Raw genomic sequence first — 112734 nt, 5'->3', positions numbered from 1 at the left:
CACCCGCGCCACGTCGTGGAGCGTCAGGGGGATCACTCAGTCGGTCCCTTCGTCTCGGATCGCGATCTGACCCAGTGTCGCACCGGAACCGTCGGGGGCGGGCTCTCCCGGGGAGAACTCCAGGGGCACGGTGGGCGGGGGCGTGGTCGCGGGCTCGACCCCCTCCTTGACGAGGGCGTAGCGCATGATCTTGCTGAACACCGGACCGGCGATGACGCCGCCGAAGGTGTGGATCCGGGTCGGCCGCTGGACCGCGACGGCGACGACGAACCGCGGGTCGTCGGCCGGGGCGAAGCCCATGAACGAGCTGGTCACGCCCTCGTACCGACCCTTCTCCGGGTCGTAGCGGTCGGCGGTGCTCGTCTTGCCGGCGACGTGGTAGCCCTCGATCGCGGCGGCCGGGGCGGTCCCCCCGGTGCTGGCGACCTGCTGCATGATCGTCGTCAGCGTCTCGGCGGTCTCCTCGCTGACCACCCGCTCACCCTCGGGCACCGTCGTCTCGCTGTAGCGGCCCTCGGCGTCCGTCGTGCCGGCCACGATCGAGGGGGGCACGCGCACCCCGTCGTTGGCGATCGTCTGGAAGACGTTGACCTGCTGCAGCAGGGTGGAGGAGACGCCCTGGCCGAACATCATGGTGTAGCGGCTGGTCGCGCTCCAGGTGCCCGGCTCGGGCAGCAGGCCGACCGACTCGCCGGGCAGCCCGAGGCCCTGGGTGGTGCCCACGCCGAACCGGCGCATCCAGTCGTAGAGCTCCTGGTCCTCCAGGTCCTCGCCGTAGAGGATCGTGCCCATGTTGGAGGAGCGGGCCAGCACGCCGGCGAAGGTCAGGTGCCGCAGCGGGTGCTCCTCGGCGTCCTTGAACGAGGTGCCGCCGCGCTGCAGCCGCACGGGCACCTCGATCGGGGTCTCCATCTCGACCAGGCCCTTCTCCAGGGCCGCGGCGGCGGTGATGACCTTGGCGGTCGAGCCCGGCTCGTAGACGTCCTCGACCGCGGCGTTGCGCATCTCCTCCGACTCCTGGGTGTCGTCGGCCGGGTCGAAGGTGGGGTAGCTGGCCAGGGCCAGCACGCGGGAGGTGCGCGCGTCCAGGATCACGGCATACCCCGACAGGGCCCCGGCCTCCTCGACCCGCTCGCGCACGGCGTCGTAGGCGTACCACTGCAGGTCAGCGTCCAGGGTCAGCCGCACGTCCTGGCCGGGCCGGGCCTCCTCCTCGCGGTAGAGGCCGGTGGTGATCCGCTCCCCCTCGCGGCCGACCTCGAAGACCGCCTCGCCGGGCGTGCCGGTGAGCTTCTCGTCGTGGACGAGCTCCAGGCCGCCGGCGGGCATCTCCCCGGCCCCGATCCAGCCGACGAGCGGCGCGCGGCCGCCTCGCCGAGGGGGTAGTCGCGGCGCATGACGTTCTCGGCCGACAGCCCGCGGACGCTGCGCGAGCGCAGCTCCTGCCAGGTCGCGGGCGACTCGTCGGGGGCGACGACGGCGTACTGCTCGCCCAGCGGCTCCTCTAGCCGGCGCAGCACGTCGGCCTCCTTCTCCCCCGTCACCTCGGCGACGACCTGGGCGACCGCCGCGAACCCCTCGGCGAGAACCTCCCCCTCGTCGTCGCGCAGCACGTAGTCCTCGGCCAGGGTCGGGTCGGCGATGATCTTGCGGCGCTCGACGCTCACGGCGAGCTGGGCACCGTCGACGTCGGTGATCGATCCGCGCGGGGCGGGGATGGCGGTGACGCTCAGGCGCCCGTCCAGCGCCGCGGCCGAGACGCTCGCGGCGTCCAGGCCCTGCAGGCGCACGAGCTGGGCCGCGAAGAGGCTGAGCACGAGCAGGACCGCCAGGAGCAGGATCCGCGTGCGGGTGCGCGGATGGCCCACCCCGGGGTGCACGGCCCCGAGGGACCGGCTCCCGCCGCGTGCTGCTGCTGCACTGGATCACCTCGGGAGTCGGTCGGGAGGTCGGTCGGTCAGTCGGAGGCGGCCGTCCCGGCCGGGTCCGCCACGCCCGTCGCGGGCAGGTCAACCGTAATCGTGCGACCGCCGTCGCTCATGGAGGCCACGCCGGTGATGGACCCGTCGGACAGCCGCAGCGTCGCGGTCGAGGGGGCCGGCACCATGCCCAGCCGGCGCGCGCTCTCGGCCAGCGTCTCGGGCGACTCGAGCCGGTCGAGCTCGGCCTGCAGCGTCACCTTCTGGTCGTGCAGCGCGGTCTGCTCGGCGGCCAGCCGACCGAGCACGTAGGAGCCCTCCGCCCGGTGGGTGTTGAGGACCAGGACCACGCTCACCGCGGCCATGATGACGAACAGGCACAGGAGCCGGTATGCGGTGTGCCCGCTCGCGGGGGCGGCGTCCACCACCCGGGTGCGCGAGGTGCGCACGCCGGGCAGGGCGATCGCCGCGGTGGCGCCGCCGGAGCGGCCGCGCGGGGCGGTCACCCGGTCCAGGCCCGGCAGGCGTCCGGGGAAGGCGGGGGCTGCGGCGCGGCCGAGCCGGGCGCCGACGGTCATCTGGGTCATCGCTGCACCTCGGGGTTGTCGCGGGGGTCGCTGCTCGTCGTCGGGGGCTGGTCGGGCGTGGGACGGATCCGCTCGGCGGCGCGCAGGCGCACCGAGGCGGAGCGGGGGTTGCGGGCGGTCTCGACCTCGTCGGCCTGCTCGGCGCCGCGGACGAGGAGCCGGAGCCAGGGCGCGTGCTCGGGCAGCTCGACGGGGAAGCCCGGCGGGGCGGTGCTCGTGGCCCCCGCCGCCAGGCCGCGCTTGGTGATCCGGTCCTCGAGCGAGTGGTAGGACAGCACGACGATCCGGCCGCCGACCGCCAGCGAGGACAGCGCCGCGGTCAGCGCCTGGCTCCAGACGGACAGCTCGGCGTTGACCTCGATCCGCAGCGCCTGGAAGGTGCGCTTGGCCGGATGGCCCCCGGAGCGCTGGGAGGCCGCCGGGACCACGTCGTGGAGCAGCTCCACGAGCGGGCCGGAGGTGGTGAACGGCTCGGTCTCGCGCCGCCGCACGACCGCGCGGGCGATCTGCCGGGCGAACTTCTCCTCGCCGAAGGTCCGCAGCACGTGCGCGAGGTCGCGCGCGTCGTAGGTGTTGAGCACGTCGGCCGCCGTCGGCCCCGTCGACTGGTCCATCCGCATGTCCAGCGGCGCGTCGGTGCGGTAGGCGAAGCCCCGGTCGACCTCGTCCAGCTGCAGAGAGGAGACGCCTAGGTCGAAGAGGACGGCGTCGACGCGGCCGCGGGGCGGGGTCAGCGAGGCGAGCACGCCCGGGAGGTCGTCGCTGACGGCGTGGACGGGGACGAAGCGGTCGCCGAAGGCGGCCAGCCGGGTGCTCGCCAGGGCCAGCGCCTGCGGGTCGCGGTCGATGCCGACGGCGGCGGTCGCGCGCGGGCAGGCCCGCAGGACCGCCTCGGTGTGCCCGCCCATGCCCAGGGTGCCGTCCACGAAGAGCGCCCCCTCGTGCTGGAGCGCGGGGGCCAGCAGCTCGACGCAGCGGTCGAGCATGACGGGGACGTGCCGGTCCTCGGTGGGGACGGCCTCGGCGGGGACGTCTCCGGTGGGGGCGTCTCCGGTGGGGGCGCCCGCCCCGGGGGTGCGCGCGCCCGAAGCGGCTGCGTCGGGGGCCTCGTCGTTGGTGTGCGTCATGGGGGTCGGCCCGGCGTCCAGGTGGAGCCCGGGGCCCCCGTTTCCTGCGTCCTGGTCCCCCACCGTCCTCCCGGGTGCCCTCCCGGCACCGGGGAAGGGGTGTCGGGTGCGGCGGTCGGGTCCGGCACGGGGGAAGTCGTGCCGGCGTCCGGTTCCCGGGGCTCCGGCGCCGGGGAAGTGGCGTCGGAACGGGCGGACGGGGAGAGACCAGGATCCAGGCGGCGGGAGCCACCGGGTCACATGAGTCCGGGCACCACCTCCTCCGACTGCTGGGCGAAGGCGTCCTCGGTGCTGGCCAGGTAGGTCTCCCAGGCGGTGCTGTCCCAGACCTCGACGCGGTTGCCGGCGCCGATGACGGTGCAGTCGGCGCTCAGGCCGGCGTACTCCCGCAGGATCGGCGGGATGGTGACCCGGCCCTGCTTGTCGGGCACCTCGTCGGAGGCGCCGGAGAGGAAGACGCGCTGGTAGTCGCGGACGGCCCGCGAGGAGGTCGGGGTGCTCTGCCACTGCAGCGCGATCCGCTCGAACTCCTCCTGGGCGTAGACGACGAGGCAGCGGTCCTGCCCGCGGGTGATGACCAGCCCGTCCTCAAGCTTCTTGCGGAACTTCGCCGGAAGGATGAGCCGGCCCTTGTCGTCGAGCTTGGGCGTGTAGGTCCCGAGGAAGAGCACTCGGACCACCCCCTTCTCGCTCGACGGGCCGTACCTGCTCCAGTGCGCCCCACCATACTCCACTTTGCTCCCCCCACAAGGGGATACCGCGCCCTTTTCACCCCAGTATGCCGTTTCTGCCCAGGTCAGGGCACATGGGGGCGGGTGGAGGGAGATCTGCTGCCGGCGCGCGGCCAGGCGGGGCCCGCAGCAACCGGCGGCGGACGTCGTCCCAGGTGGGACGGGGTCGCCGTCGGCGGGGGGACCCCTCCGTGCCCCCGGGTGGGGTGAAGTGGGGGACGGGGGTGGGGCGGAGTGGGGGACGGAGGTGGGGCGGAGCGGTGGACGGGGGTGGCGGAGCGGGGGACGGGGGTGTGGCGGAGCGGGGGACGGTGGTGGCGAGCGGCTCGTCCGGAAGGATGAACTCGGTCGAAAACCTCTGTACGGCAACGACGGCGCAGCCCTACGATGAGAGAGTTCTCATCGAACCTGTCGGACCTAGGGGGTCACGATGGCAGGACGGACGACGCGGGTGCGTCTTTTCGGGCCGACGAGCGTGGTCGGTGCCGGGTCGCCGGAGCGCGCCGTCCACCTCGTCGGCAAGCACGGGCGCATCCTGGCCCTGCTGGCCCTCGAGCTGGGCCACCCCGTGCCCAAGGACCGGCTGGCCGAGCTCGTGTGGGACGGGCGCCCGCCGCCGTCCTACCGCCAGGCCCTGGACAGCGACGTGTGCGTCCTGCGCCGCAAGGCCGAGCTGGGCCCTGGCCGGACCTCGGCCCTGGCCACCACCCCCTCCGGGTACGTCCTGGACGCCGACCGGGTGGGCGTCGACCTGACCGAGGCCCGGGCGCACGTCGGACGGGCCTGCCGGGAGCGGGCCGCGCTCGCGCTCGCCGACGCCGACGCAGCCCTGGCCCTGTCCGACCGCGGCCGGCTCCTCGAGGACGAGCCCTACGCAGCCTGGGCCGAGCAGGCCCGGGTCGGGTGGTCCGTGTGCGCCACCCGGCTGCACGTGTGCGCCTCCCGTGCGGCCCTGGCGGTCGGCGACCCCGACCGCGGAGTCCGGCACGCCACGGAGGCCGTGACGCACGACCCCGTCTCGGAGACCGCCGTCGCCCAGCTGATGCGCGCCCTGTGGTGGGACGGGCGGCGGGCCGAGGCGGTGCACGCCTACAGCTGCCTGCGCCGGCGGATGCTCGACGACCTGGGCGAGGAGCCCGGCCCGGCCACCGAGCAGCTGTTCCTCACCATCCTGCGCGACGAGGGGGGCCCCCGGGCGGCCGCCGACCCGACCACGCAGATTCAGCTGGCCCTGCGGCTGCTGCGCGAGACCCTGGACCGCACCCCGGGGACGAGGCCCCCCGAGCTGGACGCCGAGCTCTCCCTCGCGGCCGCCGCGGCGCTCACCGGTGAGCGACGTCCAGGCCCGGCCCCGGTCCGATGACCGGGACGGCCAGGGCGGTCCGATGACCACGCCCGCGGCCGTCCGGACGGTGCTGGTCGTCGACGACCACCGGATCTTCGCCCAGATGCTGGCCGCCTCGCTGGACGCCGAGCCCGACCTGCGGACGGTCGCCACCGCGCACGAGGCGCGCACCGCGCTGGAGCTGGCCGCGCTACACCGGCCCGACCTGGTCGTCACCGACGCCCGGCTGGCCGACGGCGACGGCGTCGCCCTGGCCCGTCGGCTGGTGGACGAGCTGTCCGCCGCCGTCGTCGTGGTCCTCACCGCGTTCGCCGACGCCGGACTGGTGGAGCGCGCGGCCCGGGCGGGCGCCAGCGCGGTGCTCGCCAAGGACGGCGACCTCCCGGGGCTGCTCGCGGTGCTGCGGTCGGCCCGTCGGGGGGCCTTCGAGGTGGGCCCCGGGCTGGACGCCCCGGCGCCCAGCGTGGAGGACCGGCTCGCCGCGCTGGGTCTCACCCCGGAGGACGGTGCCCTCCTGCGCCTGCTCGCCGCCGGGATGGACACCGAGGGGCTCGCCCGCGAGCTCGACGTGTCCCCGCAGCGGGCCCGCGCCCACGTGGACCGCATCGCCGACGTCCTCGGCGTGCGGGGCGCCGCCGACGTGGTGGCCGAGGCGGTCGGGCAGGGCCTGGTGAGGATCGGCCGTGGCTGACCGGGACCTCGAGCGCGCGGGCGGTCGTGCCCTGAGCAGGACCAGCGTCGTGCGGGCCGCCATGGTCCGGTTCACCGCACTGAGCCTCTCCGGGCTGCTCGTGCTCACGCTGCTGTCCGTCCCGGTCGCGAGCTGGATCGCCCGGTCGTCGGCGCAGCGGGAGGCCGAGGAGCGCACCCTGGCGTTCGCCCGCTTCGTGGCCGCTCCCCTGGTCGACGCCGACGTGGGGGCCGCCCCGGTCGACAGCTCCCTGGCCGCGGCGATGGACCAGCGGCTGCGCGACGAGTCGATCGTGCACGCCGTCCTGTGGGGCGGGGACGGGCGGGTGCTGTGGGCCGACGACCCCTCCGCCGTCGGCACGGTCGAACCGCTCGACCCCGACCTGGTCGACCTGCTCGGCACGACCGGGGCCGTGTCCCACTACGTGTCCTCGATCCACGCGGGTGGCAGCAGCGGGGGCGAGGAGCAGGTGCTGGAGGTCTACGCCTCGGCGGCCGGCACTGACGGGACACCCTTCCTGCTGGAGTGGTACTGGCCCACCTCGCAGCTGGCCGGCACCCGCACGCACGTCCTGCAGCGGTTGCTTCCGCTGACCGTCGGGTCGCTCCTGCTCTTCCAGCTGCTCGTCCTGCCGCTCACCCTCTCGACCGCGCGCCGCGTGGACGCCGAGCGGGCCCGGTTGTCCCGGCACGCGCTGGCCGTCCAGCAGCTGGAGCGCCGGCGGATCGGGCAGGACCTGCACGACGGCGTGGTCCAGGACCTCTCCGGGCTGGGCTACCTCATCCCCACCGTGCGCGGCCAGCTGCCGCCCGGTTCCGCCGTGCGACCCCTCCTGGACCAGGCGGCCGACGCGGTGACCCGTGACGTGGCCGACCTGCGCGCCATGATCGCCGACGCCCGGATGCCGGCCCTGGAAGGGGGACGCCTGTCCGCGGCCCTGGAGTCCCTCGCCGCCCGGGGCCGCACCCACGGACTGGCCGTGGACCTGGCGCTGAGCGAGAGCGTGGACGACCTGCAGGACCCGGCCCGGTCCCTCGTCTACCGGGTCGTCCGGGAGGGGCTGCGCAACGCCGTACGCCACTCCGGGGCCGAGCGGGTGACGGTCACCGTGACGATCGACCGCGCCCAGGTGCGGGTGTCGGTGGTCGACGACGGGGCGGGCCCGCCCACCGACGTGGTGGACGTCCCGGAGTTCCTCACCGACGCGGTGCCCCGCACCGCCCGCGGGGAGGAAGGGGACGGTGAGGAGGGTGGCCAGACCCTCGGGGAGCACGTCGGCCTCTCGCTGCTGCGCCAGACCGCGAAGGAGCACGGCGGCGGCCTGATCCTGCGGCGCCACCCCTCGGGCGGGGCCCAGCTCCTCGTCACCATGGACCCGGGGCCGGTCCGCCGGCGTTGGCACAGGGTGGGCGGCCGCTCGGACGCCCGGCCCGTCGACGGCCCAAGGTCGACGCAAGGTCGGTCCGGCTAACCTGTCGGGGTGGACAACAACGTCCCTGCCGGCACTCCCGAGATGCCGCGACCGTTCTCCGACGGGGTGCGGATCGCCCTCGTCGACGACCACCCGCTCGTGCGGGCGGCCCTGCGGATGGTGCTGGACGCCACCCCCGGCCTGCAGGTCTGCGTCGAGGCGCAGGACGGTCCGGGCGGTGTCCGCGCCGTGCTCGACGAGCGTCCCGACGTCACGCTGATGGACCTGGCGATGCCGGGATTCGGCGGAGTAGAGGCCACCCGCACCATCCTGGCGGGGTGGCCCCAGGCCCGCGTGGTCGTCCTCACCGCCTTCGCCGACCACGTGCTCGTCGACGAGGCGGTCGGCGCCGGCGCGGTCGGGTACGTCCTCAAGGACGCCTCCCCCGGCACGGTCGTCGACGCGGTCCTCGAGGCCGCCCGCGGCGGCCGCCCCGTGCGCCCCGACCTCGCGCGCCCCTGCGCCTGACCCCGGTCCTTCGCCCGCCCCCCACCTGGGACCCGCACCTTCCTGCGCCCCCGTCCGGCCCTCCTCGACCCGGCCCCGCGTCGTCCGCCGCGCACCCCCGGCCGGCACGACGGAGGGCCGCCGGTCCGATCGGACCGACGACCCTCCCGCCCGGCCAGGGGTGGGGCCGGGCGGTGGGCGGCCGCGCGCCGGGCGCGGCCGCCCACCCCGTCGTCAACGGCGCTGGAAGGTCACCCCCTGGAGGGTTCCTCCGCGCACGGACTCGACGACGAGCTGCGTGCTCGCACCGGGGTTGACCCCGCCGCGGACACGAATGCCCCAGTCACCGGTGGTCGCCGGGGCCACCGGGGCGGAGACGAGTCCCTCACCGACCAGGGCGCCCTTGGTGCCGTCGGCGTTGCGGACCCACACCTTCACCGTGTTGTTCCAGGTGACGCTGGCGGTGCCCGACACGCGCCACTCGGACTTGTCGGCGCGGTACTGCGCCTGCCCCACGGTGAGCTGGTCCACGACCTGGGTGACCGTCACGGTGGACGAGGCGGTCTGCCCGTCGGCCCCCGTCACCGTCACCTCGAACACGAGCGGCTCTGCGCTCGCCGGCATCGGGAACGTGAAGCTGGCGGCCGTGGGGTCCGCGAGAGGAACGGAGGTCCCGGCCGTCTGCGTCCACGCGTACCCGGTGGCACCGGTGCTGTCCGCGGCGGAGACGGTGACCTGACGTCCGAGGGGAGCCTCGGCCGGCGAGGCGGTGGCCGTGGCGACCGGGCCGGCGGGCGGCGGGGGCGGGGTGGCCTCCGTGACGACCGCGACCGCGTAGGAGGCGCTGGTGTGGGTCCCGCCGCTGCCCACCGCGGTGAGGGTGAAGGCGAGCGAGGTCTCCTCGGCCGGGGCGGTGAAGGTGACCTCCTGCCCGGTCTGCCCCGCGATCCCGACGTCGGGCCCGGCGACCTGGTCCCACAGCAGGCTGTCGGCGTTGTGGGAGGCGCTGGTCAGGGTGACGGGCTGGCCCACGAGCACCTCCGTCGGCCCCGAGATCATCGCCACGGTCGGCATGGCCTGGGCGGCCTGGGGACCCGTCACGGTGACGGGCGTGGTCGCGCTGCCGCCGGCGGCCGAGGTCACCGTCACCGACGCCGGCGGTGCCGTCGTCGTGGTGGTCACGGTGCCGCCCGTCAGCACGACGGGCGACCCGGCGGCGTCGGTGAGGCCGTCGACGGTCAGCACCGGCGGGTCGACCTCGTCGCTGGAGGTGGCCGTGACCGTGAGCTCGTCGGTGGCGGTGTCGTAGGTCGCCGTGGTGACGGTGACCCGGTCGGTCACCGGCAGGGTGCGGGTGGCGACCGGGCGGTCGCTGTCGTTGGTGAAGGTCACGGTGCCCGGCACGGTCTGGGGCAGCGGCAGGCGCCCGAAGTAGCGTCCCCCGTCCGCGTCCAGGGTCGTCCTGACGACCCCCTCGCCCTCGACCGAGACCGACTCGTTCACGTCGGTGACGGCGTGCACGTCGAGCCAGCGACCGGACGGACCCTCTGCGTAGAACGCTCCCTGCGGGTCGATGCCCGAGTTGGTCGACACCTTGCCCATGAGCGAGAACTGGTCGGTCGCCGCCACCGTCGCGCGGGTGCCGTCGTCGAGCAGCTGGTCGACCCGGAACTCGTTGGTCCCGTGCGGGCTGCCCGTGACGCGGGTGGGCACGGCCGGGTCGCCCACGTAGCGGTTGCCGTCCGGCGTCTCGATGAGACCGTCCACCCCGACGAGGAAGGGATTGATCCGGGACCGCAGCGCGAGCCCGAAGTTGCCCGGCGCCGGGGTGATGTCCTCGACGTAGCGGAAGCCGTCCGCCTCCGCGTCGGTGACGGTGAACGTGTCCACGCCGTAGGGGTGGACCACCTCGTAGGTCCCGCCGGACGGGAGGTCGAGGTCGAAGCGCACGCGGCCGAAGACCACCTGGTCACCGTCGACCGTGGCCTCGTTGGCCATCGTGGCCTCCAGCCCGTAGACGAGCACCCCCTTGCCGCCGGTCGGCATGTCGATCTCGGCCCCCGCCAGGAAGTAGAAGGACTCAAGCGGCCAGTTGTCCGGGAAGCTGATCGGGGACTCGGGGTCGGGCATCTCACCGCGCAGGAACGCCGGGTCGCAGTAGGGGTCCTCCAGGTCGAGGCACTGCTCCAGGCGCAGGCCCTCGCTGTCCCGGTACCACGTGGGGTACCCGTGCTCCCCGCTGACGGGGCCCACGGCGGACAGGCTGGTGGGGTTGGGCACCGTGACCTCGGCCAGCGCCACGGTCGCGCCGGTGGCGACCACGCCCGCCGTGGCGAGCACGGCGACCGTCCGGCGCCTCAGGAGGGACCCGGGCAGGCGTCGCCCGGCCGGGTCGTGGATGGTGGTCATGTCGAGCTCCTCGGGTGGTGGTGGGGATGGGTGGAGACAGGTATGGGGCGGGGGCGGGTGCGGGAAGGGCGCGGGCCCGGGCGGTTCACGGATGGATCACCCGGCCGGTGATGGCGTCGAGGGGCACCGGACCCAGCCGACGGGAGTCGATGGAGTCGAAGCGGTTGTCGCCCAGGACGAAGACGTGGTCGTCGGGCACCTGGACGGGCCCGAAGAACACGCCGTCGAGGGTGACGTCGTCGACGTAGGGCTCCTCGACCGGTTGGCCGTCGACGTGCAGCACGGCGTCGAGGATCTCGATGCGCTCCCCCGGCAGACCGACGACCCGCTTGACGACGGCACCGTCGGCGCCGTCGAAGAGGACGAGGTCCTGGTGGTCCACGTCGTCCCAGTGCAGGGAGAGGCGGTCGACGAGGATCGTCGACCCCGGCTCCAGGGTGGGAGCCATCGAGTCGGAGGCCACCTCGAAGGGGGTGAGGACGAAGGCTCGGGCCACCGCCACGCCCAGCAGGGTGAGCGCGGCGGCGGCGCCGAGGGTCGTGGTGGTCGCCACGGCGATCACGCGTCCGGCGGGAAGGTGTCGAGCAGCGCGGGCGCCGTGGTGATCGGGTCGTGCGCGTCCGGCTGCCCCGGGGTCAGGCCCACGGCGAACTGGTGCATCATGTCGTGGTCCTCGTGGGGCAGGTTGTGGCAGTGGACCATGTACTTGCCTCGGCGGTCGAAGCGCATGAGCACCCGCACCAGCTCGTCCGGACCGACGTAGGCCACGTCCTTGGGACCGCGCTCGTAGTCGAACGGCGGCCGCCCGTTGCGGCTGAGGATCTTGAAGTCGACCAGGTGCACGTGCAGCGGGTGGAACCACCCGCCCGAGCTCGTCTCCAGGTCCCACGTCTCGACGTCGCCGAGGCCCGGGTTCGCCAGCACCCGGGTGTAGCCGCTGGCGACGACGTCGCTCCACGTCTCCTCGTTGATGTTCCAGATGTTGGTCTGGTCGTTGCGCTTGAGGTGCAGGCGACGCCGGCGACGGCTCGTGGCCGGGTCCAGGCTCATAACCTCGCTGGAGGCCAGCGTCTGGGGGATGGCCCTCCAGGTCGGGTCGCTGGTGTCCACCGGGGCGTCGGTCACCGTGAACGCCATGATCTCGTCCGTGTGGTCGAAGTCGACGTTCTTGGGGTTGGAGGCGTTGCGCAGCCGGACCGTGGTCCCGGGGGCGTAGCGGCTGAAGTCGACGAGGAACTCGTAGCGCTCGGCCGGGGAGTGCCGCCAGCGCGTCACCGGCCGGCTCACCGGCATCAGGCCACCGTCGGTGGCGACCATGTGCACGGGCTCCCCGGTGCTCAGGTAGGGCCGGTAGGACCGTGACATGGAGGCGTTGAGGAGGCGGAAGCGGTAGACCCGCCGCTGGACCTGCATGACCGGCCACGGCTGTCCGTTGACGAGGACGACGTCACCCCAGACGCCGGAGTGCTCGTCGTCGTCGAAACGTACCCTCCCGTCGGCCTCGAACATCATGTCGCACAGGGTGAGCGGGACGTCGAAGTCGCCCTGGGGCAGCAACGCCCGCTCGACCTCGTCGTGGATGAGGTACTGGGCGGCCAGGCCCGAGTAGACGTTCATCGTGGTCTGGTGCGAGGCGTGGTCGTGGTACCAGATCGACCGGGCCGCCTGGTCGTTCTCGTACACGTACTCCTTGTAGTAGCCCGGCCCGGTGAGGTCGCCGGCGTAGCCGTCGAACTCCGGGGCGGAGGCGTGCCCGTGCAGGTGGGTCGACAGTGAGATGGACTCGTGGTCGGCGTGGCTCGCGTGCCGCACGCCGGTCAGGCCGTTGCGCACCCGCAGGCGCACCTGGGTGCCCCGCTCGACCGAGATCGTCGGCCCCGGGACCATCCCGTTGTAGCCGATGACCGGGGTGGTGTACTTCGGCAGGATCGAGGCCGTGCCCGCCCGGGCCGTGACGCTGTAGCGCTCCACGCGCACACCGTCGGCGTCGGTCAGCACCTGGTAGGGCGCCAGCCGGGGCAGGGGGCGGAAGGCCGCCCGGTAGGGCCGGGGCATGTCCCGGTCCGCCAGCCCGCTCGCCGACTTCGTCAGCACGGTGTTGCCCAGAGGCTGGGTCAGGCCTGCGTACCCCATCATCCCCCAGCGCGCCCAGGCCCGAGGCCGCCAGCAGGTTCCGTCGTGTGATGTCCACCGAAGTGTCCCCTTCTGCTGCACGCTTCCCGTCAGGTCCGGCCGGGGGTGTGTCACGGATGTCGGCGGGAAGCTCTCCCGGTCGGTGATCACCACGGTCCGCCTCCCGCCTTGCGCGAACCTTGCGTCCCACTTGGTGGCAAGATCGACCCATGTCCACTCCGACATCGCCCCCGACCGAGCCCGCCTCTGCCGATCCCGGTCCCGGTCCCGGTCCGGCCGACCCCGGTGCCGTGGACCTCGACACGGTGCGCCGGGTCGCCGGGGGGATCCACCGGGCGATCACCACGGTGATCGAGGGCAAGGACGAGGTCGTCACCACCGCCGTGACCGTCCTGCTCGCCGAGGGCCACCTGCTCGTGGAGGACGTGCCCGGGGTCGGCAAGACGATGCTGGCCAAGTCGCTGGCCCGGGCCATCGACTGCCAGGTCTCCCGCGTGCAGTTCACCCCCGACCTGCTGCCCAGCGACATCACCGGCGTGAGCGTGTTCAACCAGGACAGCCGCCAGTTCGAGTTCCGGCGCGGGGCGATCTTCGCCAACGTCGTCGTCGGCGACGAGATCAACCGGGCCTCGCCCAAGACGCAGTCCGCGCTGCTGGAGTCGATGGAGGAGCGCCAGGTCACCGTCGACGGGCACACCTACCCCCTCCCCCGGCCCTTCCTTGTCATGGCCACGCAGAACCCGATCGAGATGGAGGGCACCTACCCGCTCCCGGAGGCCCAGCGGGACCGCTTCATGGCGCGCCTGTCGATGGGCTACCCCTCGGCTCTCTCCGAGATGGCCATGCTCGCCTCCCACGGCGGCGTCTCCCCGCTGGAGGCGCTGACCCCCGTGACGACCTCGGAGGAGGTGCAGGCCCAGATCGAGGCGATCCGCGAGCTGCACGTCTCCGACGCGCTGCGCCGCTACGTCGTGGAGCTGATGGCCGCCTCCCGCCACCACCGGATGCTGCGCCTGGGCGCCTCGCCGCGCGCCGGCCTGCAGCTGCTCCGGGCCGCCCGGGCGCACGCCGCGCTCGCCGGCCGCGACCACGTCGTGCCCGAGGACGTGCAGGCGATCGCGGTCCCGGTGCTGTCCCACCGCGTGCTGGCCACCGGCGAGGCCTCGCTGACGCGGCACAGCACCTCCGACATCGTCCGGGACGTCGTCGAGCGCACCGCCGTCCCCGCGGGGCGCTGAGGGGAGCGATGAGGTCCCCCTGGAAGGTGCTCACCGCCCGGGGCAGGGCGTTCACCGTCCTGGGGGTGGTGGTCGTGGTCGCGGGCGTGCTCCTCGGTTACGAGGACGTCACCCGCATCGGTCTGGTGCTCCTGGCCCTGCCCCTGCTGGCCCTGCTGCTCGTACCCCGCCGCACGCCCCGTATCAGGGTCCTGCGCGAGGTCGAGCCGGTCCGCCTCAGCCCCGAGGAGCGCGGCACGGTCACCGCACGGTTCACCAACGTCGGCCGCCGCCGCACCCCGGTCTACCTGGCCGAGGAGCGCCTTGACCCCCAGCTCGGCGAGCGGCCCCGGTTCGTGCTCCCGCGCCTGGTCCCCGGCGAGGAGAAGCGCCTGCGGTATGCCGTGCGCAGCCGCCACCGCGGCGCCTACCACCTCGGGCCGGTCCTGCTGCGCCAGCGGGACCCCTTCGGCCTGACCTTCCTCACGCTGCAGCTGTCCTCCACCGCCGAGGTGCTCGTGCTGCCCCGCGTCCACCCCCTCGGCGACGGGCGGGTGCGTGGCACCTCCCGCGGCAGCGAGGGCGAGATGCCCCAGATGGTCGCCCTGCACGGCGAGGACGACGTCTCCATCCGCAACTGGCGCCAGGGCGACGAGCTGCGCCGGGTGCACTGGCCCGCGACCGCACACCGCGGCGAGCTCATGGTCCGGCAGGAGGACCGGCCGGCCCGCCGGCGGGCCCTGCTGCTGCTGGACTCCCGCGACGGCGCCCACCCCGGCTCGGGGGTGCGCACCTCCTACGAGTGGGCCGTCTCCGCGCTGGCCTCGGTCGCCCGACACCTGGTGGCCGACGGGTTCGTCGTCCACCTGCTCACCGACACCACCCTGCGGGAGGGGACCACCGACCACCCGGTCGACCTCGACGTCGCGCTGACCGCCCTGGCGCGGGTGCAGCCGGACCCCGAGGGCCGGCTGGACCGGCTGGCGGCGGCCGCCGCCCCCTTCACCACCGGTGGCGTCCTCGTCATCGCCGCCGTCGTCGGCGACGACGAGGAGTCGCTGCGCACCCTGGCCGCCATCCGCCAGCCGGGCTCGCGCGCGATGGCCTTCGTCCTGGACCCCACCCGCTTCGGCGGCGGCGAGCGCACCCGGCGGGCCGACCGGGAGGCGACCCGCGAGGTCGACCGCCGACGGCGGGGGCGGACCGCCGGCGACGACGGGATCGGCGGGGCCGGGGCGGTCGGCGCCGAGACCGCCCAGCACCGCGAGCTCGCCCCCACCGCCGTGCTCGCCGACGCGGGGTGGCAGAGCGTGGTGGTGGGACCGCATACCGAGATCCCGCAGGCCTGGGCCTCCCTCACCGCGGCGGGCGGGCTCGTGGGGGCTCGCCGATGAGGCTGGACGAGGAGGCGTTCGCGCGGGGGATGTGGCCCGAGGGCCTCGTCGCCGCGCTCGCCACGCTGGCGGTGGCCTGGCCGCTGACCGAGCTGCTGCGCGACAACAGCTGGTTGTGGCCGGCCGTGCTCATGGTGGGGGTGGTGGCCCTCTCCGGGGCGGTCCTGCGCACCCTGGACGTGCCGCCCAGCGTCGTCGCGCTGCTGCAGCTGCTCCTCGGGCTGGCCGGGCTGATGCTGACCTACCTGCGCGAGACGCTGTGGCGCGGCCTGCTGCCGACCGGGGAGACCCTGGACCAGATGGGCGTGCTCCTGCGCGAGGCCGGCACGGTCCTGCAGACGTACGCCGCGCCCGCCCCCGTCACCGACGGGGTCTCCTTCCTCCTCGTCGCCGTGCTCACCCTCACGGCGGTCTCCGTCGACTCGATGGGTGTCACCGGGCGGGCTCCGGCCAGCGCCGGGATCCCGCTGGCGGCCGGCTTCCTGGTGTCGGTGTCCAACACCGGCCAGGCGATGGAGCCGTGGTACTTCGCCGCGGTCGCCGTCCTGTGGCTGGTCATGCTGGCCCAGCAGGGGCACCGGGTGCTGGCCGGATGGTCCTCGGCCGACCGGCGGGAGGCGCGCGGGGACGACATCGGCGTCAAGGTGCCCACCTACCGCGGCCTGGGGCAGGCGCTCGGGGCGCTGGCGCTGGTCGCCGCGGTGCTCGGCGCCGCCGCGCTGCCGCACCTGCCGCCCACCTTCTTCGGCGACGGCCTGGCCCGCAACCCCGACGCACGCACCGCGGGGGGCGGGGGCGACGTGACGTTCACCGAGACGATGGACCCCGCGCAGGACCTGCGCAACCAGTCGCGCACGCCGGTGCTGACCTACCGCACCTCGGCCACCCGGCTGGAGCCGCTGCGCGTCACCGCGACCGAGCGGTGGGAGGACGGCCGGTGGGTCGCCCCGCAGCGCACCCAGGGCGGACTGACCCAGGTGGGCGAACCGGTCCCGCCGCCGCCGGGTCTGGGTGAGGACGTCCCGGTCCAGCCCCAGCAGCTCAGCGTGACCGGCAACTCCCTGGAGCCGCCCCACCTGGCGACCTCCACCCCCCTGGTGACGCTCGACCTGCCCGAGGGTGCGGCATACCGCTTCGACCCCGAGGACCGCACGGTCGTCCTGCAGACGCCGGTCGAGTCCTACGAGACCACCTACCTCGCGGTGGGCGGGGGCACAGGCTCGCTGCCCGACGGCGTGGGCGCGGCCCCGGCCGACCCGGCGCAGTTCGACCCGGAGGTGCTCGAGCTGGACCCGGTGTCCCTGCCGGCGGTCGAGCAGCTCACGGCCGAGGTCGTGGGCGGGGAGACCAACACGCTGGAGACGGCCGTCCTCATCCAGGACCACCTGCGCTCCAGCGCCTACACCTACTCCCTGACCCTGGCTCCGGAGGCCCAGGACGACGCGAGCGACCCGATCGGCGGGTTCCTGGCGACGCGGCAGGGGTACTGCGTGCAGTTCGCCACGGCGATGGTGATGATGATGCCCGCAGCGAGGGGATCCCCTCACGGATGGCCGTGGGCTTCCTGCCCGGAGACCCGCAGCCCGACGGCACGCGCGCGGTCGTGGCCTCGGACGCGCACACCTGGCCCGAGCTGTGGATCGAGGGGATGGGGTGGACCCGGTTCGAGCCCACCCCCGGCGTGCGCAGCGAGGCCCCGCCGGCCTACGCCCGGGCCCAGGAGGGCGGCGACACCGCGCCGACCACGACGACGGTCACCCAGACGCCGACACCGACCGAGGAGCAGGCGCCCGCGCCGGCGCCCCAGCCCGACGAGACCTGGCAGGACCGGCTGGCCGACCTGCTCCCCCTCATCGGGAGGGTCCTGCTGGGGCTGCTGCTGCTCGCCCTGCTGCTCGCGCTCGTGCCGCTGGCCGGCCGGCGTCACCGGGAGGGGGCGCTCGCCGAGGCGAGCACGCCCGCGGAGCAGGTCGAGGCGCACTGGACCTGGCTGACGCGCAGCCTGCGGGACCTGTCCGTGCCCGACCCCCCGGAGCGCAGCCCCCGCGCGATGGGTCGGCACTACCGCAGCGTCACCACGCTGAACCGGTCCGGCGAGGCGTCCCTGGACCGGCTCAGCGCGGTGCTCGAGCGGGCCCGCTACGGCCGGCCCGGGACCGTGCAGGCCGGGCAGGTGGAACCGCTCGGCGACGACGTGCGCCGGATCGTGGAGCAGGTGCGCGAGGGCACGCCCTGGAACGTGCGGGCCAACGCGGCCCTGCTGCCGCGCAGCGGGATGGACGGGATCAGGTCGATGCTGGGACGGCGAGGACGGCCGGGACGGCGGGGGTGAGGGGTCGCGCATGGTGGGCCACCGCCCTCGGCTGGTTCGTCGGTGGTGGCATCACGGCCTGGATCCTGTGGGGCCCCTTCCTGTTCTTCGCCTATCCCGGCCGGGAGGCCCATCTCGTCCTCGACACGGCGGACGCCTGCGTCGCCCTGCTGGGAGCCTTCCTGGCCCACGGCCGGTTCGTGCGCGCCGGGCGGTGGCAGGACCTCCTCCTCGCCCAGAGCCTGCTCGTGCTCGCGGTCTCCGGAGCCGTCTCCGGGATGCTCGCCGGCGTGCTCCCCGGCTCCCCCGGCGCCACCGACGTCTGGATGCTGCTCGGCCTCCGGACCGTGGGCGCGCTGTTGCTCCTCGCGGCGTCGCTCGTCGGACCGGTGCGGGTGGTGGGTGTCCGGCTCCGGCGGGCCGGCGTCGCCGGAGGACGTGTCGCCCCGGGGGGCCGCCCTTCCCGGGCCGGCGCGCCGGCGTGGGTCCCGACCGTGGGGGGACCCACGCTCGTCGGCGTGGCCGCCTTCGTCCTGGCCTCCCTCGTCGGCGCGGGTCTTCCGGTGGCCGTGGACACGGCATACCTCGAGGCGGACCTGCGCCCCGCGCTGCTGACGGCGCACCCCGTGCTCGTCGGTGCCCAGCTGCTCTCGGCCGTGGCGTTCCTGGTCGCCTCGGTGGCGTTCACCCGTCAGGGGATCCGGACGGGCGACACGCTGCTGCGGTGGTTGGGGCCCGCGAGCGCCCTGGGCGGGTTCGCCCGGGTGAACTACGCGCTGGCGCCGTCGCTGTACACCGACTGGCTCTACACCGGTGACCTGCTGCGGACCGGGTTCTACCTGCTGCTGCTGGTCGGGGCCGCCCGTGAGCTCTCGCGGTACTGGACCGCCCGCACCGAGGACGCCGTGCTGGCCGACCGGCGCAGGCTGGCCCGTGAGCTGCACGACGGCGTGGTGCAGGAGCTGAGCTACATCCGGGGCGAGAGCCACGCGATCCAGGACGACCCCGGCCTGCGGGAGCGCATCCTGGGGGCGACCGACCGTGGCCTGGACGAGGCACGGGCCGCGATCCACGCCCTGGGCCAGTGGAGGGCGAGCCGTTCGCCGAGCTGCTGCACCGCGCCGCCCACGAGCTGGGACGACGGCACCGGATGGACGTGGTCGTGGACGCCGACCCCTTGCTGGCGGTGGAGGCCGACCAGGTGCACACCTTGCTGCGGATCGTGCGCGAGGCGGTGACCAACGCCGCTCGCCACGGACGGGCGGAGGTCGTCAGGGTCGAGCTCCGCGGTGACGGGGGTGCACGGCTCCTGCGGGTGTGCGACGACGGCGTCGGGTTCGACGTGGACGGAGCGGTGCAGCAGCGGACCGGGTACGGGCTGGTCAGCATCGGCGAGCGGGCGAGGGCGTTGCCGGGCACACTGGACATCGCCAGCGAGGTCGGTGTCGGGAGTGAGGTGAGTGTGCGGTGGTGACGGCGGACGGCGGGCGGGCGCATGCCTCGGCGGACGGGTCTGCGGATGCCCCCGAGCCGGGGGCGAGGAACAGGCCCGGGGAGGAGGGACCGATGCGCGTCGTCCTGGCCGACGACCATGCACGGGTGCGCGACCAGGTGCGCCGGGCGCTGGAGGACGGCGGGTGCGAGGTGTGCGGTGAGGGTGCGACGGCTCAGGAGGCTGTCGACCTGGCGGTGCAACACGCTCCCGACGTGGTGCTGCTGGACATCCACATGCCCGGCAGCGGCATCTCCGCCGCCGCCGAGATCACCCGCCGACTGCCGCAGACGGCCGTGGTCATGCTGACCCGCTCCGGTGACGACGAGGACCTCTTCGACTCGCTGCGGGCCGGAGCGTCGGGCTACCTGCTCAAGGGGGACGACCCCGCCACGCTGCCCGACGCGCTGAGGGGCGTGCTCGACGGGGAGGCGGCGATGTCGCGGCGCCTGGTCACGCGGATCATGCAGGAGTTCCGCGCGCCGCGACGCCGGCCGTTCGTGCGCAAGTCGGTCGCAGCGGGGCGGCTCAGCTCCCGCGAGTGGGAGGTCATGGAGCTGCTCGCCCAGGGACTGACCACCGAGGACGTGTCCAAGCGGCTGTTCCTCGCGCCCACCACCGTGCGGGTGCATGTGTCCTCGGTGCTGCGCAAGCTGCGCGTGAAGGACCGCGAGAGCGCCTTCAAGCTGCTCAGGCAGGATCCGGAAGAGCCTGCGCCAGAGCGCTGAGCACCATGCCCAGCCGCTCGGCCTCCTGCGGCGTGTGCTGCGTGTCGCCGATCAGCACGTAGGGACCGTCCCGCTCCCCCGTCGTCGGGTCGACGGACATGCACAGCACGGCGCTCACCCCGTCCGCCAGGGCGACCGGCTCACCCTGGTGCAGCCAGTCGTCCTCGCCGCGGGCAGGGTCGTGGGCGGTGACGCACCACGGGGGGCAGTGTTCGACGGTATCGGTGCCCACACTTCTCCCTACGGTCCGTCGGTCGGTTTCGAGACGGACGTGGGGACCCCGGCATGTGTCAAGGTCCCGACATCCGCTGCGGGCTTAGAGCACATCAGGCCTCACCTCTTCAACTCGAAAGGGATGCTCCTGGTGGTGCCGTCCTCGAGCTTCACGACCAGATGGCCCTGCTCGTTCGTCAGGCCCGTCAGGTGCGAACTTGCGTACTTGTGGCGCCGCCTAGCCGCTCCACCGTCGCGGACGCGGTCTTGGTCCCCTCCTCGTCGCGGGCAACGTCCGTGCAGCGCAGCTCCGGGACATTGTCGAGGATCACCACCTCATCCCCTGGGACACCGACAGCGTTGTCGGCGTGGGCGACAGCACCCCCAACACCTACGAGCAGGACGGCGGACAGGGCGGCCACCGCCCTGTTGGTTATGCGGAGCAGAAGGTCCTTTACAGAAATGGATTGTCCGGTCTCGAGGACGACCGGGTGGTAACGACGACGTCCGGCCTGAATAGCGTCCCGCATGTGGGGAAGGTGATTGGTCGGAGCACCGCTGTTGCCCTTCTCTGAGCTCGGCCATGGAAGGCGAGAGGGACAGGGAGCCCCGCGCACCTGGTGTTGGTGCGCGGGGCTGCCCGTCGTTGCTTGCTGGTCGTGCCGTGTGCTACTTGCGGAGGTCGAACACTGCCTTCACCGGGACTGCAAAGCTCGGGTCCATGACCGTCACGGTGTAGGTGCCGTTGCCCAGTGCGAGGCCGCCGTTGAGCTGGCTGTTCTTGGTGGACAGGTTGTAGACGTACTGGGTGTCGGCCCAGCGCATCAGCTTGCCGTTGGTCGCGACCTCGGTGATGACCGGCTCGTTGACCGCGCCGTCAACGATGGTGTCACCCTGCACGAGGTTGACCGCCGGGGTGAGGTTGCTCACGGGGAGGCCGTCGCAGCCGGTCACCGTGATCTTGACCGGGACGGTGCTGCCGATCTTGAAGGTGCTGCGGGTGCCGGTGGTGTTGATCGGTGCCTGGATGACGCTCGGGGTGTTGTAGGCCCGGACCCCGGGGACGCTCTCACTGTCAGAACCGAGGTCGTCATCGGTCACCGTGACCGTGGCGGAGTAGGTGCCCGCAGCGGTGAAGGTCCGCGACATGTCCGTGCTGCCGTTGTCCCAGAGCACCGACTCCGTGTGCGTGTCGGCGCTGCCCGCGTCGGTGAAGGTCGGGTCCAATGTGACCGCGCACGCGCCCTGCCGGGTCTGGGTGACTCCGGTGATCACAGGGTTCGCGTTAAGAGCGTTGTAGGTGAACTGCTGGGTGGCGTTGACGTGCTCACCGTCGGACGCTGTCACCGTGATGGTGCCGGGAGCAACGTCGTCATTGGTGACCAAGCTCCAGTTCCATCTGCCGTCCCCGTTGTCGGTGAAAGTGCCGGCGCTGTTGTCGGCCGTGAGAGTGAGGCTGTCGTTGCCGTCGGCGTCGGTGAACACGCCACTGGCCACGAGGGTGTCACCCTCCGTACCAGAGGCGCCAGTTGCGGCCACACTGCTGGCCACCGGAGCATGAGAGTTGAGGTCGCACGCGTCACCCAGACCGTCGTTGTCGGCGTCGGCCTGTTCGGGGTTGGCCACGTTCACACAGTTGTCGGAGGAGTCCGACACCCCCGTCACCGTCGGCATCCGGTGCCGGCGGCGGGGTGACGACTGGGCCTGTGGCCAGCAGCGGCACCTGGACGTTGATGAAGTCGGTCTTGTAGGCGGGCAACACGGTTCTGTCGACGAACGTGTCCTGGCCCTTCACCTTCACGACCTCAGTGACCGTTTCGCTCCGGCCCCCGGTTGCGGTTCCTGTGAGCGTCGTCTTCGCCCCCGCGGTCGCGGTGACGCCGCTTCCGGCCACCGACACGGTGACTTGGTGCGTCGTGGTGCAGTCGGTGACCTGAACGCTGGTCTTGTCGACCGTTGCCCACGCGTCGTCAGCGGTGAAGGTGATGGTCACGGGGTGGTCGGACGTCGCGTTGCAACCCGCAACGTCACTGCCGCCGGAGCTCGCGAGCAGCTGCACCGTGAACGTGTCGCTGCCGCCCTCGGGAACAGTCATCGAGTTGTTGCCCATGTCGACATCGTCGGCGAACGCGAGACCGGTAAAGGCAAGTGCTCCAGCCGCCGTCATGGCCGTCAGAGTTGATGCCCGCCCTGCCCACTTCTTTGTTCTGGTCATGTTTGAGCCTTCCTGGCCACCTGGCGTACCCCGAATGAGCTTGCCCTCACGAGGAGCGTAGGTGCGCGGGACTGCGGACGATAGACACGTGAGCGTTCAAGGGGGTAAACGCGCGTTCAAACCCTTAAGCGCTCCGCCCACGAAACGGGCAAAGCGTCATGTCGAAGAACGGCGGGATCCTGTTCGACCTGGTTCCGCGAAACCGCATGCCGGCCATCTGGCCGCGGCTGCTCACGGGGCTCCGGACGGACTCAGAGGCGGCATGCCGCCACCGTGACGAAACGACCAGGCCCCCACCGGTGCTGACACGCCAACATCACCGCCGCGTCCTCGTTGGTCATGCCGCTGGCGACCTATAACCAGAACGCACCTTCCACCGCACGGGCGGGTGCTGGACGCACCGGGGAGCGCAACCTGGGCCGGACCGCCCGGTCTGCGTCCCGTTGCGACGACCCGTTGGTTTCCACGATGAAGGCGACGTAGACGAACCCAGTGGTTCGCACGCCCTTGTCCCGCCACACCCGGACAGATCCGGCCGGCCATGGCCCGGTCGCACCGACTCCCGGGAGACTCCCAGCTCCTTGGCGACCGCAGTCATCGCTCCGTCACTGAGGGGTAGTCCTGCCGGTGCTCCAACCCCAACCTGACTTCCCAGGCTCGCAGCTCAGGATCGATCTTTTTCGACACGTGCTCATTCTCCGGGACCCGTACAGGGGGCGGCATCAAACCTGCGGCGCTTCACGAAAACGTGAAGGCGTGGCAGTGCCATAGAAACCGTTTGCGCGTTCATCGGCCTAAGCGCACCGTTCAATCAGGTAAACGCTGCGGGCCACCTTGCGGTGCGGGCTACTCGCAACCATGAGATCTGCATGCGAACGATCGACAACAACCTGGGGACGATCGGCGCCGTTCAGTTTGGGGACCCGCGGAAACCACCAGCACGGGTTCGATCCTGGCAGCCCGACGGTGTGCAGCAGCGCACTGGCAACACGGGATCGCACGCCAGGAAGAGAATGCTTAGAAGGGACCGTCCGCAGACCGACCCTCCCAGACCGGGAGCAGCCGCCTGTCGTCACCCACCGTGACGTAGAGGCCGCTCGTGCTCTGCAGCAGGACCGGGTCACCCGCTGCCTTGGTCAGGCTTCACGGCGTGCCGCCGGGGCACTTGTTCACCTCGCGCACGTGTCCGCCGCCGTCGTCGTGGCCGTCAGCGGTGGTACCCACGTCGTGGCCATCGTCGTCCTGGCCGCCACCCTCGTCATGACCTCGACCGCCGGCACCTCCACCGCCTCCTAGCGTTGCTGCACTTCCATGCCTGCCCCGGTGACCGCGCCGTCGATACGGTTGAAGCCGACCGACCCCGCGTTCGTCTGGAGCCCCTCGTTGTTGTTCCAGCCGAGGACCGACTGCACCTAGCCCTTCCCGACGAAGCCGTACACCCCGGCATCCAGGTCGTAGGCGGTCGCCGTCCCGGCGGCCGTGAGGGTGAGTGCCGTCGCGATGACGGCGACGGTGAGGATGCGTCGCATCTCGGTTTCCTGAGGAACGACCGGCGCAGGGGTACGGGCCCCCGCCCCCCGGCCGCCGGACCCACCCTCCGGCCCCCCGCGGCCCTCGTTGTAGGCCCGTGGGGGTCGTGCGACCGATCGTCGCGGACGGCTCTAGGAGGGCGCCGGCCGCGGGATCTTCGTGTCCCCGAGTGCACGGCCCCGTCACGGGACCACGCCTCATGAATATCAGCCGGGTCGAGGAGCGCACATCGGGCGAATGCCCCACCACCTGCCCGGATCTGCTGCCGCATAGGGCGAATGCCCTATACAGGCCCCCCTGGCCCACGCCATAATCGACCATGGACCCCAGCACCCCGTACGGGCGGGACGACGTGCTGCGCCGCATCCTCGAGGAGCTCGAGGCCCCCGGTGTCCTGCTGACGCTGACCGGGCTTCCCGGCTCAGGCACCTCGACGGTGGCTCGGGCGGCACTGAGCCTCACCGCCCCTTCCTGCGACCCTGACACCCCCGGATGCGAGTCCGACCGCCCCTGCACGTCGTGCACCGTGGAGGGGAGGGTATGCCGCAGCGCCGGCGCCCTGGAGGCCGCCCTGGAAAGGTGTTCCTCCACCGACGTCGGACTGATCCTCGTCGAGGACGTCCACCACGCCGTCGACGGGCCCGCGGTGGTGGAGGACCTGCGGCGCTCACGGCCTGGCCTGAGTCTGCTGCTCACCGCCCGCACGCCCGTGGGGCTGCCCGGCGAGGTGGTGGTGCGGGTGCCTCCGCTCCCGCTGCCGGACCCGCTCGACGCGCCGGAACGACTGCGCGCAGAGCCCGCCGTACACCTCTTCCTGGACCGGGCCGCCCGGGCCGGGGCACCCGTGGACGTCGACGGCGCGGACCTGGCCGACGTGGCCCGGATCTGCCGGCACGTGGGCGGGCTGCCGCTGGCCGTGGAGCTCGTCGCCGCGCGGGCCGCCACCTACTCCCCCAGCACCCTGCTGCACCTCCTCCGTCGGGCTCCGGGCCAGCTCCTCCGCCCACCGGGCCGAAGGTCGCACCCGTCCGACGGGGTCGCCGATCACGACCTGGCCACCGCCCTGGCCTGGAGCGTCGCCCTCCTCGACGAGTCCGCCCGCCAGCTGTTGTTCGACCTGCTGGTCCTCGGGTCGTCGGTGACGGTGGACGACGTGGAGCAGGTCACTGGTCGGGACGACGTCGTCGACGACCTCGCCGCCCTCGTCGACGTCCACCTGGTGGAGGCCGACCACGAGGGACGCGTCAGCCGGTTCACCGTCGCGCCCGTGGTGCGCGACCACCTGCGCACCATGGGCACGCCCTCGGACGAGCTGCGCCGGCGCCACCGGTCCTGGGCGCGTCGGGTGGCCAACGACTGCCTCCAGCTCGACGAGTCGGGAAGCCTGTCCGAGGCGCGCCGTCGTGCAGCGGCTGTCGAACCCGACCTCACCGGGGCGCTGGACGCCGCCCTGGCCGACGGGGACGCCCCGGCCGCCACCGACCTGGCGCTGGCGCTGCTGCCCGTCTGGTTCGCCCGCGGTGCCGTCCCGGGCACCGCCGACCGTGTCGCCTCGGTCCTCTCCACCCTCGGGGAGGACACGTCGGACGTCGCGGCCGAGACCCGCAGCCTGGTGCTGGCCGCCTGGGTCCAACTGCTGCGGGCGGAGACGGCGAGCTCGGCCGCCGACGTCTCGGCGGTCGTGCCGGAGCTGACCCGGATCCGGGAGCAGGCCCGGCTCAGGGGTGACCGGGCGCTGCTCGGCGTCACCTTCGTGGCCGTGCAGGCCGCGCGCTCCATGGTCGACCGCGAGGCCGCCGAGGCCTGGGCCCGGGAGGGACACTCGTTGGCCCGCCGGCTGGCTGACGAGGCGCGGCTGGTGCGGATCGAGACCTGGCTCGGCATGCTGGCGCACCAGCGAGGAGATCCCGTCGAAGCCGCGAAGTGGGCCCGCTCGGCCGTCTCCCGCGCCCACCGCCTCGACGATCCCGGGCTCGCCCTGTCGCCCACCGGTCTGCTGCTCAGCCTCCCCGGCCCCCCGCCCGACGGCATCGAGCTGCCGGACCGTACCCGGCTGGTCGACCTGGCCCGCCAGCACGGCGACCTGCGCACCCTGGACTGGTTGGAGCCGATGGCCGCGTTCGGTGCCCTGGGGGCCGGCGACCTGTCGACCGCCGTCCGCCACAGCATGGCCACCCTCCGCCGAACCGGCGCCAGTGGTGCCCGACCCCGGGCGGGCCCTCCTCTCATGTGCTTGTTCCTGGTGGCCCTCCAGGTGCAGGACCTGCCCTGCGCCGGACGACTGCTCGGCATGGTCGCGCGGCACCTCGACGTGCTGCGCCCGGCCCTGCCACCCGCAGTCGCGGCCGTCTTCGACCAGGCCGAGGAGGCCTACCACGCGGCCACCGGGCCGGAGGGTGTCCGTGAGGTCGCCTGGGGTGCACACCTGAGCCACGACGAGGCCCTCGACGCCGCCCTCGCGCGCTCGCCCGGGGCCTGGACCGGTCCGTCTCGGAGCGGACGTCGGTGGGCCCGGCCTCCGCCGGGCCGACGGCCGCGGGGCACGCCGACGCGGGGCTGACGGCCGCTGGCCGCCCCGACGCGGGGCGGACGGCCGCTGGCCGCCCCGATACGGGGCACAGCAGTGCGGGGCACACCGACGTCGGGCCGGCGACCCTCCCGTCGATCGCGGTCGGGCAGAGGGGCGGAACGACACCGACGGGCGTGGAGGCGTCCCCGACCCGGTCGGTGAGGGAGACGGGATCCACCCGCACGTCCGACGACCTCCGCACCTCCGACGACACCGGTCCCGGCTCCGGCTCCGGCGACACCGAGCTCACCGCCCGTGAGCGTCAGGTGCTGGAGGCTCTGGCGTCCGGGGCCACGAACCGGGAGATCTCCCGACTGCTGGGGATCAGCCCCAAGACGGTGATGCACCACACCAGCCACATCTACCGCAAGCTCGCGGTCCGCGGCCGGGCCGAGGCGGTGGCCCACCACCTGCGACATCCCGGCACCCGGCCTCAGACCGGCCGGGACATCTCCAGGTCACGCTGACCCTCCAGCCGCGGATGGGGCAGGGAGGCACCCGTCAGCCGGTACCCGTGCCGCTCGTACGCCCGGCGCGCAGCCGTGTTGGACTCTCCCACCTGCAGCACCATCCGGGTGCACCCCAGCCCGCGGGCCAGGTCCCGGGCGGACTCCAGGAGCAGGTCCACGACCCCCCTCCCCCGCCCGGCGGGCACGACATACACCGCCAGGACGAGCGCGTCCCCGGAGCCGGCCTGCAGACCCAGGGCCTGGTTGGTCTCCCGCGTCAGCACGGTCGTGGTCCCGAGCGGTGTGCCCCCGGCGTCGCGCACATGCAGGGTGCGGTCGTGGGACCGCTTGCGCCACTCGGCCTCGGCGAGGTGCTCCACGTCGGCGAGCACGGTCCAGAACGCGTCCGGCGCGTCTCGCAGCATGCCCAGGCGCAGCTCCCGGTAGTCGCGCCAGTCGTCGGGGGTCAGCCGTGCCACGTGCAGACCGGGCACCGATGCGCCACCAGCGGACCGTTCCATGAGAACTACTCCTAGCACGCAGGCAGCAGATCAGGGCTGCCAGGTCTGTCCGTCAGCCGGTCGCTCCCGGCCCTGTCCGTCGTTCGACCGGGGTCTTGACGTGACGGCGGATGCGCTGCGTGGCGGGCCGGTCGTCACGTTGTGACGTGGAGCACATCGCGCTAATCTTTTTTGAGCCCTTGAGATCCCTCACGAGGCGCACGACCAGCCTCGTCTCGACCTGGGGCTGGCGACGGTGACTGATCCGTCGCACGCGTTTCACCACCGCGGGAGCGACCATGAGACGTCAGGACTGGCAGGATCTCGCGTTCTGCATGTGCTTGTCCGGGGCGATCGTGACCACCTTCGTGATCGGGGTCTTCCTCGCCGTCTACCTCGGGATGCTGTTCTCATAGCACCCGTCGACGTCGACCCACCCCGGGTCGCCCGGTCAGTCCAGGTAGTCCCGCAGGACCTGCGACCGGCTCGGGTGGCGCAGCTTGGACATGGTCTTGGACTCGATCTGACGGATCCGTTCGCGCGTGACGCCGTAGACCTTTCCGATCTCGTCCAAGGTCTTGGGCTGACCGTCGGAGAGGCCGAAGCGCATCGAGACCACACCGGCCTCGCGCTCGGAGAGGGTGTCCAGCACCGAGTGCAGCTGCTCCTGCAGCAGCGTGAAGGACACCGCGTCCGCCGGCACGACCGCCTCGGAGTCCTCGATGAGGTCACCGAACTCGCTGTCGCCGTCCTCACCCAGGGGCGTGTGCAGGGAGATCGGCTCGCGGCCGTACTTCTGGACCTCGACGACCTTCTCGGGCGTCATGTCCAGCTCCTTGGCCAGCTCCTCCGGGGTGGGCTCGCGGCCCAGGTCCTGGAGCATCTGACGCTGCACGCGGGCCAGCTTGTTGATGACCTCGACCATGTGCACCGGGATGCGGATGGTGCGGGCCTGGTCGGCCATCGCGCGGGTGATCGCCTGGCGGATCCACCAGGTCGCGTAGGTGGAGAACTTGTAGCCCTTGGTGTAATCGAACTTCTCCACCGCGCGGATCAGACCGAGGTTGCCCTCCTGGATGAGGTCCAGGAAGAGCATGCCGCGGCCGGTGTAGCGCTTGGCCAGGGAGACGACGAGACGCAGGTTCGCCTCGAGAAGGTGGTTCTTGGCGTTCTTGCCGTCCTGGGAGATCCACCACAGCTCGCGCTTGAGCTTGGCGTCGACCTTCTCCCCGGAGTTCAGCTTCTCCTCGGCGAACAGACCGGCCTCGATCCGCTTGGCGAGCTCGACCTCCTGCTCGGCGTTGAGGAGGGCCACCTTGCCGATCTGCTTGAGGTAGTCCTTGACCGGGTCGGCCGTTGCACCGGCGGTCACGACCTGCTGGGCGGGCGCGTCGTCGTCGTCGGCGCTGGTGAGGACGAAGCTGTCGTCCTCGCTCTTGGTACCGGCCGCCTTGACCCCCTCGGCCACCGGGGTGGCCACGGTGGTGTCCTCGTTGGACGCCCCACCCTCCTCGACCACCAGGTCGGCGTCGGCCTCCACGGCCGCGGAGTCCGAGTCGGAGTCCTCGACCGGGGCTGCCGCGGCCTTCCTGGCTGCCACTGCCTTCCGGGTCGCCGCGGTCTTCGCGGCAGCGGTCTTGCGGGCGCTGCCGGCGGGCGCGCTCTCACCGACGGCGGCGTCGGCCGCACCCCCGGTCGTCGCCGACGTGCCGGCGGCCTTCTTGGCGGTGGTCTTCTTGGCGGTCGTCTTCGCTGCGGTGGTCTTGGCCGCGGTGGACTTCGTCGCGGCCGTCTTGGCCGCCGTCTTCCGGGCGGGGGCCTTCTTCTCGGTCGAGGGTGCCTCGGCCGGAGTGTCCGACGCGCTGGGGTCACCGTCCGGGTCGGCGTCCGGGTCGGCGGGCGCGCCGGCAGCCTTCTTCGCCGCGGCCGACTTCGCCGTGGTCCGGCCCGTCGCGGCGGGCGTCTTGGCACGCGGACGCTTTGTGGTCGTCTGGGCGGTGCCGTCGTCCCGGACCTCGATGGCGGCGTCGCTGAAGACGCGCAGCACCTTCTTCTGGGCGGCGGCGGTCCCGACCTCGGCGACCTGCAGAGCCTCCCGGACCTGAGCCATCGCCACGTGCCCGTCCTGCGCTCCCTGGGCCAGCAGCGTGCGCAGCGCCTCGTGCTCGAAGGCGGGCGGCAGGTCGGTCGGGACGGCGGGGCGGGTGGTCTTGGCTGTCACGGGAAGAACCAACTCTTTTCGGGCGTGGGGCGGGCGGCCGGGCAGGAGGGATCGGCGGCGTGATCCGGGCGGCGGAGTGCATGATCTGCCGTGCGCAGCAGGTGACACTCGCCATTATAAAACGTCGAGGCCGCCGAAAGTATGCCGAGGGGTCGGAACGCAGGCCCCGACGCCTCTTCCGTGCTGGTCAGGGGCCCTCCACGCTCGGTCGACCCGGACCTGATCGGCCAGGGGCCAGGCGGGCCGCCAACCAGACGGACCGTCGGGCACCGCACGGGCGCCCGAGGGTCCGACTCGGTCGGTCCGACTCGGTCGGTCCGACTCGGTCGGCCCGGGTCCGTCGGCCCGGCTCAGTCGGCCCGGGTCAGTCGCTGTCGCCCGCCTTGACGGCCAGGACGGGGCAGGAGGCCTCCAGCAGGATCCGCTGGGCGTTGCTGCCCAGGATCAGCTTGCCGATCGGGGTCCGCCGCCGCAGGCCGATGACGATGAGCTCGCCCCCGCTCTCGTCGGCGACCTCGACGAGGTCCTCGGCAGGCTCGTTGCCGCGCACCAGGGCACGGACCTCGTGCTCGATGCCCGCCTCGTCCAGCACGCGCTGCACCTTGTTCAGCTCGTCCTCGAAACGCTGCGCCTCATCGGCGTCGAAGTCGCGTCCACCGCGGTGGGAGTTGACCACGACCAGCTTGGTCGTGCGGAGCATGGCCTCGGCGCTGGCCGCGCGGAGGGCGGCGCGACCCTCGCGGGTGGGGATGTAACCGACGATGACCGACATGGGCACCTTCCTCCTTGGGGGATCCTGCTCGGAGGCTACACCGCCGGGTCAGGCCGCCCGGCCGCGCCCCCGCGTGGTGCTGCTCCCGTCGGTCGCGTCGTTCCTGTTCCCGTCGCTCCCGTCACCCCCGGCGGCATCGTCGTCCTCGTCGTCCCCGTCGCTCCCGTCCTCCCCGGCGGCGGCGTCCTCCCCGTGCGCCGGCGTCCGCTCGGCGTTCCGAGGGATCTCCGGCGGCATCCCGTGCTCGAGCGCCTGGCGCAGGAGGCGGGCCATCCGGTAGTCCGGGTCCAGCTCCAGCGCCAGGTCGGCGGCCTCGTTCGCCAGGGTGCCCTCGCCCGTTCCCCAGGCCAGCAGACCGGCGAGCGTGACGAACGGCACCGACAGGTCGACCGGGACCTGTCCGGCGAGGGTGATCAGCCGGTCCAGCGCCGTCCCGTGGTCCACCGGCCACGGCGGCAGCAGCTCGCACATCCTCTCGACGGCCTCAGGCTCGAGGAGGTCCTCGAGGCTGAACAGCCGCGGGAGCCACCTGGCCAGCACGAGATCACGCAGCGTGCGGTCCTGCAGGACGAGCGCCACGGCAGCACGGTCCTGCGCCGTCGGTGGCTGGACGAACGAGCCGCCGCACACCCACCGTCCCAACGCCGCCAGGGAGGCGCTCCCGTCGAGCTGGCCCGGAGCCAGCTCCAGCAGGGCCTGCTCGGTCGCCCGGCTGGCCGCCTCGTCCCGTCGGCGCATCCGCGCCACGGCCGCGTCCCGGCCGGGCGCCACGGCCCGCCCCTGCAGGACCAGGTCGGCTACGAGCGGGACGTCAGCCGGGGCCGGCATCGGCAGCCACGCATGCGGCGCGTGTCCCGCCGTCCCCTTCCCGTCCGCGACCACCCCGGGGACGACCGGGCCACCGGCCTCGACGAGCGGCAGGTAGGCGTCGATGCCCACGACCGCCACGTCGTTGACCCGCACCCGGTGATCCTCGGCGAACTCCAGCAGCGTCCGCGCCGCCAGCAGCCCGAGCTCCTCGTCCGCGTCCCACAGGTAGCAGTGCAGCACCAGATCCTCCCCGTGCTGCGCGCGGAGCCGGGCGACCGGCGGGGCCAGCCGGGTCAGGGCCGGCTGCACGTCACCGGGAGCGGCCAGGTCGGCACGCACCGTCATCACCATTCGCCCACGCATCGTCCCCCGACCTGTCGGCCGCCGGGGACCGGCGGCCTGCGCGACCGTGGCGACGACCACCAGCGAGCGGCCGGGCCGGTAGCCGATGAGGTGCGGGATCGCGGTCATCAGGTGAGCTGCTCCCCGCACGGGCGGGAGAGCCCCGGCGGAGCCGGGGGTGGGGGTGGAGCCGGAGGTGGTGGGGGTCGTCGGTCCTGTCGTCTCGTCCATGGCCCCACAGTGCCGAAGACGGGCCCGGTCGTGCCGGGCCCGTCTCGGGATCTGTGGATAACCTCGCGACCGTCGTCAGGACGGGGACCCGGGTATGCCGCTACTCGCTGATCGCGGTCCCGCCCGGCGAGGTCTGGACGAACTCGCGTCGCGCGTGGTCGGCCAGGCGCTTCATGAGCACCCCGTCCAGACCGGCACCCACGACACCGCCGGCGATCGGCACGAACCGGATCAGCTTGCCCAGGACCCGCCCGCCGACGGTGGTCAGCAGCCGGAAGCCCACGGCCTTGTTGACCATCATCCCGGCGGCCTTGGGCATCCGGTCCATCGCCATCCGGGCCAGGCGGCCGGACCCGGTCATCCCCGCGGCCACGGACAGCCCCGTCTTCTGCAGGATGTCCTCGGCGTCGGCACCGACGAGGGAGAGGCTGATGGCCGCGCGCGCGCCCGGAGCGTCCACGTCATACCCGCGCAGCTCGGCGATGGCCGCGACCATGCGCGTGGCCAGCACGTAGAAGCCCAGCACGTTGGCGGGCAGCGAGACCGGCATGGTCACCAGACCCCCGACGCCGGTGACGAACCCGCCGGCGCTGGCCAGCTTCACGTGGTCGGAGACGACCTCGTCGACGGCCTTGCGCACGTCGCCGTCGGCCTTCTTCAGCGCCTCGGCGGCGACCTTGTGCGCGGAGGCCATCGGCCCCGGCCCCTTGATGCCCGCGTCCACGATGCGCCCGACGAAGGCGTTGGCCATCGACTCCAGCGGGCCGTCCGGCTCGGCGGTTTCGGGCTGGTTGTCGTCCTTGCGGTCGAAGAGACCCACGGATGTCCTCCTGAGGTGTGGTGGATGAACGGCCCACATCGTCCCACGGTGCGGGCGGACCCGCCTGTCGCGGCGGCGCGGACCAGGGGGCGTGCATGGTCGGCAGAACCCGGCTGCGGGACCCCTCCCGGTCAGCCCTGGGGGTCGGGGTCCTCGTCGGTCTCGGTGGGCTCCACGGCGCGGTCCTCGACCACCGTGCCCTCCTGCGGGGCCGGTCCGGCGACGCCGGGGTCCTGCAGGAACTTCTCCAGCTCGGCCCCGATCTCGTCGGCGTTGGGCAGCTTGGCCGCCTCGGCCGCGAGCAGGCTGCGCCGCTTCTGCCCCTCGATGAAGTGGTCGTAGCGCTGCTCGAGCGTCTCGACGACCTCGCGCGCCTCGTGGTTCTGGTCCAGCTCGCTCTCGATCTGGGCGCGGGTCAGCCCGGCCATGGCGACGAGCTCGGCGGTGGGCAGCACCAGCCCGGTCAGGTCCATGACGGCGTCGGCGGCGGCCACGATCGCGTCCCCGAACTGCGCCTCGGCCAGGTAGTGCGGCACGTGGACGGCCACGCCCATCGTGGTCAGCCCGGCCTCGGCCAGCCGCAGGTGCAGCAGGCTCTCGGCGCTGCTGGGCACCTTGACCTGACCGAAGACCGGCGTGTGGTCGCCCAGCAGCTCCCGGTCGCTGGCGAAGCGGGTCATTCCCACGGGACGGGTGTGCGGGACCGCCATCGGGATCCCGTGCGCGCTGACGACCCGCCGCACCCCGAAGTACAGACCCAGCTGACGCACGGCGTCGATGAAGCCCTCCCAGCGGAAGTCCGGCTCGAAGCCGTGCAGCAGCAGGAACGGCTCCCCGGCGGCGTCCTGCACCCGGTAGAGCACGAGGGAGGGGTCGTCGTAGTCGGCGTAGTGGTCGGAGTCGAAGGTCATCAGCGGGCGGCGCGAGCGGTAGTCGACCAGCTCGTCGGCCGCGAAGCTCGCCACCACCTCGTGCTCGAGGTGCTCCAGGAGGTGCTCGGCCAGGGTGGAACGCACCTGTCCGGCGTCCAGGAAGCCCTCCAGCGCCACCACCATGAGCGGGGCGGGCTGGGGCTGCCGGGCGGCGTCGGTCTCCAGGCGGAACAGGGGTGAGCTCGTCGTCACGGGAAGTCCTCTCCTCTCGTCTGGCAGGTGCAACGTCCCGGGTGCGTCGGGGCATTCCAGAGGGTATGCCCGTGCCGCCGACAGCCTCGGACGGTGCGACATCGTCGGTGCAGGGTGGTATCACAGAGGACATGACCGCACCCGCGTCCCAGTCCCGGACCCCCGCGTCCGTCTTCCACGACCTCGACCACTACGTGGCGGTCCCCCGCCTCTCGGGCCTGGCCCTGTCCCCCGACGGCTCCCGCCTGGTCACCACGGTGGCCACCCTCAACCGCAAGGGCACCGGGTACGCCTCGGCGCTGTGGGAGGTCGACCCCACCGGGCGGCAGGAGCCCCACCGGCTCACGCGCAGCAGCAAGGGCGAGTCGGGCGCGGCGTTCTCGGCCAACGGCGACCTGTTCTTCACCTCCGCGCGGCCCGACCCCGACGGCGACGACGACGACACCCCCACCCCGGCGCTGTGGCTGATCCCGGCCCGCGGCGGGGAGGCCCGCGTGGTGCTCAGCCGGCCGGGCGGCGTCGGCGGGGTGCGCTGCGCCCGCGAGGCGGACCGGACGGTCGTCACGGCCGACCTGCTCCCCGGGGCCGCGGACGAGGAGCAGCACGCCGCCCTGGCCAAGGCCCGCAAGGAGGCCGGGGTCGACGCGATCCTGCACAGCGGCTACCCCGTGCGCTTCTGGGACCACGACCTGGGCCCGGCCCGGCCGCACGTCTTCGCGGTCGAGCAGGGCAGCGGCCCGACGGCCGGGTCGGTCGCCGCGGACGGCGAGGTCGAGGGTGGTCACCCGCACGAGAGCCAGGAGGAGGCTCCCGCCCCCCTGCCGGGGACCGTCGACCGGTCCCCCGAGCTGCGGCTGCGGCTGCTGACGGGCGACCTGCCGGCGCCCCTGCACGAGCCCTCCCCCGTCCTGTCCCCCGACGGCACCTTCGCGCTCCTGTCGGTGCCCGTCCCGCAGGCCGGGGCGGACCTGCGCTCGGCGCTGGTGCGCATCGACCTCTCGAGCGGGCGGCGCCGCACCCTCCTGGACCGGGACGGCACCGAGGTGGAGGCCGGACCCGTCAGTCCCGACGGCACCCGCGCCGTCGTCGTGGTCGACCGGGTCACCACCCCCACCGACCCACCGCGCCCGCAGCTGTTCCTGCTCGACACGACCACCGGCGGGACGACCCCGCTGGCGCACGACTGGGACCGCTGGGCCACCCCCGTCGCGTGGACGCCCGACGGCCGCACCGTCCTCGTCCTGGCCGACAGCGACGGACGCTGCCCGGTCTTCCGGATCGACGTGGCCTCCGGCGAGGTCACCCAGGTGACCACCGACGACGCCGCCTGGTCCGACCTCGTCGTCGCCCCCGACGGCAGGGTGGCCTACGGCGTGCGCAGCTCCTACCTCTACCCGCCGGAGGTCGTCCGGCTCGACCTGGCCACCGGGGAGGTCACCCCACTGAGGGGACCGGTGGAGCGTCCGCGCATCCCGGGGCGGCTCGAGGAGGTGGAGACCACCACCGAGGACGGCACCCGGGTCCGGGGGTGGCTCGCGATGCCCCAGGACGACGTCGCCGGCGGCCACCCGCTCCTGCTGTGGATCCACGGCGGCCCGCTCAGCTCGTGGAACGCCTGGACCTGGCGCTGGAACCCTTGGCTCATGGTCGCGCAGGGGTATGCCGTGCTCCTGCCGGACCCGGCGCTGTCCACCGGCTACGGGCAGGACTTCGTCCAGCGCGGCTGGGGGGCCTGGGGCGACGCCCCCTACACCGACCTCATGGCGATCACCGACGCCGTCGAGGCACGGGAGGACGTCGACGCCTCCCGAACCGCGGCGATGGGCGGGTCGTTCGGCGGCTACATGGCCAACTGGGTCGCCGGGCACACCGACCGGTTCCGGGCGATCGTCACGCACGCCTCGCTGTGGGCCCTCGACGGCTTCGGCCCGACGACGGACGCCTCCTACTACTGGCAGCGCGAGATGACCGCTGAGATGAGCGAGAAGCACAGCCCGCACCGCTTCGTGCAGGACATCGTCAGCCCGGTGCTCGTCATCCACGGCGACAAGGACTACCGCGTGCCGATCGGGGAGGGCCTGCGCCTGTGGTACGAGCTCCTCTCCCGGTCCGGCCGCCCCGCCGCCGCCGACGGGTCGACCGACCACCGGTTCCTGTACTTCCCGCAGGAGAACCACTGGATCCTGGCCCCCCAGCACGCCAAGGTCTGGTACCAGGTGGTCGGCGCCTTCCTCGCCGAGCACGTCCTGGGCCAGGAGCCGCCCGCCCTGCCCGAGGTGCTGGGCCTGACGGCTCCGTCGAAGAAGGACTTGAAGGAGTAGACGCCGACCGGCGACGCGAAGGAGTAGACGCCGACCGGCCGGGCCGCGCTCAGTGCTGGTGGTGCGACCCGTCGGCCGGCTGGTCCGGCTGCACCGGGCCGACCCGGTAGGGCCGCATCATCTCGTTGTCCTCGTGCTCGAGCACGTGGCAGTGCCAGACGAACTGCCCGGCGTTGGTGAACGTCATCCGGATCCTCGTCACCGTGCCCGGGTAGGAGATGACCGTGTCCTTGCGGCCGCGGTCGCCGGGCGGGACCGGCAGCGGGCCGCCGACGTCGGTGACGTACTCGGCCTCCTCCACCGTGATCTCGCGCCGCTCCAGGACCTGGAACGGGGTCTCGTGGACGTGCACCGGGTGGGCGTCGGCGGTGAGGTTGTAGATCTCCCACTCCTCGGTGTCGCCGACGTCGGGGTTCTCGGTCACCGGGTCGGCCCAGGTCAACGGGCGGGCCTTCAGCGCATCGTCCCCCAGCTGCGGGTATGCATCCATGACCCCGAGCAGCGCGGCCGCCGGGGCCTCGCCCTCCTCGACCTCGTGGTCGTGAATGTCGTGCATGTGCTCCAGCAGCGCCAGCTTGCGCACCCGCGCCGGTGCCTTCTCCTCCGGCAGGCCGGGCAGCACGAGGTGCTCCGCCGGGGTCGTCCGGTCGCGGTCCCGGGAAGCCACGACCCGCAGGGCCATGACCCGGCCGGTGGTGGCCGGGTCGGCGGGGTCGAAGTCGCCCACGCCGTCCACGATTGGCTCCCCGCCGCCGTAGGGCTCGTCCGGTCCCAGGTTGGTGATGACGTGCTCGCCGACGGGCACGTCGGTGAGGTCGAGGATGACGTCCGCCCGCTCGGCCGGGGCGAGCAGGATCCGCAGGTCGTCCTGCGCCAGGTCGTGCGGCGCGGGCAGGAAGCCGCCGTCGTTGCCGATCTGGTGGGCCCTGACCCCGGGGATGCCGTCGAGGTCGAGGATGAGGAACCGCGAGCCGCAGCCGTTGAGCAGCCGCAGCCGGTAGCGCCGCTGCTCGACCTCGTGGAAGGGCCACGTCCGGCCGTTGACGATGAGCGTGTTCCCGAAGAACTCCGGGTTCCACACCGGCGCGATCGGGCTCTCCGGGACGTAGGGCCCCTCGTACCCGTCGAAGAAGGCGCGCGTGTCCGGGTAGAACAGCTGCCCGTCGGTGGTGAACGTGCGGTCCTGGATCGCCAGCGGCAGCTCGTAGGTCGGCACCTGTCCGCGACCCTGCGAGCTGGCCGGCGCGTTCGCCGGCAGCACGGCCCGACGACCCGTCCGGGCGTCCCTGACCTGGTCCTCGCCCTGCGGGCCTCCGCGCAGCAGGTAGAAGCCCGCGGGTCCGGCATACACGTTCAGACGGGTGATGCCCAGGGTGTGGTCGTGGAACCAGAGGGTGGAGTCCCGGTTGTCGTTGGGGTAGTGGGCGACCTGCTCCCCCGGCTGCCACTCCTCGCCGTAGCGCTTCAGCGACTTCCGCGCGAAGAACTCGTACCAGGTGCCGTGCGGGGCGTGCTCGCCCAGGTCCCACGCCGCCGGCAGGAACCACGCCTCGGGGTAGCCGTCGGACTCGTCGCCCATGCCCATCGCCCCGTGCAGGTGGACGACGGCCGGGACCGGTCCCTGGTAGGTCGTGTACTGGGTGTCCGGGTCCGACACCCCGCCCGGCGGCACGTAGGTCAGCCCCGAGAAGTCCGGCCGGACGTCCGTGCGGGCCTCGCCACCGGGGCCAGGACGCAGGTCGGGGTTGGCCCAGTGCAGGGTGGGGTCGACGGGCAGCAGGTGGGGCAGGTAGCGGCCGTGGTCGTCGACGAGGTCGTTGATCCACCGGATCCGCACGGGCACACCGTGCTCGGCCTCGATGGTCATCGACGGCGCGTGGTGCAGCCGTCGCCCGACGCCGCCCTCGGCCGGGCCGTAGCCCCACACGGTCGTGGCCGGGTGCCCCTCGGGCAGCATCTGCTGGGAGAACTGGCGCACGGAGACGTCGTAGTGGTCGACGGGTCCCCCTCTGGTCCCTCGGCGCCGGGTGCGCGGCATGGTGGGCGGGACGAGCAACGGAGTGACGAACGCGGGCAGCGTCGTCGGATCCAGCAGCCCTGCCACCTCCTCCTGGGCGACCACCCGTCGGGCCCCGGTGACCGGGTCGCTGACGACCAGGGCAACGGTGCCGAGCGCGGTGCAGGTGAGGAAGGAACGGCGGGAGAACTGGTGCATCGGGACCACCTCGGTCGGGCAGAGGAGCAGGGGAGCAGCCGCCACGGTCCCCACAGCACCGTGGTCAGGTCGCGATTCGCAGACTACTCTCCGTAGGAGCTGCGCGCCAGGGTCTGACGGTCCTCCACGACGCGGCACCTAACCTGCCACTGCGGGTCCGCGCCGAGGACGATGCCGTGGTCCACGACGAAGCCGACCCGGCCCAGCCGTCGCAGGACCGCGGCGTCCTCCAGGACCGCGGGACCGGGGACGGACAGCCGCAGCTCGCAGCGTCCGCCGCCGGAGACGTCGCACCGCAGCGCGGTGACCTCACCGGGGACGTCCTCGCCGCTGCCGTCCTCGCCGCTGCCTTCCTCGCCGCTCCCGTCCTCGGGCTGCAGGGCCTCGGCGATCCGGCGCAGGGACCGTTCGGCCCGGGTCCGGCACCGACCGTTCTCGACGGGCTCGACGGGCTCCCCGGCCTCCGTCGACCCCTCCCAGGAGGACCACCCGCGCCGCAGGTTCTCCTCGAAGGGCACCAGGCGCCGGTCCCACACAAACGGTCGACGGCGGCGTGCAGCTGCTCGATCGTGCCGCTGTTGTCGAGCAGGACGTCTGCCGCCACTGCGCGCTCCCCGTCGGTGACCTGCGCCCCGATCCTGGCCCAGGCCTGCTCGGGGTCCATCCCGCGCAGCTGGACCAGCCGCCTGAGCCGCTCCTCGGCGGGCACGTCGACGATGACGGTCAGCGCGTACCCCGCCGCCCGGTCCAGCTCGACCAGCAGCGGGATGTCGTGCACGACGACGGCGTCGTCGGGGGCGGCGCCGACCAGCTCGCGCGTCCGCGCCGCGATGCGCGGATGGGTGATGGCCTCCAGGTCGCGCCGTGCCCCGTCGTCGGCGAAGACCACCTGGCCCAGAGCCCCCCGGTCGAGGGCGCCGCCCGGGCCGAGCACCTGCGGACCGAAGCGGTCGACGATCTCGGTGAGCGCCGGCATACCCGGCGCCACCACCTCGCGCGCCACCCGGTCCGCGTCCACGACCACCGCCCCGTGCTCGGCGAGGCGCGCCGAGACGGTCGACTTGCCCGACCCGATCCCACCGGACAGTCCGACCCACAGCATGGGGTCAGGGTATGCGGTGGGTCCCGCCGGTGGGCGCGGTGCGGCTCCGCCCCACGCCCGGTGGTTCATCCCCGGAGCGCGGTGGTTCAGCCCCGACGCCCGGTGGTCGAGGCGAACCCGAGCCAGGTGTGCCGGTTTCCGGCCCAGCACCAGCCGACCTTGGGGGCGCCCCGGCGGTCCCGGCCGTCCCGTCCGGTCCCTCGGGAGATCCAGACGGCGGGGGTGCGGCTGTCGAGCCGGCCGTCCGCCCGGCGCAGCCGGGACCCGATCGTCATGAAGCAGTGGCCGTCGGCCACGACGCCGGGCGTCTGCAGGGCCCACTGGATCCCCTCGGCGGTCAGGAGGGGCGTGCGACCGCGCCGGGTCAGCTCGGGCAGCGCCTCGTCGGGCGACCAGTTGCCCAGGTCGTCGCCGCGGTCGGGACCGGTGACGACGTACAGGGCAGACTCCGGCACCTGCACCTCCTCGACCGGGGCGAAGTCGTCGACGTCGGTCATGTCCTCGACGACGAACCCGGCCTGCTCCCCGCCGCGCGCCGGAAGCCGCATAAGGGGAGCCAGCGCCGAGGGTGGGACGAGACGCGGCGAGACGACGAGCAGGCCGGCGCAGGAGGCGGGTCCGTCGGGGCCGGAGGCCTCCTCGAACCGGGAGGCTCCGGCGCGGACCTCGCCGTCGGGGAGCCCGGCGAGCGCAGGAACGCCCAGGGTGATCAGCCGCTCGGCCTGCTCGGCGAGGCCGGGCAGGGCGGGGACGGCGGGAGCGCTGGTCGTGTCGGCGAGGTCGGGCACGAGGGTCCTCCCGGTCGTGGTGCTGGGGTGGGGTCAACCCGGTGGCGTGCGTGGTTGTTCCCGAAAGATCGCGTCGTCGTGGCCGCGCGTCCGCACCCGTAGGCTGGTGCATCATGCAGTGGCGTCCGGTGGTCCAGTTCGAGCACGACAACACCCTCACCGACGTCCGACGCCTCGGAACCGACGCCGGCCTGCAGACCGACTCCGACCTGCAGTACGTGCTGGTGCACGGCATCGGGGTCGGGCACCACTACCTCATCCCGCTGGCCGAGGCGCTCGCAGGACAGGGACGGACCGGGGGGACGGAGCCCGAGGGTCCGGCACGGACCGAGGGGACGGAGCCCGAGGGTCCGGCACGGATCGAGGGGTCGGGCGGGGTGCACGTGCTGGAGCTGCCCGGCTTCGGCGGGACGCCCACACCCCCCGAGCCGCTGACCATCGAGGAGCTCGCCGCCGTGGTCGTGGCCTACGTCCGCGAGACCGGTCTGGACCGGCCCGTCCTCGTCGGCCACTCGATGGGCGCCCAGGTCGTCATCGAGGCCGCCCTGCAGGCCCCCCACCTCGCCGGCCCGGTCGTCTCGATCGGCGGGGTCGTCGATCACGGCGACCGGTCGCCGCTGCGCCAGGGGCTGCGGCTGCTCGCCGACTTCGCCCTGGAGACGCCCGCGGCCAACCTGGCGGTCTTCCGCGACTACGTCCGCACCGGTCCTCGTCGCTTCCTGGAGACCGTGCCGACCATGCTCGACTACCCGACCGAGGAGGCGGTGCTGCAGCTGCAGTCACCCCTGCTCGTCATCCGGGGAGACCGCGACCCGGTCGCCCGGCACGACGAGGCCGACCAGCTGGCCCGGCTGGCACCGGTCGGCCGGCTCGTCGAGATCCCCGGGGCGCACGTGGTGATGTTCACCAGCCCGGACGCGGTGGCCGAGGAGATCGTGACCCACGCCCTGGGCAGGGACGCCAGCGACGGACGGACCCCGGAACCGGTCGACGGCTGACCCGGCCGACGGACGGGCGGAAAGGCATGGGCGGGTGATCGGAGGACGGCTCCGGCGGCTGGCCGGCCACGGGTACGCCTGGTTCCTCGACTACGTCTACGTCGTCTCGCGGCAGGCGCACGGTCTGCTCCGACCGGTCGACCCCACCACCTACCGGGACGAGGCGGCACCCCGCCCACCGGTCGTCCTCCTCCCCGGCGTCTACGAGCGGTGGCAGTTCATGCGCCCGGTCGCCGCGCTGCTCCACGACCTGGGCCATCCCGTCCACGTCGTGACCCGCCTGCGGTGGAACATCGCCCCGGTGGACGCGAGCGCCGAGCTCGTGACGGCATACCTGCAGGAGCACGACCTGCGTGGGGTGGTCGTGGTCGCGCACAGCAAGGGCGGGCTGATCGGCAAGTACGTGATGACGCACCAGGACCCCGAGGACCGGATCGAGCAGATGGTGGCGATCTCCACGCCGTTCCGGGGGTCGGTCTACGCCCGGTTCTTCCTGGTGCCGGCCGTGCGCGCCTTCTCCCCCTCCAACCGGGTGCTGCGCCTGCTGGGCGAGGAACCGCGGGTGAACGACCGGATCACCTCGATCTGGGCCGAGTTCGACCCCCACATCCCCCGTGGCTCCCATCTCGAGGGGGCCACGAACGTCGAGCTGCCCGTGCGGGGGCACTTCCGGATCATGGGGCGGCCGGAGCTGCTGGAGGCGGTCGCGCGGGCGGTCGCGCGGCCGGTCACCCCTCGGGCATCACCGTCGCCGCCAGCACCGCCCCGAGCTCCCGGCACCCCTCCAGAGCCTGGGCGTCCGGCTGCCCGGTGAGCTCCAGGACCGGCGCGACCGGCTCCCACCCGAGCGCCTTCGTGATGCCCCCGAGCGCCCGCACCGCCCCCTCCAGCCCCTCGTTGCCGTGGACGTAGGCCGCGAACGGTCGCCCCGACGTGGCCTCCAGGCAGGGGTAGTAGATCTGGTCGAAGAAGTGCTTGAGCGCCCCCGACAGGTAGCCGATGTTGGCGGGCGTGCCGAGCAGGTAGGCGTCGGCCTCCAGCACGTCGACCACACCGGCGGTCAGGGCGGGCCGCACGACGACGTCGACGCCCTCGATGTCCTCGTCCCGGGCGCCGGACAGGGCCGCTTCGAGCATGGCCTGCATCCCGGGCGAGGGGGTGTGGTGGACCACGAGCAGTCGGCGCCGAGCGGCGTCGGCGGGTTGACCCCAGGACTGGTCGGAGGACCGGTCGGAAGGCCGGCCGGAGGACTGGTCGGTGGACTGGTCGAAGGACTGGTCGACGGGCCGGTCGGAGGGCTGGTCGGAGGGCTGGTCGGAGGGCATGAAGCAGGGTAGTCACGACAGGCTCGGAGCGGGCGCGCTTCCCGGGCCCGCACGGCGCCCGCCGACCCCCCGGCATCTCCCCGGAGCGGCGCCACCTGTCGTTCACCCGCACCCTCTACCGTCGGACGCGTGAGACCCGACCGGCCCGTGGTGATCGGGCACCGCGGCGCCAGCGGCTACCGGCCCGAGCACACGCTGGGCTCCTACGAGCTGGCGGCCCGGATGGGCGCGGACCACCTCGAGCCCGACCTGGTCGTCACCCGGGACGGTGTCCTCGTCGCCCGGCACGAGAGCGACATCACCTTCACCACCGACGTCGCCCGCCACCGGGAGCTGTCCCACCGGCGCACGAGCAAAGTGATCGACGGCGTGGAGCGGACCGGTTGGTTCGTCGAGGACCTCACCCTGGCCGAGCTGAGGACCCTCCGGGCCGTGGAGCGGCTGCCCCACCTGCGCCCGGGCAGCGCCGCTCACGACCGGCAGGAGCAGGTCCCCACGCTCGAGGAGGTGTTGCAGCTGCGAGAGCGGCTCTGCGCGGAGCTCGACCGCGACATCGGGGTCTATCCGGAGACCAAGCACCCCAGCCACTTCGCCGGTCTCGGCCTGCCGCTGGAGGAGCCGCTGGTCGACCTGCTGACCCGGTACGGGCTCAACCGCACCGACGCCCCGGTCTTCGTGCAGTCCTTCGAGCTGGGCAGCCTCGTGCGGATGCGCACCGGGCTCGGGCTGCGGGCCAGGACCGTCTTCCTGATCACCGAGCCGCAGGGGTATGCCGTGACACCCACCTCCGCGCCGCACCCCTCCCCCGAGGGCGGGACCGAGGATTCCGGTGCGGCGGCCGAGGCCCTGGTGGAGACGCTCGCCCGGGCCGGCATCGACGGCCTGGGCCCGCACCTGACCATGGTGCTCGCACCGGGCGACGGGGGTGGCCTGGTCGACACCGGGCTGGTGGGTCGTGCGCACGCGGCCGGCCTGGTCGTGCATCCGTGGACCTTCCGGGCCGAGAACGCCTTCCTGCTGCCGCCGTTCCGCTCGGGGGACGACCCTGCGGCGCACGGCGACCTGGCCGGCCAGGTCCGGGCCTTCGTCGAGGCCGGCGTGGACGGGATCTTCGTGGACCACGTGGACGTCGCCGTGGGGGCGCTCGGTCGACCCCCGGCTCCCCGACGCGCCCGCGGGGACCGACCCGTGACCGCGTCGTCGGGCACAATCTCCGGGTGACGACGCCTCCCTGGACCGGTCGGTGGGTCGCCACCCGCCGCTCAGCAGGGGAGGCGGCGGGCGCCCTCCTCAGGCTCACGCTGCGCTCTCCACGGTGGTGGCTGTTCGTGCTCGTGGTCGAGCTGGCCTTCGCCCTGCTGCTGGGCCTCACCTTCGACGCGCGCTACGGCACGGGCACGCGGGTGCTGTGGGGCACCGTGTACGCGCTGGCCCCCACGCTGGCCGTCGCATCCCTCGGTCTGGGTCTCGCGTTCCTCATCAACCGTCGGGCGTTCGGTCGTCGCCTGCACGGGGGCAGGGTGCTCGAGTCCGCCTTCGAGGAGCACGCGCTCCGGCTCCGCGGGCCGTGGGCGGAGACGAGGCTGTCCTTCGACGGGATCGCCTCCGTCCGCAGGAGCGGCGACTGGGTGTTCCTGCAGCAGGTCGGATCGCCGGTCGCCAGCGCCTGGCCCGCGGAGCTCTTCCCTCCCGCCGACCTGGTCAGGCTGCGCCGCGCCGTCGACGGGCGTTCGCAGGCGTCCTCGGCCGTGCCTGCCGACGACCGCCGTCCGGCGGACGACGCCGAGGAGGACGAGGGGGTCGGTCGCGGAGGCTGACCCCGCCCCTCAGCGGTCGAGTGCGTCCGCCAGCCGGGCCACCGCGTCGGCCACCGGCGGGCCGAACATGGCGGGGTCGTTGTGGTCGACCTCCTCCAGCACGACCTCCTCGACCAGCGTGCCGGCCGCCCGGGCGACCTCGTGGCTCAACCGGGACGGCACCACGGAGTCGCGCGCCGCGCGGATCACGGTCACCGGCACCGGGCTGTCCCGCACGTGCTCGACCACCGGGTAGCGGTCACGCAGCAGCAGCCGCACCGGTGCCCAGGGGTAGTGGTGCGCCCCCACGGCGGCGAGCTCGGTGAACGGCGAGCGCAGCACCAGGCCCGCCGGCGGACGGCGGGAGGCCAGCGCCGCCACCACGCCGGTCCCGAGCGACTCCCCCAGGTAGATCGTGCGCTCCGCCGGATGTCCCTCGGCCTCGAGCATCCGGGCGGCGGCCACGGTGTCAGCAGCCAGGCCTTCCTCGGTGGGCGTGCCGGGGTTTCCTGCGTACCCGCGGTAGTCGAGCAGGAGCACCGTGAAGCCACGCGCGCTGAGCTCCTGGGCCAGCCCGGCGCGCGCCGCTCGGTTGCCGCCGTTGCCCGGTGCGTACAGCACGGTTAGGTCACGGTCCGTTCCCTCGTCGGCGGGGACCAGCCAGGCGGCCAGCTCCAGCCCGTCCTCGGTGTGCAGGACCACGTCCTGCCCTCGGGCGAACACCTGCGCGGCGGCCGGCACCGGGGAGGTGTCGGGGACGTAGATGAGCGAGCGCTGCAGGCTCGACAGGGCCACGAGCACCACCACCAGCAGGGTCAGGAGGATCAGGAGGCCGATGCCCGCGCGCCCGGTGCGTCGGGGCTGGCGAGCCGGCATGGACCCCATCCTGCCCGACCGGCTGGGTCCGGGCCGACCGGCCGCTCAGGGCCCCGAGGTCGAGGTTGCGACCGGGGGGAGACCTCGTGGACGGTCCGGTCCGCCCGCGATCGTCAGCCCCGGTGGACGAAGTGCACCCCGGTGAGCCCGGACCGCCAGGCGGCCACCTCGGCCGCGACGCCCTCGTCCCCGTCGAGACCACGGACGATCAGGGAGGCCAGGCGCGGCATGTCGTCCTCGACCAGGCCGATGCGCACGATCTCGGGGGTCCCCAGCCGCAGTCCGTTCATGTCCCCCTCGACCGGGTCGAGGGGCAGGCCGATGCCGCAGGCCAGCAGGTTGGCCCGGCGCAGGATGCGCGCGGCGGCCTGACCACCGCCCCACCGCGCCGCCCGCAGCGCCAGCTGGTGGGACCGGGTCGGGCCGTCGACGGTCTGGAAGACCGGCGCGCCGAGCGCAGCCAGCTCCTCCGCGAGGCGACGGGCGGTGGCGGCCATCGCCGCGGCATACCCCGATCCGTGCTCCTGCCAGTCGACCATGGTGACGGCGAGGGCGGCCGTCTTGCCGGCGTCGAAGTTGGCGGTGAGGCCGGGGAAGGCGATGGCGTCGATGCGCCGGGCGAGCTCGTCGTCGTCGGTGACCACGACCCCGCCCGGTGGTCCGCCGAGGCTCTTGTAGGTGCTGAACGTCATCAGGTGGGCGCCCTCGTGCAACGGGTTGGCCCACGTGCCACCGGCGACCATCCCGCACAGGTGCGCGGCGTCGAAGAGGACGGTGGCCCCGACCTCGTCGGCGATCTCGCGGACCTGCGCGACCGGGTGCGGCAGGAGGTTGAGACTGCCGCCGAGCGTGATGAGCCGGGGCCCGACCTCGTGGGCGAGCGTGCGGAGGGCATCGACGTCGACCGAGCAGCGGCGGGGGTCGACGGGTGCGGGGACGGTGCGCAGGCGGTACATCCCCGCCGAGCCACCCGCGTGGTGGGTGACGTGCCCACCGATCGAGGGAGGTGGCGCGACGATGGTGTCACCGGGCTCGCAGGTGGCCATGAACGCGTAGAGGTTGGCGATCGCACCCGAGGGGACGCGGACCTCGGCGTGCCGGGCGCCGAAGACCTCCGCGACCAGCTCGGTGGCGAGGACCTCGATCTGCTCGATGGCCTCCAGGCCGGTCTCGTACTTCCCGCCGGGGCTGCCGAGCGAGGGGCGCGACCCCAGGTGCGCCGCCATCATCGCCTCTGCGCGGGGGTTCATGACGTTGGCGGCCGGGTCGAGGTTGAGGCACTCGCGGGTGTGGATGCGGTCGTTCTCCGCGACGAGCCGGTCGAGCTCGGCCAGCTGGTCGTCCGCGCTCCGGGAGGCGGCGGCCGCGGCGAGCTCGGCGATCCGGGTTCCGGAGACCTCCGGCAGCCAGGAACGGGGGGCGAGGGCGGTCATCGGTCCTGTCCGCGGCCCTGCCACGTGCACAGGCAGACCTCGTTGCCCTCGGCGTCGGCCAGCACCCACCAGGCGGGCGCGAACTCGTCGGTGACCAGTCGTCCCCCGGCCTCGAGGGCCCTGGCCAGACGCTCCTCGACGACGTCGTGGGGCACGGTGAGGTCGAGGTGGAAGCGGTTGCGCTGGGTGCGGGGCTGCTCCATCTGCTGGAACCACAGCCCGGCGTGCCGGCCGGCGGGGTCGACCAGGGCGTCGTTCTCACCGCCCTCCGTCTCGGGCTCGTACCCCAGCACCGCCCGCCAGAACGGTGCGACGTCGGCCGGCACCATGACGTCGAGGCCGACCTCCAGCACGCTGAGCCCGTGCGGCTCGGGCACGAGCCCCAGCTCCTCCGCCACCGCGCTGACGGCGACGGCCAGGCGCCGGTCGCGGCGGGTGAGCCGGCCGACGTCGTGGCTGACGGTGGTGACCGTCACGTGGCGGTAGCGCAGGTCGACGTCGGGGTGGTGGTCGAGCTCGTCGGCCACGGCGGCGACCCTGGCCAGGAAGTCGGCCCCCTGGGCGAAGCTGCTGGTCCGCCACCGGGCGACCAGCCGTCCCAGGAGGACGCGCCAGTGGGTCAGCTCGGGGTCGGCCGAGAGCTCGGCGTCCGTGGGGTGCGCCGTCGTCTGCGGGGTCGTCTGCGGCGTCGGTTCCGTCATGCCGCCCACCCTGGCACAGGGGTCCCTCGGACGTCGGGCCGTCAGAGGGTCGCGTCCTCGGCAGCGTCCATCGCCGCGAAGATCCGCTTGGGCGAGATGGGCCCGGCGGTGCCCAGACGCTGGGCGAAGAGGGAGACCCGCAGCTCCTGCACCGACCACACGATGTCGAGGACGTCGGGGTCCTGCCTGCGGTGCGGGGGCAGCTTGTCCAGGAACGCCGTCAGCTCCTCCTCCACGGCATGGACGTCGTCCATCCGCTGCCGGTCCCGGGGCAGGTCCTGCACGCCCTTGTCGAGCCGTTCGGCCATCCCGCGCAGCCAGACGACCATGCGGGGAAGGCGGGCGTACCCGACCTCGGCGGCGAACCCCGCCCGCACCAGCCGGTCCAGCTGACGTCGCAGGTCGGTCGCCATGTCGGCGGCCGCCGGCGTGGTGAGCCGCTGCAGCCGCAGGGACACCTGGCGTGCGGTGTCGAGGATCGGCACGAGGGCCTCGACGATCTCCAGCACCCGCGGCACCGACTGCTGCCGCACCGCCACGAGCGCCGTCTCGAACTGCGCCGGCGTGCGCACCCCCGAGGCCCCTCCCAGGTCGGCGACCACGGAGTCCACGGCCGCGGCGAGCGCGTCCTCGAGCAGGGCGGGGACAGAGCCGTGCGGGTTGTGACCGAGCGCGAGCTTCTGCTCGTTGGACAGCAGCGCGAGCAGCCGCTTCCACGGCGGGGTGGTGTTGAGCAGGAGGAGCCGTCGGATGCCGCGGGTGGTCTCCCGGTCGGCCTCCGAACGGGTCGCCAGCACCCGCACGTCCACGGCGGCACCGGTGTCGACGAGGGCCGGGAAACCCTGCACCACACGGGGTCCCACCTGGCGGGAGAACGCCTCGGGCAGCGGGTCCAGGTCGGCCGGCCAGCTCGTCAGCCCGGCGCGCTCGACACCGGACGCGGCCGCCGCCATGGTCGTGCGGACCTGGCCGGCCAGCTGCTCCTGCAGCGCGGCGAGGTCCTTGCCCTCGCCCAGCACCTCCACCCGTCCCCTCTGCCGTCCGCGTCCCCTGCCGCCACCGGAGCCACCGTGTCCGGACCTGTTCTGCCTCTGCTGGTCCGGGCCGTCCGGGCGCACCGCGCGCTCCACCCGGAAGGTCATCCGCAGGTGGTCGGGCACCCGCTCCCACTCGATGTCGGAGGCGCGCACCCGCACCAGTCCCCGGCGGGTGAGCTCCTGCGCCAGCGCCTCGTCGACGGGCACGGTCCCGACGGTGCCCGCCTCCCGCATACCCCTCAGCGCGGCGCGCGCGTGGTCCGGGGCGGGCACGAAGTTGCGGCGCACGTCCTTGGGCAGCGCCTTCACGAGGGCGGTGACCAGCTCCTCGTACATGCCCGGGACGAGCCAGTCGAATCCGTCGTCCTGCACCTGGTTGAGCACCTCGACGGGAAGGTGCACCGTCACGCCGTCGGCGTCCGCGCCCGGCTCGAACTGGTAGGTGAGCGGGAAGGTCAGCTCCCCCTGGGTCCAGCTCGTCGGGAAGTCGTCCCCCCGGACGGCGTCGGCGTGCTCCTCGTGGACGAGGAGCTGCTCGGTGAAGGTCAGCAGGTGCGGCTGGGTGCGTCGCGCCTGCTTCCACCAGGTGTCGAAGTGCGCGCCGGAGACGACGTCGGCGGGGATGCGCTGGTCGTAGAACTCCACGAGGGTCTCGTCGTCGACGAGGATGTCGCGCCGACGCGCCCGCGCCTCCAGCTGGCCGAGCTCGGCGACGAGACGCCGGTTGGCGTGGAAGAAGTCGTGCCGGGTGTCCCAGTCGCCCTCGACCAGCGCGGTGCGGATGAAGAGGTCGCGCGCGGTCTCGGGGTCGGTGCGCCCCAGGGGGACGGCACGGTCAGCGACGAGGGGTATGCCGTACAGCGTCACCCGTTCGTCGGCCACCGCGGCGGCCGCCGAGCGCGACCAGCGGGGCTCGCTGTAGCTCCGCTTGACCAGGTGCTGGGCGGACGCCTCGACCCAGGCCGGGTCGATCGCGGCGTTGGTGCGGGCCCACAGCCGGGTCGTCTCCACGAGCTCTGCGGTCATCACCCACTCGGGGTTGCGGCGGTGCAGGACCGAACCGGGCTGCAGGACGAACCGGGCGTTGCGCGCGCCCTGGTAGTCGCGCTTCTCCTTGTCGTAGAGGCCGACGTGGGAGAGGAGGCCGGCCAGGAGCGACTGGTGGATCCGGTCGGCGTCCGCCGGGTGGTCGTTGAGCTGCAGGCCCAGGCTCTTGGTGGCCTGGCGCAGCTGGGTGTGCAGGTCCTGCCACTCGCGCACCCTCAGGTAGTGCAGGAACTCGGCCTTGCAGAGCCGCCGGAAGGCGCTGCCGGAGAGGTCCTTCTGCTGGCGCTGGAGGTATCGCCACAGGTTGAGGAGCACGAGGAAGTCGGAGTCGACACGGTCGGAGGGATCCGCCCCCCGGCCGCCCCCCGAACCACCCTTCGGTCCGCGGCCGTCGGCTCCCTGGACCCGCACGGGGCGCTTCCCCCCGGCACCACCGGCGCCACCGGCACCCCCGGCACCCCCGGCACCCCCGGCACCCCCGGGGCCGTGGCTCGAGGCAGCTGCGTCGGAGCCTCTGCTCGCCTCGTCGCGCGGCACGCCGCCGGCCTTGCGGAACCGGGCGTGCAGCTGGTCGGCGCGTTCCTGCTGGTCCACGGGGCGTTCGCGGACGTCCTGGATCGACAGGGCCGCCACGATGACCAGGGCCTCCTTGAGCGCCCCGTTCTTCTCCGCCTCGACGAGCATCCGGGCCAGCCGCGGGTCGACCGGCAGCGCGACGATGGCCCGGCCGTAGGGGGTGATCCGCTTGCGCGGAAGGTGGGCGGGCGCGTCCGGGTCGATCGCCTGCAGCTCGGTGAGCAGCCGCACGCCGTCGGCGACCTGACGCGAGTCCGGCGGTTCGATGAAGGGGAACCGCTCGATCTCCCCCAGCCCCAGGTTGGTCATCGCGAGGATGACGCTGGCCAGGTTCGTCCGCAGGATCTCGGGGTCGGTGAACTCCGGCCGCGACTCGAAGTCCACCTGGCTGTAGAGCCGGATGGCGATCCCGTCCGCGAGCCGCCCGCAGCGTCCCGCCCGCTGGTTGGCGCTGGCCTGGCTGATCGGTTCGATCGGCAACCGCTGCACCTTCAGTCGCTGGGAGTAGCGGCTGATCCGGGCGGTCCCGGTGTCGATGACGTACCTGATCCCGGGAACGGTCAGCGACGTCTCGGCGACGTTGGTGGAGACCACGATCCGACGGCCCTGGTGCCGGGCGAAGACCCGGTGCTGCTCGGCCGCCGAGAGCCGCCCGTACAGGGGCAGCACCTCGGTGCCGGGAAGCTGCATACCCTCCAGCGCGTCGGTGGCGTCGCGGATCTCGCGCTCGCCGGAGCAGAAGACGAGGATGTCCTCCCCCGCACCGTCGCGGCCGGACCCCTCGGTCCACAGCTCCTCGACCGCCTCGCAGATGCCGGTGACCTGGTCGACCTCGACCCAGGTCGCCTCACCCTGCTTGGTGGGGGGGGACCCTCGCGCAGGAGCGGGCGGTAGCGCACCTCGACCGGGTAGGTGCGCCCGGAGACCTCGATGACCGGCGCCGGCCGCCCGTCGGCGTCCGCGAAGTGCGCGGCGAAGCGGTGGACGTCGATGGTCGCGGAGGTGATGACGACCTTCAGGTCGGGACGCCGGACCAGCAGCTGGCGCAGGTAGCCCAGGATGAAGTCGATGTTGAGGGTGCGCTCGTGCGCCTCGTCGATGATGAGGGTGTCGTAGCGGCTGAGCATCCGGTCGCGCTGCAGCTCGGCGAGCAGGATGCCGTCGGTCATGACCTTGAGCAACGTGTCCTGCCGCGAGGTGTCGGTGAAGCGCACCTGGTAGCCGACGAGCGTCCCCAGCTCGGTGCCCAGCTCCTCGCTGACCCGCTCGGCGACCGAACGGGCGGCGATCCGTCGGGGCTGGGTGTGCCCGATCATCCCCTCGACGCCGCGGCCGAGCTCGAGGCAGATCTTGGGCAGCTGGGTGGTCTTGCCGGACCCGGTCTCGCCGGCCACGATGACGACCTGGTGGTCGCGGATCAGGGCGCGGATCTCGTCGCGACGTTCGCTGACCGGCAGTTCCGGCGGATAGTGCAGCGCCTCGGGTGCGGGCAGCGCGGCCCGGCGGGCGGCCACCGCCTCCTGCCGTCGGGTATGCCGTTCCGCACCGCGGCGGTCCGGCTGAGTCCTGCGTCCGTCGCGCTCGGGGCGCGGGGTGCGTCCGTCGCGCTCGGGGCGGGGGCTGCGTCCGTCCTGCTCGGGGCGAGGGGCGCGTCCGTCGCGCTCGGGGCGAGGGGTGCGTCCGTCGCGCTCGGGGCGCGGATCGTGTCCGGCGCGCTCGGGACGACGGGAGCGCGCCCTCCCCCGACCTCTCGACCGACGTCCGCCCGGCGCGTCCGTGCCCCCGTCCGTCCCGTCGCGACCAGGCCGGGGCGACGATGGGGTGGGTTCGGGCACGCCCTCCACTCTACGAGCGGCAGCAACCGGGTTCCGCCTCGTCACCCTACGACCCGGGTGACCCACACCGGGTGACCGCCGTCGACGGCCCTGACCGGACGGAGGACCACTCTCGGGCCGACGCACCCGTCGCGAGAGATTTTCACGCCGGAAACATGACGGAGACGGGAGCGCAACACGCGCCGCCTAGCGTCGACCATGACCCGCTCTCCCGCCCGGCCCAGGAGGCACCATGACAGCAGCGACCTTCCGCACCGGCCACGAGGTCCTGGTGCACGCCTCGCCGCAGCAGGTCTGGCGCACCCTCACCGAGGACGTCTCCGCGTGGTGGTCGACGATCAGCCGCCGCGGTGCGGTGTCGGCCCTGCTGGAGCCGTTCGTCGGCGGCCGGGTGCTCGAGGAGGAGACCCTTCGGCCCTGGGGCACCGTCACGGGATGGTGCGGCTCGGGCTACCTCGAGGTCAGAGGACGGATGGGCCTCCCCTCCGGCGTCACGGGGATGCTCGAGGTGGAGCTCGAGGAGACGGCTGCGGGGACCACGCTGCACGTGCTCCACCAGGTGGTCGGACCGTGGGAGAGCGCCCGCTGGGTGCGGAGCACCGACGCGTGGCGTTCGATGGCCGAGCAGGTGGGCCTCCGGGCGGAGCAGTCACGCCGCCCCCTGGGCCCGGTCGCGCCCGGTCCGTCCGCCCTCGTCCTGACCGCGGCCAGGAGCCGCGGGTAGGTCGACCGCGACCGGCAGGTGGTAGATGCCGGTGCCGGTCACCACACAGGTCCCCAGGAGCGGGAGGTCGGCCTGACGGCACATCTGGAGGATGTGCTCGTGGAGCGCGCGGTCGGAGTCGTCGACCCCGCCCCACGGTTTGACGATGCCGACCACGAGGCCGCCGACGCCGGGGAGGGTCACGGCGGTCAGCACGGTGCTGCTGACGGTCTCGCGCATGGCCGCCGCGTGGGGGATGCTGCCGACGAACACCGGCTGACTGAGCCGGCCGTCGCCGCGGCACAGCAAGAAGCTCAGGCCTCCGGGCATCCGGTCACGGTCGGTGACCACGAGGTCGAGGACGTCGACCGCCAGGTCGGGGTCGGCGAGGGATCGGGTGGGCCAGTCCTGGGGCAGGTCGTGGAAGCTCATGCGGTCGAGCCTGCCCGGAAACGCCGGACCGCCCTCCGGGTTTTCCACAGCGCCCCGGGGTGCCGGTCAGAGCAGCTGCGAGACCGTGTGGATCAGCAGTCCGACGAGGGCGCCCACCACGGTGCCGTTCAACCGGATGAACTGCAGGTCCCGTCCCACGTGCAGCTCGATCTTGTCCGAGGCCTCGGCCGCGTCCCAGCGGCGGATCGTGCCGGAGATGACCGACGTGATCTCAGGGCCGTACCTGGCCACCAGCGAGACGACCGTGTCGGCCGTCCACTCCTCCAGCCGGCCCCTGAGCGCCTCGTCCTGCTGCAACCGCTCGCCGAAGGCCCTCAGCTCGGTCTCCATCCGGGTCCGCAGGTGGCCGGAGGGGTCGTCGAGCGCCTCGAGGATCGAGCTGCGCAGGGTCTCCCCGAGCCGGACCGCGGTGTCGCTGACCTGCGGGTGGTCCAGCAGCCGCTCCTTGAGCCGCTCGAAGCGGTCGGCCGTGCGCGGATCCTCCTGCAGGTCGTGACCGAGCTCGGCCAGGTAGGAGTCGATCGCTGCGCGGACGTTGTGCTGGGGATCGTCCTTGATGTCCCGCGCCCAGCGCAGTACCTCCTGGTAGACGCGTCGTGTGACCTGGTCGTTCACCCAGGTCGGTGACCAGAGCGGTGCCCTGGAGCGCACGATCATCTCGACCTCGTCCTGGTGCAGCGCCAGCCAGGCGTGCAGCTCGCGGGCCGCCAGGTCGACCAGACCGTGATGGGCGCCCTCCTCGACGACCCGCTCGAGGAGGTGCCCGGCGAGCGGGGACAGGTCCTCGCGCCGCACGCGCGGGATCAGGACGTCGTCGACCAGGGAGCGCAGCTCGTGCTCGTCGACCCGTTCGACGAGCCGCCGCAGGAAGGGTGAGGCCTCACCGACGACCCGCTCGGCGTTCTCCGGCCGCGCGACCCACTCGCCCAGCCGCAGCATGACGCGGGCGTCCAGGATCTTCTCGCGCAGCACCTCGGGCGTGAGGAAGTTGTCGCTGACGAACTGCTCGAGACTGTCACCGAGCTCGTCCTTGCGCCGGCGGACCAGCGCGGTGTGCGGGATCGGCAGCCCCAGGGGGTGGCGGAACAGGGCGACGACCGCGAACCAGTCGGCGATCGCCCCCACCATCCCCGCCTCGGAGGCGGCGTTGACGTAACCCCAGAACCCGTCCCGCCCGTGCGTCAGCACCCAGATCACCGCCATGAGCACGAGCAGCCCGGTGGCAACCCCGCGCATGCGGCGCAACCCTGCACGGCGCTGCTCGTCGGTCACGGTCGTGCGGGTGACGGGGCTCGACGGAGTGCGTGGAGGCTCGGCCCGCTCGGTGGTCAGCGTCACTGCTCGTGTCCCCTTCGTGTCCGGTCGCTCGTGCGGTCCGGGGTGTGCGGTGGTGCCGGTGGATCAACCTGTGCGCAGGACCACCGTATTCCGTCGGGACGACAGACCCCGCGTCCCGCACCAGCGCCACCCGCCCACGGCATACGCGTGCGGCTCGTCCAACGGCACGCCCGTGGGCGGGCGACCACGGCATACGCGTGCGCGGCTCGTCCAACGGGATGCCCGTGCGCGCCCCGCCCCACGGCATACCCGCTCCTGTCCGGGGTGGTTGGATCGGAACATGTACTTCATCGTGGTCAAGTTCCCCGTCAAGCCCGAGCACGCGGACCGGTGGCCGGAGATCGTCCGGGAGTACACCGAGGCGACCCGCGCGGAGCCGGGCAACAAGTGGTTCGAGTGGTCCCGCAGCCTTGAGGATCCCCACGAGTTCGTGCTGGTGGAGGCGTTCGAGGACGACGGCGCCGGTCCGCACGTCCAGTCCGAGCACTTCGCCAAGGTGGGGCGCGAGTGGCCGCAGTACCTCACCGCCACGCCACGCCGAAGATCGTCTCCCGCCAGGTCGAGGGCGACGGGTGGGACGAGATGGGTGAGATCCGGGTCGAGTGACCCGTCGCGCGCCTCGTGGCTGGACAGGGCACGCTGGCCGCTGAATAGGGCACGCTGGCCCGTGAGCCTCGCCCACAACCCTGGCCCGAGCGGGTATCGACGATCGGAGGAGATCCCATGTGGCTGACCGGCTGGTCCGACCTGTACGCCGTTCTCGTCGTGGGCCTTGCCTGCTACCTGACGGTCGTAGTCCTCCTGCGCGCGACCGGCAAGAGGACCCTGACCAAGCTCAACGCGTTCGACTTCGTCGTCACCGTCTCGATCGGGTCGCTGCTGGCCACCGGGGTCCTGGATCCCTCGACCAGCTGGGCGTCCGTGGCCACGGGGATCCTGCTGCTGGTCGGCGCCCAGTGGGTGATGGCGAAGGTCACCTCGACCTGGCCGCGCAGCCGGTGGTTCGTCACGGCGGAACCGACCCTCGTGCTGCGGGACGGGAAGCTCCTGCAGGATGCCCTGCGACGCAGCCGGGTGGCGCCCTCGGAGGTGCTCCAGGCGGTGCGGACCAGCGGGTCGGGGTCGCTGGCATCGGTCGCGGCCGTGACGCTCGAGCCGGACGGATCGCTGAGCGTGATCACGACAGAGAGCCTGGGCGACGGGTCCGCCCTGGCCGACGTCCCGGGCCTGGCGGACGAGGCAGCGGACGTGCCGGGACTGCCGCAGCCGGACGACGGAAAGGCCTGACACCTTTTCTCCCGAGGCGTGGCGGGGAACGATTCGAAGAACTGATCCAGGTCGGCTCGAGGGCAGCGCCGGAAGGGGTGCGGGGTCGTGCCCGTGAGGTCGTCGGTGATGCGCGCCGGCAGCTCCGGGGAGGAGAGCCGAGGGTCCGTGCACGTGCGGTGCGAGTATGCGGAGCTGCGGAGCTGCCGAGATGTCGGCCCCCACATCCTCGGGGGCGCGACCCCGAGGATGCACAGGGTGGGTCTGGAGACGCGGGTATGTCGTACACGTGTCCTAACATGGGGTGCATCGAGAGGGCCTGGAGCGCAGCGACGGTCCGCACCTGGGGAGGGAGGTCGCGATGAGGGCACCGGTGCAGCCGGCTGGGCAGGAGAGGCCGGGCGACTCCCCGCTGGAAAAGGTCATGCTGGGCCTGCTCTGCTTCGTGCCCTCGGTGGCGCTGACCCGGGCCCGGGTCATGGTGGAGATGGATGGCCCCCGGACCGGTGGTGGCAGCACCATCCCCGCCCAGGCGGGACCGGACGCTGCCCGTGACGTGGACCCCCGGCCGGAGCTGCACGAACCGACCGGGGCCACCCCCTCGGCGGTCCCCGGACCGGGCACGCAAGAGACCCAGGACCACGCCGGGCCGCACGCCCAGGACGGCACCTCGGCGGGCATCCTGGAGGACCGCGGGCCGGAGGCCTCGGAGAGTGCCTTCCACTCCGTGCCGGTGAGTTCGGGTCCTGGTGAGCCGGTGGAGGTGCGGTTGCGGGCGGTGTTGTCCGAGATGGGTCTGGATGCGGGGTCGGTGGCGTTGCTGTCCTCGGCGGCCACGACCCTGGCCGCGGTCCGCACCGGCCGGTCGCTGGCGCAGATCGCCCCGTCGACCACGACCCGCGCCAGCCGCCCTACCGACGGGGCGGGCGCGACGGGCAGTCAGGAGCGGCGCCGCGCCGACGCCGACGGCCACGCTGACGGTGTTGTCCGTGGGCACGCAGCCGGTCCGGGCGAGGGCGGTGAGTGCGGGGTGGGTGTCCCGGACGCCGGTGCGGCCCGGCGGGCCGGGCAGGCGGTGCTGGACCGGATCGAGGATCTCCTGGACCTGGGCGCGCGCCTGGAAGGGGCGCTGGTGGTCGCGACCGGGCAGCTGGCCACGGCCAACGCCGCCCTGCTGCTGGCGGGAAAGGGCGCCACCGACCCGGCCGAGCTGTCCCCCACCGCCCGGGACCGGTGGGCCGCCCGGTCCCGCTCGGCCACCGCGCACGAACTGTCCGCAGCGTCCGGGTGGGGCATCGGCGAGGCCCGCGACCTGGTCGCCCTGGCCACCGCCCCACCCGCCATCACCGGCCCCGTCCTGGACGCGCTGGGGTCCGGGACCGTGCCGTGGCGGCTGGTGCGCCGCTGCTGGCGCACCGCCCACGGCGCCGGCCTGGACGTGGCCGACACCGCCCACCTGGCCCACGTCATGCTCGGCACCGACCCCGACCGGGTCGCCACCGAGCGCCTCACCCCCACCGGGACCGTGTCCACCCTGCCCTGGGGACACCGGGCCTACCACCACGCCCTGGACCGGGAGACCGCCAAGCTCACCCGCGGCGACGACACCTCCGCCCGGGCCGCCCGGGCAGGCGCCCGCGCCGCCCGCGACACCACCGCCCGCATCCAGGACGACGGCACCGCCACCGTGACCATCACCGCCACCCCCACCCAGGCCACCGCCCTCATCGACCGGCTGCACGCCGCCGCCCGCACCGCCCGCCGCGACGGCGAACACCCGCACCCTGGCCCAGCTGCGCGCCGACACCGCCACCGCCCTGCTGCTGCACGGCACCCTGAACCTGCCCCAGGCGCCCACCGACCCCGACCAGGTCAGCGTGGAGCACATCACCGCCCTGGCCGCGATCCTGGAAGGCCTGCCCGCCGCCACCCTCAACGTCATCCTCCCCTGGCACCTCCTCCCCGGCACCACCACCAGCAGCGACAGCAGCACCGGCAGCGACAGCGGCAGCGGGCACGAGCACCCCCACCGGTGCACCACCAGCCCCTGCCCCGCCGCACCACCACCCCGACCCACGACCCCACCACCGGCGACGGCCACGCCGCCCGGGACCGCCCCACCCGGGGCGCACCCACCCGGCGATGGGCAGGAGATGCTGCTCGCGGTGGCCGAGGCGACCGGCACCACCCCCGCGTTCCTGCACGCCACCGACATCGCCGACCTGGCCCTGACCCCGGGCACCACCCTGCACCGGCTCGTGGTCGACCCCCTGGACGGGCGGTGCGTGGAACGCTCCACCACCGCCTACCAGCCCGATGCGCACATGCGCGCCCAGGCCATCGCCGCCGACGGGACCTGCCGCGCCCCCGGCTGCACCCGAGCGGCGATCTACGCCCAGCTGGACCACGTCCACGAGCACGCCACCGGCGGAGCGACCACCCTGTGCAACCTGGAATGCCTGTGCACCACCCACCACGACCTCAAGACCGCCCGCCACTGGCACGCCACCATCGACGCCCACCGCAACCTCACCTGGCAGACCCTGCTAGGACGCATCTACGCCACCCGGGTCCGCGACCACCGCGCCTACACCACCCTCCTGAACACCGCCATCGCCACCGTCCACCACGCCACCGCCCAGGCCACCACCACCGGCGCGGCCGGCGCGAACGGCGGGCAGGACCCCCGCACCGCCCGGGCCGAGGCCATCGACCAGGCCATCTACACCGCCCTGTGCCACCGCGCACCCACCGACCCCCTCCCCACCGCCGAGGAAGACCTCACCCCCTACGACAACCCCTACCACCGACCCCACCACGACGGCGGCCGCGCCGGCCACGCTCGCGGCGACACCGACCAGGTCTTCACCGCCGACGCCGCCACCACCCTCACCCACACCGACCCCGACGGTCGACGCCGCTGGGGACCCCCGGCCCCGACCACCGACGCCGACCTCACCTCCGGACCTGCCTGGCCCACCCCGACCCACCAGTCCCTGGACCCCACCACCTGGACGACCACCACCCCCACCACGCCGCAGACCGATGCTTCGGCAGACCATGAGGGAGCCCCGTCCACCGACGACCCGACGGCGACGAACGGCCCCGACGGACCCGCCAACCCCTGGGGTAAGCGCACCTACGGACCCCCACCCTTCTGATGGCGGACAGGCGGCCGCCGGCGGGCAGGAACCGCACGATCTCAACCGGCCCGTCCTGTCAGTCCTCCCCCGCCAGCAGACCAGGTCACAACGGCAGACGGACGCTGCGCAGGTGGGCGCTCGAGCGTCAGGACCGGTGGGGAGCTCCCCCTCTTCTCCTCCCCGGGGGCTTGTGCACACCTGACCTGAGGAGGACCGTGTCAGGAACCACCCGGCGCCGATGCTCCGGCGCGCGCCGAGACCAGGAGAGATCATGACGACGCTCAACCCGTACATCTCGTTCACCGGCAACGCACGGGAGGCGATGGAGTTCTACCGCACCGTCTTCGGCGGGCATCTCACCATCGACACGTTCGGCGCGTCCGGCATGGGCGAGGACCCCGCCACCGCCGACCAGGTCATGCACGCGATGCTCGTCACCGACGAGGGCCTCACCCTCATGGCGTCCGACACCCCACCGGGCATGGAGGTCACCGTCGGAGACAACGTGCAGATCTCGCTGAGCGGACCGGCGGAGGACGAGATCGAGCTCCGCGGATACTGGGAGCGGCTCAGCACGAGCGGGACGGCGGACCTGCCCCTGACCCAGGCGCCGTGGGGAGACCACTTCGGCATGTGCACGGACGCGTACGGCATCCGCTGGATGGTCAACATCGGCGGCGACGAGGCCGCCTGACCCGTTCAGCAGCGGACGCCCCACCGACCGGCCCCGTCTGATCTCGCCGGACCCGGTCGACAACGGACCCCACCGACCGCCCCCGGCCAACCCCGTCCGATTCCGGGTCGACAACGAACCACCCGGGCGGCTGTCCTCAACCCACCCCCTGCCTCACCCCACCCCCTACCTCAACCCGTCCACTCCCCCTCGTCCCAAGCCCTGGCCATGACCGAGAGGTACGGCTGCACGTCCCAGCCGTGATCGACCACCCACCGGTCGTCCCCGTAGGTCCGTCCGTACCGCGCCCCGCCGTCGCACAGCAGCGTGACGATCGACCCGGCCCGACCCTCCGCCCGCATCTCGCACGCCAGCCGCATCACCGCATACAGCGCGGTGCCGGTGGAGGGACCGCACCAGAGTCCCGTCCGCTCCTGGAGGAACCGCATCGCCGCCACCGACGCCGCGTCCGGCACCCCCATCATCCGGTCGACCACGGCGGGGACGAAGCTGGGCTCCACCCGCGGCCGGCCGATCCCCTCGATCCGTGACCCGCACTGTGGCGGGACCTCCTCCCCCGCGAAGGTGGGCAGGAACGCCGAGCCCTCCGGGTCGACCACGCACAGCCGCGAGCGGTGTCCGCGGAGGCGCACGTACCGGCCGATCGTCGCCGACGTCCCCCCGGTCCCGGCCCCGACGACGATCCACTCCGGCACCGGGTACGGCTCCAGCGCCATCTGCTCGAAGATCGACTCGGCGATGTTGTTGTTCCCGCGCCAGTCCGTCGCCCGCTCGGCGTAGGTGAACTGGTCCATGTAGTAGCCGTCGTACCGGCTCGCGAGCTCCCGGGCGACGTCGTAGACCTCCCCCGCGTCGTCGACGAGGTGGCAGCTGCCACCCTCCCGCTCGATGAGCGCGATCTTCTCGGGACTCGTGTCGCGGTGCATGACGGCGACGAACGGCAGTCCGAGCATCTGCGCGAAGTGGGCCTCGCTGACCGCCGTCGAGCCCGAGCTGGCCTCGATCACCGTGGTCCCCTCGTGGATCGCCCCGTTGCACAGCGCGTAGAGGAACAGGGACCTGGCGAGACGGTGCTTCAGGCTCCCCGTCGGGTGGGTCGACTCGTCCTTGAGGTAGACGCTCACGTCCCACCCCGCCGGCATCGTCAGCGCGATCAGGTGGGTGTCGGCGCTGCGGTTGGCATCCGCCTTCAGGCGGCGCACCGCCTCGTCGATCCAGGCCCGGTCGTGCGGGCGGCGGGGACTGCGGTCGACGACGGCGGCCGGAGGGGCCTTCGGCACGGGAGGGATATGCGGCGGGGTGGGGGTATGCGGTGCGTGCGCAGCTGTCGTGGGGCGGGCCTTGGTGCTCACACGGACGACGCTAGCGGAGCAGGCAGCCGGACCGGACGGCGCGGCCGCGGACCGACAGGACCTCACGGCGGCCACGACAGCACGGCCGAGGACGACAGGGCCTCACGGCACCACGACGGCACGGCCGCGGATCCGACAGGACCTCACGGCAGCCACGACAGCGCCGCCGCCGACCGGGCAGGGACGGGTCGGCGGCGGCGGGCTGGGGATGGTCCTCAGACGAAGACGACCTGGGCTCCCTCGGCGATGTCGATGAAGTCGCCGGCGCTGATGACACCCTCGACGCCGGGGTGCAGGTCGGCCTCGAGCAGCTTCATCATGTCGTAGGTCAACCGGCAGGCGTACATGTGCGCGCCGGAGGCCTGCAGCAGGTCGAGGAACTCGGGGATCGTCGGGATCTCCTGCTCCTCCATCTGCTTGTTCATCATCTTCGTGGCGAAGCCGGTCATCCCGGGCAGGTTGCCCAGCGCCTGCGGCATCGAGACGTGCTCCATGCCCGGCTTGAGCCGGCCCAGGTCGGGCATGTGCATCGCGGTGTTGCCCGAGAGGGTGAACTTGAGCTTGTCGTTCGTCTTGGTGTTGACGATGTCCAGGCCCCAGAAGGTGAAGAAGATGTGCACCTCCACGCCCTCGCCCAGGGCCGCGTTGCCCATGATGAGCGCCGGGTAGGCCATGTCCAGATTGCCCTTGGAGCAGATGAAGGCCATCTTGCGCGGCCCAGAGTATGACGTGCCGCCGGCGCTCTCGGTGGCGGTCGCCTCTCCCGTGGTCCCGTTGGTGGACACCGGCGCGGCCCGGCCCTTGTCGCCGAAGTCCGGCATGATGAAGCCCGCGGGGGGCGTGGTGCGGGTGGTGGTCGTGGTGCTCATGGGTGGCTCTCCTCCTCGTCGATCCGGTCGCTCAGACGCAGCCGACGGGCTTGGGCAGACCGGACAGCCAGGCCATCTTCTTGGCCGGCTTGCCGGGGTACAGGGCGAACAGGGTCTTGATGTCGAACCCGCCGACGGTCTGCATGCGCCGCAGCGTCGGGGTGACCCCGGTGACGGCCGAGTCCTCGCGCATGAAGCGCAGGGTGGCCAGGTGGTCCTCGGACAGCTCGATCCCGATGAGCGCGGCCAGGTCGGCGGCGAGCTCCTCGTTCCAGTCGTCGCGGCGGGTCAGGAACCCCTCCGCGTCGACCTCGAAGGTCCGGTCGTTGAGCGTGTTGGTGGGCATCGGGGCTCTCACTCCTTCGGCTGGCGCTTGCCGGCCATCGACATGTGGCTGGTGACGGGCAGCTTGTGACCGGGGAGCAGCATCTTCCAGTAGATCTGCTCGAAGGCGAGCTTGCCCAGGTGGTTGACCCGCGAGGGCTTCAGGAGCGTCATCGGCCCGGCGATGGGGACGGGGAAGCTGCCCTTCAGCGGCTGCGTGTCGTAGTTGAAGTCCAGCAGCATGGCCTGGCCGCGACCGGACTCGATGAAGCAGTTGGCGTGACCGTCGAAGGAGTTCGGCAGCTCCCGGCCCTCGGTGGCGGCGACGAAGTTGTCGATAAACTCCTCGGTGGCGAAGTGCGCGACCGACCCGGCCTTGGAGGTGGGGATGTCGCTGGCGTCGCCGAGCACGAAGATCCGCTCGTCGACCACCGAGCGCAGCGTGTGCTTGTCGACCGGGACGAAACCGGCGTCGTTACCCAGCCCGGAGTCCATGATGAACTGCTGGCCGACGTTGGGCGGGATGGTGACCAGGAGGTCGAACGGCAGCTCGCGCCCGTCGTAGGCCACCAGCTTCTGCCCCTCGTTGTCGATCCGCTCCACCGCGAAGTCGGGCGCGAGCCGGATGCTGCGGTCCTTGAGCAGCCCGCCCAGCTCCTCGGAGGCCACCGGCTTGGTGAAGGCCCCGTCCAGCGGGGTGACGTAGGTGATGTCCACCTTGTGCCGGATGCCCTGCTTGCGGAAGTGGTCCTCGACCAGGAAGGCGAACTCCAGCGGGGCCACCGGGCACTTGATCGGCATCTCGGTGATGTGCACGAGGATGCGGCCGCCGGTGAACTCGGCGAGCGACTTCTTCAGCGCCACCGACCCCTCGTAGGTGTAGAACTCGTGGACCTTGTCCCGCCACAGCGAGCCGTCGGCCATCCCCTCGACGAGGGTCGGGTCGGGACGGGTGCCGGAGGCGATGACCAGCCAGTCGTAGGACAGCCGGCGGCCGTCGACCAGCTCGACCTGGCGGTCCTCGCGGTGCACGCGAGCGATGCCGGCCTCGACGAACTCGATGCCGTCGTGGATGAGGTCGCGGCGGTCCTTGACCACCCGCTCGGGCTTCATCCAGAAGGGGATGAAGAGGTATCCGGGCTGGTAGCGGTGCTCGGTGTCCTGGTCCACCACCGTGATCGACCAGGCGTCCTTGTCGAGGGTCGAACGAAGGTGGTTGGCGGCCATGGTCCCGGCCGTTCCAGCCCCCAGGATCAGGAGTGTGTTCATGCCCTCAACGATACCCCTGCGGGTATCGGTTTACCCCATTCGGAGGACGTGACTTACGACACTAGGTAGTGGTGTTGTGCGGTGGGTCGAGGCCCACGGAGCGGTGGGCTCGGGACCCACGGAGCGGTGGGGTCGGGGGCCCACGGAGCGGTGGGGTCGTGGACCCATGGGGCGCTGGGGTCGTGGACCCACGGAGCGCTGGGGTCGTGGACCCACGGAGCGCTGGGGTCGGGGACCCGCGGAGCGGTGGGGTCGGGGACGCACGAGGAGGTGGCTGGGCGATCCAGGAAGAGCCGTGGCAGGACGGGCGGCAGGCCCCTCACGGACCCCGTCGCCTACCATCACCACCGTGCCCTACTCCCGCTGGCCCCGCTCCGTCTACGGCTCCGGCGACGAGCCGGACCCCCGGTTCAGCCTGGCCAACGAGCGCACCTTCCTCGCCTGGATCCGCACCTCCCTGGCCCTGCTCGCCGTGGCCGCCGCGGTCGACGCCCTCCCCCTGCGGATCGACGACCGGGCCCAGGCCGCGCTCGCGGCGGTGCTCGCGCTCACCGGGCTCGCGGCGGCCTACCACGCGTGGCGCGGGTGGGTGCACACCGAGCAGGCCATGCGCACCGGTGCCCCGCTCCCGGGCAACGCCGCCGGCATCGTCGTCGTCGTCGGGGTGGGGGTCGCCGGCGTCGTCCTGCTCGTCGCGAGCCTGCTGCGGGCCTGATGGGCGAGGACGCTGCCGGCGGCCTCACCCGCGACCCCGGGCTGCAGCAGGAGCGCACCGCGCTGGCCTGGAGGCGGACCGGTCTGGCGCTGGTCGTGGGAGCCCTGACCGTGGGGCGGCTGACCATGACCACCCTGGGACCGACGGTGCTCCTGCCGGCGTTCGTCGCGGCGGCGCTGGCCGCCTGGGTCGTCAGCGTGACCCTGCGCAGCGGGCGCTACTCCTGGACGCATCCGGACGAGCCCCAGTTCAACCGGATCCTCAGCGACGGGAAGGTGCCCGCCGTCGTCACCGTGGTCACCGCCTCCCTCGCGCTGGGCGAGCTGATCAGCGCGTCCGTGCAGCTTCTGCGCTGAGAGGCATGACAGCCCGGCGCCCAGCTCCGTGCAGCTTCTGCGCTGAGAGGTCGGCAGCCCGGCGCCCAGCTCCGTGCCGCTCGATGCAGCTTGTCCGCTGACAGGCCGGACACCCCGGGTCTAGCCTGACCGGATGACCACGTCCCCCGAGGCAGGGCCGGACGAGTCCCCGACGACGCCCGACGGTGCGCCCACGCCCGCGAGCTCCCCGCCGACGTTCCGCAGGACCCGGATGGACGGTGCCCTCTTCGACCAGGTCCACCTGGCCGGCGCCCGGTTCCATCTGGTCGACCTCAGCGGCTCGCGGTTCTCCAACGTCTACCTGCAGCACAGCGTCATCTCCGGCGCGGTTCTGCACGACGTCCAGATCTCCGGCGACCTGCGCCGGCTGTCCGTCAACGGGGTGGACGTCGTCCCCTTCGTGGAGGCCGAGCTCGACCGCCGTCATCCCGACCGCCGGCTCATGCGGGCCACCGACGCCGACGGGCTGCGGACCGCCTGGGCCCGCCTCGACGAGCTGTGGGCGGGCACCGTCGAGCGTGCCCGCGCGCTCGAGGCCCGTCGCTCCGGCCTCGTCCACGAGCGCGTCGCCGGCGAGTGGTCGTTCGTGGAGACCCTGCGCCACCTCGTCTTCGCTACCGACGCCTGGGTGCTGCGGGCCCTCCTCGGCGACCCGGCTCCCTACCACCCGCTGATCGTCCCGCACGACGAGGAGAGCGAGAACCCGGGCCTGCCCTGGGATCCCCACGCCCGACCGAGCCTCGACGAGGCCCTCGAGGCCTGGCACGACCGGCGCCGGCGCGTGGCCGACGTCCTGCGCGACCTGACCGACACCGACCTCGCCGGCCGGACCGAACCGGTCGACGCCCCCGGCTACCCTCCGCCCGACCGCTATCCCGTCCGCGGTCTGCTGCAGGGCGTGGTGGGCGAGGAGTGGGAGCACCGGCTGTTCGCCGAGCGCGACCTCGACGTCCTGGAGCGCGGGCTCGACGACGCCCCCGCCGGGCCACCCCACGGCATACCCGCGGTCGATGCCCCCTGACGCCCGACGGGTGCCGGTCCCCGCAACCCCTCCCGACCTGACCGTGACCGGCGAGGTGGTCGAGTGGCGCGGCCCGGCGCCCTTCCACTTCCTCGTCCTGCCGCCCGCCGACGCGGACTGGCTGCACGCGGTGGTCCGCGAGATCACCTACGGCTGGGGCATGGTGCCGGTGACCGGCCGGATCGGCGGCACCTCGTTCACGACCTCCCTGTGGCCGCGCCACGGGTCGTTCGTCGTCCCCCTCAAGGACGCGGTCCGGGCGGCCGAGGACGTCGGGCTCGGGGACGTGGTCACCGCGGAGGTGTGGCTGCGTTGGGACTCATGACCCCAGCGCGGTGAACCCCTGACCGACGGTCAGCTGTCCCCGCAGCACGCTCTGCCCGCCGTGCGCGGGGTCCCCGTCCACGGCCTCGACCGAGACGTCGACCAGGGGGTACTCCTCGATCGACACGCCTTCGGGCAGCACCAGCTCGGCCCGGCCGCCCTCGAGCACGCCGAGGGTAACCATGCCGCTCACGTCGGGCCGGAGCAACCACACCTCCAGGTATGCCGCAGACGCGCCGGTCGCGGGGTCGTCCGACCCGCTGCCGGCCTCGGGGACCGGGACCAGCCCGTCGAGGTCGACCCGCAGCACGCGGCGTCCGTCCACCTCGACGACCTCGGCACGGGCGCTCGTCGGCGGACCGTCGGCCTCGCTCACCTCGACCACCGGGCCGAGGCCGGCCGCGGCGAGGACCTGGCCGGAGCTCTCACCGGTACCGGCGTCGAGCACCCAGTGCCCGGCCGACGCCAGCACGGCTCCGGCGGCAGCCGCCGCGAGGAGCGGACCGGCCCCGGTCGGACCCCCGAGGCCGAACAACCGCGCTCCCGGACCCTTCGACGGGACGTCCTGCCCCGCAGGGCCGGCGCCCCGGCGGTGACGCGACCGCGTCCCCGCACGAACGCGGCCGCCCGGCCGACGGCGCGTCGGGGCCTCCGCCCCGGGAGCGGGGTTGGGAGCGTCGACCTCCAGGGCGGCGACCACCCCGTCCCACACCTCGGGGGGCGGGTCGGAGGAGAGGTCGCCCGCGCGGCGGAGCAGCTCGGCCGGGCGGTTGGCCGGGCGACGCAGGTCGTGGACGGTCACCGCGCACCTCCGAGCCGGTCGCGCAGGCGCTTCATCGTCCGCGTCGTGTGTGTCTTGACGGTGCCGAGCGGCAGGTCGAGCAGCTCGGCGATCTCGCGCTGGGTGTGGTCGTGGACGTAGGCGAGCAGCACGATGGAGCGCTGCGGCTCACCGATGCGCTCCAGCTCCTCGTAGACGGTGATGAGGTCGGTCGAGTCGCCGGCGCTCCAGGCGCCCTCGTCCGAGAGCGGCATGTCCTCCGGCAGCGACGGGACCTCGGCGGTGAAGGACGTCGTCCTGAGGACGTCGGCGATGCGCCGGCGGGTGATGCCGACCAGCCAGGCCCCCAGCGGTCCTCGGGCGGGGTCGAAACCGTCCCGGCCGCGCCAGGCCGAGAGGAACACCTGCTGGGTGACGTCCTCGGCGTCCGTGTGCCCGACGGCGCGCGCGGCCAGGCCGTGCACCAGTCCGCCCCACCGTGCGTACGCCAGCTCGAGCGCGTCCTCGGCCCCGGTCGTCCAGGCCTGGACGATCAGCGCCTCGTCGTGGGCCCGGTCGTGCTCGGGGCCGTGGCCGGGACCGTGGAGCCGGTCGTGGGCGGGCCCGGGGGCGGCGACGTCAGCCATGGCCCCCCAGGTCGGTCGGGCGGCCAGCGCGGTCTGTGTGCTCATCGCGGATCACGGTTCCCCTGCGTCGACGGGTACGGCGGTGATGACGAGGTTGTCGGTGTAGCGCCGGGTGTCCGGCGACCACGGCCCGGTGCAGGTGATGAGCTGGAGCACCGGCTCGCCGTCGCGGCGGAAGACCTCCTGCACGGCCAGCTCTGGCTTGGCCACGGTGCGCAACGACACCACGGTGTATGCGGTGCTGCTCCCGTCGGCCGCCTCCACCACCACCTCGTCCCCCTCGGAGACGTCGGTCAGGGCCAGGAAGGCCCCGGGTCCGGAGCGGTCGTCCACGTGGCCGGAGATGACGGCCGACCCCTGGTCGGAGCCGGGGGCGGGGCCGAAGCGGTACCAGCCGGCCCGGTCGGCGTCCTCGGGGATCCGCATCTGCCCGTCGTCCTGGACGCCGACGGCGTCGAGCGGGACGTCCAGGCCGACCGCCCCGACCTGCAGCCGGACCGGGGCGCGGTCGGCGGCCGAGGAGGCCGCCCGCGTGGCCTCCTCGAGGGTGGCCGGCCGGGTGGCGGGGGGAGTGAAGCGGGAGGTGGCGGCGGACGGGGAGCGGGTGGCAGCGGCGTCGTCGCCCGGGCCGGCGTCCGCTCCTGCGTCGTCGGAGCCGGCGTCCGCTCCTGCGTCGTCGGCCGACGTGCCGTCGGTGCCTGCGTCCTCGCCGGGGGTTCCGGTCGCGCCGTCGGCGGGGGTTGCGGTCGACGCGGGGTCGTCCCCGCCGGCGGGAGTCCCCGTGGAGGTCATGGCCACCTCCACGGGGACGTCACCGAAGTCCTCCGCGGCCGGGACCGGGTCGCGACCCAGCGCGACCAGGGCCCAGACCAGCAGGAGGACGGAGCCGACCAGGAGGCCGAAGCTCCCCCGGTCGATCCGCCACCGGGCACCCTGGTTCGGGCGCCCGGTGGCGGTGCCGCGTCCCTGCCCGGCCGGGTCGTCCCCACGGCGGGCCGCATCCCGCCGCGACGCCCCCGCCCCACCGGTGGGATCTCCGGTGGGAACGGGGGGCTGCGGACGGGTCATGGGCAGGTGCGGCGTCTGGTGGTCAGCGGATCAGGCGCTGGCGCCGCTGCGGCGGGTGATCCGGCTGCCGGCCACGAGGACACCGGCTGCGCCGGCGGCCGCGAGGACCATGAGCATCGCGTTGTCGACCAGACCGCCCTGGCCGGACGGCACGCCCTCGGGCGCGCTGTGCAGGCCGTCGATGGTCTGGACGGCCAGGTCGAGGGTTCCGTCCTCGGCCGAGCCCCAGGCGTAGACGATGGTGTTGACACCCTCGCCCAGGTCGAGGTCGGCCGGGCCGAGCACGACGTCCTCGGTGTCCGCGAGCACGACGTCGGCCGTGACCATGCCGGCCGGCAGGTCCAGGACCTCCTCGTTCGGGTTGGTCAGGCCGGAGATGACCGGGTCGCCACCGGCGCGGACGTCCACCGCGGGGGCGGCGGCGGCGTGCCGGACGGTGAGGCGGGCGTCGCCGGCCGCGGTCTCGGACACGTCGTTGGCGAAGGCGGACAGCATCGCGTTGCCGTCGGCGTCCAGGTGGGCGGCCAGGGTCAGGTTGGCCCCGCCGGGAACCTCGAGGCCCTCGGCCGAGATGGCCGGGTCGGCCGAGTCGGGGGTGTCACCGTCGGCGTAGACCTCGATGTCGTAGGTGCCGGCCGCGAGCGGCATCGGGTCGGTCAGGGTGCCGGGGGCGAAGTCGGGGAGCAGCTCCTCGCCGTCCACGTAGACGTCCACGGTCAGGCCGGGGACCCCGTGGAGGATGGAGACCATCGACTCGTGGTCGTCGGCGGCCGCGGGGGCGGCGGCCAGTGCGGTGACGGTCGCGCCGGCGACCAGGGCTGCGGTGGTGATCCTGCGCATGATGAGCTCCTTCGGTGAGGGGCGGACCGTCCGCCCTCTGTCCACTACTACGGGGTGATGTCCTGGGTTGGATTCACCTTTGTCGAATGTTTGTCACATGAGTATGACCCAGATCCGGCACGAGCGCCAGCCCCTCCCCCTCCGCAGCCGTCCGACCTGCGGGTCTGCAGTCGATCCGGGCCCCATGGGGGGCCACGATCGACTGCAGAAATCCTCGGACCGCAGCGGCCGGCGCCGTCACGCCCCGTGACGTGGCGCCACCCACGGCAGACTCGTCGGCTCGACGCTCAGTCGTCGTCGACGTCCTCACCGGCGAGCGCCTTGGCGGCCAGCGACTCCTCGGTGGCGACCTCCCAGACCTCTGCGGCCGCGCGCAGGTTCAGCAGGATGATGGCCGCGCCGAGCACGATGTCGGGCCAGCCGCTTCCGGTCGCCCACGTCAGCAGGCCCATCGCGATGATCGCCAGGTTGATGAGCACGTCGTTGCGGGCGATGACGAACGCCGTCGTCGTCATCGAGCCTCCGTGGTGCCGGATCCGCGAGAGCAGCCAGGCGGCCAGACCGTTGACCAGCACCGCCCCGCCGGCGGTGAGCACCAGGAGGGTGACGTCCGGCGGCTCGGGGTCGCCCGCCTTGCTGAACGCCGCCCATGCGGCCGCTGCCGCCGGCAGCAGGATGAGCCCGGCCATCACCTTCCCGGCCGTCGCCCGCCGGGCCAGCGGCCACCCGAGCGCGAGGAAGATCAGCAGGTTGACGGCCGTGTCCTCCAGGAAGTCGACGCTGTCCGCCAGCAGCGCCACGGACCCGATGGACACCGCCACCACGACCTGCACCCAGAAGTACCCGAAGTTCAGGCCGGCCACGGTGAGCACCGTGCGCCGGAGGGTATGGGGCTCGATCAGCTGCTGGGGCGACTCTCCACGGTCCTGGGTCACCTCACCATCGTCCACCGCGACCCGTCCCCCGGCCACGCCGCCCACCGGCAGCTCGCGGCTCCTGCGGTCGTGATCGTCCCCGACACCCCGCCACCTGGGGCAGCCGGTAGCGTCCGAGCCGTGCCCGACGCCACGACTCCCGACGCCACGCCCTCGGACGCCACGACCCCCGACGCCACGCCCCCGGACGCCACGACCCCGCAGGACGCCGACACCCGCTCTCCAGGATCACCGGTCGTCCGACCGGCGACCCCCGAGGACCACGAGACGGTCGGGCGGATCCTCGTGACCGCCTACGGGCCCAGCGGCATGCCGCCCGAGCAGTCCTACTGGGAGGAGCTGCGCGACACGGCCGCCCGCGCCGGCGATCCCGGCTCCGAGGTCTGGGTCGCCGAGCTGGACGAACAGGTCGTGGGCACCGTCACCTGGGCCGGCCACGGCTCGGGGCAGCGCGAGGTCGCCTCCGAGGACGAGGCCGAGTTCCGCATGCTGGCGGTGGACCCCTCGGCCAGGGCCCGGGGCGTGGGCCGGGCGCTGCTCGACGCGGTCGTGGCCCGGGCCCGGCGGGACGGGTACGCCGCGGTCGCCATGTCCAGCGACGGGTGGATGGCGGCGGCGCACCGGATGTACGAACAGGCGGGGTTCGTCCGGGTCCCGGAACGCGACTGGTCGCCCGTGCCGGGCGTCGACCTGCTCGTCTACCGCCTGGCGCTCCTCCGGCATACCCCTCCCCCGGGTGTGCCGGACCGGAACTAGGGACACAATGGGCGCGTCAGACCCGCCGGGTGCCCAGGTGGCCCCGTGGACGCCGCCCGGGACGCGGGTGCCAACCGGAGGAGAGCAGATGACCGACCAGCCGCAGCCGCTCCAGGCCCCCACCCCCCTCGGTGCCCAGGAGGTGCTCACCCTGACCGCGCCGGCCCCGCCGCAGCCGGTCGCCGAGACCGCCGCACCGGCGATGGCCCCGCAGGTCGACCCGCAGGCGATCCCCGCCCTGGACAAGAAGGTCGAGGACTTCGTCCAGGGCCTGACGCAGACCGAGACGCGCTCGCCGGAGTTCGCCCGCAAGGCCGCCGACGTGCGGACCATGGGCGACGCGGAGATCCGCACGGCCGCCGAGACCTCCAACCGGCTGCTGAAGTCGCCGGTCCGGGCGCTGCAGGAGGGTGGCGTCTCCAAGGAGTCCAAGGTCGGCCGCACGCTCATGGAGCTGCGCCGCACCGTGGAGGACCTCGACCCGGGCCAGGCCCAGGGCGCCAAGAAGTTCCTCGGCATGATCCCGTTCGGGGACCGGCTGCGCGACTACTTCCGCAAGTACGAGTCCGCTGAGAAGCACCTCGACGGCATCCTGCACGCGCTGCGCAGCGGCCAGGACGAGCTGGCCAAGGACAACGCCGCGCTCAACATGGAGAAGCAGCAGCTGTGGGACTCCATGGGCCGGCTCAACCAGTACGTGTACATCGCCGAGCAGCTTGACGCCCGTGTCTCCGCCCACGTCGCCCAGCTCGAAGAGACGGACCCGGAGAAGGCCAAGGCCATGCGTGAGGACGTGCTCTTCTACGTCCGGCAGAAGCACCAGGACCTGCTCACCCAGCTGGCGGTCTCGATCCAGAACTACCTGGCGATCGACATCATCATGAAGAACAACATCGAGCTCATCAAGGGTGTCGACCGCGCCTCCACGACGACCGTCTCGGCCCTGCGCACGGCCGTTCTCGTCGCCCAGGCGCTGAACAACCAGAAGCTGGTCCTGGACCAGATCACCGCGCTGAACAGCACGACCTCGGACATGATCCAGCGCACCAGCGAGATGCTGCGGGACAACTCGGTCGCCATCCAGGAGCAGGCCGCCTCCTCCACGCTCGGCCTGGACCAGCTGCAGGCGGCCTTCGCCAACATCTACGAGACGATGGACGCGATCGACGCCTTCCGCTCCCAGGCGCTGGACTCGATGGCCCAGACCATCGGCGTGCTCGAGGGCGAGGTCTCCAAGTCGCGCAGCTACCTCGACCGCTCGCGCCGCACCGACACCCGGCTGGTCGGCGGAGAGCTCGACCTGGGTGACTCCCCGCCGACCCGGCTCTCCTGACGGGGCGGGGACGGCATGGGGTTCTCCGACCTGCTGGACCGGATGCTCGGGCGCGCTCCCGAGGCCGCGGACGACCGGCTCGAGCTGCCCGCGCCCCCGACGGCGCAGGACGTGGAGCAGGCGCTGGCCGCGACGGAGGAGCTGGTGGGCGCCTCGACGCTGCCCTCGGTGGTCGTCGCGCGCGCCCAGCGGGTGGTCGACACCGTCCGGGACACGGTGCCGCGGATGAGCCGCATCTCCGGCAGCAGCCTGGGCTACACGGTCGTGGCGACGGCCACCGACTACCTGCCCGAGGCGATCGGTGCCTACCAGCGCCTCCCCCGGCGCTACGCCGACACCCGTCCCGTCGACGGGGCCAAGACCTCGCTCATGGTCCTCGTCGACCAGCTCGACCTGCTCGGGCTGACGATGGACCGGGTCTTCGACGCCGTCTACCGCGACGACGCCCGCGAGCTCGTCGCCCAGGGCCGGTTCATCGCCGAGAAGTTCGGCGGCTCGGCCGGCGGCGGGTCGCTGCGGATCGGCGCGGACGACCACGCGCCGGTGCCCGAGCAGCCGGACGGTGAGCGGTCGAACGACGACAGGGGCGCACCGTCCTCGCCCGACCCGACGGCCTCGCCGCGGACCCCGACGACGGACGAGGATGATTCCCCCTCGATCAGCCCGCTGTCCCCGCCCGAGGGAAGGACCTCATGACCACCTCACCGCTGCGCGACGCCGTCGACGCCCTGGCGCTGGTCGGCGAGCAGGCCGGCCTGCAGGAGGGTGCCGCCCGCGCAGAGGGGATCGCCCTGGCCGCCGCGGTCATGGAGCGCAGCGTCGGCTCGGCCCAGATCGCGCGCACCTGGGGCGAGGCCTTCGCGCTCCCCTCGAGCGACTACTTCGGCACCGCTCCGCACGGCCGCCGCTACCGCGCCATCCCCACGCCGCTGCTGCAGACCCTCGTCGCCGAGTCGAGCCCGCACGCGCAGGGGTATGCCGTCGCGCTGGCCGACGTGGCCACCGCGGCGAGCGCGCTCCCCGGGTCGGACGCGACCACCGTGGGCCAGGCGATCACCGCGGCCCGGACCCAGCTGGCCGCGGCAGGGGTGCAGGGTCACCGGCTGGCGGGCCATCCGGGACGGGCGCCCGGCCCGTCAGCCTCGGCAGCGACCCCGGCCGATCCCCGCGCCGGGCTGCGACCGCCGGGCGACGACCCGCTCGAGGGGTACGCACCGGCCACGCGCCAGGGCCCCGGTCAGGACGGGACCGACCAGCGCACGTGGGCCAAGGAGCTGCTCGAGCACGCCCAGGAGCAGTCCGGGCGGGTCCGCCAGATGCTCGACGAGATGGGCCGCTTCGGCCAGGCCGCGGGTCCCGGGGCCCAGCTGCCCCCCGCACCGCCGCTGTCGTGGACGCCGGGCGGCACGGCATACCCAGAGGATCCCTCCGCCCCCGCCCAGGGCGGACCGGAGGGCGCCGGCCAGGCGCCGCACGAGGGACCGGTCGGGACCTACGGCGCGACCGCCACCCAGGAGGCCCCCGAGGGTGCCGAGCAGCCGGCCGAGCCGGCTCCCCCGCAGCGGTCGGTCGAGGAGCTGCTCGCCGAGCTCGACGAGCTGATCGGCCTGGAGCGGGTCAAGGCCGAGATCCACCGGCAGGTGGCGCTGCTGAAGATGGACGCGCGGCGGCAGGAGGCCGGGCTGAAGGTGGCCACGCTGACGAGGCACCTGGTGTTCGTCGGCAACCCCGGCACCGGCAAGACGACCGTCGCGCGGCTGGTCGGCGGGATCTACCGGGCGCTGGGGCTGCTCGACAAGGGACAGCTCGTCGAGGTCGACCGCTCCGAGCTCGTCGCCGGCTACCTGGGCCAGACCGCGGCCAAGACCGCCGAGGTGGTGAGGTCGGCGCTGGGAGGGGTGCTGTTCATCGACGAGGCCTACAGCCTGGGCGGGGACCAGTACGGCAAGGAGGCCGTCGACACCCTCGTCAAGGAGATGGAGGACCACCGCGAGGAGCTGGTGGTCATCGTCGCCGGCTATCCCGCGCCGATGGCGGAGTTCATCGGGATGAACCCGGGGCTGGAGAGCCGGTTCCGCACGATCATCGAGTTCGACGACTACACCGACGACGAGCTCAACGGGATCCTGCTCGTGCTCGCCGAGAAGATGGACTACGACGTCGACCCGGAGGCGCAGGAGCGGTTCCGGGAGATGCTCGGCGCGGTGCCGCGGGGGCCCAGCTTCGGCAACGGACGCTACTCCCGCAACATGCTCGAGGCGGCGATCGGCCGGCACGCCTGGCGGCTGCGCGACACCGAGGACGTCGAGATCGAGGAGCTGCGGACGCTGCGGCGGCAGGACTTCGAGGATCGCGACGGGGTGGACCTGTCGGTGGACGGGAACGAGGCCGGGGCCGGGGCCGGGGGTGACGAGCCCGCGGGTGACAGCGGCCGGAGCAGCTCGCTCGACGCCCAGGACTTCGGCGACGAGGGGCCTGACGCCGCCGGCCACGAGGACGGCCTCCAGGACGACGGCACCGGTCACGAGCGCGGCCTCCAGGACGACGGCACCGGTCACGAGGACAGGGGGACGTCGTCGTGAGCACACCCTCGCCGACCGCCCCGGGAGCAGGGGCGAGCTCGGCCGCGTCGACGACCCGGCCGCAGCCGGCCCGGGGGCCGGGCGCGCAGCAGACGCAGGGTGCCCAGCGGCCGGCTCCGGGGAAGGGCGCCCAGCCGCAGCCCGCTCCGACGACCAGCACCCCGGGGCGTCCCACCTCCGCGACCCCCCGTCTCCTGCGGGTGGCCCGCGGTGTCACCGCGGCCGCCGCGCTGCTGACGGGCGTCGTCGCGACGGGGACGTTTCGACACCGGCGGCGTCAACAGCACGCCGAACGTCATCGCGGCCCAGTGGACAGCGGCCGAGCGCACCGGGGTCGACCTGGCCGAGGCCGAGCTGCGGACCACCGAGCAGGCCGCCGCCCGGGCGACCGGGACCGAGCTGCCCACGGCGTCGGAGACCACCGCGACGCCCGTCGAAGCGCTGCGTGCCGCCGCCGGGGCGCACGCCCGTTCCGGGGGTGAGGCCGGTCGCAGCAGCGAGACGGCCTCCCAGATCGCTGAGGCCGCCGTCCTCGTGGGCCAGACGCAGGTCGCCACGGCGTCCGGCGAGAGCGCCACCGGCGAGAGCGCCACCGACGGCGCCACCGACGGCGCGCCGGCCGTCTCCGAGGACCTCACCGCCGCCCGGATCCTGCTGCGCACCGCGACCGACTCCAGCGACACCACGGCCTCCACCCACGCCGAGGACCTGGCCACCGGTTCCCGCTCGGTGCTGACCGGCGTCGTCGGGACCCTGGCCACCCTCCTCATGCTCGGCGTCCTCGTCTGGCTCGCGCTGCGCACCCGGCGGATCGTCAACGTCCCGCTCCTCGTCGCCACCGTGATGACCGGCTGGCTGGCCTACGTCTCGCTCAACCCCTCCGCCGTCCCGGTCAGCGTGGACGGTCAGGTCGGCGGCACCGCCGAGGTCGCCTCCGCCCTGCAGGAGGTGCGGCAGGCCCGGGCGGCGCAGTACGCACCCGTGCTCGGCACCCCTGACACCTACGGCACGGACGGCACGGAGGCGACCCGGGCCCTGGCCGCGCTGGACGACCGCGAGCTGGCCGACACCTGGCAGCAGGTCGACGCCGCCCAGGAGGACGTCGCGGCCGCGGCGGACCCCGCGGCGGCCGCGGAGGTCCTCGCCGGCACCCAGGAGGCCTGGGCCGGGCTCGAGGCCGAGCTGGCCGACCGGCTGGACGGGCGGCTGGCGGCGGCCACGTCCCGCGTCGGGCTGCCGGCCGTCATCAGCTCCGGCCTGGCCCTCCTCCTCGGCCTCGCGGCCGCCGCCCTGGCGTGGGCGGGGATCACCCAGCGGCTCAAGGACTACCGGTGAGCGCGGGCACGAGCAGGTATGCCGTCGCGCCGGCCGCCCCCGGGTCGCTCGGCTCCGACGTCGACCCCCGTGAGCTGCTCCGCTACCTGGACGCGCTCATCACCTGGAAGGACCGTCGCAAGGTCGAGCTCGACGCCCTCGACCGCGCCGCGATGGACCTGTCCGACCCGCAGGACCGGGTCGCCGTCACGCCGGACGTCACCCTGTCGATGACGCTGTGGCAGGCGGTCTCCGACCGCCTCGGCCTGATCCTGGCCACGTGGGACTCCGGGCGCGTCGGCGAGGGCGAGCGCCGACGGATCACCACCCTCGTCTGGGGCTCGCTGGAGCAGCCCGGCCAGCGGGCCGGCGGGCAGTCGCTCGCCGTGTCGCTGCCCGAGGCCTGCCGCCTCTCGGACTCCCTGGCCTCCTCACTGAGGATGCGCCTGCGGCTGGACGGCGCCGACCCGACGGTGACCGACCGGCTGCACGCCCTGCGCCAGCAGGTGGAACGGATCGCCGACCAGGTCGCCCTCGTCCCGGAGCGGCGCAGGAGCTCGGCGCAGCAGGCCTACGACGCCCTCGACCGCAGGCTGGAGGACGTCACCGAGCGCGCGCGGCGCGGCGGCGACGTCGGCGGCTTCCTCGGACCGCTCGAGGTCGAGGCCGCCACGACCGAGCGCGACCTCATCGTCGCCGCCTCCCAGCGTGCGCACGCCCGGGTGGACCACGCCCGCGCCTCGCAGCTGGTGGCCGAGCTGAGCGCCCGTGGCCAGGCCGTGCGCTCCCTCGCTGAGCGGGCCCGTGCGCTCGTCACCCCCCCCCCCACGCTCGGCGTGCCCGACGTGGCCCAGCTGGGACCGGTGCCGGCGGACCCGGCCGAGCTCACGGCATACCTGGGTCGGTTGGAGCGGGTGGACCGGGCCCTGACGTTGGCCCAGCAGGCGTACGCCGCGGCGGTGGAGCGGCGCGACGACCTGGCCGGGCGCGCCGACCGCGTGCACGCCGCGCTGGCGGCCGACGAGCAGGGGGCCGCGGCGAGCGCGGGGCTGGCGGAGCAGGCCGCGGCCCTGCTGTCCAGGACCCCGACCGACCTGACGAGGCTGGAGGCGATGGTGCAGGCGCAGGAGACGCTGGCGCGCACGATGGGGGTGCAGCCGTGAACCGGTGCGTGGAGCCGGGTTGTCCGGGAACGTACGAGGACGGCTGGTGCAACGTCTGCGGCTCGCCGGAGCCGACGCAGGTGCCGACCGGCGAGGCCGGGGCCGACACCCACCTCCACGGGCACGACCCCTCGCTGGGTCCGGCCGGGGCCGTCGCTGGATCAGGATCCGCGGCTGCGGGCGGGTGGACGGACGGTGCCGGCGGGACCGGCACGAGCAGCGGGACGGGCACGAGCAGCGGGACGGGTGCGGCGGGCGCGACCCGTGGGTCCGGCGCGACCGGCCCGTCCGGGGCGACCGGCGCCCCCGGTGCGACCGGTGCGACCGGTGCCGGCGACGACGCCGGGAGCTCTGAGGCTGGACGGACGCCCGGTGGAAGCCCCTCGGGCGCCGCGCCCGCGACGGCCGACGGCGAGGTGCCGGCCGGCGGCGACAGCGCCCACCAGGTCGCCACCCCGGCCCCCGGTCAGACCCGGCAGGCCGTCCGGGCGGCCCGGGTGCGCCGGCAGCGGGCCGCCTCCGGCCGTCGGTCCCGGCTCGGGATGGGGCTCACCCAGGTGCCGCCGGTGCCGCCCTCGGACCCCCTGGACGCGGTCATGGTGGACCCGGAGGTCCCCGAGGACCGGCGCGTCTGCCCGAACTGCGGGGCCAAGGTGGGCCGTGCCCTCGGTGAGGGCGCCGGCCGCCAGCAGGGCTTCTGCCCGCAGTGCGGTGCGCCCTACTCCTTCACCCCCAAGCTCGTGGCCGGTGACCTGGTGGCCGGGCAGTACGAGGTCGCCGGCGCCCTGGCGCACGGCGGGATGGGGTGGATCTACCTGGCGCGCGACCGCAACGTCTCCGACCGGTGGGTGGTGCTCAAGGGCCTGCTCAACACGGGGGACTCGGACGCGCTGGACGCCGCCGTCGCCGAGCAGCAGTTCCTGGCCCAGGTCAAGCACCCGCTCATCGTGGAGATCTACAACGTGGTCACCCACGAGGGCGACGCGTACACGGTGATGGAGCATGTCGGCGGCACGAGCCTGAAGCAGATGCTCAAGGAGCGGATGCAGGCCGCCGGTCGCTACGACGCCTTTCCCGTCGAGCAGGCCCTGGCCTACGTCATCGAGGTCCTGCCGGCCTTCACCCACCTGCACGACCTCGGCCTGCTCTACTGCGACTTCAAGCCCGACAACCTCATCCAGGAGGGCGACGGGGTCAAGCTCATCGACCTGGGCGGCGTGCGTCGGCAGGACGACCTGGAGTCGCCGATCTACGGCACCGTCGGCTACCAGGCGCCGGAGGTCTCCGAGGTCGGCCCGTCGGTGGCCTCCGACGTCTACACGATCGGCCGGACGCTCAGCGTGCTGACCTTCGAGTTCCGCGGCTACCAGAGCGAGTACGTCGACTCCCTGCCGCCGATGTCGCAGGTGCCGCCGTTCGTGGAGCACGACGCGTTCTACCGCCTCGTGGCCCGCTGCTGCGCACCGGACCCCAACGACCGCTTCCTCACGGTCGAGGACCTGCGCACCCAGACGACGGGGGTGCTGCGTCAGGTCGTGGCCGCGGGCTCCGACCACCCGGCCACGATGTCCTCGCACTCGCCGGTGTTCGAGGCGCCCGTCTCCACGACCGAGACCCTGGCCTGGTGGGAGCTGCCCGAGCTCCGGCACGACGACGCCGACCCGATGCGCGACTGGGTGGCCACCCTGCCGACCTCCGACCCGGTGGCGATGCACGCCGCCCTGCAGGGGGCCACCGAGCGCACGCCGGAGGTGCTGCTGGCCCAGGCGCGGGCCGGGATCCGGGTGGGTCAGCAGACCTGGGTCGAGGACGCGGTCCGCGGGCTGCTGGCCGAGGACCCCTGGGACTGGCGGGCCTCCTGGATGCGGGGCCTGTGGGCGCTGAGCCGCGTGGGCACCGCACAGGGCACGGACGCGGAGGCGGACCGGGCGGCCGGGCACGCCGCCGCCGGCCACCTGGCCGTGGTCCGGGACGCCCTCCCGGGGGAGATCGCCCCCCGCCTCGCGCTGGCGCTGGCCAGCGAGATCGGGGGCTACGCCAAGGCGGCCGAGCTGGACTACGACCGTGCCTGGCGCACCGACGCGGCGTATGTCGCACCCGCCGCCTTCGGGCTCTACCGGGTCCGCCTGGGCCGCGACGACGTGGACGGGGCCATCGCCGCGCTCGACTCCGTCCCCCCCCCCCCGGCAGCCGGGCCCACCCGCGGGCGCGGTGGCTGCGCGCCGAGCTGCTGCGCCGTCGCGGCGGCCTGGCCGACCTGCGCGAGTCGGTGCACTCGGTCTCGCGGCTGACGCTGGACCCGCGGCAGCGTGCCCACTTCCAGGCCGGGATCTACGAGCAGGCCCTGGAGCAGGTGCGTCAGCACGGCGAACGTCCCGACTGGCGGCTCGGTGAGGTCCGCCTGACCCGGGACTCCCTGCGCACGGCGCTGGAGCACGAGTACCGCTTCCTCGCCGACTACACCCCCGAGCCCACCGAGCGGGCGGCCCTCATCGACCGGGCCAACGCCATCCGACCCTGGAGCTGGACATGACGACGACTCCCCCCGTCCCCCCGCCGCCGGACGGCCTCGCCGAGCCGGTGGACGCCCGGCGGCGTCAGGCGCAGCCGGCACGGACCGATGAGGAGCAGGCCCGCACCGACGCGGCGGAGCAGGAGCAGCCGGACGAGGCCCAGCAGGCGCCGGCCGACGCGGGCGCCGGGGCTGACGGCTCCGGCGCGGGGACCGCCGACGCAGGAGGTGCCGACGCGGGAGGTGCCGAGGAACCCGAGCCGTTCTCCGACGGACCTCCGCCGCTTCCCGAGCCGATGCTCGTGCTCGACGGGACGCTTCCCCCCGCGCCCGGCCCCGAGGCCGCCGCCCAGCCGGCGGACCACGGCCGGTGCACCCTGTGCGGCGGCGCCTACGACGAGGACGGCTGGTGCACCGAGTGCGGTTCGCGCAAGGCCGACCCCCGCCACCACTTCACCGCCCAGCCCGACGACCGCGTCGCGGCCGTGTGCGACCGGGGGCTGCGGCACGAGGACAACGAGGACGCGATGGCCGTCTGGGCCGACGGCAGGGGCAGGGCCGCGCTCGTCGTCTGCGACGGGGTGACCACGGCGACCCGCAGCGCCGAGGCCAGCCTCGCCGCTGCGGACGCGGCCCTGGCGGTGCTCGTCGACGGGTCGCTGGAGCCGGACGAGCGGATCGTCGCCGCCACCGACGCGGCGGCAGAGGCGGTCGAGCAGGTGGGTCGGGACTTCCCGGACTCCGCCCCCTCCTGCACCTACGTGGCCGCCCTCGTCCAGGACGGAACGGCGACGGTGGGGTCGGTCGGCGACAGCCGGGCGTACTGGCTGCCGGACGCCGGTGAGCCCCTGCGGCTCACTACCGACGACTCGATGGCCGAGGAGCAGGTCCAGGCCGGGCTCGACCGGCAGACCGCCGAGGCCGGGCCGATGGCGCACACGATCACCCGGTGGCTCGGGCCGGACGCCCCCGACCACACCCCGGTCGTGACCACCCAGGACGTCACCGCGCCGGGCTGGTTGCTCCTGTGCTCGGACGGCCTGTGGAACTACGCCTCCGAACCGCGGGCCCTGCGCGAGGTGGTCCACTCCCTCGCCCGGCCCGCCGAGGTGACGACCGAGAAGTCCACCCGCGAGCAGGGACCGGACGGTCCGACGGAGGAGGACCGGGGCCGGGGCGACGCCGCCCCGGAGGCCGGCGCACCGCATACCCCCTCCTCCCCCGACCCCCTCGCCCTGGCGCAGGCGCTCGTGCGGTGGGCCAACGAGCGGGGCGGGGCCGACAACATCACCGTCGCGCTGGTCCGCACGCCGACGGGGCAGGATGGGACCCATGGCTGAGTTCACGGCGACCGTCCACCAGAACGAGCACCTGCCCGACGGCGGGACCGACGTGCACGCCATCGTGTCGGTAACCTGCACCGGGGCCGGCACGGTGGCGCCGATGAGCAGCGGGTCTGGGGAGGCCGGCGAGATCATCATCGTCGACGTCTCCGGGTCGATGGACGTCCAGGGCGTGCAGGCCGCGGCCTACGCCGCGTCCGCCGCGCTGGACCAGATCGTCGACGGGGTCTGGTTCGCCATCGTCGCGGGCAACCACGAGGCCGCGCTCTGCTACCCCACGACCGGGACCGCCTCGATGGTGCGGATGTCGGCGCAGTCGCGGCTGGAGGCCAAGCGCTCCCTGCAGCGGCTCGTCCCCGGCGGCGGCACCGCGATGGGGCGCTGGCTGCTGGCGGCCGCCCAGCTGTTCGGCACCGTGCCGACGCTGTCCAAGCGGCACGCGATCCTGCTGACCGACGGGGCCAACCAGCACGAGACCCCCCAGGAGCTCAGCTGGGCGATCGAGCAGGTCCGCGGGCGCTACCAGGCGGACTGCCGCGGGCTCGGGGCCGCCTGGCAGGTCGAGGAGGTGCGCCGGATCGCGGAGGCGCTGATGGGGACCGTGGAGCTGATCCGCACCTGGGACGGGCTGCCGGAGGACTTCGCCCGGCTCATGCAGCAGTCGATGGGCCGCGGGGTCAGCGACGCCGAGCTGCGGGTGTGGGCGCCGCAGGGGGCGGAGATCCTCTTCGTCAAGCAGGTCGCGCCGACGCTGGAGGACATCACCGGTCGGCGCCGGGAGGTCAACGCGCTGACCGGGTCCTACGACACCGGGGCCTGGGGCGACGAGACCCGGGACTACCACGTCGCCGTCCGCCTGGCGCCGCGCGCGCTGGGTCAGGAGCAGCTCGCGGCTCGGGTCCAGCTCGCGGTCGCGGGCGAGGTGCGCGCCCAGGGTCTGGTCAAGGCGCGGTGGTCCGACGACAGCGTGCTCACCGCGCAGATCAGCCCGGAGGTCGCCCACTACACCGGGCAGACCGAGCTGGCCTCGGCCATCCAGGAAGGGTTGCGCGCCAAGGCGATCGGTGACGACACGACCGCGACCTCCAAGCTGGGACGGGCCGTGCAGCTGGCCCGGGAGACCGGTGACGAGGCGGCCACGTCCCGGCTGGCACGGGTGGTGGACATCGAGGACGCCACCACGGGGCGGGTCCGGTTGCGCCGCAACGTCGACCGCCTGGACGAGATGGAGCTGGACACCGCCTCGACGAAGACCACGAGGGTGCGTCCTTCGTGAGTGTCCGCTGCCCGGAGGGGCACCTGAGCGAGGCGACGGACTACTGCGACGTCTGCGGCACCCCGATCGGCGCCTCCGGCGGGGGAGGTATGCCGTCCGCGCCCCTCCCGGGTGGCAGCGGGCTCGACCTCGGGCCGGTGCTGCCAGGCGCTGGGGCGTCCGCGGGTGCGCCCGCCGCTCCCCCCGCCCCGGCCACGGTGACGTGTCCGCACTGCGGGGCGGTGAACGTCGAGGAGGCGCTCTTCTGCGAGGCGTGCGGCTACGACTTCACGACCGGTACGCCGCCGATGGGCGCGGCTCCCGGGGGTGGCGGGCTTGCCGGCGCTGAGGGGACGAGCGACGATGATGAGGCCCGCGGCGGTGACGGCACGATCGACGGTGACGAGGCCCGCGGCGGGGATGCGACCGGGGCTGTCCCGACGGTGGAGGGACCAGGGTCCGGGGTCGCCGGCGAGGCCGGCACGGGACCCGAGGGCGAGACGGGCGTCGAGACCCGGAGCGGTGTCGAACCCGAGAGCGTCGTCGAGTCTGAGAGCGTCGTCGAGTCTGAGAGCGACGTGGAGTCTGAGGAGGCCCAGGTCGAGTCTCTCGGAGCCAGCGACGACGATGAGGGCGTCTCGGAGGGGAAGGACGGATCGGAGCCCCAGCCTCTCGTCGAGGAGCCCGAGCAGGCGTCTGCGGACTCCGCACCGGACGAGTCCCCGGCCGCCGAGCCCTCCCCCGCCGAGGCAGCGGCCCCACCCGCCGAGGCAGCGGCCCCACCCGCCGAGGCAGCGCCCGGACCCGCCGAGCCGGCGCCCGCCCAGCCCGCACCCGCCGAGCCGGCGCCGCGCGCGCACCGGGCTCCACGGCATACCCCTCCGTCGCGGGAGCTCGCGGACACCTGGGTGGTGGAGATCTGGGTGGACCCGGACTGGTACGCCGTCCAGCAGACGGACGAGGCCTGTCCGAGCGCCGGTGTGCCGGACATCGTGCTGCTCACCCGCAGCAGCGCCCTGGTCGGGCGGCCGTCGGGCAGTCTCGGGGTGCGGCCCGAGATCGACGCCGGGGGTGACAGCGCGGTCTCGAGGCGGCACGCCCAGCTGACCAGCGACGGGCAGCGGTGGTGGATCGAGGATCTCGGCAGCAGCAACGGGACGTTCGTCGGCACCGTCGGGGAGCCGCTGCCGACGGCCCCCCTCACCCCCGGGCAGCGGGTCGAGATCGACCGTGACGACCGCATCTTCGTGGGCGCCTGGACCCGGTTGGCCCTGCGGCAGGCCACCGGGTCGGAGAAGCAGGGACGGGGCTGACCGGCGCGACTCGCCGCGCCCTGGCTACTGCCTCCCGCGACGCCTAGAGTCAGCACCATGTCCACCGCTCAGTCCGACCGCCCCACGCACGCGCCTACGAGCCGCGGGCGGTTGCGTCGGTCGGGCCGAGCGATGACCCGCGTCGGCCTGGCGCTGCTCCTGATCTCGCTGGTCGTGGCCCTGGTCGCCGGACTGGCGACCCGCAGCGTGCTCAACAACCTGCGCGACAACTCCGCCGAGCTGCTCGACGGCACCGCGACGGTGGCCCTGTCGCAGGGTGACCAGCGGGCCCTGTACGTCACCGGCGGGCTGGTCGCGCCCGGGGAGATCGTCCCGACCCCGGTCGAGGCGATCCGTGCACGGTGGCCGGGCCGGAGGGCGACGTCCCCGTGGCGCACCTCTCGGACGAGGACAAGCGGGTCGGCGTGGACAACCCGCTCGCCCGTTTCCAGGTGGTCGGGTCGTTCCGGGCCGGAGCCTCGGGCGAGCACGCGATCGACTGCTCAGGCCTGGGCGTCGTCGTCGCCCCGGAAGTCAGCCCCGCGGACGGTCTGCTGCGCGTCGGCGGCCTGATGCTCGGCAGTCTCGGCGTCTTCGGCGGTGCCACGCTCGCGCTCATCGGCGGGGTGCTCCTGCTGGTGGTGCGGCACGGCACCGACGAGGAGGACGACGACGGCAAGGACCTGGACGTGGCCGCCCAGCCCCCGGACGAGGGTGCCGAGGAGTGGTGGGAGGAGGAGACCGTCAGCCCGGCCGCCGAGCGGGACGAGGCGGACGTGACCGACGAGGGTGACGTGGACGACGTCGACGTCGACGGCGGGCCGGACGTCCCGGTGGCCGGTGGCGCCGCGGGACGACGGCGGGCTTCGACGTGGACACCGAGGACGAGTACGTCGACCTCACGGACGAGGAGCTGGCGGCCCTTTCGGAGGAGGAGGTCGCCCAGCTCGTGGAGTCCGGCGCGCTGGTCTTCGTCGACGAGGACGGCGAGGTCGTGCACGACACCGCGGTGGACGTCGACGACACCCCGGCGGAGCAGCGGGACACCTACCGCTGACGGGGGCGTCCGGCGCCGGCCGGCAACGGCACCGGCAGGGCACGGCACGCACGGCACGGCACCGGGTCTGTCAGGGCTTCCCAGGACGAACGGCACCGCGGTCTTCCAAGGTCTTCCCACGGCGATCCGACGGGAGCATGATGGCTCTCTACGCCACCTGCACGTTCTCGGGCCGGGGCGCTTCTGAGGAGGACCCCATGATCCGCAGGTTGACCACCGCCGTCGCAGCCCTCGCCCTCACCGTGCCGTTGGCCGCCGCCCTGCCCGCCGGCGCCGCACCGCCGGACGGCAAGGGCCCGTGAACGACCGGACACGTCGTCGCGGAGCGTGCAGTGGTACCTCGCGCTCGGCGACTCGCTCGCTGCCGGGTATCAGCCGACGACAGGTGACGACCTCGACGGCGGGTACGTCGGCCACGTGCTGGAGGGCGTGCAGGAGGACTACGCCAAGACCAGGCTCGTCAACCTCGCGTGCTCCGGGGAGACGTCCGCCGAGATGATCGACGGCGGGGACTGCTCCTACGACCAGGGCAGCCAGCTCGCGGCCGCCGAACAGTTCCTGCGGGCGCACAAGGACAAGGTGTCCACGGTGACCATCCACATCGGAGCCAACGACGTGGCCGGCTGCGTGTACGACGCCGTACCGTTCGACCCCCAAGACGTACCTGCCGCCATCGAGCTGGACACCTGCCTGCGACGCGGGCTTGCGGCCTTCGACCAGAACCTGGACACGATCCTGACTCGACTCCGTGCGGCCTCCCCATCTACCGACATCGTCATCGGGAACTACTACAACCCGTTCCTGGCGGGAGCGGTCCTTCCACCCTTGAGGGACCTGGCTCCGCGGACCATTCCCTACGCCGCTGCGTTGAACAACGGCATCACGGTCAATGCAGAGGAGAGCGGTGCCGAGGTCGCCGACGTTGCTGCCGCCTTCGACAACGACACCCCGGGACTCAACGTCAGCGCGATCTGTACCAACACCTGGATGTGTCAGAGGCTCGACATCCACGCCAACAACCTGGGCTACGCATTGATCGGCGACGCCTTCATGGCGGTGTTGGCGGAGTAGCTCTCCAGCCCACCGTACGCAGGACCGACGGCACTCTCAGCCGGTTCCTGACCGCCCCCTGCTCCGCGACCTGCGGAAGCGTACGGCCCCGCGTCAAGAACCGGACGAGAGTACCCCCGGGGGTCACCACGGCGCCCACGAACCGTCCACCCATGTCCGTCCATCCATGCCGCCATCCATAGCCTGGCGGCGCGCCCACCCTGCGAACCGGGCGCCCGACGGCATACCGTGGGGCCTGTGAGCAGCGCACCCAACCCGTACGGGCCAGGCCAGTCCCTCCCCCGCCGCAGCAGCGGGATGACCAAGGCCGGCAAGATCATGTTCTTCGTCGGCCTGGTGCTGTCGGTCCTCTCGCTCGTGGCGGTGGTCTGGGGCACCACCCAGACCGTCCGCGTCGCGCAGACGATGATGGACGACACGATCACGGTGTCGGGCGAGACCACCGTGCCGATGGGCCAGGGCGGCGCCCGGATGATCCTCACCGAGGGCAGCCAGGACCCGACCTGCACCGTCACCGCACCCGACGGGTCCGACGTCCCGGTCACCCAGGACGCCGCCTTCCAGGGCCTCGGCGACGAGCAGGTCCGGGTCGTGGGTGCCTTCGACGCCGTGCAGACCGGCGACCACACCGTCTCCTGCGACGCCCCCGCCCAGCTCACCCCGGAGCTGAGCGCCTCCTCGGCGATGGGTGTGCTCGCGGCCGGTCTGGGCCTGCTCGCCCTGCTCGGTTTCGGCTTCCTGACCCTGATCGGCCTGATCCTCTGGCTGGTCGGACGCAACCGGGACAAGAAGTCCACGAACGGCTCCGGTGGCTACGGCTACAGCACCTCCTCCGGCTACGGGCAGAGCCAGGGGTATGGCGCTCCCCCCTCCCCCGGCGGGTACGGCCAGCAGGACTCCCCCGGGTACGGCCAGCAGGGCTACGGCCAGGGGCAGCAGCAGGGCTACGGCCAGCAGGGCTACGGCCAGAACGCCCCCGGGCAGTCCGGCTACGGGAGCGGCTCGTCCGAGCCCACGCAGCAGTGGGGCTCTCCCAGCCAGGGCCCCTCCGAAGGGTCGACCGACAACCCGTGGGCGGCACCCCCCCCCCCCGGCAGCCCCGACGAGGGCACCGGCCGCGACGACACCCGCCGCTGACGCGAGCCCCTGCGAGCTCCGTCGTGGCCAGCTACGAGGTGAACGCGGCGGGGGTGGACCGCTGCCGCGCCCTCATCGAGGCCCGGCAGTACGTCCTCGACAGCGAGTGGTCCGACGTCCAGCCGGACGCGGCGGCCGAGAACGCCTACCTCGACCGGCACTCCTTCGAGGAGTATGCCGAGTGGCACCTGGGCCTGACCGTGGGGGCCACCGAGGGCACCAAGAGCCGCTACGCCTTCGGGTTCGGGGACTTCCGCCGGGTGCACCGCTCGGCGCTCATCGCCTGCGTGTTCCGCGCCGCCCAGTGGCGGCACAAGGCGGTCGAGCTCGCGGCCCACGACCTGCTGCAGCAGCTGGACGCCGCCTCAGGGCTCGTCGTCGACTGAACCGTCCGGCAGAGCGCCGTCCGGACCCGCCGCGGTGGCCCCGTTGCGCCGGCGCCGCACCAGCCGTCCCCGCGCGCCGTCCTCACCCGGCGTCCCCTCCCGCCGGGCCGCCCTCCCCGCGGCACGCTCGGCGGCCCGTGCCTCCGCCTGCTCCAGGTGGTCGGACTGGTCGAAGGTGACCGCGACGTCCTGGTAGTCCTTGATCCGGGTCGAGACCGTGGCGTCCTGGTAGGTCCGCACGTCGGCGGGGGTGAGCTCGACCGAGCTGGTGAACGGCCCCAGGAGCGCGCGCGGCCACAGCTTCTTGACGCGCACCACGTTCACCTCGACCCCGATGACGACGATCTGGGCGGCCACGAAGATGAACCCGATGAGCCCCAGGACGACGGCGAAGACGCCGTAGGTGTCGCCCGAGCGGCTGACGATCTGGTTGGCGTAGGTGATCCCGAACCGCTGCAGCAGCAGCCAGCCCACGGCGGCCACGACCGCGCCGGGCAGGACCTGCAGCAGGCGGACCTGGTAGGTCGTGCCCACCCACATCCCCAGGCTGAAGACGAGCACCGCCACCACGAAGCTGGCCGCGATGACCATCAGGGGCACCATCTGGCGCAGCTCCACCCCGTAGGCGCCGGCCGAGTGGGCGAGCACCGAGCCGACCGTGGTCCCCAGGAGCATGAGACCGGCGATCGCGATGAGCGGGAGCGAGCGGATCGGCGAACGGATCGGGTCCGGGCGCTGGTGCCGGGGCACCGCCCAGCAGATGTTCATCATGTGCAGCGTCGCCTGCGAGGCGCGCACCGCCGCCCAGATCGCGATGATGACGCCGATGACCACCGCCGTCGTCGACCCGCCGAACCCCTCGTCCCCGATCTGGCTGCCGATCACCGGGAACTGGCTGACGGCGGTGTCCAGGATCCGCTCGCGCCACTCCGGCTCCCCGTCCAGCACGAAGCCCAGTGCGGAGGTGAGCAGCAGCATCATGGGGAAGAGCGCGAGGAACCCGTAGTAGGTGATGAGCACCGAGAGGTAGACCCCGTGGTCGTCGATGAACTTGTAGACGACGGCGACCGGGAACCCCATCCAGCGGTGCCGACGCTGCAGCTCGTCGAGCCGGCGGGAAAGGGTCATGACGGCCTCCTGGGGTCGTGACGATTGTGACGCACGAGGCTCGCCGCGCCGGGGAGGACCGGTCAGGTCACGGCGAGTCGGCGCCTCCGTTGACGTTGAGCGTCTCCCCGACGACGTAGGAGCTCTCGGGGGAGGCCAGGAAGACGTAGGCCGGTGCCAGCTCGACCGGCTGACCGGCCCGCCCGATCGGCTGGCCCTTGCCGAACTCGGGCAGCTGGTCCGTCGGCTGGCCGTCCACGACCTGCAGCGGCGTCCAGATCGGCCCGGGCGCGACGATGTTGACCCGCACCCCCTTGGGCGCGAGCTGCTTGGCCAGCCCCTTGCCGAAGGTGTTCATCGCCGCCTTGGTCATCGCGTAGTCGAGCAGGGTCTCGCTCGGGCTGTAGGCCTGCACCGAGGAGCTGAGCACGATCGTGGACCCCGGCTCCAGGTGCTTCACCGCGGCCCGGATGATCCAGAACATCGCGTAGACGTTCGTCTTCACCGTCAGGTCGAACTGCTCGTCGCTGATGTCCTCGATCGACTCCGTCGCGACCTGCTTGCCGGCGTTGACGACGAGAGCGTCCAGCCCACCCAGCTCGGCGACCGCCCTGCGCACGATCTCCTCGCACGAGGCCCGGTCGGTCACGTCGGCGGGGATCTGCACGCACGTGCGCCCCTCCGCCTCGACCAGCTCGGCGATCCGGTCGGCGTCCTCCTCCTCGGCCGGCAGGTAGTTGATCGCCACGTCGGCCCCCTCGCGGGCGTAGGCGATCGCCACCGCCGCCCCGATGCCGGAGTCCCCACCGGTGATGAGGGCCTTGCGGCCCTCGAGCCGTCCGGTCCCCCGGTAGGTGCGCTCCCCCCGGTCCGTCTGCGGCTCCAGCTCGGCGTCCAGGCCGGGCATGTCCTGGTCCTGCTTCGGCGGCGTGATGTCGGGGTGGCGGGTCACCGGGTTGTCGAACGTCAGGTGGTCCTTGCGCTGCGTCATGGCCATGGACCCATGCCACCACCGCGCCCCCGGCCCCGCCACCGGAGCCGTCCGCACCCACCCGCAGGGGTATGACGTGGTGCCGGGTGGCGTGGCGCGCCTCCCCCCAGGCGCCGCACGCGCCTAGCCTGGGAGACTCAACGAGCTCGGGAGCCCGCATGTCAGACCGCACGTCCGCCCCCTCCGGCCCTACCGTTCCCTTCCTCGAGGGCTGGTCCGGCACTCGTCCCCCTCGGAACTTCCGGCGCACCGGCCTCCGCCGCGCGGTGTCCGTCTCGGCCGCCCTGACGCTCGTGCTGGCCGCCTGCACGCCCGGGTCCGACGGGGACGCGGACAACGGGACCGACGGGGCCCGGGGCACCGACGGCTCCGCCGTGGCACCGCCGGCCGACCCCGACGCGCTCGTGGCCACGGTCGCCGGCCAGGACGGCACCGTCGTCCTCACCGGCGGCGAGGGGGACGAGGGCACCGGGGGCGAGGGGGACGACGACACACGGGAGCGACGGGGACGACGAGGCCGGGAACGACGACCCCGCGGCCCTGGCCCACGCGACGGTCGCCCACCTCTTCGACCAGGCCCCGGTGGTCGTGCTGACCTCCGCGGACGAGCAGCTGCGGGCCGCGTCCGCCGGCGTCGCGCTCGGCGTGCCCGTGCTGGTCGACGGCCCGGGCACCGGCGCGGAGCTGGACCGCCTGGGTGCGGAGGTCGCCCTCGTCGTCGGTGCCGTGCAGGACCCGGGGATCGACGTGGTCGTGCCCGCCGACGACCCCGAGCTGGCCTCGCTGCTCGGAGCCACGGGCGAACCCGCCACCGTCGCTCGGCAGGACCAGGTGCAACGGGTGGTCGACCTGGACCCGTCGGCTCCCAGCCTGCTCGTGCCGAGCGACGACGCCAGCGCCAGCGACGACGACGCGAGCGCCAGCGGCGACGACGCCGCCGCGACGGCCGCCCCCGCACCAGCGCCGGCCGAGGGCGACGGGAGCGACGCAGGGGATGACGGGACCGAGGTCGACGACGCGGACGCGGTCGAGACCGGCGACCCCGACAGCGGCGGGAGCGACGCCACGGAGAGCACCGCCGGTGCGTCAGCCCCCCCCACCCCTGGAGTCCGACCGCGACGAGCTGCCCTCCACCGCTCCCCCGCCGCCGCTCGAGAGCACCGTCGTCCTCTCCACCGGAGACCCGGCACAGACGGCCGCCGTGGGGACCGCCCGCGCCGCCGGGGCCCAGGTGCTCCTCGTCCCCTCCGGCGACCCCGGCGCCACGTCGGAGTCCCTGTCCGCCTTTGCCGACGCCGCCGAGGGCGCCACCAGCCTGGTCGGTCTGGGCGAGGAGTTCGGCGAGCCGGACTCGCTGGACTGGCGGGCCCAGGTGGCGGCGACGGGCGTCGAGCTGCCGGGCGGCGGTCTGACGACCCTGCCCGGCAAGACCTACGTGGCGCTCTACGGCACGCCCAGCACCGGGGCGCTCGGGGTCCTCGGCGAGCAGCCCATCGAGCAGACGATCACCCGGGCGCAGGAGCACGCGTCCTGGTACGAGCCGCTCACCGACGAACCCGTGGTGCCCACGCTGGAGATCATCGCCACCGTCGCCGCCGAGGAGGCCGGCCCGGACGGCAACTACTCCAACGAGCTGCCGGTCGAGCAGCTGCGACCGCTCGTGGAGCTGGCGGCCGAGAACGACGTCTACGTCGTCCTCGACCTGCAGCCGGGCCGCAGCGACTTCCTCGCCCAGGCCCAGATCTACGAGGAGCTGCTGCGACTGCCCCACGTGGGGCTGGCGCTCGACCCGGAGTGGCGGCTGGGCCCGGACGAGATGCACATGGTCCGGATCGGGTCCGTGGAGATCGACGAGGTGAACCGGGTGGTCGACTGGATGGCCGAGCTGGTGCGCGAGCACGACCTGCCCCAGAAGATGCTGGTGCTGCACCAGTTCCAGATCCGGATGATCCCCGGTGCCGACGACGCGGACCGGTCCCGCCCCGAGGTCGCCGTGCTCATCCACGCCGACGGGCAGGGACCCCACGGGAGCAAGATGGACACCTGGACGGCGCTGCAGAACCACGCGCCGAACATCGAGCACTGGGGCTGGAAGAACTTCTACGACGAGGACGTCCCGGGGCCGTTCACGCCCGAGGCCACCATGCAGGTCGAGCCCACGCCGGACTTCATCTCCTACCAGTAGGTCGGGACGAGGTCGTCGCTCCAGGCCACCCACGGCCCACGGCCCACGGCCCACGGCCCCACGGGCGTCCCTCGTGGCTCCGGAGTAGCCTGCACCTCCGGGGGGTTGCACAATGACGTGACGTGACCCCGACCCAGGACCTGTGATGCCTGTTCCGCCCGAGCCCGCCGTGGGGGACGCCGGCGACCGTCCCACCTCCCCCGTCCCCTCGGTCGAGGCCCTGCGCCGCACCGTCGCCGAGCAGACCCCGCTGCTGACCGGACCCACCCTCCACGACTCGGTCGTCGTCCGCGTCCGTCGGGTGCTCACCAGCGCCGACGAGCTGCTCGAGCTGCTGGGTGAGGACGGGGACGAAGTCTCGCGCGACACCGTCTCCCGCGCCCTGGCCTGGGTGGTGGAGTCGGTGGGCGCCTACGAACGGCTGCCCGGCCGGTTCGCCGCAGGCCATGCCGTGACCGGTGACCACGCCCCGCTGCTGGCCCTCGTCGACGATCTCGACCTGCTCGGCCTGACCCTCGACCACGCCTACGACGCGGCGCACCGCCAGGACGACCGGCACGCCCGCCGGCAGCACACCGTCCTGCTCGAGCGCTTCGACACGGCCTCCCGGCCGGACGCGCTCGTCGGCGAGAGCGGCGTCGCGCCGGAGCACCTCGACCACGACGTCGTCCGCGACAAGGGGCTCGACGTGGGCGAGGACGGCATACCCCGGCTCCCCGTGCCCGAGCAGCCCGACCCCCACCACGCCCCGACCCCCGACCCCGTCGGGGCCGGCGTCGGCCCGGACGACCAGCCCCAGGAGGACCAGTGAGCAGCAGGTACGCGGTGGCACCGACCCCACCGACCGGTCCGGGGGAACAGCCCGAGGACCGCGCGGTCGACCACTACCTCTCTGAGCTGGCCCGCTGGCGGATGCGGCGCCAGCACGAGCTCTCCGCGCTGGACGAGCTGACCCGCACCCACCCGGACCGGGACGCGTTGAACGAGGACATCACCGCCTCGATGACGCTCTACCACGCGATCGCCCAGCGGCACGACCTGCTGCTGGCCACGTGGGAGGACGCCCGCGACGGGGACGGCGAGCGCGAGTGGGTCTCCACCCTGCTGTGGGGGGTGCTCGAGATGCCGGACGGCGATCCGCAGGCGCTCGCCCTGGCCCTGCCGGACGCGCTGCGGATGTCGGACGCCCTGGCGGCCTCGCTGCGGGCCCGCACCGGCGCCGACGGGGAGGAGCTGCCGGTCCGTCAGCGGGTCGCCTCGCTGCGCGCCGACCTGGACCGTCTCGAGGGCGTCGTCGCCCGCGACGACAGCGCCGTGCCCGTGGGCGGGTCGGACGCGGGCGCGGACATGGCCCCCGAGCTCACCGGACGGCTCGCCGCGGCGCGCCGACGGCTGGACTCCCTGGGACGCCGTGCGGACGACGAGGCGCTGGTGGCGATCGGCGAGCTGGAGTCCGAGCTCGCCGGGCTGGAGCGGGCTCTCCTCGTCGCGGCCGCCGAGGAGGCGCACGGCACCGCCGACGTCGCTCAGGCCCGCGCCGAGCGCGACCAGCTCGTCGCCAAGGGGGAGGCCGTGCGGTCCCTCGCGGCCCGCGTGCTGGAGAGCGTGACGCCCGCACCGAGCCTCGGGATCCCCGACGTCACCGCGCTCGGGGAGGTGCCGACCGAGGAGTCCGAGCTGCCGGCCTACATGGGCAACCTGGAACGGGTCGGGCGGGCCCTGGACCAGGCCCACGCGACGTATGCGGCGGCGCTGGCGGAGTACGCCGACCTCGCCGACCGTGCGCAGCGGTTGGCGTCGACCCTGGCGGGGTGCGGTGCCCCGACGAGCGTGGACCTGTCGGGCATGCTCACCGCGGCCAAGGAGTCCCTGCACAACAAGCCCGCCGACGTGCGGCGGGCGGCCGCGCTCGTCGCCGCCCAGGAGGCCTACCTCGCCCAGCTGAGGCCCGAGTCGTGAGCGGGGGCGAGGACGAGGTGGGCGACGACGAGGTGGGCGAGGACGAGGTGGGCGAGAACGAGGTGGGCGAGAACGAGGTGGGCGAAAGCGTGGTGGGCGAGGGCGAGGGCGTGGCCACCGGCCGACGGACCGAGCCGGCCCGCGCGGTCGACCCGGACGTCGTGGTCGAGGGCACGAGCCGGGAGTGCCCCCACTGCCACGCGACGAGCGTCGGGGACGTGGCCTTCTGCGGCGCCTGCGGCTACGACTTCGTGACCGGCTCCGCGCCGGTCGCGGCGGACACGCTGCCCGGGGCGGACGAGCGACGACCCACGTCGGAGCAGGCCGCCGAACCGCTCGAGGCCTACATCGACCCGCGGCGCGACGCCGACGACATTGAGCTGCAGACCACCCCCGCCGAGGTGGCCCTGGACCCCGAGGACCTGCCGCACCGGCCGGACGTGCCGCCGCCCACCCCGCCGTCCGCCGGGCAGGTGGAGACCGTGCACGACCTGCCCGAGCACCGCCCGCCCTCGCGCGAGAAGAAGGCGGACTGGGTCGCCGAGGTCTGGGTCGACCACGCCTGGTACGCCACCCGGGACACCGACCAGCCGGTGCCCGAGGCCGGCCCGCCGGAGCTGGTCACGCTGACCCAGGACAACGTCGTCGTGGGGCGCACCAACGTCGAGCGCGGGCTGCGGCCCGACCTGGACGCCGGGCACGACGCGGGGGTCTCCGTCCGGCACGCGCAGCTGACCAGCGACGGTCACCGCTGGTGGATCGAGGACCTGGACACCTCCAACGGCACGTACGTATCGACCGTCGGCCTGGCGCTGCCGACCGACCCGATCGAGCGGGGCGTGCGGGTGCAGATCGACGAGGACGACCGGGTCTTCCTGGGCGGATGGACCCGGCTGATGCTGCGCCGACGGGCCTGAGCGGCAGGACCGGGAAGACGCGTCAGCGGCGTCCGGCCACGGGGGTCAGTGCTTCTTGCCGCGCGAGTCGATCTCGATGTGCTCGGAGGCGGTCTTCTTCGACTGCTTGTCGGCCCGCTTCTCCTTGATGCTCTTGCCGGACTTCTTCGTCATCGACTGGCGGGGGGACTTGTCAGCCATCGTTGGCTCCTTTGTTCGGAAAGCCTGGATGGCTCCGTGATCCCACCCTACCCGCGCCACCGCCGTCCTCCGGCGAGCCGGACAGGCCGGGGGCCGGTCCCGTCGTGCGACAGGACCGGCCCCCGGGGTGCCAGGAAGCTGGTGTCAGCCCTGGTCGCGCTGCGCCTGGACGGTGTCCTTGGACTCCTGGGCGCTGGACTTAACGTCCTCGGTGGCCGAACCGGCCTCGTCCTTGACGTGCTCGACGCTCTCGGTCGCGCTCTGCTTGACCTGGTCGGCGGCCTCCTGAGCCTGCGGCTTGACGTCCTCGACGACGTCCTGGGCCACCGCCTTGACCTCTTCCACCAGGCCGCTGTCCTGGACCTGCTCCTTGGCCGACACGGCGAGCTCGCGCTCCTTCTCCGAGCCGGGCAGGAGCGAACCGAGCAGCCATCCTGCACCCAGGGCGATGAGCCCGGCGGCCATCGGGTTGCCCCGGGTCTGCTGACGGGCCTGCGACGGGGCCGAGGCCACGGCGTCCCGGGCCGAGCCCGCGGCGTCACCCACCCGCTCGCCGACGTCGGACGCGGCCGCGGAGGTGCGCTGCCCCATACCGGGACCGGAGCCGTGGTCGTCGCTGCCCATGACCTTCTCCTTCAGGGACCGGCCGGCCCCCACGACGGTGTCGCTCACCTTCTCGGCCTGACGCTTGGCCACGTTGCCCGGGCTCGCGGCCTCGCCGAGGGCGTCGACGTCGCGGCTGAGGTTGCTGCGCGTCTGGGCGATCTGACGCCGCAGGACCTCGGGGTCGTCGCTCATCGGCGGGTCGGCGGGGTACGCCGGGTCCACGGGGTACGCCGGGTCCACGGGGTATGCCGGGTCCGTGGGGTTCGTCGGGTCGGTGGGGTAGGTGCTCATGCGTGGTCCTCGTTTCCCTTGAGTGCGTCCGGAACCTTCTTGGCGGTCTCGACGGTGTGCGGCATTCCCTTGACCTTCTGCAGCTGGGACCTGCCCATGACGCCCAGGACCGCCGCGACGACGGCCCACAGGAGCGCGACGACGACGGCCGACCAGCCCAGGCCTATCAGATCTCCCAGCGCCCACCACAGGGCGACGGAGAGGAAGAGGAGGGTGAACCAGCCGGCCAGCGCGGCGCCGGTCAGCATGCCCGCCCCCTTGCCGGCCTGGGTGGCGGACTGCTTCGCCTCCGCCTTGGCGAGGGCGACCTCCTGGCGCATCAGCGTCGACAGGTCCTGCGTGATGTCGCCGACGAGCGCGCCCACCGAACCGATCTCACCGCGGTCGTAGGTGTCGTGCGCGGCGCGGATCTGCTCGGCCGGCCGCACATCACCGGGGGCGGCGGCCTCCCGTGCGCGGGGGTCGGGGACGGGGTGCGCCCCGCTGCCTCCTGGGACCGTCACCGGCGGTCACCACCGTCCGTGGACGGGGAGAGGGGGTCGCCGGCGACCGGATCGATCTGGTCCGTGACCTCCTCGGTCCCGGGGTGGATCCTGCCGGCGTCCATCTCGTCCGGGTACCCGGTCGTCGCCGGGGAGGTGCCCGCGGCGGTGCCTGCGGCGGCGTACGTGGTGGCGGGCTGTCCGGCGCTCGGACGGCCTCCGTAGGCCTGCGGGGCAGGGGCCCCCGGCTGGCCGTACAGCCCAGGTGCTCCCCCCGTGCCGACCGGGGCCATCGCCTGCTGACCGCCTCCGGCACCCGGGCCGTCCTGGGCCTCGTCGCGCAGACCGCGCGTCAGGCGACCGCCGATGAAGCCGACCGCGGCGCAGGCCGCCAGGAAGGTGCCCGGGTTGCGGCGGGCGTAGCGGCGGACCTCCTCGAGGAGGTCGGCGGGCTCGCGGTTCTCCAGCCAGCCGGCCACGGTGTCGACGCGCTCGGCGGCCTGGCGGGCCAACCCGGCGGCCATGCCGCCCTCGTCGGTCCCGTCGGCCATCTGCTGCAGCTCGCCGGCCAGTCCGTGCAGGCCCCCGGCCGCCCGCTGCTGCTGGTCCTTGGCCTGCCCGGTGACGTCCTGACGCACCTGCTGGTAGAGCGAGGCGGCCTGCGCCTTGGCCTCCCCGGCCACCTGCTTGGCCTCCTCGCCCGCCGTCCGGGCGACCGCCCCGGCGTCCTCCTTGGCGGTGCTGCCCAGGTTCTTCGACTCCTCCTTCGCCACGTCCGTCGTGGACCGCGTGGACTGCGTGGACTGCGTGGAACCGTACTGGTCGAACGGCTGATCGCTCATCTGCTCTCCCTACCTGTCCGTGGGCCGGGTGCCCACTCGCTCTCGACGGTAGGTCGGGCAGTTCTCAGATGCGCCCCGAAGCGCGCCGTTCACCCCTGGGGGTGGAGGCCCGCGAGCGTCGTGCGCGCGCCGCGGAAGCCTCCGGGGGTCAGGAACCCGGCTCAGCGCCCGGGCGGCGGCGGTGGCGGTGGTGGAGGCGGCGAGGACGCGCCCGGCCCGGGGGGCGGCTGGGTCGTCCCGGCACCCGGCCCGGGAGGCGCACCCGGGCCCGGCGGCGGTGAGGCGGCACCCGGGCCCGGCGGCGGTGAGGAGGCACCCGGAGACGCCGACCCCGGCGGCGGCGGGGCCGACGAGGCCCGGTCCGCCAGCTCGTCGAGCTGGGCGAGCAGCTGGGCCCGCCGGGCCGGATCGACCGGCTGCCCGCGGTGCTCCTCGTGCACCAGGCGCCCCAGCTGGGCGTACAGCCGCTCACCGCCGGGGACGCCGCCCGAGCTGCCCGGCAACGTCATACCGCTCTGGTTGAGCGCCGTCTCCGCCTTGCCGGCGAACTCGTTCGCCGTGCGCATGGCCTTGTCGAGGAATCCCATGATCCACCTCCGCAACGGGTGACAGTCCCTGTCCCTGCGGACCATACTCGGGTCGTGGGCCGCTCGGGGCTCCCCGGGCAGGTGCGAGAACGATCCGACCTAGAGGAGACGGTGCATGGCCATCCACGGTTCGCTGTTCGAGGACTTCCGCGAGACCGAGTCGCGCGACCAGTTCACCCGGCAGAACTCCAAGCTGCTCAAGATCCGCATGGACTACGGGCCGGTCAACGCCCGGCTCGGGTCGATGGTCGCCTACCAGGGCGACGTGCGGTTCACCAACCGCGGGTCCGGCGGCCTGGACAAGCTGCTGAAGTCCAAGCTGACCGGCGAGGGGGTGCCGATCATGGAGTGCGCCGGGGCGGGCGAGCTGTTCCTCGCCGACGACTCCGCCGACGTGCAGGTGCTCTACCTCGACAACGACATGATCTCGGTCAACGGCGCCAACGTGCTCGCCTTCAGCGCCTCGATCGACTGGGACATCCACCGGGTCGCGGCGCGCGGCGGGATGATGGCCGGCGGCCTGTTCAACGTCTCGCTCCGCGGGTCGGGGTATGTCGCGGTCACCAGCCGGGGCGAGCCTGTCGCCCTGGACGTGGGGCAGGCTCCCACCTTCGCCGACGCCCACGCGGTGGTGCTGTGGACCGCCGGGGCGCGGATGGACGTCAAGGTGGACACCGGGGGCATCGGCTCGATGCTGCGCGGCGGCACCGGGGAGTCGATCCAGATGGCCTTCACCGGCAACGGCCACGTGCTGGTCCAGCCGGCCGAGAACCGGCACACCACCGGGGCGGGCGAGGCCAGCGGCCGCGGGGGCGGGCTCAGCGACTTCCTGGGCAACTGACGGGCGGCAGACCCCGGCTGACGGCCAGCCGGCCGTCAGCCGACCGCGAGGACGGTCAGCCGACCCCCCGACCCCCCGACGCACGGGAACGGCCCGCCCCGGGTGGGGGCGGGCCGTTCCTGTCCCGGGCGTCGCCCGGGTGTCGGGCTCAGGCCCGACGGGGTGTCGGGCTCAGGCCTGACGGGGGTATGGCGCTCAGGCGCGGCGACCGCCGTCGGCGTCGCCGTCGCGCAGGCCCTGGCGGTCGTCGCCGTCCTTGATGACGTCGACCTCCTCGTGGGACACGTCGGTCGTGACGTCGCGCTCGTCGGTGACGGTGGTGCGCTCCACACCGACCTCCTCGGTGGCGACCACGTCCTTGTCGATGACCGGGCGCTCCTCGTGGACCGCCACCTCGACCTCGTCGTCACCCAGGTCGCCGCGGTCGGCGGTGCCGCCGTCGGTGACGGGCTCGCGGACGACCTCGTACTCCTCGCGCTCCACGGGCACCGTGACGGTCTTCTGGTCGGTGACCACGTGCTTGCGCAGACGGACACGACCGGTCTGGACCCGCTCGGTGCCGACGTCGACGCGCTCCTCGTGCAGGGTCATCCGGCCCTCGTCAGTGCCGCGGTCGGCCACGTCCCCGGCGACCGCGTCACGGTCGGCGCTGGCACGGACCTCGTCGCCGCGGGCGTCGCCGGCGTACTCCTGACGGGCGACGTCGCCGCCGGCGTTCAGGTCCTGGCGGTCGTCGTCGAGGCCACCGGCCATCGCGGTGCCACGCGGCATCGAGTCGCCCTCGAGCCGGTCGTCACGACCGTCGTGGTCACGGTCGACCACGCCCTCGCGGCCGGTGCCGCCCGTCGTGCCGCCCATGCCCTGGACGTCGTAGTAGCGGTAGAGCTCGTCCTGCTCGCCCTCGCTGAGGTGCTGGTCGGCCTCCATGTTGGGGGCGTCCTTGATGTAGCTCTTCTCGTAGGGCAGCCGGATCGCCCCGTCGCCGTAGTCGGCGTCGTTCAGCGGCACGAAGGTCTCCTTCGTGCCGAAGAACCCGGTCTTGACGGTGACCCACGCCGGGTCACCGGTGTGGTCGTCCAGGTAGACCTGGCCCACTCCCCCGAGGCTCTCGCCGTCGCGGTCCACGACGTCGGCGTTGTACAGCTGGTCGACGTGCTCCTGAGTGATGCGCATGATGCGAAAATCCTTCCGTCTGGGGCACTTGCCTCTTCACAGTGGCACCTGTCCCGGGGGTCCCGCATCTTGAAAGTCCCCTTCACCCGCAGGGGTGAGCGGCCTAGACTGGAGCCCATGGACGCCCTCCGCCCGGACGGCGCACCGCGTCGGCGGGCCGGGCGATCCCGCCTGGACCGCCCGCACCTCGACCGCGGCACCATCGTCCAGGGTGCCCTGGAGATCCTCGACGAGGGCGGGGTGGAGTCGCTCAGCATGCGGACCCTCGGGCGGCACCTGGGGTACGAGGCGATGGCGCTCTACCGGCACGTCGGGGGACGGGAGGAGATCCTGGAGGCGGTCGTGGACCACCTTCTCGGCGACCTCGACCTGCCTGATCCGGTGGGCGACCGGGAGGAGTACCTCCGCGGGTTCGCCCGGGCGGTGCGCACGCTCGCCGAGCAGCACCCGCAGGCCTTTCCGCTCGTGGCGACCACCCATCCGGCCGCTCCCTGGCTCTGCCCGCCCCTGCGCAGCCTCGCGCTCGTGGACCGGTTCTTCGAGGACCTGCGCCAGCTGGGCTGGGACCGGGAGTCCTCGGTCGAGGTCTACCAGGCGTTCGCCAGCTTCCTGCTGGGCTTCCTGCTGCTGGAGACCGCGCGCGCCGGCACCGGGACGGCACCGCCGGACGTGCCCCTCGACGAGGGTGGTGACCAGGGACCCACGGGACCGGACCGGGAGCTGGACGTGGCGGCATACCCGCGCCTGGTCGAGCTGCGCCCCCTCCTGGAGCAGGACCGGTGCGAGGAGGAGTTCCACGCCGGCCTGGAGACCCTCCTGGAACGCCTGCGGCGTCGCTTCCCGCACCAGCCCGGAGCCTGAGCCCCCGGCCCTTCCCCCTCCCCCGACGTTTGACACGACCACGGGGCAGGGCCTGGACTGCGGTGTATGCCGTTCTCCGGGGTTCCGCACTCCGCCGCCGCGTTCTACGCCGGGCTGGAGGAGAACAACTCGCGCGGGTTCTGGGAGGCCAACCGCGAGCGCTACGAGAAGGACGTGCGCGGCCCGATGACCGCGCTGCTGGCGGAGCTGTCCGAGGAGTTCGGCACGGGTCGGGTCTTCCGGCCGCACCGCGACGTCCGGTTCAGCCAGGACAAGAGCCCGTACAAGACCCACCAGGGGATCTTCGTGCCGGTCGCGCCCCGGACCGGGTGGTACGCCGAGGTGTCGGCCGACGGGTTCCGCGTCGGGGGCGGGTGCTACCACCTCGAGCCCGCTGCGCTGGCGGCGTTCCGCCGCGGGATCGACGGTCCGCGCGGGGCACGGCTGGAGACCGTGGTCGACCAGCTGGCGGCGGCCGGGTGGGAGGTCGTCGGGGAGTCGCTGAGGACGGCTCCGCGCGGCTACCCGCGGGACCATCCGCGCATCGGGCTGCTGCGCAGGCGGTCCCTGGCGGCCATGCGCTGGATCGAGGACGGCGACGTGGTGACGACCGACCTGCTCGTGGAGGAGGTCAGGGGCGGGTGGCGCCGGCTGCGGCCGCTCGTGGAGTGGCTGCGCGAGGTGGTGGAGGGGCGCTAGCCGCACGGCGGCAAGGCTCGGCTGGGGGCCGGCCGGCGGCCGGTCCGGCCCGGGGCACGGACCGGACCGGCCTGCTCGGGCCCCCCGAGACAGGACGGTCGGTCCCTCCAGCGTAGGACCGCCGTCGGGACGTCGTCTACGGCCGGGCGCGGGCCTCGCGCAGCGCCGACTCGACAGCCGCCGTGGCGACCGCGACGTCCTCGTGCTCCCAGATCCGTACGACCGACCAGCCCGCGTCCCGCAGCAGCCGGTCGGTGTCCGCGTCGCGGGCCTGGTTGGCCGCGAGCTTGGCGGCCCACCACGGCCCGTTCGCCCGCGGCTGCGTCCCGTGCTCGGGACAGCCGTGCCAGAAGCACCCGTCGACGAACACGGCCAGCCGGGCCCTGGTGAACGCGATGTCGATCGACCGCCTCCGGTTGCCCGGCACCGGGTGCACGACCCGGAACCGGTGGCCCGCGGCGTGCAGCGACCGGCGCAGCGCGAGCTCGGGAGCGGTCTCGCGGCGGGGCGCCCGGGACATCCGGGCCGACACCTCCTGCCAGGAGGCCCCGGGGTGGGGCGGGACGAGGGCGGGCACGCGGGCTGCGCCTAGGGACCGAAGGACGCGGGGGTATGCGGGGTGCTCGGCGCCGCGAAGTACGCCGGGTGCGGCTCGAGCAGGCAGAACTCGTTGCCCTCCGGGTCGGCCATCACGTCGTGCGCCTCGACCCCGTCCTCGACGACGGTCCGGACGAGCGTCGCCCCCAGACCCTCCAGCCGCCGCCGCTCGACCTCGCGGGAGATCCCCTGCCCAGGAAGCAGGTCGAGGTGCAGGCGGTTCTTGACGACCTTGCCCTCCGGGACCGGGGTGAAGGCGAGGTACGGCGGCGCGCCGCCGGGGCTGCCGACGGTGGCCCACTCCGGGTCGTCGCGGCGGACCTGCCACCCCAGGGCGGCCGCCCAGAACCGCGCCTGCCCGAGGGCGTCCCGGCTGTCCACCACGGTGTTGTACCACTGCAGATCGGCCATTCCTGGACGGTAGCAACGGGTCGGCCCCCGGTGCGTCGGTCTCGGGTGACACCTTCCCCCTCGGGGCGCCCGGCGATACCGTGGTGGACGGGCCCCTCCCGCGGCCCGTCCACGGCAAGGAGGCTGTGCCATGACCAGGGAACTGAACTGTCGCGACGTCGGGTTCGACTGCGACGGCGTCGTCCAGGGACCGACCGACCAGGACGTGCTCAGCCAGGCGGCGACGCACGCCCAGGAGGTGCATGGCCTGTCCGAGGAACAGGTCTCCGACCCCGGTTTCGCCCAGCAGGTCTCGGCACAGATCCACGACCGCGGCTGAGCTGCCGCGCCGCGGTCAGCCGCGCAGCAAGGGCGTCGGCTGCAGCACGCGCGGCGATCAGCCGCGCAGCAGGGGCGGGTGCAGCACCGCGCCCTGGATCCCTGCGGCCCGGTAGAGCCGCGCGGGACGACCGCGGCGCCCCTCGGCATACCTCCCGGTGTCGGTGAGGAACCCCTCGGTGCCGAGGACCTTGCGCTGGAAGTTGGACCGGTCCAGCTCGCTCCCCCAGACCGTCTCGTAGACGCGCCGCAGGTCGCGCAGGGTGAACTCACGCGGACAGAAGCTGGTCGCCAGGGTGGAGTACTCCAGCTTGGCGCGCGCCCGCTCGACCCCGTCCGCCAGGATCTGGGCGTGGTCGAAGGCCAGCGGCATCGACAGCGCCTCCTCCACCGGCCACCACCGGGCCTCGGCGGCGTCCGTGCCCGCGGTCGGCTCGGGAAGGTGGGCGCCCAGGGCGATCCAGGCGACGGTCACGACCCGCTCGGGCCGGGGGTCGCGGCCCGGCGCCCCGTAGGTGCGCAGCTGCTCGAGCAGCAGGTCGTCGCGGGTGACGTGGCACTCCTCGGCGAGCTCGCGGTAGGCCGCGTCCTCCAGGTCCTCGTCCGCCCGGGTGAAACCGCCCGGCAGGGCCCACCGGCCGGCGAACGGCTCCTCCCCGCGGCGGACCAGGAGCACGCTGAGGACCTCGTCGCGGATGGTGAGCGCCACGACGTCGACGGTCACGGCGAAGACGGGGAAGGCGGCCACGGTCCCAGCCTAGCCGGTTAAGGGTCACCGGCACCCTTTGTCGGTGGACTGGGATAGAGTCATCTCGACACGAAGAAAGAAGGTCCTCATGAACCTCAGCCCCCAGCACCGCACCGCCGGCCCGACCGGCCAGCACCGCACCGCCGGCCCCGCCGACCAGCACCGCAGCGTCGGCCCGACCGGCCAGCACCCCACCCGGCGCCATGCTCCCCTGCACCTCACCTCCGTCCAGAACGACCGCGCCGCCGGCGTCCTCCTCGGCCAGGCGTGCGGGGACGCCCTCGGTGTGCCCTACGAGTTCGGCAGCGCCCGGCTCGACCCGACGACCGGCCCGCGGATGGTCGGCGGCGGGCTGGGGGGCTACGCCCCCGGAGAGTGGTCCGACGACACCCAGATGGCCGTGGCGGTCGCCGAGGTCGCCGCGACAGGGGCGGACCTGACCGACGCGGAGGGTCTGGAGCAGGTGGCCGCCGGGTTCCTGCGGTGGTACGCCGACGGTCCCGCCGACATCGGCGTCCAGACCCGCCGGGTGCTCGGTGACCGGGACCGCCGTCCCGGGCCGGACCACGAGGTGCTGCGCGCCCTCGCGGCCGGGCTGCACGAGCGCACCGGCCGCACCGCCGGCAACGGCGCCCTCATGCGGACGGCGGTGGTCGGGCTGACCCGCCTGGACGACCGGGACGCCACCGCGACGGCCGCCCGCGCGGTCGCCGAGCTGACCCACGCCGACCCGGTCGCGGGCGACTCGTGCGTCCTGTGGTCCGAGGCCGTGCGCCGCGCGGTCCTCGACGGGGTCCTCGACGTCGCCGGCGGGCTGGACCTGCTGCCGCAGGAGCGGCCCACCTGGTGGGCCGAGCGGCTGCAGGAGGCCCAGGTGCAGGCTCCGGAGTCGTTCGCCGGCAACGGCGGACGGTGACCGCCCTCCAGGCCGCCTGGTCGGCGATCTGGCACACCCGCGAGGAGAGCGCGGGCCCTGCCCACGTCGTCGCCGCGATCGAACGGGCGATCGGCATCGGGCACGACACGGACACGGTCGCCGCGATCGCCGGTGGGCTGCTGGGGGCGCGCTACGGCACCTCGGCGCTGCCGTTCGCCTGGACGCGGGCTGTCCACGGCTGGCCCGGCCTGCGGGCCCGGGGCCTGGTGCACCTGGCCGTGCGCACCGCCCACCGCGGCCGGCGCGGCGCCCAGGGATGGCCGGGGGTCGCGCGGATGGACGACGGCCGTCAGCGCAGGCGCGCCGTCCCGCTCCCCTCCGACCCGGACGTCCTCCTGGGCACCTTCGCCGACCTGGGGCGGGTGCGCGAGCTCGGCGTCGACGCGGTCGTCTCGTTGTGCCGCCTCGGGGAGGAGGAGCACGCCCCCGCCCCCGTCGCCCCCCGCGATCACGCCGAGGTCTGGCTCGTCGACTCCGACGACCCCGACAGCCACCAGCACCTGCGGTTCAGCCTCGACGACGCGGCCGGTGCGGTCGTCACGCTGCGGTCGGAGGGCCGGCGGGTGCTGCTGCACTGCGTCGCGGCCCACCACCGGACCCCCGCGGTGGCTCTGCGCTACCTGCGGGCCAGGGGGATGGAGCGGTCCGCCGCCCGGGCCGAGGTCACCACGGTCCTGGGGCGGGAGGAGATCGGGGGGCTGCTGTGGCAGGAGGCCTGCCGGGACTGAGGCGCGGGCGAGGGACGGGTGGCGCTGCGCCATACCCGTCCGTCCGTGTTTGCAAATCAAGGTTAGGACATCCTAACCTCACCCCGTCACGCTTCCCGGACCCTGCTGAGGGTCCCTGCCCGAGGAGTCCTCGATGTCCCCACGCACCGGCCTCGCCCGCCCGGCCGCCCTGGCCGCCGCCGCCATGCTCACCCTGACCGCCTGCTCCACCGGCCCGACCTCCGGGGCGGCCGACGAGGGGACGGTGGGCGGCGCCGACGACTCCGGGCAGGGCACGGGCGCCGCGAGCGGTGACGCAGGGGCCACCTCCACCGGTGACGCCGGGACGGCCTCCGGCGGCGAGGACAGCGGCACCTTCCCGGTCACCGTCGACCACGCCTTCGGCAGCACCGAGATTCCCCAGGACCCCCAGCGCGTGGTCACGGTCGGCTGGACCGACCACGAGGTGATGGCCGCCCTCGGCGAGGTGCCGGTGGGCGCGGTCAAGATCAACTGGGGCGGCAACGAGGCCGGCTCGACCGACTGGTTCGACGAGGCGGTGACCGAGCTGGGCCACGACCCGGCCGAGATCACGCGCTACGACGACTCCGACGGCATCCCGGTCGACGAGATCGCCGCGATGGAGCCGGACCTGGTCATCGGCAGCAACTCGGGCATGAGCCAGGAGGACTACGACCGGCTCGCGCGGATCGCGCCGACGGTCGCCTACCCCGAGACCGCGTGGGCGACCCCGTGGCGGGAGTCGGTCGAGCTCGTCGGGAAGGCGATCGGCCGGCCCGAGCAGGCGCAGGAGGCCGTCGCCGAGACCGAGGCCGAGCTCGCGGCGGCCCGGGAGGAGCACCCCGAGCTGGAGGACACCTCCTTCGCCTGGGGCTGGTTCAGCCCGACGGACACCTCGACGATCGGCCTGTACAACGTCATCGACCTGCGCCCCCAGTTCCTCACCGAGCTCGGCATGGTCAACGCGACCGTGGTGGAGGAGATGAGCGGGAACGAGAACTTCTCGGCCAATCTGTCCGCCGAGCAGGCGGACACCCTGGACGCGGACGTCTTCATCTTCTACAGCGACGGGGGCTTCACCGCCGACATGCTGCTGGAGGACCCGCTGCTCTCGCAGATCCCGGCGATGGCCTCCGGTGCCTACGTCGAGGCCGGCGAGCCGCAGGACGTCGTGGGCATGAGCTCACCGACCCCGCTGTCCATCCCGGTGGCCCTCGACCGCTTCGTCCCGCAGGTCGCCGAGGCCGCGGCCACCGCGGCGCAGGACGAGGCCCGCTGAGCGGTCCGCCCCGTCGTACCCGGAGAACGCCACGCCCGTGAGCGGGCAGCACCCCGCAGACCGGCGACACCCCCGCAGATCGGAGAGCAGCCATCGTCACGCCCCTGGGCACCGCCGCCAGCACGCCGCCGACCGACGGCGTGCTGGTCGGTCGTCGCCGGACCTGGGGGCCCCTCGCCGTCGGGCTCGGTGCGGTCGCGCTGGCCGTGGCCGTCTCGGTGGCGGTCGGGTCGCGCACCCTCAGCCCCGGTGAGCTCGTCTCCGGGGTCGACGCCGTGCTCCGTGGCGTGAGCACCGACCCCGCCGGTGCCGTCGTGGCCGCGCGGGTCGACCGCACGATCATCGGTGCCGTCGTCGGCCTTGCCGTCGCACTCTCGGGCGCCGCGATGCAGGGACTCACGCGCAACCCGCTGGCCGACCCCGGCATCCTCGGCGTCAACGCCGGTGCCTCGCTCGCTGTGGTGCTCGGCATCCAGGTGCTGGGCATCGGGTCCTCCGGGGCGTTCGTCTGGCTCGCCCTGGTGGGCGGGGTCGTCGCCGCCGTCGTGGTGTATGCCGTCTCCGCCGCCGCCCCCGGAGGGCCCGCCCCGCTCACCATGGCCCTGGCCGGCGCCGCCCTCACCGCGGGCGGCGTCAGCGTGGTCGCCGGTCTGCTGGTCAGCGACCGCAGCGCGCTCGACACCTTCCGGTTCTGGCAGGTGGGCAGCGTCGCCGGGCGACCGGTGGGCCTGGTGCTCGACGTCCTGCCGCTGCTGGTCCTCTCCCTCCTCGTCGTCGCCCTGTCCGGGCCGGTGCTCAACGCCACGGCGCTGGGCGACGACCTGGAGCGGGCGCTCGGCCAGCGGGTCCACCTGGCCCGCGGGACCGTGGCCCTGGGCGCCGTCGGCCTGGCCGCCTGCGCGGTCGCCCTCGCCGGACCGGTGGGTTTCGTCGGCCTGGTCGTGCCGCACCTCGTCCGCCTCGTCACCGGCCCCGACTACCGGCGCATCCTCATGGGCAGCGCGATCGTCGGGCCGGTGCTCGTGCTGCTGACCGACACCCTCGGCCGGGTCGTCATGCCGCCCTCGGAGATCCAGGTCGGCCTGATGACCGCGGTCCTCGGCGCCCCCGGCCTCATCTGGCTGGTGCGCAGGACGGCCGTGCGATGAGCGTCCACGGCACCCGCTCCGTAGACCGGGCGGAGAGCGCGCCGGCTAGGCCTGCCGCGAGCGCCGCAACCGCCGCAACCGCGGCGACCTCAGCACCCTCAGTGGCCGGTACCGCTGCCCACGCCGTCCCCGCCGAGCACCGCCCCGACCGGATCGAGCAGGTCCGGTCCTCCCGCCGCCAGGCCGGGCGGCGCGGCCGCCTGGTCCTCGGCGGCCTGCTGGTCGCCTGGCTGCTGGCCATGGTCGTGCGGACGCTGCTGGGCGACTTCACGATCACCGTCCCCGACTTCTGGCGCATCCTGCTCGGCACCGGTGAGGTGGCGGGCGGCGCCGAGTTCGTCCTGCTGGACTCCAAGCTGCCGCGCGCCGTGGCGGGCACCCTCGCCGGGGTGGCACTGGGGGCCAGCGGTGCCACCTTCCAGCTCATGGCCCGCAACCCGTTGGCCAGCCCCGACGTCCTCGGACTGACGATGGGGGCGAGCGCCGCGGCCGTCTTCACGCTCGTGGTGCTGGGCGGGTCCGGTGCAGCCGTGACCGTGGCGGCTCTCGTCGGTTCGGCCCTCGTTGCCGTCGCCCTGCTTACGCTCTCCGCCTCCCGCCGGGGCACCGCACCGACCAGGATGATCCTCGTCGGCATCGCCCTGTCGGCGATGCTCACCTCGGTGGTGCACTGGGTGCTGCTGCGCGCGGACATCTACCGCGCGCACGAGGCGATGGTGTGGCTCACCGGCAGCCTGTCCGGCGTGACCTGGCCCCAGATCGGGCTCCTCACGGTGGTCGTCTCGCTTGCCGTCCCGCTCCTGCTCGCCACGGCGCGCGAGCTGCACCTCGTCGAGCTCGGTGACGACGTGGCCGCCGGTGTCGGCGCCGCGCCCGGCACCGTGCGCGCCCGGGCGCTGATGCTGGTCGTCCTCCTCGTCGCGGCCACCACCTCGGTCTGCGGGCCGATCGCCTTCGTCGCCTTCCTCTCCGGCCCGATCGCGCGGCGGCTCCTCGGCGGCCGCGCCTCGATCGGCGCCGCGGCCCTCGTCGGCGCGGTCGTCGTCGTGCTCGCCGACCACGCCGGCGCCTACGCCATGCCCGACGTGAATCTCCCGGTCGGCGTCGTCACCGGCCTCGTCGGCGCCCCGTTCCTCCTGTGGCTCCTCACCCGTGAAAGGGCTTCCTGATGACCTCCACCGCGCTCCGGGCCGAGGGGCTCAGTCTCGGCTACGGCGAGCAGACGATCGTGCACGACCTCGACCTGACCGTCCCCGAGGGCAGGATCACCGCGATCGTGGGACCCAACGGCTGCGGCAAGTCGACGCTGCTGCGCGGCCTGTCGCGCCTGCTGCGTCCCCAGGACGGTCGGGTGATGCTCGGCGACCACGACGTGCACCGGATGCCGACCAAGCAGGTCGCCCGGTCGATGGCGCTGCTGCCCCAGCACCCGGTCGTGCCCGAGGGCATCACCGTCGGCGAGCTCGTCGCCCGCGGCCGTCACCCGCACCACGGGCTGCTGCGCCGCTGGACCCGCGAGGACGACGAGGTCGTGGCCACGTCGCTGGAGCTGACCGGTACCACCCACCTGGTGGGCCGTGAGGTCGCCGAGCTCTCCGGCGGTCAGCGCCAGCGCGTCTGGATCGCGATGGTGCTGGCGCAGCGCACCGACCTGCTGCTGCTCGACGAGCCGACGAGCTTCCTGGACATCGCCCACCAGGTGGAGGTCCTCGACCTGGTGCGCGACCTGTCGGTCGACCGCGGCACCACCGTGGTGATGGTGCTGCACGACCTGGCGATGGCGGCCCGCTACGCCGACCACCTCGTGGCGATGCGGGGCGGGCGCGTCGTGGCCGAGGGCAGCCCGCGCGAGGTCGTCACGGCCGAGACCGTCTGCGAGGTCTTCGGCATCACCTGCCGGGTGCTGTGGCAGGAGGCCACCGGCGACCTGTCGGTCATCCCCCTGGGTCGCCACCGCCCGGTCGGGCACCTGCTCGGAACGGCGGGCTCACCGCGACTCGCGCCGGAGGCCGTCGGGCTCGACGCCGGCACCCGCGAGCAGGCGGAGGCGGACGGACTCGACGCCGGCGCCCGCGAGCAGGCGGAGGCGGTCCGGTGAGCCCCCCCACCACGGAGGTCACGGCCGCTCGGCCCGCGAACCCCGGGCCGCAGGTCGAGCCGGAACACGGGTCGGCCAGCCGGATGGAGCGCGCCGACCACCGGTGCGTGCCCGCGACCGTCCTGGCCACCACGCGTGTGGCGCTTCAGCTGCACCGTCTCACCCTGGCCGTTACCGGGCTGGCGGGGTGGGCACCCCTGGGCCCTGACGAGTTCGTCGGTCTCGTGCTGCCCCGTCCCGGCACGCGGTTGCCCGACCTGTCGGGCATCACCGGCCCCAACCCTCGACCTGTCGTCGCCGCGCTGCCGGAGCCGGTCCGCCCGGACGTGCGGTGGTACACCGTCGCGGACCACCGCCCTGCCCCGGAGTTCCGGGGCGACCGGTCCACGGAGGGAGGCACGACCGAGATCGACGTCGACGTGGTCCTGCACCCGCCCGGGGAGGTCGACGAGGGACCTGGTGCCACCTGGGTACGCCGCGCCCGCCCCGGTGACGAGCTGGCGGTCCAGACCGGCACGACCTGCTACCACCCGCCCGCCACGGCACGGACCCGCCTGGTCGCCGGGGACGAGACGGCATACCCCGCGCTCCGCCGGATCCTGCAGGAGGAGGGCGACGTCGAGCTGCACGCGGTGCTGGAGGTCGACGTGGAGGACGCCCTCCCGCCGCTGCCCCGCCCGCGGCGTGGCAGCGTCGATGTGGTCCTGCGGGAGGGCCGTCCACCCGGAGAGGCGCTGCTGGCGCACCTGCGGTCGGCTGAGCTGCCCGACCTCGACTACGGCTGGGTGGTCGGCGAGCAGGACCTGGCCGCGCGGGTGCGTCGCCACCTGGTCCGGGACAGAGGGCTGGCACGGACGTCGGTGTACTTCTGCGCGTACTGGATCCTGGGACGCCCCCGCGGCTGACCGGCCGGTCGTCCGGGAGCCGGGCCGGGGTCCAGGTACCTGCACTTCCAGGGGAACGGCCTGCCCGTCCGCCGAGGGCCATGGCCAGCCGACGTCAGCCGTCGTGACCGGTCTGTGGCGCAGTCGATCGTGGCCCCCATCAGGGCTTCGATCGACTGCAGGAGATCTCCAGACACTCGCACGACCCCGCAGCTCACGGACGTCCACCCCACGGACGTCCACCACGGACCTCCGGCACGCGGCAGCCCCACAGCCGGCCGCAGCCCGTGCTCAGTCGTCGATCGCCTCGACGCCCTGCGCCTTCAGCTCCTCCAGGCGGGCCTGCATGTGGGCCAGCACCTCGGGCGGATGACCCTCCCAGTCCTCGACCTCGCCGAGGACGCGCACCGGCTCACGGGTGCGGTAGGACCGGGTCGGGTTGCCGGGGAACTTCTTGTCGGTGAGGTTCGGGTCGTCCTCGAACGCGCCCGTCGGCTCCACCCGGTAGACGTGCCCCCTCCCCTCCCCGACGGACAGCTCGGCGCCCCAGACGGCCGCGTCCATGGTCGCGGTGAAGTAGACGTGGTTGGCCACCCGCCGCGAGCCGAAGTTGGACCGCTGGCCCGGCTCGAGCACGTCCCCGACGCGCAGCTCGGCCTTGGTCCCGTGGAAGTACGGGCCCGTCTCGTCCTCGACCGGCACGCTACCGACCCCCTGGTCCCTGCGGATCGAGGACCAGCAGGTCCCCGCCCTCGCCGTCCGACAGCCGCATCCTGGTGCCGGCCACCTCGTAGTGCCGCGCCGCCTCCAGCGCGTCGAAGAACTTCTGCTTCATCGCCATCTGCTCCTCCGTCCCTCCCACCGCCGTCCGTATGACGTCCTCGACCTCGAACGACCCGTCCGCACGCCAGGTGCAGGTCCCGCCGAACCGGTTGACACCAGAGTGCCCGCTGACCTCACCGTCGTCCAGGGTCGTCGTCGGGACCACCTCGGCGTCGTCGGCCCCCGAACCTACTCCCGGTGGTCGTGGAACCATGGAGGGGCGCGGTGCCGTCCGACCACGACTGCGGGCGAGCGTCGACCGCGGAGAGGAGCTCGGGGTATGTCGATCCGTCAGCGGGTGCTCGTCGGGGGCGTGGCGACGCTCGGGGTGGTGGGGGCGAGCGTGGGATGGTTCCTCGCCGAGGCTCCCCAGCACCGGGCGAGCGAGATCCAGCTGGAGGACACCGCCGGGATCATCTCCGAGCCGGACCTCGCGGCCGGGGTGGCGGACGTGCGCTTCCACGAGCCGACCACGGTGGCGGTGTTCACGCACCGCGGCGGCGAGGAGGCGCTCACCGACGACCTCGCCCTCAACGACGCCGTCCTGGAGCACGCCCGGGAGAACCGTACGGACTGGCTCAGCGAGGACGAGCAGCGGTGGGCCGACGGGCTCTACATCTGGGCGGTCGACCCCGAGGGGCGGCTCGTCGGGACCTACTTCGGCGACGACCGGGCGGTCGGCGACGACGCCCAGCTGGCGATCCAGGACGCCACCAAGGAGGACCTGGGGTCGGGGCGGTGGACCGACGGGGCCGTGGTCGGCGTCGAGGAGGCCGCTGGGCGGATGAACGCCCCGTTCATCCGGACCGCCGGCGGTGCGGCCGTCGCCGGGGTCGCCTCGTTGGCGACGCTCGCGGGGGCCGGCACCTGGCTCGGTGTCGGCGTGCACCGTGCCAGGAAGAGCCGTCGCAGCCGGGCGGCCGGCGACACGGCGATGGCCAACGTCGTACGGGACCAGGAGGTGACCGAGCTGCACGCGCGGCTCATCCCGGAGGACTCCCGCTACGGCGGTCTGATGCTGCGGCGCTACGACGACTACAGCCGCGGCGTGCGTGAGCTCACGGAGCTGGGCAACTCGGCCCGCGGCATACCCGAGAAGCACTACGACACACCGGAGGCCGTCGAACGTCTCGCAGCCTACGAGGAGAGGGCGACGTCCCTGGACCAGCTGGACGACGTGATCGCCGACACCGCCGCCTTCCTCAACCGGGACCGCGCGTGGGTGGACGCCTGGCACCGTCAGGTCGCCCCCGTCCGGACGGACCTCGAGGGCGTCGAGGACCTCCTGGGCACCGAGCTGCCCGAGGAGGTGCGCGGCCTGCCCGAGGCGGACCGGTTGCGCACCTTCGCCTCCGACGAGCTCGCCGGGCTGGACCGGCTCCGCGGGGAGCTCGAGCACCGACGGGTCTCGCCCGACGACGCCCTGGACCACCTGCGGGCGACCCGCGACGCGCTGAGCGAGCGGCTCGACGACCTGGCCGGGGCCGTGGCACGGACCTTCGGGGAGGACGAGGACGACGAGCGAAAGACCCTGGACGAGGCGTGGCGGACCGAGCGTGGCCGGCGCCGTCCCGAGCCGACGATCCTGGCGACGGCCTACCCGACCTGGTCGTGGTTCGGGACCCACTCGTTCCTGTCCGGCTGGTCGGCCGGGAAGGGCGAGGTCGAGCAGTCCCGCTCGGCCGCCACGGGAGGGGCCTCGTCCGGCTACAGCGGGGGCAGCTTCAGCGGGGCCGGCAGCTCGTCCCGCTTCTGAGGGGCGGGCAGCTCGTCACGGTTCGCAGGTGCCGGCAGTCCGCCCGGGCCTCGGCCGGCCCGTGTCCCGGGACGTACACCCCTGGACGTCAGCCCGGGAGGTCCTGGTCCTGCCGCCGA

The 112734-nt window shown here is 73.6% G+C and carries 110 protein-coding genes and 5 pseudogenes (2 of these 115 running past the window's edge); 61 read left to right on the top strand and 54 right to left on the bottom strand.

Features of this window, described 5'->3' with window-relative positions; translation table 11 throughout:
- The 6 genes from ACQ95T_RS06585 to mraZ all read right to left on the bottom strand — a co-directional run.
- Positions 1-36, bottom strand: the 5' end (the start) of a protein-coding gene (locus ACQ95T_RS06585) for a UDP-N-acetylmuramoyl-tripeptide--D-alanyl-D-alanine ligase (RefSeq protein WP_425940403.1). Its footprint begins 1482 nt before the window's first position; only the first 36 of its 1518 coding nucleotides appear in the window; it begins with the start codon at positions 34-36; the stop codon falls past the left edge of the window.
- Positions 37-1068, bottom strand: coding sequence for a peptidoglycan D,D-transpeptidase FtsI family protein (locus tag ACQ95T_RS06580; RefSeq protein ID WP_431473798.1), 1032 nt, complete (start codon positions 1066-1068; stop codon positions 37-39). It lies immediately after the preceding gene.
- Positions 1069-1178: 110 nt separating this feature from the next.
- On the bottom strand, positions 1179-1880 hold the full coding sequence (locus ACQ95T_RS06575; RefSeq protein WP_431473671.1) for a hypothetical protein: 702 nt from the start codon (positions 1878-1880) through the stop codon (positions 1179-1181).
- 77 nt (positions 1881-1957) lie between these two features.
- Positions 1958-2506 (bottom strand): hypothetical protein, encoded by a 549-nt coding sequence (locus ACQ95T_RS06570; RefSeq protein ID WP_425940399.1) that lies wholly within the window; start codon positions 2504-2506, stop codon positions 1958-1960.
- Positions 2503-3633 (bottom strand): 16S rRNA (cytosine(1402)-N(4))-methyltransferase RsmH, encoded by a 1131-nt coding sequence (rsmH, locus tag ACQ95T_RS06565; protein WP_431473670.1) that lies wholly within the window; start codon positions 3631-3633, stop codon positions 2503-2505. The genes ACQ95T_RS06570 and rsmH overlap by 4 nt, the downstream gene beginning before the upstream one ends.
- Before the next feature lie 236 nt (positions 3634-3869).
- Entirely contained in the window at positions 3870-4304 is a 435-nt protein-coding gene (gene mraZ / locus ACQ95T_RS06560; RefSeq protein ID WP_425941015.1) for a division/cell wall cluster transcriptional repressor MraZ, read from the bottom strand.
- Between the two features lie 490 nt (positions 4305-4794).
- Here mraZ and ACQ95T_RS06555 point away from each other — a divergent pair, with 490 nt between their 5' ends.
- From ACQ95T_RS06555 to ACQ95T_RS06540, 4 genes are read left to right on the top strand one after another with little or no spacing between them, the layout of a single operon-like run.
- A complete protein-coding gene (locus ACQ95T_RS06555) occupies positions 4795-5727 on the top strand; it encodes an AfsR/SARP family transcriptional regulator (protein ID WP_425940395.1) in 933 nt (310 codons plus the stop codon).
- A gap of 22 nt (positions 5728-5749) precedes the next feature.
- A complete protein-coding gene (locus ACQ95T_RS06550) occupies positions 5750-6400 on the top strand; it encodes a response regulator (RefSeq protein ID WP_425940393.1) in 651 nt (216 codons plus the stop codon).
- Positions 6393-7871: a sensor histidine kinase gene (locus ACQ95T_RS06545; RefSeq protein ID WP_425940391.1), complete on the top strand. Its 1479-nt coding sequence runs from the start codon at positions 6393-6395 to the stop codon at positions 7869-7871. The genes ACQ95T_RS06550 and ACQ95T_RS06545 overlap by 8 nt, the downstream gene beginning before the upstream one ends.
- Positions 7872-7880: 9 nt before the next feature.
- Positions 7881-8339: a response regulator gene (locus tag ACQ95T_RS06540; RefSeq protein WP_425940390.1), complete on the top strand. Its 459-nt coding sequence runs from the start codon at positions 7881-7883 to the stop codon at positions 8337-8339.
- Between the two features lie 213 nt (positions 8340-8552).
- Here the strand turns inward: ACQ95T_RS06540 and ACQ95T_RS06535 are convergent, their stop codons facing one another.
- From ACQ95T_RS06535 to ACQ95T_RS06525, 3 genes are all read right to left on the bottom strand, one after another.
- Positions 8553-10727, bottom strand: a complete 2175-nt coding sequence (locus ACQ95T_RS06535) for a PKD domain-containing protein (protein ID WP_431473669.1) — start codon at positions 10725-10727, stop codon at positions 8553-8555.
- An 85-nt stretch (positions 10728-10812) separates the two neighbouring features.
- Entirely contained in the window at positions 10813-11280 is a 468-nt protein-coding gene (gene lepB, locus ACQ95T_RS06530; protein WP_425940386.1) for a signal peptidase I, read from the bottom strand.
- 5 nt (positions 11281-11285) lie between these two features.
- Positions 11286-12863: a multicopper oxidase family protein gene (locus ACQ95T_RS06525; RefSeq protein WP_431473668.1), complete on the bottom strand. Its 1578-nt coding sequence runs from the start codon at positions 12861-12863 to the stop codon at positions 11286-11288.
- A gap of 206 nt (positions 12864-13069) precedes the next feature.
- Between ACQ95T_RS06525 and ACQ95T_RS06520 the strand changes: the two genes are divergently transcribed.
- From ACQ95T_RS06520 to ACQ95T_RS06485, 8 genes and pseudogenes are all read left to right on the top strand, one after another.
- A complete protein-coding gene (locus tag ACQ95T_RS06520; protein ID WP_425940383.1) occupies positions 13070-14098 on the top strand; it encodes an AAA family ATPase in 1029 nt (342 codons plus the stop codon).
- A gap of 8 nt (positions 14099-14106) precedes the next feature.
- Positions 14107-15471, top strand: a complete 1365-nt coding sequence (locus tag ACQ95T_RS06515; protein ID WP_425940381.1) for a DUF58 domain-containing protein — start codon at positions 14107-14109, stop codon at positions 15469-15471.
- Positions 15468-16937, top strand: a pseudogene (locus tag ACQ95T_RS06510) (DUF3488 domain-containing protein); the annotation flags it as partial. The gene ACQ95T_RS06515 and the pseudogene ACQ95T_RS06510, both read left to right, overlap by 4 nt.
- Before the next feature lie 83 nt (positions 16938-17020).
- Positions 17021-17083: pseudogene (locus ACQ95T_RS06505) on the top strand (hypothetical protein); the annotation flags it as partial.
- 405 nt (positions 17084-17488) lie between these two features.
- On the top strand, positions 17489-17803 hold the full coding sequence (locus ACQ95T_RS06500; protein WP_431473937.1) for a hypothetical protein: 315 nt from the start codon (positions 17489-17491) through the stop codon (positions 17801-17803).
- The gene (locus tag ACQ95T_RS06495; protein WP_431473667.1) at positions 17800-19020 is read left to right on the top strand and encodes a histidine kinase; all 1221 of its coding nucleotides are present in this window, start codon (positions 17800-17802) and stop codon (positions 19018-19020) included. Before ACQ95T_RS06500 ends, ACQ95T_RS06495 begins: the two co-directional genes overlap by 4 nt.
- Complete coding sequence (locus ACQ95T_RS06490) at positions 18945-19256, top strand: sensor histidine kinase (protein WP_431473666.1); 312 nt, start codon at positions 18945-18947, stop codon at positions 19254-19256. The genes ACQ95T_RS06495 and ACQ95T_RS06490 overlap by 76 nt, the downstream gene beginning before the upstream one ends.
- Before the next feature lie 92 nt (positions 19257-19348).
- A complete protein-coding gene (locus ACQ95T_RS06485; RefSeq protein WP_425940375.1) occupies positions 19349-20002 on the top strand; it encodes a response regulator in 654 nt (217 codons plus the stop codon).
- Here the strand turns inward: ACQ95T_RS06485 and ACQ95T_RS06480 are convergent.
- Complete coding sequence (locus ACQ95T_RS06480; protein WP_425940373.1) at positions 19965-20234, bottom strand: DUF6907 domain-containing protein; 270 nt, start codon at positions 20232-20234, stop codon at positions 19965-19967. The two genes, ACQ95T_RS06485 and ACQ95T_RS06480, sit on opposite strands and share 38 nt — an antisense overlap.
- 349 nt (positions 20235-20583) lie before the next feature.
- Between ACQ95T_RS06480 and ACQ95T_RS06475 the strand changes: the two genes are divergently transcribed.
- On the top strand, positions 20584-20790 hold the full coding sequence (locus ACQ95T_RS06475; protein WP_425940371.1) for a hypothetical protein: 207 nt from the start codon (positions 20584-20586) through the stop codon (positions 20788-20790).
- Positions 20791-20884: 94 nt separating this feature from the next.
- Here the strand turns inward: ACQ95T_RS06475 and ACQ95T_RS06470 are convergent, their stop codons facing one another.
- Together ACQ95T_RS06470 and ACQ95T_RS06465 are read right to left on the bottom strand one after the other, a co-directional pair.
- Positions 20885-21841, bottom strand: a complete 957-nt coding sequence (locus ACQ95T_RS06470; protein WP_431473665.1) for a PxKF domain-containing protein — start codon at positions 21839-21841, stop codon at positions 20885-20887.
- Positions 21795-22430: a hypothetical protein gene (locus tag ACQ95T_RS06465; protein WP_431473664.1), complete on the bottom strand. Its 636-nt coding sequence runs from the start codon at positions 22428-22430 to the stop codon at positions 21795-21797. The genes ACQ95T_RS06470 and ACQ95T_RS06465 overlap by 47 nt, the downstream gene beginning before the upstream one ends.
- 1849 nt (positions 22431-24279) lie before the next feature.
- On the opposite strand from ACQ95T_RS06465, the gene ACQ95T_RS06460 reads away from it, so the two are divergent.
- On the top strand, positions 24280-26520 hold the full coding sequence (locus ACQ95T_RS06460) for an ATP-binding protein (protein WP_431473663.1): 2241 nt from the start codon (positions 24280-24282) through the stop codon (positions 26518-26520).
- 143 nt (positions 26521-26663) lie between these two features.
- The gene (locus tag ACQ95T_RS06455) at positions 26664-26996 is read left to right on the top strand and encodes a response regulator transcription factor (RefSeq protein ID WP_431473662.1); all 333 of its coding nucleotides are present in this window, start codon (positions 26664-26666) and stop codon (positions 26994-26996) included.
- Here ACQ95T_RS06455 and ACQ95T_RS06450 read toward each other — a convergent pair.
- From ACQ95T_RS06450 to ACQ95T_RS06425, 6 genes are all read right to left on the bottom strand, one after another.
- Positions 26963-27472, bottom strand: coding sequence for a GNAT family N-acetyltransferase (locus ACQ95T_RS06450; RefSeq protein WP_431473661.1), 510 nt, complete (start codon positions 27470-27472; stop codon positions 26963-26965). The two genes, ACQ95T_RS06455 and ACQ95T_RS06450, sit on opposite strands and share 34 nt — an antisense overlap.
- Positions 27473-27929: 457 nt before the next feature.
- Entirely contained in the window at positions 27930-29699 is a 1770-nt protein-coding gene (locus tag ACQ95T_RS06445; protein WP_425940364.1) for an RNA polymerase sigma factor, read from the bottom strand.
- Between the two features lie 364 nt (positions 29700-30063).
- Positions 30064-30471 carry a universal stress protein gene (locus tag ACQ95T_RS06440; RefSeq protein WP_425940362.1) on the bottom strand — a complete coding sequence of 136 codons (408 nt, stop codon included), beginning with the start codon at positions 30469-30471 and terminating at the stop codon, positions 30064-30066.
- Positions 30472-30519: 48 nt separating this feature from the next.
- The gene (locus tag ACQ95T_RS06435) at positions 30520-31854 is read right to left on the bottom strand and encodes a DUF4192 domain-containing protein (RefSeq protein ID WP_425940360.1); all 1335 of its coding nucleotides are present in this window, start codon (positions 31852-31854) and stop codon (positions 30520-30522) included.
- 100 nt (positions 31855-31954) lie between these two features.
- Positions 31955-32674 carry an EcsC family protein gene (locus ACQ95T_RS06430; RefSeq protein WP_425940358.1) on the bottom strand — a complete coding sequence of 240 codons (720 nt, stop codon included), beginning with the start codon at positions 32672-32674 and terminating at the stop codon, positions 31955-31957.
- Positions 32675-32805: 131 nt separating this feature from the next.
- Positions 32806-33798 carry a PAC2 family protein gene (locus tag ACQ95T_RS06425; RefSeq protein ID WP_425940356.1) on the bottom strand — a complete coding sequence of 331 codons (993 nt, stop codon included), beginning with the start codon at positions 33796-33798 and terminating at the stop codon, positions 32806-32808.
- A 131-nt stretch (positions 33799-33929) separates the two neighbouring features.
- Between ACQ95T_RS06425 and ACQ95T_RS06420 the strand changes: the two genes are divergently transcribed.
- Positions 33930-36119, top strand: a complete 2190-nt coding sequence (locus ACQ95T_RS06420; RefSeq protein ID WP_425940354.1) for an alpha/beta fold hydrolase — start codon at positions 33930-33932, stop codon at positions 36117-36119.
- Positions 36120-36168: 49 nt separating this feature from the next.
- On the opposite strand, the gene ACQ95T_RS06415 is transcribed toward ACQ95T_RS06420, so the two are convergent.
- The 4 genes and pseudogenes from ACQ95T_RS06415 to ACQ95T_RS06400 all read right to left on the bottom strand — a co-directional run bounded on the left by ACQ95T_RS06415 (position 36169) and on the right by ACQ95T_RS06400 (position 40224).
- Positions 36169-38334: a multicopper oxidase family protein gene (locus tag ACQ95T_RS06415; protein WP_431473660.1), complete on the bottom strand. Its 2166-nt coding sequence runs from the start codon at positions 38332-38334 to the stop codon at positions 36169-36171.
- Between the two features lie 83 nt (positions 38335-38417).
- Complete coding sequence (locus ACQ95T_RS06410; protein ID WP_431473936.1) at positions 38418-38852, bottom strand: hypothetical protein; 435 nt, start codon at positions 38850-38852, stop codon at positions 38418-38420.
- Between the two features lie 77 nt (positions 38853-38929).
- A pseudogene (coaE, locus tag ACQ95T_RS06405) lies at positions 38930-39436 on the bottom strand (dephospho-CoA kinase); the annotation flags it as partial.
- A gap of 86 nt (positions 39437-39522) precedes the next feature.
- Positions 39523-40224, bottom strand: coding sequence for a DUF5701 family protein (locus tag ACQ95T_RS06400; protein WP_425940348.1), 702 nt, complete (start codon positions 40222-40224; stop codon positions 39523-39525).
- A gap of 113 nt (positions 40225-40337) precedes the next feature.
- Between ACQ95T_RS06400 and ACQ95T_RS06395 the strand changes: the two genes are divergently transcribed.
- Together ACQ95T_RS06395 and ACQ95T_RS06390 are read left to right on the top strand one after the other, a co-directional pair.
- Positions 40338-41222 carry an alpha/beta fold hydrolase gene (locus tag ACQ95T_RS06395; RefSeq protein WP_425940346.1) on the top strand — a complete coding sequence of 295 codons (885 nt, stop codon included), beginning with the start codon at positions 40338-40340 and terminating at the stop codon, positions 41220-41222.
- 34 nt (positions 41223-41256) lie between these two features.
- Complete coding sequence (locus tag ACQ95T_RS06390; RefSeq protein WP_425940344.1) at positions 41257-42036, top strand: esterase/lipase family protein; 780 nt, start codon at positions 41257-41259, stop codon at positions 42034-42036.
- On the opposite strand, the gene ACQ95T_RS06385 is transcribed toward ACQ95T_RS06390, so the two are convergent.
- The gene (locus tag ACQ95T_RS06385; protein WP_425940342.1) at positions 41951-42547 is read right to left on the bottom strand and encodes a flavodoxin; all 597 of its coding nucleotides are present in this window, start codon (positions 42545-42547) and stop codon (positions 41951-41953) included. The genes ACQ95T_RS06390 and ACQ95T_RS06385 overlap by 86 nt on opposite strands.
- 129 nt (positions 42548-42676) lie before the next feature.
- On the opposite strand from ACQ95T_RS06385, the gene ACQ95T_RS06380 reads away from it, so the two are divergent.
- Entirely contained in the window at positions 42677-43768 is a 1092-nt protein-coding gene (locus tag ACQ95T_RS06380; protein WP_425940340.1) for a glycerophosphodiester phosphodiesterase family protein, read from the top strand.
- Complete coding sequence (locus ACQ95T_RS06375) at positions 43765-44364, top strand: hypothetical protein (RefSeq protein WP_425940338.1); 600 nt, start codon at positions 43765-43767, stop codon at positions 44362-44364. Before ACQ95T_RS06380 ends, ACQ95T_RS06375 begins: the two co-directional genes overlap by 4 nt.
- Before the next feature lie 9 nt (positions 44365-44373).
- Here the strand turns inward: ACQ95T_RS06375 and ACQ95T_RS06370 are convergent, their stop codons facing one another.
- From ACQ95T_RS06370 to ACQ95T_RS06350, 5 genes and pseudogenes are all read right to left on the bottom strand, one after another.
- Entirely contained in the window at positions 44374-45219 is an 846-nt protein-coding gene (locus tag ACQ95T_RS06370) for an alpha/beta hydrolase (RefSeq protein ID WP_425940336.1), read from the bottom strand.
- A 113-nt stretch (positions 45220-45332) separates the two neighbouring features.
- A complete protein-coding gene (glyA, locus tag ACQ95T_RS06365) occupies positions 45333-46652 on the bottom strand; it encodes a serine hydroxymethyltransferase (RefSeq protein ID WP_425940334.1) in 1320 nt (439 codons plus the stop codon).
- The gene (locus tag ACQ95T_RS06360) at positions 46649-47353 is read right to left on the bottom strand and encodes a VOC family protein (protein ID WP_425940333.1); all 705 of its coding nucleotides are present in this window, start codon (positions 47351-47353) and stop codon (positions 46649-46651) included. The genes glyA and ACQ95T_RS06360 overlap by 4 nt, the downstream gene beginning before the upstream one ends.
- Positions 47354-47394: 41 nt before the next feature.
- Positions 47395-50733, bottom strand: a complete 3339-nt coding sequence (locus ACQ95T_RS06355; RefSeq protein ID WP_431473797.1) for a DUF3418 domain-containing protein — start codon at positions 50731-50733, stop codon at positions 47395-47397.
- 326 nt (positions 50734-51059) lie between these two features.
- Positions 51060-51407: pseudogene (locus ACQ95T_RS06350) on the bottom strand (hypothetical protein); the annotation flags it as partial.
- A 673-nt stretch (positions 51408-52080) separates the two neighbouring features.
- On the opposite strand from ACQ95T_RS06350, the gene ACQ95T_RS06345 reads away from it, so the two are divergent.
- The gene (locus tag ACQ95T_RS06345) at positions 52081-52572 is read left to right on the top strand and encodes an SRPBCC family protein (RefSeq protein WP_425940330.1); all 492 of its coding nucleotides are present in this window, start codon (positions 52081-52083) and stop codon (positions 52570-52572) included.
- Here the strand turns inward: ACQ95T_RS06345 and ACQ95T_RS06340 are convergent.
- Positions 52498-52983, bottom strand: a complete 486-nt coding sequence (locus tag ACQ95T_RS06340; protein WP_425940328.1) for a hypothetical protein — start codon at positions 52981-52983, stop codon at positions 52498-52500. The two genes, ACQ95T_RS06345 and ACQ95T_RS06340, sit on opposite strands and share 75 nt — an antisense overlap.
- 66 nt (positions 52984-53049) lie before the next feature.
- A complete protein-coding gene (locus ACQ95T_RS06335) occupies positions 53050-54342 on the bottom strand; it encodes a DUF445 domain-containing protein (protein ID WP_425940327.1) in 1293 nt (430 codons plus the stop codon).
- Between the two features lie 280 nt (positions 54343-54622).
- On the opposite strand from ACQ95T_RS06335, the pseudogene ACQ95T_RS06330 reads away from it, so the two are divergent.
- The 4 genes and pseudogenes from ACQ95T_RS06330 to ACQ95T_RS06315 all read left to right on the top strand — a co-directional run bounded on the left by ACQ95T_RS06330 (position 54623) and on the right by ACQ95T_RS06315 (position 59445).
- Positions 54623-54948 (top strand): annotated as a pseudogene (locus ACQ95T_RS06330) (putative quinol monooxygenase).
- A 117-nt stretch (positions 54949-55065) separates the two neighbouring features.
- A complete protein-coding gene (locus ACQ95T_RS06325) occupies positions 55066-55629 on the top strand; it encodes a DUF421 domain-containing protein (RefSeq protein ID WP_425940323.1) in 564 nt (187 codons plus the stop codon).
- 1856 nt (positions 55630-57485) lie between these two features.
- Entirely contained in the window at positions 57486-58769 is a 1284-nt protein-coding gene (locus ACQ95T_RS06320) for an HNH endonuclease signature motif containing protein (protein ID WP_431473659.1), read from the top strand.
- A 253-nt stretch (positions 58770-59022) separates the two neighbouring features.
- Entirely contained in the window at positions 59023-59445 is a 423-nt protein-coding gene (locus tag ACQ95T_RS06315) for a VOC family protein (RefSeq protein ID WP_425940319.1), read from the top strand.
- A gap of 170 nt (positions 59446-59615) precedes the next feature.
- On the opposite strand, the gene ACQ95T_RS06310 is transcribed toward ACQ95T_RS06315, so the two are convergent.
- The 4 genes from ACQ95T_RS06310 to sqr all read right to left on the bottom strand — a co-directional run bounded on the left by ACQ95T_RS06310 (position 59616) and on the right by sqr (position 63259).
- The gene (locus tag ACQ95T_RS06310) at positions 59616-60725 is read right to left on the bottom strand and encodes a PLP-dependent cysteine synthase family protein (RefSeq protein WP_425941014.1); all 1110 of its coding nucleotides are present in this window, start codon (positions 60723-60725) and stop codon (positions 59616-59618) included.
- A gap of 287 nt (positions 60726-61012) precedes the next feature.
- A complete protein-coding gene (locus ACQ95T_RS06305; RefSeq protein ID WP_425940317.1) occupies positions 61013-61666 on the bottom strand; it encodes a DsrE/DsrF/DrsH-like family protein in 654 nt (217 codons plus the stop codon).
- Between the two features lie 31 nt (positions 61667-61697).
- On the bottom strand, positions 61698-62012 hold the full coding sequence (locus ACQ95T_RS06300; RefSeq protein ID WP_425940316.1) for a TusE/DsrC/DsvC family sulfur relay protein: 315 nt from the start codon (positions 62010-62012) through the stop codon (positions 61698-61700).
- A gap of 8 nt (positions 62013-62020) precedes the next feature.
- Positions 62021-63259, bottom strand: coding sequence for a type III sulfide quinone reductase, selenoprotein subtype (sqr, locus tag ACQ95T_RS06295; protein ID WP_425940315.1), 1239 nt, complete (start codon positions 63257-63259; stop codon positions 62021-62023).
- 349 nt (positions 63260-63608) lie between these two features.
- On the opposite strand from sqr, the gene ACQ95T_RS06290 reads away from it, so the two are divergent.
- The 4 genes from ACQ95T_RS06290 (at position 63609) to ACQ95T_RS06275 (ending at position 65697) form a co-directional block, all read left to right on the top strand.
- Positions 63609-63974 (top strand): YidH family protein, encoded by a 366-nt coding sequence (locus tag ACQ95T_RS06290; protein ID WP_425940313.1) that lies wholly within the window; start codon positions 63609-63611, stop codon positions 63972-63974.
- The gene (locus tag ACQ95T_RS06285; protein WP_425940311.1) at positions 63974-64330 is read left to right on the top strand and encodes a DUF202 domain-containing protein; all 357 of its coding nucleotides are present in this window, start codon (positions 63974-63976) and stop codon (positions 64328-64330) included. The genes ACQ95T_RS06290 and ACQ95T_RS06285 overlap by 1 nt, the downstream gene beginning before the upstream one ends.
- Positions 64331-64463: 133 nt before the next feature.
- The gene (locus ACQ95T_RS06280) at positions 64464-65372 is read left to right on the top strand and encodes a DinB family protein (protein WP_425940309.1); all 909 of its coding nucleotides are present in this window, start codon (positions 64464-64466) and stop codon (positions 65370-65372) included.
- Positions 65362-65697 (top strand): DUF1905 domain-containing protein, encoded by a 336-nt coding sequence (locus ACQ95T_RS06275; RefSeq protein WP_431473658.1) that lies wholly within the window; start codon positions 65362-65364, stop codon positions 65695-65697. The genes ACQ95T_RS06280 and ACQ95T_RS06275 overlap by 11 nt, the downstream gene beginning before the upstream one ends.
- Here ACQ95T_RS06275 and ACQ95T_RS06270 read toward each other — a convergent pair.
- The 5 genes from ACQ95T_RS06270 to ACQ95T_RS06250 form a co-directional block, all read right to left on the bottom strand.
- Positions 65692-66498 (bottom strand): anti-sigma factor, encoded by an 807-nt coding sequence (locus tag ACQ95T_RS06270; protein ID WP_425940305.1) that lies wholly within the window; start codon positions 66496-66498, stop codon positions 65692-65694. The genes ACQ95T_RS06275 and ACQ95T_RS06270 overlap by 6 nt on opposite strands.
- Positions 66495-67148, bottom strand: a complete 654-nt coding sequence (locus tag ACQ95T_RS06265) for an RNA polymerase sigma factor (protein ID WP_425940304.1) — start codon at positions 67146-67148, stop codon at positions 66495-66497. Before ACQ95T_RS06265 ends, ACQ95T_RS06270 begins: the two co-directional genes overlap by 4 nt.
- Positions 67149-67154: 6 nt before the next feature.
- Positions 67155-68171: a sortase domain-containing protein gene (locus ACQ95T_RS06260; RefSeq protein WP_425940302.1), complete on the bottom strand. Its 1017-nt coding sequence runs from the start codon at positions 68169-68171 to the stop codon at positions 67155-67157.
- 30 nt (positions 68172-68201) lie between these two features.
- Positions 68202-69011 carry a DUF4397 domain-containing protein gene (locus ACQ95T_RS06255; RefSeq protein WP_425940300.1) on the bottom strand — a complete coding sequence of 270 codons (810 nt, stop codon included), beginning with the start codon at positions 69009-69011 and terminating at the stop codon, positions 68202-68204.
- Positions 69012-69298: 287 nt separating this feature from the next.
- Positions 69299-69946: a cation transporter gene (locus tag ACQ95T_RS06250; RefSeq protein WP_425940298.1), complete on the bottom strand. Its 648-nt coding sequence runs from the start codon at positions 69944-69946 to the stop codon at positions 69299-69301.
- Between the two features lie 120 nt (positions 69947-70066).
- Here ACQ95T_RS06250 and ACQ95T_RS06245 point away from each other — a divergent pair, with 120 nt between their 5' ends.
- The 16 genes from ACQ95T_RS06245 to ACQ95T_RS06170 all read left to right on the top strand — a co-directional run bounded on the left by ACQ95T_RS06245 (position 70067) and on the right by ACQ95T_RS06170 (position 87168).
- Positions 70067-70702, top strand: coding sequence for a GNAT family N-acetyltransferase (locus ACQ95T_RS06245; protein WP_425940296.1), 636 nt, complete (start codon positions 70067-70069; stop codon positions 70700-70702).
- 88 nt (positions 70703-70790) lie between these two features.
- A complete protein-coding gene (locus ACQ95T_RS06240) occupies positions 70791-72035 on the top strand; it encodes a toxic anion resistance protein (RefSeq protein WP_425940294.1) in 1245 nt (414 codons plus the stop codon).
- Positions 72036-72050: 15 nt separating this feature from the next.
- Positions 72051-72731: a hypothetical protein gene (locus ACQ95T_RS06235; RefSeq protein ID WP_425940292.1), complete on the top strand. Its 681-nt coding sequence runs from the start codon at positions 72051-72053 to the stop codon at positions 72729-72731.
- Entirely contained in the window at positions 72728-74617 is a 1890-nt protein-coding gene (locus tag ACQ95T_RS06230) for an AAA family ATPase (protein WP_425940290.1), read from the top strand. Before ACQ95T_RS06235 ends, ACQ95T_RS06230 begins: the two co-directional genes overlap by 4 nt.
- Before the next feature lie 534 nt (positions 74618-75151).
- Entirely contained in the window at positions 75152-75952 is an 801-nt protein-coding gene (locus tag ACQ95T_RS06225; protein ID WP_431473657.1) for a hypothetical protein, read from the top strand.
- Complete coding sequence (locus tag ACQ95T_RS06220; protein ID WP_431473656.1) at positions 75949-77094, top strand: hypothetical protein; 1146 nt, start codon at positions 75949-75951, stop codon at positions 77092-77094. Before ACQ95T_RS06225 ends, ACQ95T_RS06220 begins: the two co-directional genes overlap by 4 nt.
- Positions 77091-79385: a serine/threonine protein kinase gene (locus ACQ95T_RS06215; protein ID WP_431473655.1), complete on the top strand. Its 2295-nt coding sequence runs from the start codon at positions 77091-77093 to the stop codon at positions 79383-79385. The genes ACQ95T_RS06220 and ACQ95T_RS06215 overlap by 4 nt, the downstream gene beginning before the upstream one ends.
- On the top strand, positions 79310-79627 hold the full coding sequence (locus tag ACQ95T_RS06210) for a tetratricopeptide repeat protein (protein WP_431473796.1): 318 nt from the start codon (positions 79310-79312) through the stop codon (positions 79625-79627). Before ACQ95T_RS06215 ends, ACQ95T_RS06210 begins: the two co-directional genes overlap by 76 nt.
- On the top strand, positions 79624-80946 hold the full coding sequence (locus tag ACQ95T_RS06205; protein ID WP_425940283.1) for a PP2C family protein-serine/threonine phosphatase: 1323 nt from the start codon (positions 79624-79626) through the stop codon (positions 80944-80946). The genes ACQ95T_RS06210 and ACQ95T_RS06205 overlap by 4 nt, the downstream gene beginning before the upstream one ends.
- Positions 80939-82225 carry a VWA domain-containing protein gene (locus ACQ95T_RS06200; RefSeq protein WP_425940281.1) on the top strand — a complete coding sequence of 429 codons (1287 nt, stop codon included), beginning with the start codon at positions 80939-80941 and terminating at the stop codon, positions 82223-82225. The genes ACQ95T_RS06205 and ACQ95T_RS06200 overlap by 8 nt, the downstream gene beginning before the upstream one ends.
- Entirely contained in the window at positions 82222-83517 is a 1296-nt protein-coding gene (locus tag ACQ95T_RS06195; RefSeq protein WP_425940279.1) for an FHA domain-containing protein, read from the top strand. Before ACQ95T_RS06200 ends, ACQ95T_RS06195 begins: the two co-directional genes overlap by 4 nt.
- Before the next feature lie 57 nt (positions 83518-83574).
- Positions 83575-84090 (top strand): hypothetical protein, encoded by a 516-nt coding sequence (locus ACQ95T_RS06190; RefSeq protein ID WP_431473654.1) that lies wholly within the window; start codon positions 83575-83577, stop codon positions 84088-84090.
- A 298-nt stretch (positions 84091-84388) separates the two neighbouring features.
- Positions 84389-84574, top strand: a complete 186-nt coding sequence (locus ACQ95T_RS06185; RefSeq protein ID WP_431473653.1) for a hypothetical protein — start codon at positions 84389-84391, stop codon at positions 84572-84574.
- A gap of 327 nt (positions 84575-84901) precedes the next feature.
- Positions 84902-85645 (top strand): SGNH/GDSL hydrolase family protein, encoded by a 744-nt coding sequence (locus tag ACQ95T_RS06180; RefSeq protein ID WP_431473652.1) that lies wholly within the window; start codon positions 84902-84904, stop codon positions 85643-85645.
- 237 nt (positions 85646-85882) lie between these two features.
- Positions 85883-86782, top strand: coding sequence for a hypothetical protein (locus ACQ95T_RS06175; protein ID WP_425940274.1), 900 nt, complete (start codon positions 85883-85885; stop codon positions 86780-86782).
- 23 nt (positions 86783-86805) lie between these two features.
- Positions 86806-87168, top strand: coding sequence for a hypothetical protein (locus ACQ95T_RS06170; protein WP_425940273.1), 363 nt, complete (start codon positions 86806-86808; stop codon positions 87166-87168).
- Here the strand turns inward: ACQ95T_RS06170 and ACQ95T_RS06165 are convergent.
- The 3 genes from ACQ95T_RS06165 to ACQ95T_RS06155 form a co-directional block, all read right to left on the bottom strand.
- Positions 87148-88296, bottom strand: a complete 1149-nt coding sequence (locus ACQ95T_RS06165; RefSeq protein ID WP_425940271.1) for a YihY/virulence factor BrkB family protein — start codon at positions 88294-88296, stop codon at positions 87148-87150. The two genes, ACQ95T_RS06170 and ACQ95T_RS06165, sit on opposite strands and share 21 nt — an antisense overlap.
- 67 nt (positions 88297-88363) lie before the next feature.
- Positions 88364-89272 carry an SDR family oxidoreductase gene (locus tag ACQ95T_RS06160; protein WP_425940270.1) on the bottom strand — a complete coding sequence of 303 codons (909 nt, stop codon included), beginning with the start codon at positions 89270-89272 and terminating at the stop codon, positions 88364-88366.
- A gap of 435 nt (positions 89273-89707) precedes the next feature.
- Entirely contained in the window at positions 89708-90103 is a 396-nt protein-coding gene (locus ACQ95T_RS06155) for a hypothetical protein (protein ID WP_431473651.1), read from the bottom strand.
- A gap of 244 nt (positions 90104-90347) precedes the next feature.
- Between ACQ95T_RS06155 and ACQ95T_RS06150 the strand changes: the two genes are divergently transcribed.
- From ACQ95T_RS06150 to ACQ95T_RS06135, 4 genes are all read left to right on the top strand, one after another.
- Positions 90348-91451: a hypothetical protein gene (locus ACQ95T_RS06150; RefSeq protein ID WP_425940266.1), complete on the top strand. Its 1104-nt coding sequence runs from the start codon at positions 90348-90350 to the stop codon at positions 91449-91451.
- 145 nt (positions 91452-91596) lie between these two features.
- On the top strand, positions 91597-92262 hold the full coding sequence (locus ACQ95T_RS06145) for a hypothetical protein (protein ID WP_425940265.1): 666 nt from the start codon (positions 91597-91599) through the stop codon (positions 92260-92262).
- Positions 92259-93410, top strand: coding sequence for a hypothetical protein (locus ACQ95T_RS06140; RefSeq protein ID WP_425940263.1), 1152 nt, complete (start codon positions 92259-92261; stop codon positions 93408-93410). Before ACQ95T_RS06145 ends, ACQ95T_RS06140 begins: the two co-directional genes overlap by 4 nt.
- On the top strand, positions 93407-94327 hold the full coding sequence (locus tag ACQ95T_RS06135) for an FHA domain-containing protein (RefSeq protein WP_425940261.1): 921 nt from the start codon (positions 93407-93409) through the stop codon (positions 94325-94327). The genes ACQ95T_RS06140 and ACQ95T_RS06135 overlap by 4 nt, the downstream gene beginning before the upstream one ends.
- A 45-nt stretch (positions 94328-94372) precedes the next feature.
- Here ACQ95T_RS06135 and ACQ95T_RS06130 read toward each other — a convergent pair whose 3' ends face one another.
- From ACQ95T_RS06130 to ACQ95T_RS06110, 5 genes are all read right to left on the bottom strand, one after another.
- On the bottom strand, positions 94373-94507 hold the full coding sequence (locus ACQ95T_RS06130; protein ID WP_425940260.1) for a hypothetical protein: 135 nt from the start codon (positions 94505-94507) through the stop codon (positions 94373-94375).
- Between the two features lie 144 nt (positions 94508-94651).
- Positions 94652-95404: a DUF3618 domain-containing protein gene (locus ACQ95T_RS06125; protein WP_425940258.1), complete on the bottom strand. Its 753-nt coding sequence runs from the start codon at positions 95402-95404 to the stop codon at positions 94652-94654.
- Positions 95401-95832, bottom strand: a complete 432-nt coding sequence (locus ACQ95T_RS06120; protein ID WP_425941012.1) for a phage holin family protein — start codon at positions 95830-95832, stop codon at positions 95401-95403. Before ACQ95T_RS06120 ends, ACQ95T_RS06125 begins: the two co-directional genes overlap by 4 nt.
- A 71-nt stretch (positions 95833-95903) precedes the next feature.
- The gene (locus ACQ95T_RS06115) at positions 95904-96728 is read right to left on the bottom strand and encodes a hypothetical protein (protein WP_425940256.1); all 825 of its coding nucleotides are present in this window, start codon (positions 96726-96728) and stop codon (positions 95904-95906) included.
- A 161-nt stretch (positions 96729-96889) separates the two neighbouring features.
- Positions 96890-97315 (bottom strand): hypothetical protein, encoded by a 426-nt coding sequence (locus ACQ95T_RS06110; protein ID WP_425940255.1) that lies wholly within the window; start codon positions 97313-97315, stop codon positions 96890-96892.
- A gap of 115 nt (positions 97316-97430) precedes the next feature.
- Between ACQ95T_RS06110 and ACQ95T_RS06105 the strand changes: the two genes are divergently transcribed.
- Positions 97431-98156 carry an AIM24 family protein gene (locus ACQ95T_RS06105; protein ID WP_425940253.1) on the top strand — a complete coding sequence of 242 codons (726 nt, stop codon included), beginning with the start codon at positions 97431-97433 and terminating at the stop codon, positions 98154-98156.
- Positions 98157-98351: 195 nt separating this feature from the next.
- Here the strand turns inward: ACQ95T_RS06105 and ACQ95T_RS06100 are convergent, their stop codons facing one another.
- The gene (locus ACQ95T_RS06100) at positions 98352-99329 is read right to left on the bottom strand and encodes a DUF2382 domain-containing protein (RefSeq protein WP_425940251.1); all 978 of its coding nucleotides are present in this window, start codon (positions 99327-99329) and stop codon (positions 98352-98354) included.
- 117 nt (positions 99330-99446) lie between these two features.
- On the opposite strand from ACQ95T_RS06100, the gene ACQ95T_RS06095 reads away from it, so the two are divergent.
- Entirely contained in the window at positions 99447-100190 is a 744-nt protein-coding gene (locus ACQ95T_RS06095; protein WP_425940249.1) for a TetR/AcrR family transcriptional regulator, read from the top strand.
- A gap of 66 nt (positions 100191-100256) precedes the next feature.
- Positions 100257-100889 carry a DUF2461 domain-containing protein gene (locus tag ACQ95T_RS06090; RefSeq protein WP_425940248.1) on the top strand — a complete coding sequence of 211 codons (633 nt, stop codon included), beginning with the start codon at positions 100257-100259 and terminating at the stop codon, positions 100887-100889.
- 136 nt (positions 100890-101025) lie between these two features.
- Here the strand turns inward: ACQ95T_RS06090 and ACQ95T_RS06085 are convergent, their stop codons facing one another.
- Positions 101026-101466 carry a very short patch repair endonuclease gene (locus ACQ95T_RS06085; protein WP_425940246.1) on the bottom strand — a complete coding sequence of 147 codons (441 nt, stop codon included), beginning with the start codon at positions 101464-101466 and terminating at the stop codon, positions 101026-101028.
- 11 nt (positions 101467-101477) lie between these two features.
- Entirely contained in the window at positions 101478-101897 is a 420-nt protein-coding gene (locus ACQ95T_RS06080) for a VOC family protein (protein WP_425940244.1), read from the bottom strand.
- A 130-nt stretch (positions 101898-102027) separates the two neighbouring features.
- On the opposite strand from ACQ95T_RS06080, the gene ACQ95T_RS06075 reads away from it, so the two are divergent.
- Positions 102028-102216, top strand: a complete 189-nt coding sequence (locus tag ACQ95T_RS06075; protein WP_425940242.1) for a DUF1059 domain-containing protein — start codon at positions 102028-102030, stop codon at positions 102214-102216.
- Positions 102217-102273: 57 nt separating this feature from the next.
- On the opposite strand, the gene ACQ95T_RS06070 is transcribed toward ACQ95T_RS06075, so the two are convergent.
- Positions 102274-102963, bottom strand: coding sequence for an NUDIX hydrolase (locus ACQ95T_RS06070; RefSeq protein WP_425940240.1), 690 nt, complete (start codon positions 102961-102963; stop codon positions 102274-102276).
- Positions 102964-103051: 88 nt separating this feature from the next.
- Between ACQ95T_RS06070 and ACQ95T_RS06065 the strand changes: the two genes are divergently transcribed.
- The 7 genes from ACQ95T_RS06065 (at position 103052) to ACQ95T_RS06035 (ending at position 110058) form a co-directional block, all read left to right on the top strand.
- Positions 103052-103879, top strand: a complete 828-nt coding sequence (locus tag ACQ95T_RS06065; RefSeq protein WP_431473650.1) for an ADP-ribosylglycohydrolase family protein — start codon at positions 103052-103054, stop codon at positions 103877-103879.
- Entirely contained in the window at positions 103876-104628 is a 753-nt protein-coding gene (locus ACQ95T_RS06060; RefSeq protein WP_431473649.1) for an ADP-ribosylglycohydrolase family protein, read from the top strand. Before ACQ95T_RS06065 ends, ACQ95T_RS06060 begins: the two co-directional genes overlap by 4 nt.
- Positions 104629-104761: 133 nt before the next feature.
- Positions 104762-105907, top strand: coding sequence for an ABC transporter substrate-binding protein (locus ACQ95T_RS06055; protein ID WP_425940237.1), 1146 nt, complete (start codon positions 104762-104764; stop codon positions 105905-105907).
- A 140-nt stretch (positions 105908-106047) separates the two neighbouring features.
- Positions 106048-107055 carry a FecCD family ABC transporter permease gene (locus ACQ95T_RS06050; RefSeq protein WP_425940235.1) on the top strand — a complete coding sequence of 336 codons (1008 nt, stop codon included), beginning with the start codon at positions 106048-106050 and terminating at the stop codon, positions 107053-107055.
- Positions 107056-107156: 101 nt separating this feature from the next.
- Complete coding sequence (locus ACQ95T_RS06045; RefSeq protein WP_425940233.1) at positions 107157-108224, top strand: FecCD family ABC transporter permease; 1068 nt, start codon at positions 107157-107159, stop codon at positions 108222-108224.
- Positions 108224-109153, top strand: a complete 930-nt coding sequence (locus ACQ95T_RS06040; protein WP_425940231.1) for an ABC transporter ATP-binding protein — start codon at positions 108224-108226, stop codon at positions 109151-109153. The genes ACQ95T_RS06045 and ACQ95T_RS06040 overlap by 1 nt, the downstream gene beginning before the upstream one ends.
- Positions 109150-110058 (top strand): siderophore-interacting protein, encoded by a 909-nt coding sequence (locus tag ACQ95T_RS06035; RefSeq protein ID WP_425940229.1) that lies wholly within the window; start codon positions 109150-109152, stop codon positions 110056-110058. Before ACQ95T_RS06040 ends, ACQ95T_RS06035 begins: the two co-directional genes overlap by 4 nt.
- 270 nt (positions 110059-110328) lie before the next feature.
- Here ACQ95T_RS06035 and arr read toward each other — a convergent pair whose 3' ends face one another.
- Both arr and ACQ95T_RS06025 read right to left on the bottom strand, forming a co-directional pair.
- Positions 110329-110766: an NAD(+)--rifampin ADP-ribosyltransferase gene (arr, locus tag ACQ95T_RS06030; protein ID WP_425941010.1), complete on the bottom strand. Its 438-nt coding sequence runs from the start codon at positions 110764-110766 to the stop codon at positions 110329-110331.
- Positions 110741-111073 carry an META domain-containing protein gene (locus ACQ95T_RS06025; protein WP_431473648.1) on the bottom strand — a complete coding sequence of 111 codons (333 nt, stop codon included), beginning with the start codon at positions 111071-111073 and terminating at the stop codon, positions 110741-110743. Before ACQ95T_RS06025 ends, arr begins: the two co-directional genes overlap by 26 nt.
- Before the next feature lie 66 nt (positions 111074-111139).
- Between ACQ95T_RS06025 and ACQ95T_RS06020 the strand changes: the two genes are divergently transcribed.
- Positions 111140-112615 (top strand): DUF5129 domain-containing protein, encoded by a 1476-nt coding sequence (locus ACQ95T_RS06020; RefSeq protein WP_431473647.1) that lies wholly within the window; start codon positions 111140-111142, stop codon positions 112613-112615.
- 88 nt (positions 112616-112703) lie between these two features.
- On the opposite strand, the gene ACQ95T_RS06015 is transcribed toward ACQ95T_RS06020, so the two are convergent.
- Positions 112704-112734, bottom strand: the 3' end of a protein-coding gene (locus tag ACQ95T_RS06015) for a hypothetical protein (protein WP_425940223.1). Its footprint extends 143 nt past the window's final position; the window shows 31 of its 174 coding nt (coding positions 144-174); the start codon falls outside the window, past its right edge; the stop codon is at positions 112704-112706.

Origin of the sequence: Ornithinimicrobium carbonis (assembly GCF_050703245.1) — a bacterium.
Taxonomy (GTDB): Bacteria; Actinomycetota; Actinomycetes; order Actinomycetales; family Dermatophilaceae; genus Ornithinicoccus.
Note: the sequence above shows the minus strand (reverse complement) of the source record. Positions and strands in the feature narration are given on the sequence as shown.

What these genes read in the sequence shown, in the direction of transcription:
- ACQ95T_RS06570 (WP_425940399.1), bottom strand. Translation starts at nt 2,506, where the DNA reads ATGACCCAGATGACCGTCGGCGCCCGGCTCGGCCGCGCCGCAGCCCCC.
- rsmH (WP_431473670.1), bottom strand. Translation starts at nt 3,633, where the DNA reads ATGACGCACACCAACGACGAGGCCCCCGACGCAGCCGCTTCGGGCGCG.
- ACQ95T_RS06555 (WP_425940395.1), top strand. Translation starts at nt 4,795, where the DNA reads ATGGCAGGACGGACGACGCGGGTGCGTCTTTTCGGGCCGACGAGCGTG.
- ACQ95T_RS06550 (WP_425940393.1), top strand. Translation starts at nt 5,750, where the DNA reads ATGACCACGCCCGCGGCCGTCCGGACGGTGCTGGTCGTCGACGACCAC.
- ACQ95T_RS06535 (WP_431473669.1), bottom strand. Translation starts at nt 10,727, where the DNA reads ATGACCACCATCCACGACCCGGCCGGGCGACGCCTGCCCGGGTCCCTC.
- ACQ95T_RS06525 (WP_431473668.1), bottom strand. Translation starts at nt 12,863, where the DNA reads ATGATGGGGTACGCAGGCCTGACCCAGCCTCTGGGCAACACCGTGCTG.
- ACQ95T_RS06520 (WP_425940383.1), top strand. Translation starts at nt 13,070, where the DNA reads ATGTCCACTCCGACATCGCCCCCGACCGAGCCCGCCTCTGCCGATCCC.
- ACQ95T_RS06515 (WP_425940381.1), top strand. Translation starts at nt 14,107, where the DNA reads ATGAGGTCCCCCTGGAAGGTGCTCACCGCCCGGGGCAGGGCGTTCACC.
- ACQ95T_RS06485 (WP_425940375.1), top strand. Translation starts at nt 19,349, where the DNA reads ATGCGCGTCGTCCTGGCCGACGACCATGCACGGGTGCGCGACCAGGTG.
- ACQ95T_RS06465 (WP_431473664.1), bottom strand. Translation starts at nt 22,430, where the DNA reads ATGACCAGAACAAAGAAGTGGGCAGGGCGGGCATCAACTCTGACGGCC.
- ACQ95T_RS06460 (WP_431473663.1), top strand. Translation starts at nt 24,280, where the DNA reads ATGGACCCCAGCACCCCGTACGGGCGGGACGACGTGCTGCGCCGCATC.
- ACQ95T_RS06440 (WP_425940362.1), bottom strand. Translation starts at nt 30,471, where the DNA reads ATGTCGGTCATCGTCGGTTACATCCCCACCCGCGAGGGTCGCGCCGCC.
- ACQ95T_RS06435 (WP_425940360.1), bottom strand. Translation starts at nt 31,854, where the DNA reads ATGGACGAGACGACAGGACCGACGACCCCCACCACCTCCGGCTCCACC.
- ACQ95T_RS06420 (WP_425940354.1), top strand. Translation starts at nt 33,930, where the DNA reads ATGACCGCACCCGCGTCCCAGTCCCGGACCCCCGCGTCCGTCTTCCAC.
- ACQ95T_RS06415 (WP_431473660.1), bottom strand. Translation starts at nt 38,334, where the DNA reads ATGCACCAGTTCTCCCGCCGTTCCTTCCTCACCTGCACCGCGCTCGGC.
- ACQ95T_RS06395 (WP_425940346.1), top strand. Translation starts at nt 40,338, where the DNA reads ATGCAGTGGCGTCCGGTGGTCCAGTTCGAGCACGACAACACCCTCACC.
- ACQ95T_RS06385 (WP_425940342.1), bottom strand. Translation starts at nt 42,547, where the DNA reads ATGCCCTCCGACCAGCCCTCCGACCAGCCCTCCGACCGGCCCGTCGAC.
- ACQ95T_RS06370 (WP_425940336.1), bottom strand. Translation starts at nt 45,219, where the DNA reads ATGCCGGCTCGCCAGCCCCGACGCACCGGGCGCGCGGGCATCGGCCTC.
- glyA (WP_425940334.1), bottom strand. Translation starts at nt 46,652, where the DNA reads ATGACCGCCCTCGCCCCCCGTTCCTGGCTGCCGGAGGTCTCCGGAACC.
- ACQ95T_RS06360 (WP_425940333.1), bottom strand. Translation starts at nt 47,353, where the DNA reads ATGACGGAACCGACGCCGCAGACGACCCCGCAGACGACGGCGCACCCC.
- ACQ95T_RS06345 (WP_425940330.1), top strand. Translation starts at nt 52,081, where the DNA reads ATGACAGCAGCGACCTTCCGCACCGGCCACGAGGTCCTGGTGCACGCC.
- ACQ95T_RS06340 (WP_425940328.1), bottom strand. Translation starts at nt 52,983, where the DNA reads ATGAGCTTCCACGACCTGCCCCAGGACTGGCCCACCCGATCCCTCGCC.
- ACQ95T_RS06325 (WP_425940323.1), top strand. Translation starts at nt 55,066, where the DNA reads ATGTGGCTGACCGGCTGGTCCGACCTGTACGCCGTTCTCGTCGTGGGC.
- ACQ95T_RS06315 (WP_425940319.1), top strand. Translation starts at nt 59,023, where the DNA reads ATGACGACGCTCAACCCGTACATCTCGTTCACCGGCAACGCACGGGAG.
- ACQ95T_RS06305 (WP_425940317.1), bottom strand. Translation starts at nt 61,666, where the DNA reads ATGAGCACCACGACCACCACCCGCACCACGCCCCCCGCGGGCTTCATC.
- ACQ95T_RS06300 (WP_425940316.1), bottom strand. Translation starts at nt 62,012, where the DNA reads ATGCCCACCAACACGCTCAACGACCGGACCTTCGAGGTCGACGCGGAG.
- sqr (WP_425940315.1), bottom strand. Translation starts at nt 63,259, where the DNA reads ATGAACACACTCCTGATCCTGGGGGCTGGAACGGCCGGGACCATGGCC.
- ACQ95T_RS06285 (WP_425940311.1), top strand. Translation starts at nt 63,974, where the DNA reads ATGGGCGAGGACGCTGCCGGCGGCCTCACCCGCGACCCCGGGCTGCAG.
- ACQ95T_RS06280 (WP_425940309.1), top strand. Translation starts at nt 64,464, where the DNA reads ATGACCACGTCCCCCGAGGCAGGGCCGGACGAGTCCCCGACGACGCCC.
- ACQ95T_RS06275 (WP_431473658.1), top strand. Translation starts at nt 65,362, where the DNA reads ATGCCCCCTGACGCCCGACGGGTGCCGGTCCCCGCAACCCCTCCCGAC.
- ACQ95T_RS06265 (WP_425940304.1), bottom strand. Translation starts at nt 67,148, where the DNA reads ATGAGCACACAGACCGCGCTGGCCGCCCGACCGACCTGGGGGGCCATG.
- ACQ95T_RS06260 (WP_425940302.1), bottom strand. Translation starts at nt 68,171, where the DNA reads ATGACCCGTCCGCAGCCCCCCGTTCCCACCGGAGATCCCACCGGTGGG.
- ACQ95T_RS06255 (WP_425940300.1), bottom strand. Translation starts at nt 69,011, where the DNA reads ATGCGCAGGATCACCACCGCAGCCCTGGTCGCCGGCGCGACCGTCACC.
- ACQ95T_RS06240 (WP_425940294.1), top strand. Translation starts at nt 70,791, where the DNA reads ATGACCGACCAGCCGCAGCCGCTCCAGGCCCCCACCCCCCTCGGTGCC.
- ACQ95T_RS06235 (WP_425940292.1), top strand. Translation starts at nt 72,051, where the DNA reads ATGGGGTTCTCCGACCTGCTGGACCGGATGCTCGGGCGCGCTCCCGAG.
- ACQ95T_RS06230 (WP_425940290.1), top strand. Translation starts at nt 72,728, where the DNA reads ATGACCACCTCACCGCTGCGCGACGCCGTCGACGCCCTGGCGCTGGTC.
- ACQ95T_RS06205 (WP_425940283.1), top strand. Translation starts at nt 79,624, where the DNA reads ATGACGACGACTCCCCCCGTCCCCCCGCCGCCGGACGGCCTCGCCGAG.
- ACQ95T_RS06200 (WP_425940281.1), top strand. Translation starts at nt 80,939, where the DNA reads ATGGCTGAGTTCACGGCGACCGTCCACCAGAACGAGCACCTGCCCGAC.
- ACQ95T_RS06190 (WP_431473654.1), top strand. Translation starts at nt 83,575, where the DNA reads ATGTCCACCGCTCAGTCCGACCGCCCCACGCACGCGCCTACGAGCCGC.
- ACQ95T_RS06165 (WP_425940271.1), bottom strand. Translation starts at nt 88,296, where the DNA reads ATGACCCTTTCCCGCCGGCTCGACGAGCTGCAGCGTCGGCACCGCTGG.
- ACQ95T_RS06160 (WP_425940270.1), bottom strand. Translation starts at nt 89,272, where the DNA reads ATGGCCATGACGCAGCGCAAGGACCACCTGACGTTCGACAACCCGGTG.
- ACQ95T_RS06145 (WP_425940265.1), top strand. Translation starts at nt 91,597, where the DNA reads ATGCCTGTTCCGCCCGAGCCCGCCGTGGGGGACGCCGGCGACCGTCCC.
- ACQ95T_RS06130 (WP_425940260.1), bottom strand. Translation starts at nt 94,507, where the DNA reads ATGGCTGACAAGTCCCCCCGCCAGTCGATGACGAAGAAGTCCGGCAAG.
- ACQ95T_RS06125 (WP_425940258.1), bottom strand. Translation starts at nt 95,404, where the DNA reads ATGAGCACCTACCCCACCGACCCGACGAACCCCACGGACCCGGCATAC.
- ACQ95T_RS06115 (WP_425940256.1), bottom strand. Translation starts at nt 96,728, where the DNA reads ATGAGCGATCAGCCGTTCGACCAGTACGGTTCCACGCAGTCCACGCAG.
- ACQ95T_RS06110 (WP_425940255.1), bottom strand. Translation starts at nt 97,315, where the DNA reads ATGGGATTCCTCGACAAGGCCATGCGCACGGCGAACGAGTTCGCCGGC.
- ACQ95T_RS06105 (WP_425940253.1), top strand. Translation starts at nt 97,431, where the DNA reads ATGGCCATCCACGGTTCGCTGTTCGAGGACTTCCGCGAGACCGAGTCG.
- ACQ95T_RS06100 (WP_425940251.1), bottom strand. Translation starts at nt 99,329, where the DNA reads ATGCGCATCACTCAGGAGCACGTCGACCAGCTGTACAACGCCGACGTC.
- ACQ95T_RS06095 (WP_425940249.1), top strand. Translation starts at nt 99,447, where the DNA reads ATGGACGCCCTCCGCCCGGACGGCGCACCGCGTCGGCGGGCCGGGCGA.
- ACQ95T_RS06090 (WP_425940248.1), top strand. Translation starts at nt 100,257, where the DNA reads ATGCCGTTCTCCGGGGTTCCGCACTCCGCCGCCGCGTTCTACGCCGGG.
- ACQ95T_RS06080 (WP_425940244.1), bottom strand. Translation starts at nt 101,897, where the DNA reads ATGGCCGATCTGCAGTGGTACAACACCGTGGTGGACAGCCGGGACGCC.
- ACQ95T_RS06075 (WP_425940242.1), top strand. Translation starts at nt 102,028, where the DNA reads ATGACCAGGGAACTGAACTGTCGCGACGTCGGGTTCGACTGCGACGGC.
- ACQ95T_RS06065 (WP_431473650.1), top strand. Translation starts at nt 103,052, where the DNA reads ATGAACCTCAGCCCCCAGCACCGCACCGCCGGCCCGACCGGCCAGCAC.
- ACQ95T_RS06055 (WP_425940237.1), top strand. Translation starts at nt 104,762, where the DNA reads ATGTCCCCACGCACCGGCCTCGCCCGCCCGGCCGCCCTGGCCGCCGCC.
- ACQ95T_RS06040 (WP_425940231.1), top strand. Translation starts at nt 108,224, where the DNA reads ATGACCTCCACCGCGCTCCGGGCCGAGGGGCTCAGTCTCGGCTACGGC.
- ACQ95T_RS06025 (WP_431473648.1), bottom strand. Translation starts at nt 111,073, where the DNA reads ATGGTTCCACGACCACCGGGAGTAGGTTCGGGGGCCGACGACGCCGAG.
- ACQ95T_RS06020 (WP_431473647.1), top strand. Translation starts at nt 111,140, where the DNA reads ATGTCGATCCGTCAGCGGGTGCTCGTCGGGGGCGTGGCGACGCTCGGG.